Below are 115343 nucleotides of genomic sequence, written 5' to 3' on the forward strand. Positions count from 1 at the left end.
GGGTCAGTTTTCGGTCAGCGGCAACAAATTAGCCATTTTCCCGCCCGATGTTCATGGAATATATCGGTATCTGCCTAAAGCGCCCATGGATGATAGGCGAATAGCGCCGGGGCACCACCCGTATGCAGGAACAGCAGCGGCCCCCGGCCGGGGAAGGCGCCGCGGGTGATGCCATCGAGTAGGCCGGCGAACGCCTTGCCGGTGTACACCGGGTCGAGCAGCAGACCTTCCTGTTCGGCAAGCAAACGAATGGCGGCCAGGGTGTCAGCATTCGGCTCACCATAGCGTGGGGCGAAATACTGATCCCACAACTCGATCTTGAGTCCCGCCGGCGCCTCGACGCCGAGCCGCTCGGCGGTGCGTTGCAGCAGGCCTTCGACCTTGGGGCGCTGCGTCGCCTCCGGGCGCGATACGGTAATCCCCACCACACGGCTCCCCGGCCGGGCATATTCCAGCGCCAGGGCTAGACCGCTGTGGGTTCCTGCGCTTCCGGAGGCGAGCAACACGGCGGCGAAGTCCTCTCCGCAGCTGTGCATCTGCTCAGCCAGCTCCAGACCGGCACGCACATAGCCCAGGGCACCGAGCGCATTGGAGCCGCCGACGGGCACCACATAAGGATTACGTCCCGTGCTGCGCAGGCGCTCAGCGGCGGCCAGTAGCAACTCGTCGGCATCATCCAGGCTGGCGACCGCTTCGATCTCGCAGCCGAACAGGTCGAGCAGTAGGCGGTTGCCATTACCCAGGTAGTTGTCCTCGGCGGTACCCAACGGATTTTCCAGCAACGCCAGGCAGCCAAGGCCGAGCCTGGCCGCCAGCGCCGCCGTCTGGCGTACATGATTGGACTGAATGGCGCCGGCAGTGACCAGCACCTCGGCGCCTTCGGCCAGGGCAGCGGCACCGAGGTATTCGAGCTTGCGCGCCTTGTTGCCGCCGAGGGCCAGCGGAGTAAGGTCGTCGCGCTTGATCCAGATATCCCGACCCAGGTGACGTGACAGACGTGGCAAATGTTCCAGCGGCGTGGCGTCGGCGATCAGCTCAAGGCGAGGAAAGCGGGCGAGGGCGTCGGCGAGCATCGGGCAGGCTTCTGAACAGAGATGAGTCATCACTGTAGAAGGCCATCCCGTACTGCGGCAAGCATGATCAATAATCCAGCCTTCGGCAGCGTGCTGTTTGGCCAGCCTGGCCGCCGTGCAGCCTAGGCTATGCGCCTCCTCCTCAATGGACCGGGGATGAAGTGGAAGCTGCGGAGCCGAGAGCCTCGCATAGCGCGTCGGCCAGGGCCTGGCTGGTAAAGGGTTTCGGAAGCACGCGGAACCCATGATCAGCCGCGATGCGCTCGGTGTAACCGGTGGCCAGTATGATGCGCAACGCGGGGTACAGGCGTCGCGCTTCTTCGGCAAGAGCGACGCCATCCATTTGCCCCGGCATCACGATATCCGAAAGGAGCAGGTGGATCGGTGGCTGATTCGCATCGCTCAGCCTCGCCAGGGCAGTTTCCGAGCCTATCGCCTCCTCGACTTGATAGCCCAGTTCCGTCAGCATCGACATCATCATCTCGCGCACCTCGGCATCGTCGTCGACCAACAGCACACGCGCCGCGCGTACAGCCTGTGCCGGTGGCAACTGAACGCTGGGAGGAGCATCTGAGCGATGCTCAAGGCGCGGCAGCACCAGAATGACGCGGGTGCCCTTGCCGACCTCGCTTTCGATCGAAACCGCGCCACCGGCCTGTCTGGCGAAACCATAGACCTGGGCGAGCCCGAGACCTGTTCCTTCGCCCACCGCCTTGGTGGTGAAGAACGGCTCGAACGCTTGGGCCATTACCTCTGTGTTCATGCCGCAACCGCCGTCGGCGACCTGTATGCATAAATAGGCGCCAGCGTGCAGCCCAAGGTGGTTGCCTTCCACCAATACCTGGTTGTGAAGGCTGATGGTTAGGCCGCCGCCGCCGGGCATCGCATCGCGGGCATTGATTGCGAGGTTGAGAATAGCCAGTTCGCATTGAACAGGGTCGAGTACGGTAGGCCAGGCACCTTCAGGTAGTTCGAGCTTCAGTTCGATGTGATTGGGAAGTGTCCCGGTCAACAGCTCGTTCATACCGATGATCAACGTTCGGAGGTCCACCTGTTCCGCATCGGCAGTGCGACTGCGGCTGAACGTCATCAGATGGCGCGTCAGGCGGGTCGCCCGTTGGGCTGAACGCTGACACGCTTCGATGGCGCGCTTGGCCCTTGGGTGCGGGCTCAGCATATCGGCCAGCTGCAAGCCCATGGTCATGCTTTGCAGGATGTTGTTGAATTCGTGCGATATGCCGGCGGTCAAGTTGCCCAGCGCTTCAAGCTTCTGCCCCTGCAGCAATGCACGGTGGGATCGCTCAGCCTGGGCGAGTGCGTCTTGCACCCGCTCGGCCATTTCGTGGCTGGCACGATGAATGGTGACGCTGGCTTGAGCCAGCGCTTGCGCGGTCCGGTCGGTTTCGTCCATGCCGGTGTGAAACGCCTGGATGACCTCGCCGCGGCCGAGCGCCCCGGCGGCAAGATCGAGTTGCGCCAAGGGGCGGGTGATTGTCCGGCCAACGGCGATGGCAAGCGCGATCGCCAAGGCCAGCACCACGAGAATCCCAACCGCCATGGTTCCGATGGGTGCCAGCACGCTGAACAGCAGATCGTGTCGTGGAATTGCGATCAGGATGGTCCAGCCTGACGCTTCGGCGCGGCTGAAAAAGGTGACGACCTCGACGCCGTCGCGGGTTACGGACATCACCTTGCCGTCGCGAGCGGGCGAGGCGCGTAGCTTTTGTATGAAGTCGGGGCTGGCACGTTCGCCGATGTGTCCGGCTGGATCGCGGGTGCGTGCCACGATGGTGTGTCGCTGGTCCAGGATCACGCCGAGCCATCGCTTCGGTAAATCCTGCGCCTCGAGCATCACGCCAAGTGCCGTCACCGGAAATTTCATGGTGACGAAGTACTGGACGCGGCCGTTGCGAAGCACTGGACGGTGGATGGCAATGCTTTCGAGTTGGGTGACCGGATCGCGAAACAGCGAGCTGATCTGAAGTTGGGTCTCGGTTCCCAGTGCCGGATGAACCGGCAGGCGTGGGGGCATCGGCAAGGGTTCGCCGAAAGGGTAGTCCGAATCGGCGAGGGGAACCCCGTCAGCATCGAAGATCGTCACCCCCGAGCCCACCGGATGCTCGGTCTGTTGCAGTCGCTCATGGAAGGCGCGCAGATCGCCATTTCTGATCGTTGGCGAGGCTGCCAGAGTAGTGACGATTGCCCCGTACCGAGCCAGTTCGCGGTCGACACCCAAGGCTACAGCGCGGGTGGTCTCCTGCATGCCCTGGTCGACATGAGAGGACTGGGCTCGGTAGACCGAATAGGTTGCATAGAGCGCAAAGGCCAGTGCTGGTGCGATAACGGCTATGACAAGCCAGACCAGACGAGCGCGGATAGACACGTCAGCGGAGTTCCTGGCTCAGCGTGGGGCGAGGTATATGGGGCACGTATTGCGTAAGACTGCTGTAAGCGCGTGAATGCATTCGACTACCTGTTGTGCCAACCAGATTCGCAGCAAGGGCTGCAGTTTATGAGTAGTGGGGTGGGCAAGGCCAGCATAGTCCAAAGTCGAGCGGGCGCGGCGCCCTTTGGGCTGGTAGATGCAGTTGAGGAGCCGAGCGATGAACGGATCGCGCGGTTACCTCCGGCTGGGGTCAGGCGAGCGCTCGATCACTGAAAATCGCGGCTGCGCACATCAAGCCCGGTGAGCAAGGTCGTGAGGTCGCTCAGGCGGCCGGCGATGACATGTCGCACGCCGCTGGCCGACTCCAGATGGCCATCCACACGCAGCAGTTGCGACTGGATCAAGGGGCGCCTCTGGCGCTCGGCCAGGTCGCGCCAGACCACCACATTGACCATGCCGAACTCGTCTTCCAGGGTGACGAAGATGACACCGCTGGCGGTCTGTGGGCGTTGTCGGCCGATCACCAGGCCGGCAACGCTGACCGGGCGGCCATGCTCGATCATGGCCAGTTCCTGTGAACTGCGGCAGCGCCTGGCCCTGAGCTCATCTCGTAGCAAGACCAGGGGGTGTGGCCCCAACGTCGTGCCAAGGGTCGCGTAGTCATTGAGCAGATCCTCACCCGCCGAGGGGAGTGGCAGGTTGATGGGCGCTTCCTCAGCAGCGGGCAGGTGGGCGAACAGAGGCAGTTGTGGCTCGATTCCGGCCACGGCCCAGCGCGCTCGATGTCGATGGCCTGCCAGGCCGCGCAGGGCGCCGGCATCGGCGAGCTGCTCGCGCGCACGCGGTTCGAGCTCGGCTCGAAGGCACAGGTCATGGATGTCCGTGAATGGCTGGCGTTGGCGTGCGGCTTCGATGCGCTGGGCATCGGCTTCCCGAAAGCCGCGCACCATCCGTAGCCCCAGGCGGATGGCCGGTTGCTCCTGGCGACTCGGCTCGAGGCTGCAATCCCAGCCGCTGTGGCGAGCGTCCACCGGGCGTATTTCCAGCCCGTGGCGGCGGGCGTCCTGGAGAATCTGGTCAGGGTTGTAGAAGCCCATCGGCCAGCTGTTGATCAGGGCGCAGGCAAATGCAGCCGGCTCGTGGCGTTTCAGCCAGCAGCTGGCATAGGTGAGCAGGGCAAAACTCGCCGCGTGCGATTCTGGGAAACCGTAGCTGCCGAAGCCTTTGATCTGCTCGAAGATCCTCGCGATGAAGTCGGGCTGGTAGCCTTTGGCGAGCATGCGCTCGGTCAGCCGCACGCGGTGGGGCTCCAGACTGCCGTGGCGCTTCCAGGCGGCCATGGCACGGCGCAGCTTGTCGGCCTCGTCTGGGGTGTATTCGGCCGCCACGATCGCCAGTTCCATCACCTGTTCCTGAAAAAGGGGCACGCCAAGGGTGCGTTCGAATACCGGTTTCAGTTCTTCGGACGGGTAATCCACCTTTTCTTCATTGTTACGTCGACGCAGGTAAGGATGCACCATGTCGCCCTGGATCGGCCCGGGGCGGACGATGGCAACCTGGATGACCAGGTCGTAGAAGGTTTTCGGGCGCAGGCGTGGCAGCATGGCCATTTGTGCACGTGATTCGATCTGGAACACGCCGATGGTGTCGGCCCGGCTGATCATGTCGTAGGTGGGCTTGTCCTCCGCGGGCAGCGTGGCGAGGGTCCAACGCGTGCCGCGATAATGTTCGATCAGGTCGAAACAGCGACGTATCGCGCTGAGCATGCCCAGTGCCAGCACGTCGACCTTGAGCAGACCGACCGCATCGAGATCGTCCTTGTCCCACTGAATCACCGTGCGGTCGGCCATGCTGGCATTCTCTATCGGCACCAGGGTGTCGAGCGGCTGCTCGGAGATCACGAAACCGCCAGGGTGCTGGGAAAGGTGGCGAGGAAAACCGATGAGCGCCTTGGTCAGCACCAGGACCCGGCGCAGCACCGGGCTGTTCGGGTCGAAACCGGCCTCGCTCAGCCGCGAGTCGTCGGGTATGTCCTCACTCCAGCGGCCACAGCACTCGGCGAGGGCATTGATTTGATCCGGCGGCAGCCCCAGCGCCTTGGCGACATCCCGCAAGGCACCGGTGGCGCGGTAGCTGCTGGCGACGGCGGTGAGGGCGGCGCGATTACGCCCGTAGCGCTGAAAGACGTACTGGATGACCTCCTCGCGCCGGTCGTGCTCGAAATCCACGTCGATATCGGGTGGCTCGTTGCGCTCGCGGGAGAGGAAACGCTCAAACAACAGTTTGCTGCGTACCGGGTCGAGTTCGGTGATGCCCAGCACGAAGCAGACGCTCGAATTGGCCGCCGAGCCCCGACCCTGGCAGAGAATGCTCCGCTCGCGGGCGAAGCGAACGATGTCATGCACGGTCAGGAAATAGCTTTCGTAATGCAGGTCGGCGATCAGCTCCAGTTCATGTTCGAGCTGCGCGCGGGCCTTTTCCGGGATGCCGTCCGGCCAGCGCCAGCGTGCGCCATCCTCGACCAGCTTGCGCAACCATGAGGTAATGTCATGTCCGGGCGGGACCAACTCGTGGGGGTAGCGATACTTCAGCTGGTCGAGCTGGAAATGGCAGCGCTGACTGATGCGAAGGGTTTCGGCGAGCAGCGCGGCTGGATAGAGCTGGGCCAGCTCCTCGCGCGACCGCAGGTGGCGTTCGCCATTGGGGAAGAGGTGGCATCCGGCCTCGGCGACCGGCAGATGGTGGCGGATGGCGGTCATGCAGTCCTGCAATGCCCGACGACCGCGGGCATGCATGTGCACGTCGCCACAGGCCACGGCGGGTATGCCCAGGCGTGAAGCCTGGGCCAGGGATTCTCGCAGCTGCAGCGCGTCGTCCGGTCCCCGATGCAGTTCGATGCCGAGCCACAGCCGCTCGCGAAAACGTTCGAGCAGCCAACGACCTTCGGTATCAGCCCTGTCGTCGGGCAGCCAGATCGCCAGCAGCCCCTCTAGCGGCCACTCGCTCAGGTCTTCGCGCAGCGCCTGGTAGCGACCTTTTTCGGCCCGCCGGCGGGCACGGGTAATCAACTGGCAGAGGGCCTGGTAGCCGGTCAGGTTTTCCACCAGCAAGACCAGTTTGGGCCCATCTTCGATCTGCACCTCGCTGCCGATGATCAGCGGCAGGCCGGTATCCTTCGAGGCCTGCCAGGCGCGCACGATACCGGCCAGGGTGCATTCATCGGTGATCGCCAGGGCGCCATAGCCCTGGCGCTTGGCGCGTTCGAAGAGCTCTTGGGCACTGGATGCACCCCGTTGGAAGCTGAAGTTGGACAGGCAGTGCAGCTCGGCGTATTCGATGCTCATGCGAACCAGCCGTGCAGCAGCAGCGGCCCTCCAGGGAGGGCGCGAAATGCCCAACCCTGCTGGCCGGTAGCGGTCTGTACCCGGTAGTAGTCGCGTCGTGCGTCGGCACCATCCCACCAGCCGGACTCGATGCGCTCGGGGCCGGCCAGGATGAGTAGGCCCTCTTCGCGCAAGGGCTGCGGAGCACTCAGCAGCCAGCCGGGGCGCAACCCGGCGTGGGGCCATGGTTCGGTGCGGGCGAGGCTGCTTTCCTGCCAGGCGCATTCGGGGCGGTGATCCGCGCGTGCGCTCAGCGAGACCACGGCTTCGTCGCCCAGTCGGGCGCGGAGGCGTTCGCGCAGTTGCTCCCAGGGCACATTCTGCTGCGGGCGCTCGTCGAACAGGGGTTGATGGACCGGCGTGAAGGCTGGCAGATCACGAGCGACCAGACGCACCGCAAGGACGGGGGCTGGCAGCTGCAGGTGCTCGAGGCGGCCACGGGTCAGTTCGAACAGCATGGCGGACTCGCGCTCGGCACTGAGCAGGCCGACCGGCACCTCGCTGTCGGGCAGGGTGCGATGCTCCAGATACAGCCTGAAACGCTGGACGCCACTGTCCCGTCCGGCGAGAAAGGCGGCCAGGTCGGCGGTCAGCCTGCGCAATGGAAACAGCAGGGCCTGGTGAGACTCGACCTCGAAATTCAATTCGATGCGGGTGTCGAAGACATCCGGTGGGCGGTAGAACTCCAGAGGCAGCGGCCGATGACCCTGCAGGGTATCGAGCTGGATCAGCACATCACTCGCAAAGCGCCGTGCCAGGCTGGCACGTGGCAGGCTCAGGGCTTGTTTCAGGGTCCGTATTCCCATACGTGCAAACGCAGTGGCGGCCTCGCGTGGCAGGCCGATCCGCTCGATCGGTAACTGGCCAAGTACCTGGTGCAGGCGAGGGGTGTCGGTAACGGCAAGACCATCGTGGACATTGACCAGAACTCGAGCGGCAGCCGGATAGGGGGCCAGGCAGAGGCGGTGTCGAAAGCCCAGCTCATCCAGTTCGGCTCGCAGGCGTGCCTCGAAACGCGGCCAGGGGCCAAACAGGCTGAAACTGGAATGAACCTCCAACAGCAGACAGCGCGGATAATGCAGGCTGACCTGGGAGCTGTAGCCATAAGCCCAGGCGGCCAGCAGTTGCTGCCAGTGCTCGATGGCCGCCACGTCATATTCGGCTGTGGAGAATGCCCGAGTCAGGGCCAGCGCCGCCGCCAATGGCTGGCCAGGTTTTAGCCCGAGTGCTCGAGCGGCGGGGTTGACGGCCTGGAGCATACGGCGCTGAGCGGTACCGCTCAGCAAGACCAGCGGTGACGCTCGATCGGCGCGTGTACGCAATACACCATCCATGGCCAGCTGTGGCAGCAAAATGCAGGCCCACATGTCAATGCCAGCCCATGGCTGATATCGGCCGGGCCGGTGCCAGCCCACCGCGGCATTTGAGAATTCGCACCTGGGCCGGGTGACTTTCGATCGCCAGGCGCAGCGCTGCCGGCGACGGGTTGACGGATTCGCGCAACGGGCGATAGGCAAAGGCCAGTGTTTGCCCGGTTTCAGCGGCCACCTGCAGGCGTCGCAACGAGCGATCATCGGCCTGCTGTGGCCAGCACAGCACCGCCCCACAACTGCCCGAACGCAAGCATTGTTCGGCTGCCCACAAGGCCTCCTGGCCCATGGCGCGCACGAGGCTGAGCTGGCGGAGGTCGACGCCTGCGGAGAGCCAGGCGGGAGGGAAAGGCAAATAGGGTGGCGCGATCAGCACGACGCGCTCGCCACGGGTGGTCAGGCGTGCCAGGGTGGGCCATAGCAGGCGTAGTTCGCCGATACCTGTCGTGGCGATGAGCAATTCGCTCAATGCCGCTATCGGCCAGCCGCCACCCGGTAGCGCCGCATCCAGGGCTGCATGGCCTGTCGGTTGGGTGCTTAGGGCTGCCGTGCTGCGCTGGCCGCGCCATAGTCGGCGCGCATCGAGCAGGTGATCAAGGGATACAACGGAGGACATGGCGAACAGCAAATCCACGAATACTGTATGTGTGTACAGTATTCTGCCTTGTCCGAGCCGTGGTCAAGCCGAGGTGATGAAGCGCCACTGCAAAGCGGCGCTGCCGATCAGATGAAGGCCGTCACCACACCAACCAGGCTGAGCGTAGCGCCGATCGGGAGCAGGAGGCGCTCACGCCAGGCCAACATCAGCCCAACCAGCAGACCGGCACACATCAGCTGCGCCAGGGAAACCACCAGCCCTATCGCCCAACCTGAAAAAGCCACGTTCAGCGCCGCGGCCGTCATCAGCAACACGAGCGCCAACAGACGAAGGGCGCGTTGCCGGGCAGGGGGCGGAGCCAGCTCGAACAGCTGGCGGTGATGACGGGGTATGGCCAGACAGAGTGCAATCATGGCGGCGTAAGCCAGTGCGAAGCTAAGCAGATTCATGGCGCGACCTCCTGCGCATGGCGAGTAGGGCGCAGGTGCTGCTGCGTTGCAGGGCGGGTGCAAGCCCGCCAGGCGCAGAGCGCCCCTGCGACGAGTACTACCAGGTCTATACCGGCAAGCGTCAGATCACCCCGGCCGAGGCTGGCAAACAAATGTCCTTGTGGTGCGGTCAGGCCATTGAGTATCGGCAGGCCCAGCGCCAGCACGGCCAGCAGGGCGAACAGGTGGCGTTGCAGCTGCGTCGAGCGCTGGTAGCCGAGCACGGCCAGCGCGGCGACCACCAGCCAACTCAGAGCGAAGCACCAGGCCTCGGTCGCTGCTCGTGCGGGTAGATCATCCGGCAACAGGCGATTGGCCCAGAGCAGCGTCAGTGAAGCGATGGGGAGCCCGAAAAATACAGCGCTATTTAGCGCACGCACGACCTGCAGACCACTCGACTGGCGTGCTTCACGCTTGCGCAGCCAGACGGCTGACCCGGCAACCAGCATGGCGCAACCGGCCAGCCCGAGCAGGCCGTAGAGGACTCGGACGATCTGTCCACCGAACTGCGCCATGTGCAGGCCGACCAGCCAGGTGTAGGCCTCGTAGGCGGCGGGCGCCTGCTGTTGGTGAAGCAGTTCGCCAGTGAAGGCGTCGTAGTGGAGCGCATCTTGTGGCGAGCCGATTCGGGAGGGGTCCAGCTGCCGAATACTGACCACCGCCGAGGCGTCAAAAGGGTGCTCGACGATGATCCAGCCCGGTTCGCCACCTTCCCAGCGTTGGCGTGCATCGCGGATCATTCCGTCGATGGAGCCCATTGTGCCGGCGGGCTGGTCCAGCTCGTTGCGGTGGTAGCCACCCTGGACTTCCTCGTAGAACGCGAGCGGGTTGCCATCGTAGGCCACGAGCGCGCCGGCAGGCATATAGGACGCCACGAACACGGCGACCCCGGTGTAGGCCAGGATCAGGTGAAAGGGCAGGCCGATGACACCGAAGAGGTTGTGCGCATCAAGCCAGGCGCGTTGGCCGTTGGCCTGGGGTCGTAGCGTGAAGAAATCCTTGAATATCCGCCGGTGCACGATGATTCCCGACACCAGCGCCACCAGCATGAACATCCCGGCCAGGCCGACGATATACATGCCGACCTGACCGGCGTGCAGGTTGTAGTGCAGGGTGAAGAAGAACTCGCCGCCCAGCGTTTCCGGCATCGGCTCGCCGCTGGCCGGGTCGAAGACGACTCGACCGCGCTCACCGCTGCCGTCCTTCTCCCAGCCCAGCCGCCAGTAGGGCTCGCGTTCGGTCGGGCCGTGCAGCCAATAGGCATGCAGTGGTTCCTTGACGTTAGCCTCGAGCCACTGCTTCACATGGTCGGCGTCGAGACTGCTGCTTGTGGCGGTGGTCGCGTGCAGCGCCGGACGCATCCAGCGCTCCAGCTCCTTGTCGAAACAGGCCAGGGTGCCAGCGAAGAGGATCACGAAGAGTAACCAGCTGGGCAGCAAGCCACCCCAGGTATGCAGGCCAGCCATCGATTGACGCAGGCTCATGGGCGGGTTCTCCACTCGGTGGGCAGGTAGGCGAACAGGCCGAGCAGCAACGCGAGCACAGCCAGCCATAGCCAGGCACGCCACGCGCTGCGGGCCGCGAAGGCATAGAGGACAGCAGCGACCCAGACGGCGAAACACAGGAGGCTAGCGGTTACCACCCGATCGGGCCGCGATAAGGGCAGGTAGACGGTCAGGAAGGCTGTGAAGCCAAAAGCCAGCGCATAGCCGCCGAACAGGGCAGCCGTGATGCGTCCGGCCAGGTCGAGCCCTCTTTGTGACAGGGTCAAGCTCATCGAATGGTCCTCTGGCTCGCTCATCGGAAGCGGTCATGCGGCCGGTACGCGATAGCCGTTGCGGTACAAGGTGGTTGCGAACGGAAGAACCCCGTCGATCCAGGCAACCCCATAGTTCTGGGTGCGTATGTTAATGCGAATTTTTATTATTTGTAATCATCTGTTCGTGTGTCTTTGTGAGGCGCTGCCCCGGCCTGCTATCGGGCCGGTCGGGCCGCATCCGCCTTGGCTTGTACTGAAAAATTCAGTCGATTAGGATTCGCGACCCGGGTAACGGTGCAAGGGCGAGTACTCACTGCCGTCCCGATCTCACGAAGCGAAGAAGCCCGGCTCGGAAGCGACCGGGCTTCTTTGTCTTTCGGCCTTCGCAATGCCAGGGCCACCGCCGAATCAAGAGAGGAATGCCATGCGTGAGCGCTTGCTTGCCGCGGAAAAGGTAAAGGCCATCGAATGGCAGGAAGGGCAACTGCGTTTGCTCGACCAGCGTAGGCTGCCACTGGAGGAAGTCTGGAGTGCCTACGACTCGGCTGCCGCCGTTGCGACGGCCATTGCCGAAATGGTGGTGCGCGGCGCACCTGCGATCGGCATCAGCGCGGCCTACGGCCTGACGCTGGCGCTGCGCGATCGCCTGGCTGAAGGCGGCGACTGGCGAGCGGCGCTGGAGGCTGATTACAAACGGCTGGCCGATTCGCGCCCCACGGCGGTCAATCTGTTCTGGGCGTTGAACCAGATGCGCGAGCGCCTGGATCGGCTAAAGCCGGGAGAGGACCCCTATGCGGCCGCCGAGGCTCAAGCCGTCTCGATCCACGCCAGCGATCGCGAGGCCAACCTGACCATGGCGCAATACGGCGTGGATGTCATCCGTAAGCACCAGGGCAGCCCGCAGAACCTGCTTACTCACTGCAACACCGGGGCCCTGGCGACTGGTGGTTTCGGTACTGCTCTCGGTGTGATTCGTGCGGCGCATCTGGAAGGGCTGGTCGAGCGCGTATACGCCGATGAAACCCGCCCCTGGCTGCAGGGCTCGCGCCTGACCGCCTGGGAACTGGCGGGCGAGGGAGTTCCGGTGACATTGAACGCGGATTCTTCTGCGGCGCACCTGATGAAAAGCCGCGGCATCACCTGGGTCATCGTCGGGGCGGATCGCATCACGGCCAATGGCGATGTGGCCAACAAGATCGGCACCTATCAACTGGCCGTGCTGGCCATGCACCATGGCGTTCGCTTCATGGTCGTGGCGCCCAGCTCGACGATCGACATGGCGCTGGAAAGCGGCGAGGAGATTCCGATCGAAGAGCGGGCCGGCAGTGAGCTGCTCGAAGTCAACGGCCAGCGCTTCGCCGCCGAGGTCGACGCCTTCAATCCAGTGTTTGACGTGACGCCAGCTGATCTTATCGATGTGATCGTGACCGAGAAAGGCGTGGTGGAACGGCCCAGCAAGGCCAAGCTGACGGCGCTCATGAGTCGCAAATGGTTGCATTGAGCTTTCCTGGCGTTTGACGGCTTCATGCCTCTGCTGTGCACGCTGGAGCCTTCCGGCTCACCAGCTGTGATACCATTCCGCGCTTCATCGCAGGACCCTGCTGACTAAAGGAACCAGGCTTCCATGGGCGAACTGGCCAAAGAAATCCTCCCGGTCAATATCGAAGACGAACTCAAGCAGTCCTATCTCGACTACGCCATGAGCGTGATCGTTGGTCGTGCGCTGCCGGATGCTCGTGACGGATTGAAGCCTGTGCATCGTCGTGTGCTGTATGCCATGAGCGAGCTGGGTAACGACTGGAACAAGCCATACAAGAAATCCGCCCGTGTCGTCGGTGACGTGATCGGTAAATACCACCCTCACGGCGATTCGGCGGTTTACGACACCATCGTCCGAATGGCGCAGCCGTTCTCGCTGCGCTATATGCTGGTCGATGGCCAGGGCAACTTCGGGTCGGTCGACGGCGACAACGCCGCGGCCATGCGATACACCGAAGTGCGGATGGCCAAACTGGCGCATGAGTTGCTCGCCGACCTGGACAAGGAAACCGTCGACTGGGTGCCCAACTACGACGGCACCGAGCAGATTCCGGCGGTCATGCCGACCAAAATCCCCAATCTGCTGGTCAACGGCTCCAGCGGTATTGCCGTGGGCATGGCGACCAACATCCCGCCGCACAACCTCGGCGAGGTTATCGATGGCTGCCTGGCGTTGATCGACAACGCCGATATCACCATCGATGAGCTGATGCAGTTCATTCCCGGCCCCGACTTTCCCACCGCGGGCATCATCAATGGTCGCGCCGGCATCATCGAGGCCTACCGCACGGGCCGCGGGCGCATCTACATGCGGGCGCGCTCGACCATCGAGGATATCGACAAGGTCGGTGGCCGCCAGCAGATCGTCATCACCGAACTGCCGTACCAGCTGAACAAGGCGCGGTTGATCGAAAAGATTGCCGAGCTGGTCAAGGAAAAGAAGATCGAGGGTATCACCGAGCTGCGCGACGAGTCCGACAAGGACGGTATGCGCGTGGTTATCGAACTGCGCCGCGGTGAAGTGCCGGAGGTCATTCTCAATAACCTCTACGCGCAGACCCAGCTGCAAAGCGTCTTTGGTATCAATGTCGTGGCGCTGGTCGATGGGCAGCCGCGTACGCTGAACCTGAAGGAACTGCTCGAGGCTTTCGTTCGCCATCGCCGCGAAGTGGTCACCCGCCGTACCGTCTATGAGTTGCGCAAGGCACGTGAGCGAGGTCATATCCTCGAAGGCCAGGCCGTTGCGCTGTCGAACATCGATCCGGTCATCGCGCTGATCAAAGCCTCGCCGACCCCGGCCGAGGCCAAGGAGGCGCTGATCGCACAAGCCTGGGAGTCAAGCGCCGTCGAATCGATGGTCGAGCGGGCTGGTGCCGATTCCTGCCGTCCTGAAGGGCTCGATCCGCAGTACGGTCTGCGCGATGGCAAGTATTACCTGTCACCGGAACAGGCCCAGGCGATCCTGGACCTGCGTCTGCATCGTCTGACTGGGCTCGAGCATGAAAAACTGCTCAGCGAGTATCAGGAAATCCTGACCCAGATCGGCGAGCTGATCCGCATCCTGACCAACCCGGCGCGCCTGATGGAGGTGATCCGCGAGGAGCTTGAAGGCGTCAAGCGCGACTTCGGCGATGCGCGTCGTACCGAGATCATGGAATCGCGCCATGACCTGACGCTGGCCGACCTGATCACCGAGGAAGAGCGCGTCGTCACCATTTCCCATGGCGGCTACGCCAAGTCCCAGCCACTCGCGGCCTATCAGGCACAGCGTCGCGGCGGTCGCGGCAAGGCGGCTACCGGGGTCAAGGAAGAGGACTACGTCGAGCACTTGCTGGTCGCCAACAGTCACACCACGCTGTTGCTGTTCTCCAGCAAGGGCAAGGTCTACTGGCTCAAGACCTACGAGATTCCCGAAGCGTCGCGCACCTCCCGCGGTCGTCCGCTAATCAACTTGCTGCCGCTGTCCGAAGGCGAGCGCATCACGGCGATGCTGCAGGTCGATATCGAAGCGGCGCGCCAGCAGCAAAGCAGTGAAGACGACGTCGAAGATGCAGAGATCATCGCCGACGTCGAAGAGGCGGAAGAGTCGGTTGAAGGCGAGGAGGCTGACGAGTCGGTCGACGAGCCGACCGGTACCTACATCTTCATGGCGACCGCCAAGGGAACCGTCAAGAAGACGCCTCTTTCCCAGTTCAGCCGTCCCCGCAGCGTTGGTCTGATCGCGCTCAGTCTGGAAGAGGGTGACACGCTGATCGCCGCTGCGGTCACCGATGGTGCGCGTGAGGTCATGCTGTTCTCCGACGGTGGCAAGGTCATCCGCTTCAAGGAAAAGCACGTGCGAACCATGGGCCGTACCGCCCGGGGCGTGCGCGGCATGCGTCTGCCAGAAGGCCAGCGGCTGATCTCCATGCTGATCCCCGAGCCCGAGGCGCAGATCCTCACCGCCAGCCTCAACGGCTACGGCAAGCGCACCGTCATCGACGAGTTCCCGCGGCGCGGGCGTGGTGGTCAGGGCGTGATCGCGATGGTGACCAACGAGCGCAACGGCCCGCTGGTCGGCGCCATCCAGGTGCAACAGGGTGAGGAGATCATGATGATCTCCGATCAGGGCACGCTGGTGCGCACGCGTGTCGACGAGGTGTCGTCGCTCGGTCGCAACACCCAGGGTGTCACCCTGATCAAGCTGGGCAAGAACGAACACCTGGTTGGTCTGGAACGGGTCCAGGAACCTTCTGCCGAGGATGTGCTGGAAGAGGTCGAGGCCGTTCTTGAAGGCGACGCGCTGGCCAAGGAGATGCCGGTCATCAGCACCGAGCCGAGCGAAGACGAGTTGCTGGGTGGCGGTGGCGATGTTCCGCCGGATGTAGTGCCGACCGACGACGACTGATTCGACTGGCGACGGGGCCGTTCTGGCCCCGTCCTGTCGTAATCGACTGTCGCCGGACAGGGGAAATGCGAGCGCGGCGCTGAACGCCACGGCGGCGGACGACGCGAGCATGGTATCGACCGTTTTGAGAGAACGAAGATGAGCAAACGCGCCTATAACTTCTGCGCAGGTCCCGCCGCGCTTCCCGAAGCCGTGTTGCAGCGTGCCCAGGCCGAACTTCTCGATTGGCAAGGCAAGGGCCTGTCGGTCATGGAAATGAGCCATCGCAGTGACGAGTACACCGCGATCGCCGAGAAGGCCGAGCAAGACCTGCGTGATTTGCTGGGCATCCCCTCGAATTACAAGGTCCTGTTCCTTCAGGGTGGGGCCAGCCAGCAGTTCGCCGAAATTCCGCTGAACCTGCTGCCGGAAGAAGGCGTGGCCGACTATGTCGATACGGGAATCTGGTCGCGCAAGAGCATCGAGGAGGCCCGGCGTTTCGGTCGTATCAATCTCGCCGCCAGCGCCAAGGCCTACGATTACTTTGCCATTCCCGGGCAAAACGAGTGGTCATTGAGCGACAACGCCGCCTACCTGCATTACGCCAGTAACGAAACCATCGGTGGCCTGCAGTTCGACTGGATACCTGAGCTGGGCGATACCCCTCTGGTCGTTGACATGTCATCGGACATTCTGTCCCGGCCGATCGATGTCTCTCGCTTCGGTCTGATCTATGCGGGTGCTCAGAAGAACATCGGTCCGTCCGGCCTCGTCGTGGTGATCGTGCGAGAAGATCTGCTCGGTCACGCGCGGTCCAGCTGTCCGACGATGCTCAACTACAAGATCGCCGCCGATAACGGCTCGATGTACAACACGCCAGCGACCTTTTCCTGGTACCTCTCCGGCCTGGTCTTCGAGTGGCTGAAAGAGCAGGGTGGTGTCGAGGCGATGGCGCAGCGCAACCGCGCCAAGAAGGACCTGCTCTACGGCCTGATCGACAGCAGCGATTTCTACTCCAACCCGATCGCCAGAAATGCCCGGTCCTGGATGAATGTTCCTTTCAGACTCGCGGACGAGCAGTTGGACAAGGTGTTCCTGTCCGGTGCCGAAGCGCGTGGCTTGCTCAATCTCAAGGGGCATCGTTCCGTCGGCGGCATGCGCGCCTCCATATACAACGCCGTGGGCCTGGATGCGGTGGAGGCGTTGGTCGCCTACATGCGCGAGTTCGAGAAGGAGCACGGCTGATGAGCGATACTGATCGGCTGAAGGCGCTACGGCTGCGTATCGACAGTCTCGACGAGAAGATTCTCGAGCTGATCAGCGAGCGTGCACGCTGCGCGCAGGATGTGGCCAGGGTGAAGATGGCTTCGCTGGCCGAGGGTGAGGAGGCCGTCTTCTACCGCCCCGAGCGCGAAGCTTGGGTCCTCAAGCACATCATGGAACTGAACAAGGGGCCGCTGGACAACGAGGAAATCGCCCGCCTGTTCCGCGAGATCATGTCGTCCTGCCTGGCGCTCGAGCAGCCCTTGCGGGTCGCCTACCTGGGGCCGGAGGGCACGTTCTCACAAGCGGCGGCGCTGAAACACTTCGGCCAGGCCGTGATCAGCAAGCCCATGGCGGCGATAGACGAAGTATTCCGCGAGGTGGTCGCCGGTGCGGTCAACTTCGGTGTGGTACCGGTGGAAAACTCCACCGAAGGTGCGGTCAACCACACCCTCGATAGCTTCCTCGAACATGACATCGTCATCTGCGGCGAGGTCGAGTTGCGTATCCACCATCACCTGCTCGTGGGGGAGACGACCAAGACCGATCGCATCACCCGCATCTATTCGCATGCCCAGTCGCTGGCGCAGTGCCGCAAGTGGCTCGATGCCCACTACCCGAACGTAGAGCGGGTGGCTGTCTCCAGCAACGCCGACGCCGCCAAGCGAGTGAAGAGCGAGTGGAACTCGGCGGCGATTGCCGGTGATATGGCTGCCCAGCTGTACGGCCTGACCAAACTTGCCGAGAAGATCGAGGATCGCCCGGACAACTCCACGCGGTTTCTCATCATTGGCAATCAGGAAGTGCCGCCCACCGGTGATGACAAGACCTCGATCATCGTCTCGATGCGCAACAAGCCCGGAGCCCTGCACGAGCTGCTGATGCCGTTCCACTCCAACGGCATCGACCTGACGCGCATCGAAACCCGTCCGTCGCGCAGCGGCAAATGGACGTACGTGTTTTTCATCGACTGCATCGGACATCACCAGGACCCACTGATCCGGGATGTCCTCGAGAAGATTGGTTCCGAGGCCGTGGCGCTGAAAGTGCTGGGCTCCTATCCGAAAGCGGTACTTTAAGAAGCCGCTGGAAGCTGGAGCTGAAAGCTGGAGCCGTAAGCAGCGCCGATTGCTTCAGTCTTCAGACTTTCAGCCTTCAGGCTTTCAGCTTGCGGAGCTGAATATGTCTTGTGATTTTCTCTCCCTGGCGCAGCCAGGCGTGCAGCAGCTGTCCCCCTATATACCGGGCAAGCCCGTCGATGAATTGGCCCGCGAGCTCGGTCTCGATCCGCTCGCGATCGTCAAGTTGGCCAGCAACGAGAATCCGCTTGGTCCCAGCCCGCGCGTCATCGAAGCGATAAGAAACGAGCTCGACGAGCTGACCCGCTATCCCGATGGCAATGGCTTCGTGCTCAAGCAGCGGCTGGCCGAGCGCTATGGTGTCGAGATCAGCCAGGTCACGCTCGGCAACGGCTCGAACGATATCCTCGAACTGGTCGCCAGGGCGTATCTGGCGCCGGGTCTCAATGCGGTGTTCAGCGAGCACGCCTTTGCGGTGTATCCCATCGCCACTCAGGCAGTCGGCGCCCAGGCCAAGGCCGTTCCTGCCAAACAGTGGGGGCATGATCTGGATGCCATGCTGGCGGCGATCGACGACAATACCCGCGTGGTGTTCATCGCCAATCCAAACAACCCGACCGGTACCTGGTTCGGCGACGATGCCTTGGCTGCCTTCCTCGCCGCGGTGCCCGAGCGTGTCCTGGTCGTGCTGGACGAGGCCTATATCGAATATGCCGAAGGTGGCGCGTTGCCAGATGGTTTGACGTTCCTGGCGCGGCACCCGAACCTGCTGGTATCGCGCACCTTTTCCAAGGCCTACGGGCTGGCCGCCCTGCGAGTGGGCTACGCCATTTGCGCGCCGGTGATCGCCGACGTCCTCAATCGTGTTCGCCAGCCCTTTAACGTCAACAGCTTGGCATTGGCCGCCGCCTGCGCTGCGCTGGACGACGCTGAATACCTTGCCCTGTCCCGAGCTTGCAACAGCGCGGGCATGCAACAGCTGGAGGTCGGATTCCGCAGGCTGGGGCTGCAATGGATTCCCTCGCGGGCCAATTTCATCGCCGTGGACCTGGGTTTCGATGCCGCACCCGTCAACCAGGCGCTGCTGCGTGAAGGTGTGATCGTACGCCCGGTCGCGGGGTACGGCATGCCGACCTTTCTGCGCGTTTCCATCGGCACCGAGTCCGAGAACGCTCGCTTCCTGGCCGTGCTCGAGCAGGTACTGGCCCGGTGAGTCGCACGAGCGATCAGGTGCAAGCTCCGTTGATTGGCCGCTTGACGGTCATCGGCCTGGGCCTCATTGGTGGTTCTTTCGCCAAGGGCCTGCGCGAGCGGGGCCTATGTCGTGAAGTGGTCGGCTTCGACCTGGATGCCGGGTCACGGATTAAGGCTGTCGAGCTCGGCGTGGTGGACCGGTGCGTCGATAATCTGGCTGAAGCTTGCCGCGGTGCCGAGGTCATTCAGCTGGCCGTGCCCATCCTGGCGATGGAGCATTTGCTTGAGCAGTTGGCGTCGCTGGACCTGGGCGATGCAGTGCTGACGGACGTCGGCAGTGCGAAAGGCAACGTGGTTCGGCGTGCCCGGGAATGTTTCGGACGGATGCCGACGCGCTTCGTGCCGGGGCATCCGATTGCCGGTTCGGAACGCAGCGGCGTGTCGGCTGCCGAAAGCTCGCTGTTCAGCCGCCACAAGGTCATTCTGACGCCGTTGGACGATACCGACCCAGCCGCGTTGGCCTTGGTCGACAAGCTCTGGCGCGAACTGGGCGCGGACGTCGAGCACATGGACGTCTCGCATCACGATGAGGTGCTTGCCGCGACCAGCCACCTACCGCACCTATTGGCGTTCGGGCTGGTCGATTCGCTGGCCAAACGTAACGAGAACCTGGAAATCTTTCGCTACGCTGCTGGTGGTTTTCGCGACTTTACCCGTATCGCGGGCAGTGATCCGGTGATGTGGCATGACATCTTCCTCGCCAACCGCGAGGCGGTGCTGCACACGCTGGACGATTTTCGTGCCGACCTCGAGGCATTACGTACGGCGGTTGATGAAGGAGACGGGCACACCTTGCTCGGCGTGTTCACGCGCGCCAGGGCTGCCCGGGAACATTTCAGCAAAATTCTGGCTCGCAGAGCCTATGTGGACGTTATGCATTCCAAAGACCTGATTTTTCTTGCCAATCCGGGTGGCTGCCTGAGCGGCCAGCTGCGCGTACCCGGTGACAAATCCATTTCCCATCGTTCGATCATGCTCGGCTCTCTGGCTGAAGGTGTGACGGAGGTGGACGGCTTCCTCGAAGGCGAAGACGCACTAGCCACCATCCAGGCGTTCCGTGACATGGGCGTGGTGATCGAAGGGCCGAGCCAGGGACGCGTGACGGTGCACGGTGTCGGTCTGCATGGCCTGAAAGCCGCACCTGGTCCGATCTACCTCGGTAACTCGGGTACCTCGATGCGCTTGTTGTCCGGCCTGCTGGCGGCACAATCGTTCGATAGCACGCTGACCGGTGATGCCTCGTTGAGCAAGCGCCCCATGAACCGCGTGGCCAAGCCGCTGCGTGAGATGGGTGCGGTGATCGAAACCGGCCCCGAGGGGCGTCCGCCGCTGACGATTCGTGGCGGGCAGCGCCTGTCCGGCATGCATTACGACATGCCGATGGCCAGCGCGCAGGTCAAATCCTGTTTGTTGCTTGCCGGGCTGTATGCGGCCGAGAAGGTGTCCGTCACCGAGCCGGCGCCGACCCGTGATCACACCGAACGCATGCTTCAGGGCTTCGGGTATCCGGTTCAGGTGGACGGCAGCACCGTGACGGTCGAATCGGGCCACACGCTGCGCTCGGCGCGCATCGAGGTCCCGGCGGACATTTCATCCGCCGCGTTCTTCATGGTCGCTGCCAGCATCGCGCCGGGTTCGGATATCACCCTCGAGCACGTCGGGGTCAACCCGACGCGTACCGGTGTCATTTCCATCCTCAAGCTGATGGGAGCGGACATCGAGCTCAGCAACCCCCGCGAAGTTGGCGGTGAGCCTGTGGCCGATATCCGCGTGCGTGCCGCCCAGTTGAAGGGCATCGATATTCCTGAAGACCTGGTGCCCCTGGCGATCGATGAGTTTCCGGTTCTGTTCGTCGCGGCAGCCTGCGCCGAGGGGCGGACCACCTTGCGCGGTGCCGAGGAATTGCGAGTCAAGGAATCCGACCGTATCCAGGTGATGGCCGATGGTCTGCAAACCCTTGGCGTGAATGCCGTACCGACACCCGATGGGATTATCATCGAAGGGAGTGGCACGATCGGGGGAGGCGAGGTCTGGGCCCACGGCGACCATCGTATCGCCATGTCGTTCAGCGTTGCCTCGCTGCGTGCGAGTGCGGCCATCCGTATCCACGACTGTGCGAACGTGGCCACCTCGTTCCCAAATTTCCTTGCGCTGGCCGAGCGGGCCGGTATGCGAGTGGCTGTGGAGGGTAACTCATGATCAGGCCAGTCCCGGTGATTACCATCGACGGCCCGAGCGGTTCCGGGAAGGGGACCGTAGCGGCGCTGCTGGCGGCCAAACTGGGATGGAATTTTCTCGATTCCGGCGCGCTGTATCGTCTATTGGCCTTCGCGGCACGCAACCACGGTGTCGATCTAACCAACGAAGAGGCGCTCAAGGTGCTGGCCGCTCACCTCGACGTGCAGTTCGGCGCCGCCAAAGATGGTAGCGGCATGGAAATCGTGCTCGAGGGCGAGGAAGTGACCACCGCGATCCGCAATGAGCAGGTCGGCGCGGGTGCCTCACAGGTGGCGGCCTTGCCGGTGGTCCGCGAAGCGCTGCTGCAGCGGCAGAAAGCGTTTCGTGAGCCGCCCGGGCTGGTTGCGGATGGACGCGACATGGGTACCGTGGTGTTCCCTGATGCACCGCTGAAGATCTTCCTGACCGCCAGCGCCGAGGAAAGAGCGCGCCGTCGTTACCTGCAGTTGAAGGGCAAGGGTGATGATGTTAATCTCGCGAGTCTTCTCGATGAGATCCGGGTGCGCGACGAGCGCGATACCCAGCGTGAAGTGGCACCACTGAAGCCGGCCGACGATGCCATTCAGTTGGACTCCACGGACCTGTCCATCGAGCAGGTGTTAGAGCGAATTCTGAGCGAGGTCGCTAGAAAAGACCTAGCTTGAGGAATGCCGCCGAGAGGCGGTCTGATGGCATTGCGAGACAGTGCCGTTGACAAGGAGGCATGTGGGAGACCAGATCCAGTCCCACACGCCTTTTTTTATATGAATGAACCCACGTCTATCTGGGATGTGGAGATTGGGCGGCTCCTCGCCCGAAAACAGCAGGAATAAACATGAGCGAAAGCTTTGCAGAACTTTTTGAAGAAAGCCTGAAATCCCTCGACATGCAGCCGGGTGCCATCATCACCGGCATCGTGGTCGACATCGACGGTGACTGGGTCACTGTTCATGCCGGCCTGAAGTCCGAGGGCGTCATCCCGGTCGAGCAGTTCTACAACGAGCAGGGCGAGCTGACCATCAGCGTGGGTGACGAAGTTCACGTTGCGCTGGACGCGGTTGAAGATGGCTTCGGTGAAACCAAGCTGTCCCGCGAAAAAGCCAAGCGTGCAGAGTGCTGGATTGTTCTGGAAGCGGCTTTCGCAGCTGAGGAAGTGGTCAAGGGCGTTATCAACGGTAAGGTTAAGGGCGGCTTCACTGTCGACGTTAACGGCATCCGTGCGTTCCTGCCAGGTTCCCTGGTTGATGTCCGTCCGGTGCGTGATACCACTCACCTGGAAGGCAAGGAACTCGAATTCAAGGTCATCAAGCTGGACCAGAAGCGCAACAACGTTGTCGTTTCCCGTCGCAGCGTCCTGGAAGCCGAGAACAGCGCCGAGCGCGAAGCGCTGCTGGAATCGCTGCAGGAAGGCCAGCAAGTCAAGGGTATCGTCAAGAACCTCACCGACTACGGCGCCTTCGTGGACCTGGGTGGCGTCGATGGCCTGCTGCACATCACCGACATGGCCTGGAAGCGCATCAAGCATCCGTCGGAAATTGTCAATGTTGGCGACGAGATCGACGTCAAGGTGCTGAAGTTCGACCGCGAGCGTAACCGCGTATCGCTGGGTCTGAAGCAGCTGGGCGAAGACCCATGGGTTGCCATCAAGGCGCGTTACCCGGAAAACACCCGCGTCATGGCCCGTGTCACCAACCTCACCGACTACGGCTGCTTTGCCGAGCTGGAAGAGGGCGTCGAGGGTCTGGTGCACGTTTCCGAAATGGACTGGACCAACAAGAACATTCACCCGTCGAAGGTCGTACAGGTCGGCGACGAAGTGGAAGTCATGGTTCTGGACATCGACGAAGAGCGTCGTCGTATTTCCTTGGGCATCAAGCAGTGCAAGTCCAACCCATGGGAAGACTTCTCTGGCCAGTTCAACAAGGGCGACCGCATCTCCGGCACCATCAAGTCGATCACCGATTTCGGTATCTTCATTGGTCTGGACGGTGGCATCGACGGTCTGGTTCACCTGTCCGACATTTCCTGGAACGAGCCGGGCGAAGAAGCCGTTCGCCGCTTCAAGAAGGGCGACGAGCTGGATACCGTCATCCTGTCGGTCGATCCGGAGCGTGAGCGTATCTCCCTGGGCATCAAGCAGCTGGAAGACGATCCGTTCTCCAACTACGCCGCCGTCAATGACAAGGGCAGTATCGTTCGTGGCACTGTGAAGGAAGTGGATGCCAAGGGCGCTATCATCGACCTGGGTAACGATATCGAAGCGACGCTGAAAGCCTCCGAAATCAGCCGTGACCGCGTTGAAGATGCGCGTAACGTCCTGAAGGAAGGCGAGGAAATCGAAGCCAAGATCATCAGCATCGACCGTAAGAGCCGCGTCATCAATCTCTCCATCAAGTCCAAGGACGTCGAGGAAGAGAAAGATGCAATGAAGGAACTGCGCACCAAGCAGGACGTAGAGCCTTCCGCTGGTCCGACCACCATCGGTGATCTGATCCGCGCGCAGATGGAAAACCAGAACTAAGTTCTGCGTTCCGTTGAAAAAGGGCGACTTCGGTCGCCCTTTTTTGTGTCTGTATTCCGGCTGGGACAGGGGTGTCGATTTGTTTATCTAAGACGTCGCTAGGTATGCGCCCCGTCGCCACTGGCTCACTACTTGCGCGTCGTACTGACGGCCAGCGCCTGGTTCACCGCCAACCAGCCGGCCACTGCATCTTCACCGGTTTGCTCGAAGGCACGTTCAAGTAGCCGAACCTGTTCCCGGCGCAGTGCCTGCTCGAGCCTGGCGCCTTCGGTGGTGAAGCGCAGCATGCGCTTACGCTTGTCGTCTGCCGCCGTCCGGCTCTCAACCAGATGCATCTCGATCAGTTGCCTCAACGGGGTGTTCAAGGCCTGCTTGGTGACGCCCAGATGACCCAGCAACTCCGTCACGCTCAGGTCGGGATAGGCAGCGATGAAAAACAGGATGCGGTGATGTACACGTGACAAGCCGCGGCGGGCCAGCATTTCGTCTGGCTTTACCGTGAACGCCTGGTAGGCATGAAAAAAGGTTTCCATGATCTGGCGTTGTGCGGTGCTTTTTTTTAGGTCAGCCATGTTGACGTATCCATCAGGCGCGGCGTAATTTTGGTCAAGAAGTTTGACTCATTTTACCCGTCTCTGCATCTGGTGCCCCATGGCCTTCTCCGAACGCGTCGACCGCCTCAAAAGCTCGCTGATCCGTGAAATCCTCGCTGCCGCGCAGCGTCCGGATGTCATGTCCTTTGCCGGTGGTTTACCAGCCGAGTCGATGCTACCCAAGGTGGACTGGGCGCCGATGCCGACAGGCCTCGGCCAGTACGGCATGAGCGAAGGTGAGCCGGCCTTGCGCGAGGCGATTGCAGTTCAGGCGCGGGCGCTTGGCATCGATTGTTCGGCCAGCCAAGTGCTCATCGTCAGTGGGTCGCAACAAACGCTGGATCTGGCTTCCAAGCTGTTCATTGACCGCGGGACTGAAGTGCTGCTCGAGGCTCCGACATACCTGGCGGCGTTGCAAGCGTTCCAGTTATTCGGCGCGGAGTGTCTAGCCGTTGCGCAGGAAGATGATGGTCCCTCGCTGGCTGCGTTGCGCGAACGGCTAGAGCGACACAGACCTGCTTTCGCCTATCTGATCCCGACATTTCAGAACCCCTCCGCGGTGCGCTACAGCGAATACAAGCGCGATGCCGTGGCAGCGTTGCTCGATGAGTTCGGCGTGACGCTGATCGAGGATGAGCCCTATCGCGAGCTGGTGTTCGACGAGGGTTCTGCCCGGCCAATCGTGAGTCGGTTGCAGAAGGCCAGCTGGATCTATACAGGGACGGTGTCGAAGACGCTGCTGCCCGGGTTGCGTGTCGGCTATCTGATCGCGACGCCGGATCTGTTTCCCTACCTGCTGCGACTGAAGCAGTCGGCCGACCTCCACACCAATCGCATCGGCCAGTGGCAGGCGCTTCAGTGGTTGGGGAGCGAGCAATACAGCACCCATCTGGACGCGCTTCGGTGCTTTTACCGTCAGGGACGGGACGCCATGCAGTCTGCGCTTCAGCTGCATTTTTCCGATCTCGCTGACTGGCAATCGCCGCAGGGCGGTCTGTTCTTCTGGTTGCGCCTGAAAAAACCGGTGGATACGCGCGCGTTGCTGGATCAGGCGTTGGCGCAGAACGTCGTGTTCATGCCGGGCGAGCCGTTTTTCGTCGATCCTGATCAAAATCTTGGCTACTTGCGATTGAACTTCAGTCACGTGGCGCCAGACCGGCTGGCTGAGGGGGTGCGCCGCTTGGCGGGCGTCATCAGGAATGCAAGCATGGTCGAGGCGGCCTGAATGGCCGTCGGGAGGGAAATGATGAGCTACAAGGTGTACGGGGACCATCGATCCGGCAACTGTTACAAGGTGAAGCTGATGCTTCACCTGCTGGAACGGCCTTACGAGTGGGTGTCGATAGACATCCTTCGAGGGGAGAGCCGCGATGAGGCCTTCTTGAAAAAGAACCCGAACGGCAAGATTCCCGTGCTGGAGCTGGAGGATGGCACCTGCCTGTGGGAGTCGAACGCGATCCTGCATTTTCTTGCCGAAGGGACCGAGTTCATCCCGAACGACGCAAGATTACGAACGCAAGTGCTGCAATGGCAGTTTTTCGAGCAGTACAGTCATGAGCCTTATATCGCCGTGGCGCGTTTCATCAAGCTCTACCTTGGGATGCCCGACGACCGTCTCGATGAATATGCCGCACGCCAGCTGGACGGTTACCACGCCCTCGACGTGATGGAGCAACAACTCACCAGAACGCCTTATCTGGTGGGCGATCGCTATTCGATCGCCGACGTGGCTCTGTACGCTTACACGCACGTGGCCGAGGAGGGCGGGTTCAATCTGGCCGGCTATCCGGCGATTCTCGGATGGCTGCAGCGGGTAGCCAGCCATCCACGGCATGTCGGAATGTACGATGTCTAGCGCATTGGCCTGAGCCGGCCTTGCAGGGCGATATGTGACGGCCCTGCGGCGGCTTACTTCACGAGGCCGAGAAATTCGCTGCGGGTAGCGGCGTTTTCCCGGAACTGGCCGAGCATGACGGAGGTGACCATCGAGGAGTTCTGCTTCTCGACACCTCGCATCATCATGCACATGTGTTGTGCCTCGATCACAACGGCCACACCCCAGGCACCGGTAACCTGCTGGATGGCTTCGGCGATCTGGCGTGTCAGGTTCTCCTGGATCTGCAGCCGGCGGGCATACATGTCGACGATGCGGGCGACCTTGGAGAGCCCCAGCACCTTACCGTTGGGCAGGTAGGCAACATGTGCCTTGCCGATGAAGGGCAGCATGTGGTGCTCGCATAGCGAGTACAGCTCGATGTTCTTGACCAGCACCATCTCGCTGTTATCCGAGCTGAACAGGGCGCCGTTGGTCACTTCCTCGAGCGTCTGCTGATAGCCCTTACACAGGTACTGCATGGCTTTGGCGGCGCGTTTCGGCGTGTCGAGCAGGCCCTCGCGGGTGACGTCCTCGCCGAGCTGGCCAAGGATCGCGGTGTAGTGTGTTTCCAGGGACATTGAACTACCTGTAGGGAATAGCGCGAGTGCGAAGGTTAGGGGCTCGGCGTGCGGGCCGCAAGCGGCATTGGCCTGAATCACGCAGGGGCGCGCCGATCACTCGTCGCGCCCTTCGAGCATGGTTCGCTTGAGCAGAATGTAAACGGAGCCCGTACCCCCATGCCTGGGCAGGCACGACGTGAAACCAAGCACCTGAGGATGCTGGCGGAGCCAGGTGTTGACATGGCTTTTGATCATCGGCCGCCTGCCATCCGTGCGCGCTGCCTTGCCATGGGTCACGCGTACGCAACGAATCTCGAATTTCGTGGCCTCGGCCAGAAAGTCCCACAAGAGTTGACGGGCCTTTTCGACATTCAGGCCGTGCAGGTCCAGGCTGCCTTCGAATGGGACCTGGCCGGCCTTGAGTTTGCGAAGCTGGCTATCCTGAACGCCATCACGGGACCAGTAGAGTTCGTCTTCGGCCCCCACGTCGATCACAAACTGATCGGACAGTCCGTCGACCCGCGGCTCGCCGTCACCGACCACGGCATTGGCGCGCCGGGTGGCGACTTGCGCCTTGTTGCTTCGGGGCTTTCCGGTGTCGGCGCGGTCGTGCTGCATTGGTTTGACGCCACGTACCGCTGAACGGAAGAGGGAAAAATCATCGTCTTGCATGAGGCCTCCGCGTAGGCGGGCGATTCTAGCGCAAGGCGTCGGTGCGCGCATGGCTGCCCCAGGCGGACGGCTGAGGCTGCGAGTCAGTTGCGCTTGCGCAGCAGGCGCGGGGAGAGATTGAGGTCGTTGGGTTTGAGTGCCCTGCGGCGAATCCTTCGACGCAGCGCCCAGCCTACCCAGAGCAGCACCAGGCCGGTAACGATGAAGGTGATGGCGGTGTTGCGCTCCGGAGCCAGCTTCGTCAGGGATTCATGCACATTGAAGAAGGACGTGCCGCCGGCAATCAGCAGGAAGATGCCGAGCAGGATCAGCATCATTCCGAAAAAGGCGCCTACGCGTGACGCCCAGCTGCGCTGCGGTCGGGGACGAAGGCGGCGAGCATCGAAACCGTCGGTTCGTTTCATTCCGGTTACCTCGTCGGGATGGGGCTGTGACCGAGGGGTCCCCGGTCGGGTTCCATTGCCTTTCAGGTAACGCCTTGCAGCGATCGGGGTTATGCCAGGGCTGCTGCATCCGCCACGCAAACGGCAAAATTGTCGGCCAGTATGGTCATCTCCATTCGGTGCACTTGGTCGGCATCGATGGCGCCGTCGCCCATCGGCAGATCCCGGGTGGCGCAAGCCTTGTCGACCAGGGTGCAACGATAGCCGTAATCCTTGGCCGCCCGAACCGTCGTGCTCACGCTCGAATGGGTCATGAATCCGCAGACGATCAGGTCCAGTCGACCGTGCTGCTGGAGCAGTTCGTGCAGGCGGGTGCCGGCAAAGGCGTTGGGCAACGTCTTGCCGACCACCTGTTCGCCAGGCAGCGGAGCGGCCTCCGGCATGATTTGCCCACGCAAGCCTTGAGGATCGAACAGGCCTCCCGGAATGCCAAGGTGATGAACATGAACAACGGGGGTGCCGGCCTCTCGAGCAACAGCCAGCAGGCGGGTGATTTCATCCAGCGCGGGCTGCAGCTTTGGCAGCGCCATCGCACCCGAGCGGTATTCTTCCTGAACGTCGATGACCAGAAGGGTCGCGTTAGCCAGAGTCGCCGGTGCATAACTGCGGCCACTGAGCTGAAGCAGGGTCTGTGGCTTCGACATGACTGACTCCTTGTTGTGAGAGGGGGGTGATTGTGGCGCCAGATGACCGAGATGTGAACTGCCCAAACCGACGATTCGCGCTTCGATAAGCTGTAAATTGGCCAAATGTCGGAGGTCCATGCGCCCTCGCCGCAGAACTGTGCATCGCCTTGGGCTAAACTTTCGCGCTTTTGACAGGAGACCTGCCAGTGACCGCTTCGCCTTCCCGACTGCGTACGTTGCGTGACCATATCCGCTGGGCCGTCAGCCGGTTCCAGGCCGAGCAACTCTTCTTCGGTCATGGCACGGACAACGCCTGGGACGAGGCCCGTCAACTGGTGTTGGGTGCGTTGCATCTGCCATGGGAGATGGCCGATGCCTACCTCGACTGCCGGCTGGAAGACGATGAGCGCGAACGTCTGCAGGGGCTGCTCCGTAGACGGATCGAGGAGCGCGTGCCGACCGCTTACCTGCTCGGGCAGGCGTGGTTCTGTGGGCTGCCCTTCATTGTCGATGAGCGGGTACTGGTACCGCGTTCGCCGATCGCCGAGTTGATCGATAGGCGCTTCGAGCCCTGGCTGGCGAAGACTCCGGCGCGCATTCTCGACCTATGCACCGGCTCCGGTTGCATCGGAATCGCCTGCGCTTACGAATTTCTCGAAGCCGAGGTGGTGTTGGCTGACTTATCGTTCGATGCGCTCGAAGTCGCCAACCGGAACATCGAATTCCATGGGTTGGAAGACCGTATCTACACGGTGCAGGGTGATGGCTTCGAGGGGTTGCCGAAGCAACGTTTCGATCTCATCGTCTCAAACCCGCCCTATGTCGACGCCGAGGATTTTGCCGACATGCCCAGCGAATACCATCATGAGCCCGCCTTGGGATTGGCGTGCGGTGACGACGGGCTGGACCTGGTACGGCGCATGCTCGCTGAGGCGGCCGACCACCTGACCGAGGAGGGCACCTTGATCGTCGAGGTTGGCAATAGTCAGGTTCACGTCGAGGCCTTGTACCCGGAGGTCGATTTCACTTGGCTGGAGTTCGCCAAGGGCGGGCATGGCGTGTTCCTCCTGGCGGCCAGCCAGTGCCGCGAATACCAGGCGCTGTTTCGCGAACGCGCTGCTGGCTGAGGAAATCTGAAGTCAGGCTGCCAGTCAGCGTGTCGCTATCCAGATCAGCAGGCCAGCTTGGAAGAGGGCGAACACCACCAGACAGGCGATGGTGAAGCGCAGCGTGCCGTCTTCCCGCCGCAGCCTGTTCATGCGGGCCTGCATTTCCCCTAGGAGATGTTCCTGTTCGAGCAGGTTTCGATCGGCCTGCTCGAGCATGGCGGCTGCCTCGGTCAGTTCGATCACCTGGACCTTTTCCGTATTCCAGTCGGGACGAAGGGTGCTGACCCGCGGCGCGCTGTAGCTGGCCTTGAGCTGCTCGGGGCCGGCATAGAGGATCTCGAAGCCCTGAGTCTGTAGACAATGGTCGCGGCGTAGACGCAGGTCCTCGCGGGGTACGTCCTTGGCCGGTAATGCACCGCCTTCGACCAGATAATGTGCCCAGCGACGCTGCGCCCAGCGTGCACCCTGCGCCAGAAGAAAGCGCCCGAGGCCGCGATTGACGGGCTCGATATGCAACCCCGCATCAGGGCCGAAGCGCACCTCCTTGGCACCATGGTCGGCCCAGACCTCCAGCACGTTGTGCTTTTTGGAGAGCATCTGCCCGGGTAACCGGATGAACAGCTTGAGCACGCTCTGCCGGGGCGTATGGCGTTCGACCTGGCCGAGTTCGACGAATCGCAGCGGGCGTGCGCCGGTATCGCGGTCGGTCGGCTGGGGTGCGAGGCGCAGCAGGCGGAAGCGGTCGGGCCCGAGGTCGGACCACGGGTGCGGCGGTGTTTCGGTTGCAGTTTCAGCGGTCTCGGCCGGCGTTTGGTTGTCTGTCATGAGCGCGTCCATGAGTCCCGCGAAGGTGGCGGGGCGGGCATCGAGGCTATCGGCGGGGCGCTGCCGAACTGGAGGGTGGCATGATGCCTTCATCTACCAAAAAGCTAACGATGCGTTCTGCCAGGGCGCGGGCCAGCGGGCGCTCCGGTTCGTTGTAGGAGGCTGTTTGCTCGTTGCGGCCGGGCGGCACGATGCGCAGCACATGGTTCATGCCGTCGATCAGCGCCAGTGTCGCATCCGGTTTCGCGCGCTTCAGGGCTTCGGCGTCAGCGGTTTCGACCTGGATGTCATGGGTTCCCTGGATGATCAGGACCGGAGCCTGTACCGCGGCGAGCGCCTGCGCCGGGTCCTGGCGGAACAGCGAAATGAGATAAGGCTGCACGCTGGGGCGGAACAGTACCTGCAAGGCTTGGGGGACTTCCGGCTGCTCGCGACCGGCTTCCAGTTCCCCAATGAGGTATTGCGCGTTGGCCAACAGCGGCGGTGGCAGACGTCCCTGCAATTGTTGGCGCAGAAGACTTCCGATCGGGCGGCCGGCACCGGCCACGCTGATTACCGCGGCGGGCTCGATGAAGGGTGCCGCCAGGCTGGCGACGAGCGCCCCTTCGCTGTGCCCCATGAGTATCAGTGCCGAAAATCGCGGGTCATCCTGTAACCGTCGACTCCAGCCTTGCGCATCGGCGACGTAGTTGTCGAGGGTCAGGTTCTGTTCGTCCGGCGCCGCTGCCTGGCTTTGTCCAACGCCTCGCTTGTCGTAGCGCAGGCTGGCGATCCCGCGAGAGGCCAATGCCTGTGCCAGGCGTTTGAGCGCGTCGTTATGCATCATGGGCTGGTTGCCGTTGCGATCCGTCGGCCCTGAACCAGCAATCAGCAGGGCCACGGGAACAGGCCGCTCGTGGCGGGGCAAGAGCAGGGTGCCTTGCAGTACGCCGTCGGGGAGTTCCAGCGTCATGGGTTCGTTGAGCAACGTCAGCGGCTCCGAGCGGGCAAGCATCGGTGCGACGGCCAACAGGGCAAGGATCAAAAAGCGCATGGGTTTGCTTCGATGTCCGGGGAGCGGTTGGACGCCATTCTATTCACCGGGTTCATCCCCCGCGCGCCACCCGCTGAGCCAGACGGTAAAACGACCCACAGCTCGGGTATACTTCGTCCCCCTGTTTTGGTCGATCGCGGAGCGCCCTGCATGTCCGGCAACACATTCGGCAAGCTGTTCACCGTCACCACCGCTGGTGAAAGCCATGGCCCGGCCCTGGTCGCCATCGTCGATGGCTGCCCGCCCGGCCTCGAACTGTCCGTCGCAGACCTGCAGCGTGACCTGGATCGGCGCAAGCCCGGCACCAGTCGCCACACCACCCAGCGCCAGGAGCCAGACGAGGTCGAAATCCTCTCCGGTGTCTTCGAGGGGCGCACGACCGGCTGCCCGATCGGCCTGCTGATTCGCAACACCGACCAGAAGTCGAAGGATTATTCCGCGATCAAGGACCTGTTTCGCCCGGCGCATGCGGACTACACCTACCATCACAAATACGGCGTGCGGGATTACCGTGGCGGTGGCCGCAGCTCGGCGCGGGAAACCGCCATGCGCGTCGCAGCGGGCGCCATTGCAAAGAAATACCTGGCTACTCTGGGCGTTCGGGTGCGCGGCTACATGAGCCAGTTGGGTCCGATCGAGATCGGCTTTCAGAGCTGGGATGGCGTCGAGCAGAATGCCTTCTTCTGTCCAGACCCGGCCAAGGTGCCGGAGCTTGAGGCCTACATGGATCAACTGCGCCGCGACCAGGATTCGGTCGGCGCCAAGATCACCGTGATCGCCGAAGGCGTTCCGCCCGGACTTGGCGAGCCGATCTTCGATCGGCTTGACGCCGACCTTGCGCATGCGCTGATGAGCATCAACGCGGTCAAGGGCGTGGAGATCGGCGCCGGGTTCGCCAGCGTTGCCCAGCGTGGCACCGAGCATCGCGACGAACTCACGTCTGAAGGCTTTCTTTCGAATAACGCCGGCGGTGTGCTCGGTGGTATCTCGTCCGGCCAGCCGATCGTGGCGCATCTGGCACTCAAGCCGACCTCGAGCATCACCACGCCAGGCCGCTCGATCGATGTCGAGGGCAGGGAGGTCGAGGTCGTCACCAAGGGCCGGCATGATCCGTGTGTCGGCATTCGCGCCACGCCGATCGCGGAAGCCATGATGGCAATCGTGCTGCTGGATCACCTGCTTCGTCACCGTGGGCAAAACGCCGACGTGCTAGTCGGCACCCCCGTGCTGGGCCAACTCTGAGCCCGGGCCGAGGCTGGGGCTTGACGCGGCAACCCGGATCACCGCGGCTTCGCTCGACTACCAGGCCCTCCGTATCGTCCACCGCAATGGCAAGCATCCCGTATTGGCGCCTGTCCGGCTTTTACCTGTTCTACTTCGCCGTGTTGGGCGCGGTCGCTCCGTTCCTGGGCCTCTATTTCGATCACCTGGGCTTTTCCGCCGAGCGCATCGGTGAACTGGTAGCGATCCCGATGCTGATGCGTTGCCTGGCCCCCAATCTCTGGGGCTGGCTCGGCGATGTGACCGGTCGGCGTCTGGCGATCGTACGCATTGGAGCGCTCTGTACGCTGTTGTCGTTCAGCCTGATTCTGTTCGACAAGCGCTACGCCTGGCTTGCGCTGGTGATGGCACTGCACGCCTTCTTCTGGCATGCCGTGCTGCCGCAATTCGAGGTAATCACGCTGGCCCACCTGCGGCACCAGGCCGCTCGCTACAGCCAGGTACGTTTGTGGGGCAGCATCGGTTTCATCCTTGCGGTCGTTGGCCTGGGTGGCCTGTTCGAGCGCTTCGGCCTGGATCTCTATCCGGCAGCGCTGATGGCGATCATGGCCGGGATACTGGTCGCCAGCGCCTGGGTACCGGATGCGGTGCCGGAACAACGCCCGGAGCCGATCGGGCAAGGCGGTTTCATTCGCCAACTGTGTCGCCCAGGTGTGCTGGCATTCTTCGCCTGCGTCGGACTGATGCAGGTCAGCCACAGCCCTTACTACACCTTCCTCAGCCTGCATCTGGAGGCCCTTGGTTATGGGCGAGGGCTCATCGGGCTGCTCTGGGCCCTTGGTGTGGTGGCTGAAATCCTGTTGTTCCTGGTAATGGCACCGTTGCTTGCGCGTTTCTCGCTGCGCCAGGTCCTGCTGGCCAGCTTCATCATCGCGGCGGTTCGATGGCTGATGCTTGGCACACTGGCTGACCATCTGTCGGTCCTGTTGGTCGCGCAGCTGATGCATGCCGCGACCTTCGGCAGCTTTCATGCGGCGGCGATCCACTTCGTGCAACGCAGCTTCGGCCATCGCCAACAGGGCCAGGGGCAGGCGCTCTATGCAACCGTTGCCGGCATCGGCGGCGCTCTGGGCGCGCTTTACTCGGGCTACAGCTGGGCCAGCCTGGGCCCGCTCTGGACCTTTGCGATCGCCAGTCTGGCAGCCACGGCAGCAGCCGTTATCATTGCCATCCCAACGCAGGAGAATCGGGTATGACAGCCACTCGCGAACGCCTCTCTCAGGCCATCATCGAGGCGGGGCGCTTTCTGTATGGTCGCGGCTGGTCGCCGGCGACGAGCAGCAACTATTCGGCGCGCCTGACCAGCGCCGAGGTGCTGTTGACCGTTTCGGGCAAGCACAAGGGGCAGTTGGGGAGCGACGACCTGCTCGCCGTGGATATGGACGGTGCGAGCCTGGAACCGGGCAAAAAACCATCGGCCGAGACGTTGCTGCACACCCAGCTTTACCGTTGGAAGCCGGACATCGGTGCGGTGCTGCACACGCATTCGGTCAATGCCACCGTGCTGTCACGGCTCAGCCCCGGCGATTCGCTGGTGTTTGCCGATTACGAGTTGCAAAAGGCCTTCCAGGGCGTGTCGACCCATGAATCCCAGGTTCTGGTGCCCGTGTTCGATAATGATCAGGACATCGAACGGCTGGCCAGTCGGGTGCAGCCCTGGCTGGACGCGCATCCGGACTGCGTCGGCTACCTGATTCGCGGGCACGGCCTCTACACCTGGGGCACCGAGATGACCGATGCGCTTCGGCAGGTCGAGGCGTTCGAGTTTCTCTTCGAGTGCGAACTCAAGATGCGCGAGCTGCAGCGCAGCTGAGTCTAACCACGCGCGGCCGCCGCGCGTTTCGATGAATCATGAGCAAGCCCGGGCGAGACCGGGCCGGAGACCAACCGGATGAGCGTACTCAGCGTCTATCAGGACACCATGCCCGAGCAGCCCCTCAAGGTGCTCACCCATGTGGAGGACATTGCCGCCACGCTGGCCGAGGTCGGTGTGCGGCTCGAACGCTGGGAGGCCAGTCAGCCCATTGGCGCAGGGGCGAGCCCCGACGAGGTGATCGCGGCCTACCGTCCGCAGATCGACCGGCTGATGGCCGAGCGCGGGTATGTCACGGTCGACGTCATCAGCCTCGACAGCAGCCACCCGCAGAAGGCCGAGCTGCGCGCCAAGTTTCTCGAGGAGCATCGCCATGCCGAAGATGAGGTGCGCTTCTTCGTCGCCGGGCGTGGGCTCTTCACGTTGCATATCGAGGACAAGGTCTACGCCGTGTTGTGCGAGAAGAATGATCTGATCTCGGTCCCAGCCGGTACCCGTCACTGGTTTGACATGGGCGAAAACCCACATTTCGTCGCCATCCGCCTGTTCAATAATCCCGAGGGCTGGGTGGCACAGTTCACGGGCGAAGACATCGCGGGTCGCTTCCCGCGCCTGGAGGATTGACGGTGCCGATCAAAGCCATCCTCACCGATATCGAGGGGACGACGAGCGCAGTCAGTTTCGTCTTCGACGTGCTGTTCCCCTACGCGCGGGAACATCTGCCCGCGTTCATTCGCGCGCAGGCTGATAAGCCGGCCGTGGCGGCCCAGCTGGAAGCCGTGCGCCAGGAAAGCGGCGAAACGGATGCGGATGTCGACCGCGTCGTGCAGATCCTGCTTGACTGGATCGCCATCGATCGCAAGGCAACCTCGCTCAAGGCGTTGCAAGGCATGGTCTGGGCCGAGGGATACCGGGCGGGCGAACTGAAGGGCCACGTCTATCCCGACGCCGTCCAGGCGTTGCGTCAATGGCATGCCGAGGGCTATCGGCTTTACGTGTATTCCTCCGGCTCGGTCCAGGCGCAGAAGCTGATTTTTGGCTGCGCCGAGGTCGGTGACCTCACGCCGCTGTTCTCCGGCTATTTCGATACCGGTTCCGGGCATAAGCGCGAGACGGCGTCTTACGCGCGGATTGCCGAGTCGATCGGCCTACCGGCGGCGCAGGTTCTTTTCCTGTCTGATGTAGTCGAGGAGCTGGATGCCGCTCGTGCGGCCGGGATGCAGACCTGCGGCCTGGCGCGCAATGGCGGTGAGTTACCGGGCCATAAGACGGTGGCCAGTTTTAGCGCCATCGATCCGAGCGCTGACTGAGCCGTCGGCAAACTGAACCCTCAAACCGCGCTGGCATCCTAATGATGAACCCTTTCCTATTTGGAGCTTCATCATGACCGATGCCTTCGGCGGTATTTTTGGCCTGCTGATCCTGGCCTTGGACATCTGGGCCATCGTCAGCATCCTGCGCAGCGACAGCACGACGGGCAAGAAAGCGCTTTGGGTCCTGTTGATCGTGATCCTTCCGGTTCTTGGCCTGATCATCTGGGGCATCATGGGCCCGCGCGGCAATCGGCCCGATGCACGTAGCGAAATTCGACGTTGAACCATGGAGGCTGCGAGCGGCGTGCTCGCCGTTTTGGTCGCTGTGCTCGACGTGATCGCTATCGCGCAGGTCTGGCGTAGTGGCATCGAGCGGGGACGCAAGCTGATCTGGAGCCTGGTGATCGGCCTGTTGCCGGTGGTGGGCTTGATCATGTGGTTCGTCGCAGCCAGAACGCGGGGTAGGGCGCAGCTGTGATCAGAAGGTGGCTGGTCGGTTGCTTGTCGGTCTGCGCGCTGTGCATGTCCATGGGGGCCGCGCAGGCTGAGCAGGCAGACGCCTGGGAGGCATTGCGCACGGGCCGCGCGGTACTGTTGTTGCGCCATGCCACCGCTCCGGGACTGGGCGACCCGCCAGGCTTCGTCCTGGAAGATTGCGCTACCCAGCGCAATCTTAACGAGGCTGGTCGGGCGGAGGCGCGGCGCTGGGGCGAGTTGTTGCGTGATCAGGGCATCGATTCGCCGCGTCTGTTAAGCAGCCGATGGTGCCGCGCGCTTGAAACGGCTCGCGAGATGGGCATCGGGGATGTCGAACCATTACCCCTGCTGGATTCCTTTTTCGCCCGCTCCGGCCAGGCGGACGAACAGACCCGCGGCCTTAAGGCCTTTCTCAACGACCTGCCGGGTGGTCGGCCGGTGATCATGGTGAGCCACCAGGTGAACATTACCGCGTTGACCGATGTGTTTCCCCGCTCCGGTGAAGGGGTCGTCCTGGCACTGCCGGTCAGCGAGCCGGTGCGCCTGTTGGGACGAATCCTTCCTCCTTGATCCGGGCACGGCGCGGCTCCGCACTTGCGTAAGCGTGCCACAGGTGCATCGCCGCATAGGCACGCCAGGGGCGCCAGGCCTCGGCCCGTGCAGTGAGCGCCTTGGCGCTGATACCCGCATCGCCCCAGACCGGTGCTCTTAACAGCCCAAGGTCGCCGGCGGGAAAGGCGTCGGGCGCGGCGAATCCGCGAAGCGCGATGTATTCGGCGGTCCACGGCCCGACACCGGGCAACTGGCACAGCCGCTCGACCAGCTCTTCCACGCTCTGGTTAAGCGTGAGTACCAATGACCCATCGGACACGGCGCCTGCCAGGTGTTGCAGCGCCGCAACGCGCTTGCCTGGCATGTCGATAGCCTCGAGGCTGGCGTTTGCGATCGCTTGTGCGGTGGGGAACAGCCAGCGCAGCTCAGGCGCCTCGGGTGGCGGTGTGATGGGTTGCCCGAGCCGCTCGATCAGGCGTCGGGTGATGGTCACGGCGGCTTTCACCGATACCTGCTGGCCGACAATGGCACGTACCGCCACTTCGAAGGGATCGAAGGCACTGGGCAGGCGTAGCCCAGGCGTCGCGACGACCAGTGGTCCAAGCTGCGGATCGTTCGCGAAATGTCGGGCAAGCGTTGCCGGGTCGGTGTCCAGATCGAAAACCCGGCGTACCAGCGCCGTCAGAGTGGTCATCTGATCACACAAGCTTTCGCTGACGCTCAGCTCGAGGTACGTGCGCGCCGGTCGCACGCTCAGCCAGCCGGAGCGGCCATGGACGGAAAGGGTGCGCGCATAGCGCTCCTCCGTCAGCGTCTCGACCCCGGGCATCAGGCGAAGGCTGAAGTACTGGTGGAACTGCGCCCAGCGCCAGGGGGGTGTGAAGGGTAGCTGTCTGACCGTGTGCATGAACGGACCATAACTCCGATCAATGGGCCTGTCTTCACCGAGTAAGCTTTCAAAAGCTCGATGGTTTCACCTGTCATATGACCAAAGTAGAATGCGCGTCTTTGCCAAAGGGTGATCGGCGCGGGCGCGTCGTGCCCTCGTGCGCCATCCATCAGGGAGACACCCATGAGCGATTACCAGGAAACTCTCTACGAGGGATACGGACAGCGCTTCACCATCGACAGGATGCTCCATGAGGTGCGCACCGAGCACCAGCATCTGGTTATCTTCGAAAATGCCCGAATGGGCCGCGTGATGGCGCTTGATGGCGTGATCCAGACCACCGAGGCGGATGAGTTCATTTATCACGAGATGCTGACGCACGTGCCGATCCTGGCGCATGGTCTGGCCCGGCGGGTCCTTATCATTGGTGGCGGCGACGGCGGCATGCTGCGCGAAGTGGCCAAGCATCGGGACGTCGAGAGCATCACCATGGTGGAAATCGACGGCACTGTCGTCGATATGTGCAAGGAGTTCCTGCCCGAGCACTCGAAGGGCGCGTTCGAAGACCCACGGCTGAACCTGGTCATCGACGACGGCATGCGTTTCGTGGCGACTACGGACGAGAAGTTCGACGTCATCATTTCCGATTCGACCGACCCGATCGGCCCCGGCGAAGTCCTGTTTTCCGAGAATTTCTATCAGGCTTGCCGCCGCTGCCTGAACGAGGGTGGAATCCTGGTGACACAGAACGGTACGCCATTCATGCAGCTGTCCGAAGTGCAGACCACGGCGCGGCGCATGAATGGCCTGTTCCCCGATTGGCATTTCTACCAAGCTGCCGTCCCCACCTATATCGGTGGGGCGATGACCTTCGCTTGGGGCGCCTGCGATGGCGCCAGCCGCAAACTGTCGCTCGAAACCTTGAGCCAGCGCTTCGCAGGCGCGGGAATCGTTACCCGCTATTACAACCCTTCGATTCATCAGGGCGCCTTTGCGCTGCCGCAGTATGTGCTGCAGGCGATCGGCAAACCCGCCAACGACTGACTCATAAGCCGATCGCGGCGACGCGGCTTGGACGGCCCACCCGGCAACGGTGCGGGCCGTCTTGCTTTGTGGGCTGCGCGCCGCGTAGTCACGCCGCCGGCCGTGCCGGTGGAACTGCCATAGGCGAGCGGGCTCTATCTTGAGTGAGGCACTCGGATTCCCCAGGTTCGACTTCGTCATTCAAGACGGGCTGGTATAGCGGCCTCGCATGCTGCTAGCTTTAGTTCAGCGCGCAACAATGCCGCGTCGCTCAGAGAGGTCGTCACTTCCCGTAGAGTCTGCCCGCCTACCCTCGGGTTTTTTCCAGGGTCGATACCATCCAGGCTGAGAGGAGGTTGTTTTATGAGTACCACCTTCCATGAGGATGTCAGCAGCAACGTTCTGATGCGTATGAAGGAGGGCGGATTCGATTTCGCCCGTGTCCATCCCATCGAGTTCTATGCCGTCTTTCCTGACAAGGAGCAGGCCCTGTCGGCGGCCAGCAATTTTCGCGGTGAAAGCGTCAATACTCAGGTTTCGCCGCGCGACGATGGAGCCTGGGATCTGCAGGTCAGCAAGGTCATGTACGCCACCTTCGATGGTATCGGGGCGTTCGAGCAGGATCTTGAAGACCTCGTCGAACCCCTCGGGGGCGTCGTCGATGGCTGGGGCGTGACGCAAGAGCTCAGCGGCTGTCACGCCTGATATCCGTTCCTCAGCCCATTGCCAAACCGTTCTGCAGCGCCTGGTCCCAAGGAGGGACCGGGCCGAAGCGGTTTTTCAGAAATTCGAGCAGCAGCCGTCGCCGCGAATCCGCTTCCCGAGTCAGGCGCAGGGCATAGATGCCACTCGCCTCGGGCGCGGGGAGACCCTCCTCACAGAACAGCGGTAGCAGGTCGCCACGCAGCAGATGATCGCTGATCAGCCAGGTCGGCAGATGCGCGACACCCAGCCCGGCCAGTGCACCGCTGAGCAGCGCTTCGGCATTGTTGGCGATCATGCGCAACCGTCGCGGGCGCAGATGCTGGCGCTTGCCGTTATGTTCGAAGCGCCAGGCGTGCGGCGGGGCGAGCCCGTCCCAATCGAGCCCTTCATGGTCCGGTAATTCTGCGACTGAACGCGGCACGCCGCGGCGCTCCAGATAGGCTGGGCTGGCGCAGACGACCCGTACCATCGGCGCGAGTGGCGTCGCAACCAGTCGGGTGTCGGCCAACGGTCCGATGCGCAGGATGAGGTCGACCTCGCCGAGATGCTCACCTTGCAGATCGACGAAGCTGTCGATCAGGCGAAGCTGGATATCGACGCCAGGGTAGGCCTGGAGAAATTCGGCCAGCGCCGGCGCCAGATGCCGGCGTCCGAACGGCGCAGGCGCGTCGATACGAATACGGCCTTGCGGAGCGGTCTGCAATGACGTCATCTCGGCGCGTGCCAACTGCATTTCCTGGACGATTCGACGCGCCCGCTCGGCAAAGGCCTGACCGGCGCTGGTCGGCTTGACCGAATGAGTGCTGCGGCTGACCAGCTGGCAATGCAGCGAGGCTTCCAGTGCATCGATACGGCGAGCCACGGCGGAAGGCGTGAGCCCATATAGGCGGGCTGCCGCCGAAAAACTGCCGGTTTCGAGGACGTCCAGATACAGTCGAAACTGCTGGGTCAGGCTGTCCGCTTGCATGCTATCGCTCCGCTTTGCTGATAACGCAAAGCCATTGTGCGTGGCTGTGCGTTTCGCCGCTAGCGCTGCGTCGGTAGCATCGCGTTTTTGCCTGGAAGTGTAACGATGGATTTCGCCTCGATCCTGTTGAACGTCATGCTCGGTCTCGCACTCGGGACATTGGGGGGGCTGTTCGGCATCGGCGGCGGGCTGATCGCGATTCCGGTCGTAGGGGTCTTGTTCGGGCTGGATCAGCAGGTGGCTCAGGGCACCGCCCTGGTCATGGTGGTGCCGAATGTGCTGCTGGCGATCTGGCGGTATCACCAGCGCAACCGGATCAACCTGCATCACGCGCTTGCCTTGGGCGTTACCAGTTTTTGCTTTGCCATTGGCGGCGCGGCGGTGGCCGTCTCGCTGGATGCCGGGCGGATGCGCATTGCCTTTGTGGGGTTTCTTCTGGCATTGGCCGCTTACACCCTGCTGCGCGCGTTTCTACAGCCTCAGCCGGGGGGAACAGAACTGCGCTATCCCTGGCCCTGGTTGAGTGCGCTCGGAGCGGGCGCCGGGGCGCTGGGTGGTCTGTTCGGTGTGGGCGGTGCCGTGCTCGCGACGCCTGTACTGACCACCATTTTCGGTACCTCGCAAGTGGTGGCGCAGGGCTTGTCCTTGTCGCTCGCGGCACCCAGCACGGCGGTGACGTTGGCGACCTATGCCAGCCATGGACAGGTGAATTGGGGATTGGGACTGCCGCTTGCGGTCGGCGGACTCCTCAGCATCAGCCTTGGGGTGAAACTGGCCCATTCGCTGCCGGAGCGATTGTTGCGCATGCTGTTCAGTGGCTTCCTCGTGCTCAGCGCGATTCTGCTCGCGTTGGAAGTCTAGCCAATTCGTCGTTCCTGTTCGCGAATGGCACGTCGCGCGCTGCGGACGAGACGGACGGTCAGAAGCAGCGCAGCGCAGCTAAGCCCGGCGATCAGACCCTGCCAGAGCCCGGCCGGTCCGCTCGCCTCACCGATCCGGTCGGTCAGGCCAAGCAGATAGCCCACCGGCAAGCCGATGCCCCAATAGGCGAAAAGCGTGAAAACCATGGTCATTCGCGTGTCCTGATAGCCACGTAACGCGCCTGCGGCCGTTACTTGGACGACATCCGAGAACTGGAACAGCGCGGCATAGAGGAACAGGCTCGCGGCCACCGCGATCACTGCGGGATCGGTCGTGTAGATGCGAGCGATCTGTTCGCTGAACAGCAGCATGCTCCCCGCCGAGAAGCAGGCGTAAACCAGGCTGGACGCAATCCCTACGCCCGCCACGAAGCGCGCATCGCGCGGCTTGTCACGGCCGAGTGCCTGCCCGATACGCACGGTGATCGCCATGCCCAGCGACAGCGGAATCATGAAGATCAGCGAGGTGAAGTTGAGTGCGATCTGGTGCCCTGCGACGACGGTGGCACCCAGGGCGCCGATCAGAAGCGCGATCACCGAGAAGATGCTGGCCTCGGCGAACACCGCGACGCCGATCGGCACGCCCACCGACAGAAGGTGCTGGAGCATCGGCCAGTGCGGCGCGTCGAATCGGGCGAAGAGCTCGCTCGGTCGGTAGTAGGGCGCGCGGCGGACCCAGAAAAGCATGGCGAACAGCATGAACGCCATGACCACGGCGGTCGCCCAGCCGCAGCCGACACCTCCCATGGCCGGCAGGCCGAGTTTCCCGTAGATGAAGATGTAGTTGAGCGGCACATTGAGCATGAGGGCGAGAAGGCCGATGACCATGCTGGGACGGGTGTGGCCCAAACCATCGCTGTAGCAGCGCAGCACCTGGTACAGCGCAACGGCGGGAAAGCCGCAGGCCACGGCACGCAGATACGCCATGGTCGGCTCGATCAGCGCCGGTTCGACTTTCATCAGGTGGAGCACTGGCTCGGCGTTCCACATCAACGCGGCGAACAGCACGCCGATACCGAACCCCATCCACAGCGCCTGGCGAACCAAAAGGCCGATTTCCGGCTGTTCGCCCTTGCCGAAGCGCTGCGCGACGTTGGGGGTTGTCACCAGGATGACACCTGTGACCAGCAGGAAGACCGGTACCCAGATGGAGTTGCCGAGTGCGACTGCCGCCAGGTCATGCGGGCTGACACGCCCGGCCATCAGCGTATCGACGAAGCCCATGGCGGTATTGGCCAGTTGCGCGATCATCATGGGCAGGGCGAGGGCGAACAGGGTGCGCAGTTCTAGGCGAACCCGTCTGAGTCTTGACTCAGTTGGCATGCAGGACGATCCGATTGTATACAGGAGGCGCGCTAGTCTACGCCGCCACTCCGAGCTTCGGAAGGCAGCGCCAAGCGCTGCACCGGTCTAGAATGGCGCGATTACCGATGGAGCCGATCGATGCGAATCCTTGCTGACGAAAATATCCCTCTGGTCGACGCCTTCTTCGGCGAGCTCGGTGAGATCCGGCGCATGGCGGGCCGCAGCATCAACCGAGCTGCGGTGGCACAGGCCGACATCCTTCTGGTTCGCTCTGTGACCCGCGTCGATCGCGAGCTGCTGGAGGGCAGTCCGGTGCATTTCGTTGGCACCTGTACCATCGGGACCGATCATCTGGATCTGGACTACCTCGACCAGGCGGGAATTGCCTGGTCGAGCGCACCGGGCTGCAATGCGCGAGGGGTCGTCGATTACGTGCTGGGTAGCCTGCTTGCGCTGGCCGAAGGTGAGGGCGTCTCGCTTGCCGATAGGCGTTATGGCGTGGTCGGGGCAGGTGAGGTCGGTGGTCGGCTGGTGGAGGTGCTGAGAGGCTTGGGCTGGGACGTGCGGGTCTGCGACCCGCCCCGGCAAGCTCGCGAAGTGGGTGAGTTCGTCGAGTTGCAGGACATCATCGCCGAATGCGACGTGATCAGCCTGCACACCCCCCTGACGCTGCACGGTGAACACTCGACCTTCCACCTGTTCGACGAGGCGCGCTTGCAACGGTTGCGCCCGGGAGCCTGGCTGATCAATGCCAGCCGTGGCGCCGTGGTGGACAACGCGGCACTGCGTCGAGAGCTGGCGAGCCGCGCGGACATCCAGGCTGTGCTCGATGTCTGGGAGGGCGAGCCGCAGGTCGATGTCGCCTTGGCTGAGCTGTGCTGGATCGCGACGCCGCATGTCGCCGGCTACAGCCTGGACGGCAAGCTCCGGGGCACGGCGCAGGTCTACCAGGCGTTTTGTGCCGCCCAGGGCAGTAAGCCAACGGTCGAGCTGGCCTCGCTCATGCCGGATGCCCCCCTGCAGGGGCTGTGGTTCGACAAGAGCGCCGGCACCGAACAGCTGCTGGCAACATTATGTCGCGCGGTATATGACCCGCGCAGCGACGATGCCGCCTTTCGACGCAGTCTGGCGGGCGATGAAGCCGAAAGACGGGCCGGTTTCGATTATCTGCGCAAGCAATACCCGCCGCGTCGGGAGATCGATGGGCTGCAGGTCGCACTCAATGGTGACAACCCGGCACTCGAGCGCGTGATCGGCGCGCTCGGCGCCACCTTGCTCAAGCGATGAACGGGGCGCCGGACTGACAGGCCGGATGCATTTTCCGGGCTGCTCCGCTAGCATTACCCGTCCTCTGCTTTAGCCGCGATGGTGTTATGAGTTATCAGGTCCTCGCCCGAAAATGGCGTCCACGCTCGTTCCGCGAAATGGTCGGCCAGACGCATGTGCTCAAGGCCCTGATCAACGCCTTGGACAGCCAGCGCCTGCACCATGCCTACCTGTTCACCGGTACGCGCGGCGTGGGCAAGACCACCATCGCACGCATCATCGCCAAGTGCCTGAACTGCGAGACCGGAGTCAGCTCGACGCCCTGCGGGCAATGCTCGGTGTGCCGCGAAATCGACGAGGGCCGCTTCGTCGACCTGATCGAGGTCGATGCCGCGAGTCGCACCAAGGTTGAAGATACCCGCGAGCTGCTGGACAACGTCCAGTACTCGCCCACGCGTGGCCGCTTCAAGGTCTATCTGATCGACGAAGTGCACATGCTTTCGTCTCACTCGTTCAACGCACTGCTGAAGACGCTGGAGGAGCCGCCACCGCACGTCAAATTCCTCCTGGCGACAACCGACCCGCAGAAACTGCCTGTGACGATCCTGTCGCGCTGCCTGCAGTTCTCACTGAAGAACATGCCCCCCGAACGAGTGGTCGAGCATCTGCAACATGTGCTGGGTGCTGAACAGGTACCCTTCGAAGAGGATGCGCTCTGGTTGCTCGGGCGTGCCGCTGACGGCTCGATGCGCGATGCGATGAGCCTGACCGACCAGGCGATCGCCTTCGGCGAGGGAAAGGTATTGGCTGCGGATGTACGCAGCATGCTGGGCACGCTCGATCACGGCCAGGTATACGGGGTTCTGCAGGCCTTGCTGGAAGGTGACGCACGGGAGTTGCTCGAGGCAGTCCGGCACCTGGCCGAGCAAGGGCCCGACTGGGGCGGTGTGCTGGCCGAGATGCTCAACGTGCTACACCGCGTGGCGGTTGCCCAGGCGCTGCCCGAAGCCGTCGATAACGGGCAGGGCGATCGCGAGCGGGTACTGGCACTTGCTCAGGCGCTACCCGCCGAAGACGTGCAGTTCTATTACCAGATGGGGCTCATCGGGCGGCGCGACCTGCCCCTGGCGCCCGACCCTCGCAGTGGCTTCGAGATGGTGCTGCTGCGCATGCTTGCTTTCCGGCCCGCCGATGCCGAGGGTGCGCCTCGAACATCGCTAAAGAACCTGGGGGTCAGCCCGGCCACGGCTGATCCCGGCCCAGCACCGGTGGCCGTCAAGCCGATACCAGCACCCAAGCCCGCCGCCGAACCTGTCGCAGCCGCGCAGCCCACGCCTGCCGGGCCAGCAAGCGCGCCACCGGCTGCTGCGCCTGCCGCCGAATCAAACCCGCTCAGCGAGGCCGTGCCCGAGCAATCAGACGTTCAGATAACGGCGCCGGCCGAGTCGTCGCCGCCAAAGGTTGACGTGCCCTGGGACGAGCCTCCGCCCACGCCGCCTGTCGCCGTCGAGCATGATGCCGTCATCGCGACCATTTCGCAGCCTGCCGAGCACCACGCCACGGTGATCGAGGTCAGCGAGCCGGATGACGACGAGCCGCCCCTCACCGACGAGGACTACTTCGAAGTCGAGACCCAGGCCGAAGCGTTCCTGGAGAGTCTCGACGACCTGCCGGAGGAACGGCCCGTCGCCGAACCCGCGCCGGCGGTGCAGCCCGCGACGGGGCTGGCGGCACAGTGGTTGGATCTGTATCTGAAGCTCGGTCTGACCGGCCTCACCGGCAGTATCGCGGCGAACTGCACGTTGATATTGGTCGAAGGCGACCGCTGGCTGATGCACCTCGATCCGGCCCAGAGTGCACTGTTCAACGCGACGCAACATCGACGCCTCAACGAGGCGCTTAACGAATTCCATGGCCGCAAGCTGCACCTGGATATCGAACTGCAGACGCCGGAACAGGAAACCCCCGCACAAGCCGCGGCGCGACGCCGTAATGAGCGACAGCGGGAGGCCGAGCGGTCCATTCAGAGCGACCCGCTGGTCCAACAGTTGATGCAGCAGTTCGCGGCGGTCATTCGTGACGGCACCATTGAGCCCATAGAGCAACCCGTACCCTGACAAGAGGTAGAACCCATGATCAAAGGTGGCATGGCTGGCCTGATGAAGCAGGCGCAGCAAATGCAAGAAAAGATGCAGAAGATGCAGGAAGAGCTGGCGAATGCCGAGGTTACCGGGCAATCCGGTGCAGGGCTGGTCAGCGTGGTCATGAACGGGCGCCATGATGTCAAGCGCGTCAGTCTCGATGACAGTCTGATGCAGGAGGACAAGGAGATTCTCGAAGATCTGGTCGCGGCTGCGGTGAACGATGCGGTACGCAAGATCGAGCAGAACAGCAAAGAGAAGATGGCCGGGATGACCGAAGGCATGCAGCTGCCGCCGGGCTTCAAGATGCCGTTCTAAAACAGCCCCAAGGGGGGAGCGGGAAGCCGGAACGGAGATGTGCCGAGTGTTCGCACATGGCCGGTATGCTGACCAGCTTCCAGCTTCCAGCTTCCAGCTTCCAGCTTCCAGCGTTGAGACCTACATGAGCTTCAGCCCCCTGATTCGTCAACTCATCGATGCCTTGCGCATTCTTCCCGGGGTTGGCCAGAAGACTGCCCAGCGCATGGCCCTGCAGATGCTCGAGCGAGATCGCAGCGGCGGGCTGCGCCTGGCCCAGGCGCTGACCCAGGCAATGGAACGTGTTGGCTATTGTCGTCAGTGCCGCACGCTGAGCGAAGATGACATTTGCTCGCAGTGTGCCGACCCGCGGCGGGACGACTCGTTGCTGTGCATCGTACAGAGCCCTGTCGACGTATTTGCCGTCGAGCAAACCGGTTTTCGTGGGCGCTATTTCGTGCTCAAAGGTCATCTGTCGCCGCTCGATGGCCTCGGGCCTGAGGCCATCGGCATTCCTGAACTGCTGGTCCGTGTCAGCGACGGTAATTTCAGCGAGGCAATCCTGGCGACGAACCCTACCGTAGAGGGCGAGGCGACGGCCCATTACATCGCTCAGTTGCTGATTCCCAAAGGGCTCAGGCTCACTCGCATTGCGCATGGCGTGCCGCTTGGCGGCGAGCTGGACCTCGTGGACGGCGGCACGCTGGCTCACGCCTTCGCAGGCCGAAAGACCATCACCCTGTGACGCGACTCGGTTCTTGATCGTGCTTATCTCATAACCAAGAGTTAGCGGCATATGGCTATCTGATAGTGCCGCTCGACCTCGGCTTGATGTAAAGTTCTAAGCCATTAACAGCTAATAACTAAATCGAACATATGGCTTCGTTTTGGTTATAAGGCTTCCCGTCGCTGCGTGTCGTGAGGTTGAGATGAAAGCAAGGCATTGGCTGGTTCCCGCTCTGTTGTTGGTCAGCGCATTCGCGCAGGCCGAAGAAAAGTTCAAGGTTGGCTACATCCGCGTGATGGACGACGCTCAAGCCATGGTCGCTCACGAGGCGGAGCTGTATAAAAAGCATGGGCTGGATGTCGAGCTGGTGGAATTCAGCTCCGGCACCGACTTGATCAAGGCGATCGTGGGCGGGCAGCTGGACACGGGCGTGCTGGGCTTCACCAACGCGGTCGCCTGGGCCTCGAAGGGGGCGGACCTCAAGGTGGTGGGTGGCGCGCAGCAGGGCTATCACTCCATCGTGGCACGCGAAGGCACCGGGATCGAGGACGTGGCTGACCTCAAGGGCCATATCCTTGCGTCACAGAAGGAAGGCAGCACTGCCGACGCTGTCTTGCGCGGCGTGACCTTCAAGTCGGCCGGTCTGAAGCCGAGCGACGTCAACATCATGGGTACCAGCCCGGCGGTAGCGGTTCAGTCGCTGGTGTCCGGCCGAGCCGATGCAGCCTTCCTGTTCGAGCCCTATGACCGCATTGCTCAACTGGTCGCGCCCGTCAAGCAGGTCTACGAGATTGGTGAAGTCTGGCCGTTCCCCTGCATGGTCGTGATCACCTCTGGCGAGACGCTGGAGAAGCGCAAGGAGGCCGTGTGGAAGTCGCTCGACGCCCAGCGCGAAGCGATCGCCATGCTGGAAAACCAGCCGGCCGAAGCGGCCAAGCTGATCGCCGATTACTTCATTGCCGAGCCGACGCTCAAGACGCTCAATCGTGGTGACCTGCCACGCGAGACCGTTATCGAAGAGGCAATTGCCACCCAGACTTTCAGCGCCAAGCTCGGCGAGGAGGATCTGGCGCGGATTCAGGAACTTGCCGACATCCTGCAGGAGCTGGGCTCGCTGAAAACGCGTGATGGCAAGCCTTTCGACACCAGCGCCATTCTCGACCTGTCCTGGCAGCAGGCTCGCGAACTCTGACAGCGACATTTCAGCGCTATCACATTGCCCGGCCTCGTGCCGGGCATTGTCATTGAGCCCCACGAGAGGGGCAGTCATCGAGGTGGCAGTAAAGGCATGCAGCTCAGGTTCGAGAACGTAGACAAGCAATTCGGGCAATTGGAAGTCATCAAGGGTTTCAGTGGCGAGTTTGCCCAGGGTGAGTTGGTCGCCTTGGTGGGGCCCTCCGGCTGTGGCAAGTCCACCTTGCTGCATCTGGTTGCCGGCCTGGAGAACCCGACCGCTGGGCAGGTGCTGGCCGACGGCAAGCGGGTTCCGGGCCCGAACCCCAGTCGTACCCTGGTGTTCCAGGAGCACGCGCTGTACCCCTGGCTCAGCCTGGAGGCCAACGTGGCCATGGCACTGGAGCTCCAAGGGGTGTCCAAGGCAAGCGCATTCGAACAGGCCCGGGCCTGGCTGGCACGGGTAAGCCTCGAAGGCTTCGAACACTACTATCCGCACCAGGTCTCGGGTGGCATGCGCCAGCGTACCGCGCTGGCCCGTGCCTTCATCGCCAAGCCGGAAGTGCTACTGCTGGATGAGCCTTTCGGCGCGCTCGACGCACTGACGCGCATGGCGCTTCAGGATGTGTTGCGCGAACTGATCGACGAACACCAGCCGACCGTCCTGCTGGTTACCCACGACGTGGACGAGGCGCTTTACCTGGCCGACCACATCCTGGTGTTCAGCGCACGTCCGGCACGGGTGCTGAAAACCTTCAATTTCACGCACTGCGAAAAAAGCCACGATCTGTCCGAGTTTGCAGCAGAGCGACGCGAGATCCTCAGCCTGCTGGGCATCAAGACCGAGGTGGGGCACTGATGAGCCAGGGACGTCGTTTAACCGGTCCGAAAAAGTACCTTGCAGTCGTTCTGGCCGTAGCCTTCATTCTGCTTATCTGGCAGGCCGCTGCGTGGAGCCTGCCTGCCTTCCTCATGCCGGGCATTCCCACTGTGTTCGAGCGCCTGCTTGCGACGGTTCAGGAACCGGAGTTTCGTGACGGGCTGTATGGCAGCATGAGCCGCCTGGGCAGCGGCTACAGCTTTGCCTTGCTGTTCGGCATCGGCTTCGGTCTGGTCGGTGGGGTGCTGTTTTTCTTCCGCGAAATCCTTCGCTCGGCAATTGTCATCCTCCAGTCGATTCCGTCGATCGCCTGGGTTCCGTTGTTTCTGATCGTGATGGGCTTCGGCAATCTGCCGATCATCGTTGTGGTCGCACTGGCGGCCTTCTTCCCGATGGCCCTGTCAGTGATGAACGCAACCGAGAGCGTTCAGCCCGTTCATGTTTCGGCGGCTCGCGTCATGGGCGCGTCGCGTTGGCAGTTGCTCAAGCGTGTCTATCTGCCCGCCGTGATGCCGGAACTGATCACCGGCGCGCAACTGGCCTTTGGCAATGCCTGGCGCGCGCTGATCTCCGCCGAGATGCTCATAGGCTTCGGTCAGGGATTGGGTCGCTCGCTGGCTTATTCGGGTGAGATTGCCGACATGACCGGGGTGATGATGAACATCCTGGTCATCGCGATTCTGGCCACGATCATCGATCAGGTCGTGCTGGAAAAATTCAAGCAACGGATGCTCCGCTACCAGTACGTGTGAGGAGGATGCCGCGTGTTCAAGCATGCTGCTTGGCTGACGTTGACCTTGGCACTGGTGCCTTGCGCCGCAATGGCGGAGCCGGTCCGCGTAGCGCTCACAGGCGACTATCGGCCACTCACGGCCCGCGAAGGCGAGGCGCCCGAAGAGAGCTTCGAGGCGGGCCTGGTCGCCATGCTGACGGAGGGTGGCTCGTTTCACTTGGGGGACGGGGCCAGCGCCGACTGGCGCCTCGGCGTCGGGGAGACAGGCGCGACCTATTATGCCAGCGAGGCGGCGGCCTTGACCGCCACGGAAAACGGCACCAAGGATTGGTCAGCGCTGGCAGGACAGACGTTCTGCATCCGTGCGGGTAGCCCATATGAAGCGGCCGTAGAGGCGCGCTTCGGCGCCGCGGCGCGCCGTTATCCCAGCACCGCGCAGGCGCTGATCGGACTCAAACTGGGCGAGTGCAGCGCCGTCGTCGATGATCGTGTGTTGCTTGAAAACATCGCTGGGCTGCCGGAATGGCGGCGCTACAACCGCCTGTTGCCGCCTCTGGACGACGTGCGGGTGAGATTGCAGGTGGCCGCTAGGGAGCCGAGTCAGCAGCAAGCTGTGGATGAGGCGATTCGCGCCTGGCAAATGGACGGAAGGCTGGCAGAGTTGACGCAGCATTGGATCGACGAAGTGGCGTTCCAGGCCTATGTGCTGGCCGACACGCTGGATTGCCATTGACGCGGGTGGCAGTCACTCGGCCGCGATGACGTCGGGCAATGCCTCGCGAAGCCCGTCGAGATTCAAGGGCGCCCGGATATGTCCGCGCAAGGTCCCGTCAGGGCCGATGATCGCGATGTTGCCGCTGTGGCTGACGTTGTAGTTGCCTTCGCTGCGGCCGGCCGGGACGAAGGGCAAGCCAAGTGATCTGGACAGCTGCTGCAAGGTATCCATGGTTCCGGTGAGCCCCTTGAAGCCCGCACGGTAGTAGCTCAAGTAACTTTTCAGCTTGTCGGGCGTGTCGCGTGCCGGATCGGCGGTGACCATTACCAACTGCAGCTGGTCTCGCGTATCGGCAGGCAGTGACCTGAGCAACCGGCGCATATCGCTGAGTGTTGTGGGGCAGACGTCCGGGCAGAAGGTGAATCCGAAGAAGATCAGATGCCAGCGGCCAAGGAGCTGTTCGGTCGTGAAGCGCTGTCCCTCTTCGTCTGTCAGCTCAAGCGCGGGAAGGCTGCGCTCCCGGGGTAACAATAAAAGATTCGCCTGGTCGAGTAGCCTGTTGCGGTCGAGGGCCAACGCCGGGGTTGAGAGGACCAGCAAGCCGGCCAGCACGATGCCCAATACGGGCGCAACTCGTGCGCTCTGCTTTCGCTCGGTGCCGCCTCGCATCGCTTTCGTCAACGCTCGTTGAGCGTGAAAGCGGTGAGCGTAAAGGTGGGAATGCCCATATCCTGCAGCTTGCGCGTACCCCCGAGTTCAGGCAGGTCGATGATCGCGGCCGCCTCGTGGATTCGTGCGCCCATGCGTCTGACCAGTTGTGCCGCGGCAACCAGCGTGCCGCCGGTCGCGATGAGGTCGTCGAGCAGCAGGACGGAATCGCCCTCGCAGAGGCTGTCCGCGTGGACCTCGAGAAAGGCTTCGCCGTACTCGGTGCGATAGGACTCTTCCAGCACGTCCGCCGGCAGTTTGCCTTTCTTGCGGAACAGAATGAGCGGGCGGTTGAGCTCATAGGCGATGATCGAGCCGATGATGAAGCCGCGGGCATCGAGCGCACCCACGTGCGTGAAGTCCGTTTCCACGTAGCGCTGGATCAGGCTATCGGCGACCATCCGCAGTGCCTTGGGCGACTGCAGCAGCGGTGTGATGTCCCTGAAGATCACGCCCTTGCTGGGAAAGTCCGGCACAGGGCGAATCAGCGTCTTGATCGAAAATTCATCGAAAATCATGGGTGCTCCAGAGCGTCAGGCATCCATGTTGCCGCCGGCGAGGGCGCACAGGCGAATGGAATCCAGGATGCGGACCTCCTTGCCTTCGGCCTCGATAAGGCCGTTCGCCTGGAAGCGTGTGAACACGCGTGACACGGTTTCGACCGCGAGCCCAAGGTAGCTGCCGATCTCGTTGCGCGACATGGGCAGACGGAACTGATTCGCGGAAAAACCACGCGCGCTGAAGCGGGCCGAAAGGTTGATCAGAAATGTGGCGATGCGCTCGTCGGCAGTTTTCTTCGACAGCAGCATCATCATTTGCTGATCGTCACGTATTTCGCGGCTCATGATGCGCATCAGTTGGCGGCGCAACTGGGGCAACATGACACTCAGCTCATCCAGACGCTCGAACGGAATCTCGCAGACCGATGTGGTTTCCAGCGCCTGGGCGGAGACCGGGTAGGTCTCGGTATCCATGCCGGACAACCCTACCATCTCGCTGGGCAGGTGAAATCCGGTGATCTGTTCCTCGCCGGCGTCAGTGACACTGAAGGTGCGCAAGGCACCGGAGCGGATGGCGAATACGGAGCTGAAGCCGTCGCCCTGGCGGAACAGCATTTCCCCCTTCTTCAACGGACGACCCCGCTTGACGATCTCGTCCAGCGCATCCATGTCCTGCATGTTCAGCGAGAGTGGTAGGCACAGACCGGACAGGCTGCAATCCTTGCAGTGGGCTTGCCGCTGCGTGCGGACCTTGATCGACTCGGGCATCGGGGGATTCCTGGAAAGCCTTACGTGGCAAGCAAGATTAACTCAGGAGCCGGGCAAGTCCAATTGGCAGCGGGGTCGCAGGGCGCGCGATCCGCTGACCGACCGTTCCCTAGATGACCCGCGAGAACCGGCTCTGCGCATGCTCCGGCAGGTAATGGTCGAACTGCATGCAGATTGCGCGGACCAGCAAACGTCCGGCAGGCAGTACTACGAGGGTATTGCCGCCGAGCAGGATGAGGCCGTCGGCGGCCATTTGCTCCAGGCCCGGCCAGGCGTCCTGGAAGTAGTCGCGGAAGCGGATCCTGAAGCGGGCTTCGATCTGGTCGAAATGGACCTCGAAGTCGCAGACCAGGCGCTGGATCACCTCGCGTCGAATGCGATCGTCTTCGTTGCAGCGCAGGCCTCGGGACGTGGCGAGCTGATCCTGGTCCAGCGACTGCTGGTAGAGCGTGATGTCGCTGTGGTTCTGGCAGAACAGGTCGCCGATCTGGCTGATGGCGGATACGCCAAGGCCGATCAGGTCGCAATGGCCGTGCGTGGTGTAGCCCTGGAAGTTGCGCTGCAGCGTACCGTCTTCCTGGGCCATGGCCAGTTCGTCATCAGGCAAGGCGAAGTGGTCCATGCCGATGTAGCGGTAGCCGGCGTCGGCCAAGCGTTCGACGCTTGCCTGCAACATGCGCAGCTTGTCGCCGGGCGCGGGCAGGTCTAGCGGATCGATGCGCCGTTGTGCCATGAAGCGCTCGGGAAGATGTGCGTAGTTGAACACCGATATGCGGTCGGGCTGCAGGTCGATCACCGCATCGAGGGTCTGTGCGAAGCGCGCCGGGGTCTGGCGCGGCAAGCCGTAGATCAGATCCACGTTGATGGAGCGATATTGGAGCGTGCGGGACGCCTCGACGATGGTCTGAGTCTGTTCGAACGTTTGCATGCGGTTAACGGCACGCTGGACGTCTGGGTCCAGGTCCTGGACACCGATGCTGACGCGGTTGAAGCCCAGTTCGCGAAGGAGGCCCATGGTCGGCCAGTCGGCTTCGCGCGGGTCGATTTCGATGCTGAAATCGCCGTGATCGTCATCCTGCAGATTGAAGTGGCGCCGCAGGTGGGCCATCAGCTTGCGCAATTCGTCATGGCTCAGGAAGGTCGGCGTCCCGCCACCAAAATGCAGTTGCTCGACGCGTTGTTCCGGCGCCAGGTGGCAGGCGATCAGCTCGATTTCCCGCTCGAGGCGTTCGAGGTAGGGCAAGGCGCGCCCGCGGTCCTTCGTGATGACCTTGTTGCAACCGCAGTAAAAACAGATGTTCGCGCAGAACGGTACGTGCACGTAGAGCGACAGCGGGCGGTGAGCCTGACGGCTGCTGCGCAGGGCGGCCAGCAGGTCGAACGAACCCACGGTGCCGTTGAACTGGAGCGCAGTCGGATAGGATGTGTAGCGCGGCCCGGCCTGATCGTAGCGACGTATCAGGTCGGTGTTCCAGCGGACGGCGTCGAGCATCTTGGATTCTCGGTGTTGACTGCAGTGGTCCGGATTCTAGGGGGCGTGCCATTGCACGGACTTGACCTGTATCAAGCCGGCCCGGAGGCAGCGGAGGGGTGCAAGACGAGCGGCAGATCGGAGAAGATTTATTCCGGCAAATGTGGTCGGATTGCCAGAGCAGGTTTTCTACGCATCGACCCAACAGGAGAACAGTTCATGCATAGCCGCCAGCAAGAGATCGCTGCCGCACTTGGCGTCCGCCCGCCGTTCGACGGCGCTCAATCCATCCAGGCCGAAATCGACCGCCGTGTTTCCTTCATCCAGGACTGCCTGCGTGACTCCGGAATGAAAACGCTGGTGCTCGGCATCAGCGGTGGTGTCGATTCGACGACGGCCGGCATGCTCGCGCAGCGGGCGGTCGAAGGCATGCGCGCCGCGGGGGAGGGCGACGATTACCGGTTCATCGCTGTTCGTCTGCCGTATCAGGTCCAGCATGACGAGGACGAAGCACAGCTGGCGGTCGATACGATCAAGCCGGACGAGTGCCATACCGTGAACATCGGCGCTGCGGTCCAGGGCTTGTCACGCGCGACCGAAGCGCTCGACGCGCTCGATCCCAGCGCCCGGGACTTCGTGCTGGGCAACACCAAGGCGCGGATGCGCATGGTGGCGCAGTACACCATCGCCAACGCCCGTCAGGGCCTGGTCATCGGCACCGACCATGCGGCGGAAGCGGTGATGGGGTTTTTCACCAAGTTCGGTGACGGTGCCTGTGACCTGACGCCCCTGGCTGGGCTGGTCAAGCGGCAGGTGCGTGCCATCGCTGCGGCGCTCGGCGCGCCGGAGCGGCTGGTCAAGAAGGTGCCGACCGCCGATCTGGAAGAGCTCTCGCCCGGCAAGCCCGACGAAGACGCACATGGGGTGAGCTATCAGCAGATCGATGATTTTCTGCAGGGTCAGGACATCGACGAGGAAGCGGCTCGCATCATTGTCGACGCCTACGACAAGACCGCCCACAAGCGCCAGTTGCCCAAGGAGCCCTGAGGCGATCGGCCCGGTCAGTGGTGATGCAGTTGAGTCGGCGTGCCCTGCGCCTGACTTCCTGCACCACCGCCGTGCCCCATCAGCCAATGCTGATGCGGGCCGGGAAGTGTCCAGAGGCCGAACAGGATGACCATGACGCCACCCAGCATCCGCACGTTGCGCTTTCGCAGCAGAGCGGTAATCCGCTCGGCGGCGAGCCCGGTCGCGAGCAGCACGGGCCAGGTGCCGACACCAAAGGCCAACATCAGCAGCGCGCTCTCGAGGGCATCGCCTTGACTGGCTGACCACAGCAATGTGCTGTAGACCAGTCCGCAGGGTAGCCACCCCCAGAGAGTGCCCAGCAAGAGCGCCTGAGGCAGATTGCGAACCGGCATCAGGCGGCTCGCGACGGGCTGGATGCGCTTCCATAGACCGCGACCCAACGCTTCCACCCGGGTCAAGCCATTCCACCAGCCGGCCAGATACAGCCCCATGCTGATCAAAAGCAGAGCGGCGACGACACGCAGGGCCATGGCGGCCGGACTGCTCGCGACAGCCCAGCCTGCCAGACCGATGAGCAAGCCGGCCGTGGCGTAGCTCAGCACGCGCCCCAGGTTGTAGGCGACCAGCAGGCGCAACCGCCGTGTACGCTGCTCGGGCGGGATTGCCATTGTCAGTGCACCCATCAACCCGCCGCACATACCCAGACAATGCCCGCCGCCAAGCAGGCCGAGCACGAACGCCGATAACAGCAAGGGCAGCAGATCAATCACGCGAGGACCGCTCGCTGTCGGTGGGGTTGTCGGCCTGCTCGAGGCCGGCCTTGTGTTTTGGGTCTTCGTCGTCGAACAGAATGCTGTGCGCCGGGCTGTCGAGGTCGTCGTATTGTCCGCTGTCGACCGCCCAGAAAAAGACCCAGATGGCCAGGGCGACCAGGACAACCGCGACGGGAATCAAAATATAGAGTGCGGCCATTGGGGCTCCGTGCTGCGTACAGGTCAGTGGGGCGTTGCCGACCATCCTACGCCAGGCGTGTCCGGCTGTCCGTTGCCAGCAGTGGCGGGGGTGCGGGTCAGGCGCAGCGCGTTCAGGACGACGAGCAGCGAGCTGGCAGACATGCCCAGCGCAGCCCACATCGGCGTGACCCAGCCGATCGCGGCGAATGGGAGAATAAGTCCGTTGTAGAGGCTGGCCCAGGCCAGGTTCTCGATGATGATCCGCCTGCTGCGGTGCGCTACGTCGAACGCCTGGACCAGGCCGTCCAGCCGGTTGGACAGCAGAACGGCATCCGCGCTGGTCTTGGCCAGATCGGTTGCCGAGCCCATCGCAACGCTGATGTCGGCGGCAGCCATGACCGGCACGTCATTGACGCCGTCGCCGATCATCAGCACCCGCCGTCCCTCTGCTTGCAGCGCCTGCAGCTGCGTCAGCTTGTCTGCCGGCGTCAGGCCGCCCTGGGCTGTATCGAAGTGCAACTGGCGAGCAATGTCGCCAACCATCGGCGAGCTGTCGCCGGAGAGCAGCACCGTCTGCCAGCCGCGCTTGCGACAGGCCTCCAGAAGTCCTGGCGCATCGTGGCGCAGGCGATCATCGAGCACCAGCCAGGCGAGAGGTCCGAATGCATCGCCAAGCAAGAGCCACTGGCCGTGATCGGCGGGAATGTTCGGTGCCTGGCCGCCATAACCCGCCGCAACGAAGGCGGGCTGGCCGATGCGCAGGACACGTCCGCCCACCGAGCCCTGCAGGCCGAGGCCGGGTACGCTTTCCACCGAATCGGCTGCTTGCGGGGCGCGCCCGAAGGCCTTGGCGATGGGGTGTTCAGAGCGATTTTCCAGAGCGGCCGCGAGTTCCAGGCAGGCGCTGGCATCCAGTGAGCCCAGCGGTTGCACGTCGATCAGCGTCAGGCGACCTTCGGTGAGTGTGCCGGTCTTGTCGAAAATCACGGTGTCGATGTGGTTGAGCCCCTCCAGCACATGGCCGCGTGTAAGCAACAGGCCGAGTTTGTGCAGGGTCCCGGTCGCCGTGGTCAAGGCAGTCGGGGTGGCGAGCGACAATGCGCAGGGGCAGGTGGCGACCAGCAGTGCGAGGACGATCCAGAAGGCGCGTGCCGGGTCGATCTGCCACCAGATCACGCCGACAACCACCGCCGTGGCCAGCACGATGAGCAGGAACCATTGCGCCACCCGGTCGGCCAGTTCCGCGAGGCGGGGCTTGTCCGACTGCGCGCGCTCCAGCAGCCGTACGATCGCGGACAGGCGGGTGTCGTCCCCCAACGCCTCTACCTGGACAACGAGTGCGCCTTCGACATTGAGCGTGCCGGCCGTGACCGGGTCACCGATGCGGCGTGCCTGGGGCAGGTATTCGCCGGTCAGCACGGATTCGTCGATGCTCGATTGCCCACTGACAATGAGCCCATCTGCTGGAATCAATGCTCCGGGTTGGACCAGCACCCGGTCGCCAACCCGCAGGTCGCTGAGCAGGATTCGGTCGGCCTGGTCATCGCTCGTCAGGCGCAGACAGGACGCCGGCAGCAGGTTCACGAGCTGGGCTGTCGCTGCGGCCGTACGTTCCCGGGCACGGCGCTCGAGGAAACGTCCGGCCAGGAGGAACAGGGCAAACATGCCCACCGCGTCGAAGTACAGCTCACCGGTTCCCGTGATGGTCGACCAGATGCCGGCGAGGTAGGCGCCGCCAATTGCCAGTGACACGGACACGTCCATGGTCAGGTGTCGGGTGCGCAGGTCGCGTAGGGCGCCCTTGAAGAAGTCGGTGCAGCAATAAAAGACGATCGGGGTGGTCAGGAGCAGGGCCGTCCAGCGCAGGATGGTCGCCATGCCGGGCGAGAGATCGATGTTGAATTCAGGCCAGGTCGCCATCGTCGCCATCATGACCTGCATCCACAGCAGTCCGGTGACCCCGAGCTGGCGCATGCTGCGGCGGTTCTCCCGGGCCAGCCGCTCGGCTGCCTGGTCGGCCTGGTAGGGATGAGCGGCATAGCCGATACGTCTGAGCTCGGCGAGCAGTTCGCTCAAGGGCAGCTGGGCATCGCTCCAGCGCACTCGCAGCCGGTGATTGGAGAGGTTGAGGCTGGCTTCGGCGACACCGTCGAGGCCGCGCAGGTGACGTTCGATGAGCCAGCCACAGGCTGCGCAGCTGATCCCCTCGATCATCAGCGCCGTGCTGGCGTATTCGCCTTCGTGCTCGACGAAAGGCTCCTGTACGTCCTTGCGGTCATACAGCGACAGTTCCTCGCCAAGCGCCTGCGGTAGAGCGCCAGGATTGGTTGAGGCATCGCTGCGGTGCAGGTAATAGCTTTGCAGACCGCCCTGAACGATCGCCTCGGCGACAGCCTGGCAACCCGGGCAGCAGAACACTCGCGTCTGGTCGAGAACGACCGCGCGATGGCTGCTGCCGGCGGGGACCGGCAGGCTGCAGTGATAGCAGGGGGTCGGGGTCGCCATCTAGGTCAGTACGTCAGTTCCATGGAACGACCTGCGACGACCTCCTTTTCCTCGAACAGGCGCCAGTCCTGGTCGCCTTCGCGACCGAGCAACTCGACGAAGCGCCGGCCGGTTACCGCTTCCTGCATCTGGCCCTGGTAGAAGCCGTCGCCCTGCGGCTGCAGCACCACCCGGCGGTCGCGCTCGGGTTGGGTCGGAGAGAGCAGGTTGAGCACAAGCTGCTGTGGGCGGCTGTTGCCGGTGAGCTGGATCTCCGCCAGGCCACGCTCATCGTTAAGCGTCACGCGCGCCTGGACCTGAAGGCGCTCGGCGAGCTTCTCCCGTTCCAACGACTGGTTGATGCCCTTGCCGGCGTCGTAGTAGTTGTCCGACACCAGGCTGTCAGCGTTGCGGATCGCGATCGTGAGCATCGAGGTGCCGAGGATCACCGAGGTCAGCAGGATGCCGATCACGAACCAGGCCCAGAATTGCGTGTACCAGCGTGTCTGTTTTTCGTTGTCAGATGCGTTCATGTACTACCTGTCAGCGGATGCTCGGGCCGATGAAGCGGCTCTCGGCATCGTCTTCGATTGAGGGATCGTCGGCGGAGCGAATGTGAAAGACGACGTCGTTGGTACTGGATGGAAGCTTCTCCGGGGCGATCGACAATTCCACCGGAATGGTCATCAGCTCGCCGGCTGCCGCCCGAACTTCGTTGCGACCACTGTATTGCAGGCCGTCGAGGCCGGTGGCTTCGATCACGAAGGTTTGCTCGTTTTGCGCCTTGTTCATCACCTTGAGGGTATAGACGTTCTCGATCATGCCTTGCTCGTTCTCGCGGAAAAGGACGCGATCCTTGAGGACGTCGAGTTTCACCAGCGAACGGTCGGTGACCGCGTAGGTGAACACACCCATCATCGCCACGAGCGCCACGGCATAACCGATCAGGCGCGGACGCAGCAGGTGGGTCTTTTGGCCGGACAGGTTGTGCTCGGTTGTGTAACTGATGAGCCCACGCGGGTAGTTCATCTTGTCCATGATGGCGTCGCAGGCGTCGATGCAGGCTGCACAGCCGATACATTCGATCTGCAGGCCGTCACGGATGTCGATCCCGGTGGGGCAGACCTGGACGCACATGGTGCAGTCGATGCAGTCGCCCAACCCCATGGCCTTGTAGTCTGCATCCTTCTTGCGAGGCCCGCGACGCTCACCGCGGCGAGGGTCGTAGGACACGATCAGGGTGTCCTTGTCGAACATCACGCTCTGGAAGCGCGCATAGGGGCACATGTAAATGCACACCTGTTCACGCAGATAGCCAGCGTTGCCGTAGGTCGCCAAGGTGAAGAAGCCCACCCAGAACAGCGCCCAACCACCGACCTGGAAGGTCAGCAGATCCGGAACCAGATCGCGAATCGGCGTGAAGTAGCCGACGAAGGTGATGCCGGTCGCCAGGGAGACCGCGAGCCAGATGCCGTGCTTGGCGAACTTGCGCATGAACTTGTTGGCGCTCATGGGCGCCTTGTCGAGCTTCATGCGCTGGTTACGGTCGCCTTCGGTGATCTTTTCAGCCCACATGAACACCCAGGTGAAGACACTCTGCGGGCAGGTATAGCCACACCAGACCCGCCCGGCGAACACCGTGATGAAGAACAGGCCAAAGGCGCAGATGATCAGCAGCGCCGACAGGAGGATGAAGTCCTGCGGCCAGAAGGTCGCCCCGAAAATGTAGAACTTGCGTTCGGGCAGATCCCACCAGACGGCCTGTCGTCCGTTCCAGTTGAGCCAGACGGTACCGAAGTAGAGGACGAACAGCAGAGCTCCACCGCCGAGACGCAGGTTGCGGAAAAGACCCTTGAAGGAGCGCGTGTAGATTTTTTCGCGTGCGGCGTAGAGGTCGGCTGACGCATCGACCTTGGCAGGGGGGGTTACATCACGAACAGGGATTTGCTCAGTCATCGATTGCGTACCACGGCATTGGGTGAGTGTCCCGATCGATACATGCCAACCGGGATCATTATCTGACCTGCTGCGAATGGTACGCCCCGATGTCTGGAGTCAGGTGCGACCGGGGGTCGCGCCTGGGAGGCTCCTATCAGTTCTCCGCTTTCTGCGAAAGGCTGTACACATAGGCAGCCAGCAGATGAACCTTGTCGTTACCCAGGGTGTTTTCCTGGGCCGGCATACGACCATTTCGGCCGTAACGCAGGGTCTGCTGAATCTGTCCGAAGCTCGATCCGTAGAGCCAGACGTTGTCGGTAAGATTCGGGGCGCCCATGGCCTGGGTCCCTTTGCCTTCCGCACCATGGCAAGCTACACAGTTGGCGGCGAAAATCTTTTGACCCTGCTCAACGTCGCTCTCGATGCCTTCCGGAACTTCACGCCCCGACAGGCTCATGACGTAGCCGGCCACATTACGGATACCGTCTTCGCCGATCACGTCGCGCCATGCCGGCATGGCTGCCTGGCGACCGCCGAGGATGGTGGTCTTGATGGTCTCGGGCTCGCCGCCCCAGAGCCAGTCGTGGTCGGTCAGGTTGGGGAAACCGTAGGCACCCTTGGCATCGGAGCCGTGGCAGACCGAGCAGTTGGAAGCGAACAGGCGTCCACCCATCTTCAGGGCTTGCGGGTCCTTGGCCACTTCCTCTACCGGCATGGAAGCGAACTTGGCGTACAACGGGCCGTACTGCTCGTTGGCACGATCCACTTCACGCTGCCACTCTTTCACCTGGGTCCAGCCATCTTCATAGCCAGGCAGCATGCCTTTCCAGTTGCCCAGGCCGGGATACAGGGCCAGGTAGCCCAGCGCGAACACCACCGTGGCGATGAACAGCATGAACCACCAACGCGGAAGAGGGTTGTCGTATTCCTCGATACCGTCGTAGGAATGGCCGACGGTTTCTTCCGTGGTGTCGTGGCGTTGTCCCTTGCGAGTCGCGAGCAGCAACCAGACCAGTGCGGCAATGGTCCCCAGGCTCAGCAGGGTGATGTACCAACTCCAAAACGAGGTCATTTATTTTTTACTCCTGGAAGCTTCTTCATCACGCTTCTTGGAATCGGGCTCGTCCGCGAACGGCAAGTTTGCCGCCTCGTCGAAGCTTTTCTTGCGCTTGCTGCTATAGGCCCAGAGCACAACGCCAATGAAGGCGACGAAGACCAGAATGGTGCCTAGACCGCGGAGAGTCCCGATATCCATGGTGCGTTACCGTTTGTTGGTGAGTGCAGTGCCAAGTACTTGCAGGTAGGCGACAAGGGCGTCCATTTCGGTCTTGCCCCTGACCNATGGTTGGCGAACAGGCGGCCACCGATCTTCAGTGCGCGCTCGTCGTCGGCGACCTGGACGACACTCATCGCCGAATACTTGGCGAAGATCGGACCGAACTTCGCGTCGGCATGCTCCACCTCGCGCTGCCATTCCTTCTCCTGGGTCCAGCCGCCTTCGTAGCCCGGCAGCACGCCTTTCCAGTTACCCAGGCCTGGATAGAGGATCAGGTAGCCCACGCCGAACAGCAGGGTCGCGATGAAGAGCACGAACCACCACTTGGGCAGCGGGTTGTCGTATTCCTCGATGCCATCGAATGAATGGCCCATGGTCTTGTCGGTCGTGCCGGCGGATTCGCCCTTGCGCGTGGCGAAGATCAGCCAGAACAGAGCGACGATGGTACCCAGCGTCAGCAGGGCGATGTACCCACTCCAGAAAGCGTTCATCTGTTACTCCTGAACAGCCCGTAACCGGGCTGCCCGCGATATGGTTCCTGGCGGCATTAGCCGCGTGTTCAATAGCGTCGCTTCAGCTCAGCGCTTGTTCTGCAGCGCGGTGCCAAGGACCTGCAGGTAGGCCACCATGGCGTCCATTTCGGTCTTGCCCCTGACCGCATCCTTCGCACCGGCGATGTCTTCCTCGGTGTAAGGCACGCCGACGCTGCGCAAGGCTTCCATCTTCTTGGCGGTGTCCCTGCCGTCGAGCTTGTGCTCGACCAGCCAGGGGTAGGACGGCATCTTGGATTCCGGCACCACGTTGCGCGGGTTGTACAGGTGTGCACGGTGCCAGTCATCGGAGTAACGACCGCCGACACGGGCCAGGTCCGGGCCGGTGCGCTTGGATCCCCACAGGAAGGGGTGGTCATAGACGCTTTCACCGGCGACCGAGTAGTGCCCGTAGCGCTCGGTCTCGGCGCGGAACGGACGGACCATCTGCGAGTGGCAGCCAACGCAGCCTTCGCGGATATAGAGGTCACGACCTTCCAGCTGCAGCGCGGTGTAGGGCTTCATGCCTTCGACCGGCTCGTTGACCACGTCCTGGAAGAACAGCGGGACGATCTGCGTCAGGCCACCGATGCTCACCGCCAGGATCATGAACAGGGACAGCAGACCGACGTTCTTTTCGAGTATTTCGTGCTTCTTCATCTCTCGGCTCCTCAGGCGATCTGCGCAGCGGCGTCATATTCGGCCGGCTTGGAGGCCTGCACGGTGCGCCAGGTGTTGTAGGCCATCAGCAACATGCCGGTGAAAAAGATCGCACCACCGATCATGCGCACCACGAACCCGGGGTGGCTGGCTTCCAGTGCCTCGACGAAGGAGTAGGTCAAGGTGCCGTCCTCGTTGATCGCACGCCACNTCAGCAGACCGATGTTCTTTTCGAGTATTTCGTGATTCTTCATCTATCCCTTTCCTCAGGCGATCTGTGCAGCAGCGTCGATCTCGGACGCTTTGGATACGCGAACGGTACGCCAGGTGTTGTAAGCCATCAGCAGCATGCCGCTGAGGAAGAACGCGCCGCCGAGGGCCCGCACGATGAAGCCGGGGTGGCTGGCTTCCAATGCCTCGACGAAGGAGTAGGTCAGGGTGCCGTCCTCGTTGATCGCACGCCACATCAGACCCTGGGTGATGCCGTTGACCCACATCGAGGCGATGTAGAGCACGGTGCCGATGGTCGCCAGCCAGAAGTGCGCGTTGATCAGGCCGATGCTGTGCATCTGCTCGCGGCCGAAGACCTTCGGGATCAGGTGGTACAGAGCGCCAATCGACACCATGGCGACCCAGCCGAGGGCGCCGGCGTGAACGTNACCCTGGGTGATGCCGTTGACCCACATCGAGGCGATGTAGAGCACGGTGCCGATGGTGGCCAGCCAGAAGTGCGCATTGATCAGGCCGATGCTGTGCATCTGCTCGCGGCCGAAGACCTTCGGAATCAGGTGGTACAGCGAGCCGATGGAGATCATGGCAACCCAGCCGAGGGCGCCGGCGTGAACGTGGCCGATAGTCCAGTCGGTGTAGTGGGACAGGGCGTTGACGGTCTTGATGGCCATCATCGGGCCTTCGAAGGTCGACATGCCGTAGAACGCCAGGGAGACGACCAGGAAGCGCAGGATCGGGTCGGTGCGCAGCTTATGCCAGGCACCCGACAGGGTCATCATGCCGTTGATCATCCCGCCCCAGCTCGGTGCCAGCAGGATCACCGACATCACCATGCCCAGGCTCTGTGCCCAGTCCGGCAGTGCGGTGTAGTGCAGGTGGTGCGNGCCGCCCCAGCTCGGTGCCAGGAGAATCAGCGACATCACCATGCCCAGGCTTTGCGCCCAGTCCGGCAGCGCGGTGTAGTGCAGGTGGTGCGGGCCAGCCCAGATGTACACGGTGATCAGCGCCCAGAAGTGCACGATCGAAAGGCGATAGGAGTAGACCGGACGCTCGGCCTGCTTCGGCACGAAGTAATACATGATTCCGAGGAAGCCGGCCGTCAGGAAGAAGCCCACCGCGTTGTGGCCATACCACCACTGGACCATCGCGTCGGTCGCACCGGCATACAGCGAGTAGGACTTCATCGCGGTGACCGGCACTTCCAGGTTGTTGACGATATGCAGGATCGCGACGGTGAGGATGAAACCACCGAAGAACCAGTTGCCCACATAGATGTGCTTGACCTTGNCCCGCCCCAGCTCGGTGCCAGCAGGATCACCGACATCACCATGCCCAGGCTCTGTGCCCAGTCCGGCAGTGCGGTGTAGTGCAGGTGGTGCGGGCCAGCCCAGATGTACAGGGTGATCAGCGCCCAGAAGTGCACGATCGACAGGCGATAGGAGTAGACGGGACGCTCGGCCTGCTTCGGTACGAAGTAGTACATCATGCCCAGGAAGCCGGTGGTCAGGAAGAAGCCCACCGCGTTGTGGCCATACCACCACTGGACCATCGCGTCGGTCGCACCGGCATACAGCGAGTAGGACTTCATCGCGGTGACCGGCACTTCCAGGTTGTTGACGATATGCAGGATCGCGACGGTGAGGATGAAACCACCGAAGAACCAGTTGCCCACATAGATGTGCTTGACCTTGCGCGTGGCCAGGGTGCCGAAGAACACCACCGCGTAAGCGACCCACACGATGGTGATCAGGATGTCGATCGGCCATTCCAGTNGTACCACCACTGCACCATCGCGTCGGTCGCACCCGAATAGATCGAGTAGGACTTGAACCAGCTGACCGGCACTTCCAGGTTGTTGACGATGTGCAGCATCGCCGTCACCAGGATGAAGCCGCCGTAGAACCAGTTGCCCACGTAGATGTGCTTCGACTTGCGCTTCATGATGGTGCCGAAGAACACGATCGCGTAGCTGATCCAGACGATCGCGATCAGGATGTCGATCGGCCATTCCAGTTCGGCGTATTCCTTGGAACTGGTGAATCCCAGCGGCAGGCTGATCGCCGCCAGCAGGATCACCAGCTGCCAGCCCCAGAACGTGAAAGTCGCCAGCCTGGGCGCGAACAGGGTGGTCTGGCAGGTGCGCTGGACCGAATAGTAGGAAGTCGCGAACAATGCACAGCCGCCAAAGGCGAAGATCACCGCATTGGTGTGCAAGGGCCGCAAACGACCGAAACTGGTCCACGGCAAGTCGAAGTTGAGGCCGGGCCAGGCGAGCTGTGCTGCGATGAAAACGCCGAGCCCCATCCCGACGATTCCCCACACCACCGTCATGATGGCGAATTGGCGAACCACCTTGTAGTCATAGGCGGCACTGGTTGCTGTGTTCATGTATGGGCTTCCATCCACGGGTTAAGTGCAGTTTTTTGTAGCCTTGAAGCAGTCGGATCTTTCACTTGAAAGCGGGGGCAAGCATGGGCAAAGGGCAAATGGCCGGTATTGACGCTGATCAATGCGCGCAATCCGGTGAAAATCCGTTCGTCCGGGTCGATCGACCGGAGGGAGAGGCACTCGCGACGCTGATCCTCGCGCACGGTGCCGGCGCGCCGATGGACAGTCCGTTCATGCAGGACATGGCAGCACGTCTTGTGGCTCGGGGCATCGCGGTGGTGCGGTTCGAGTTCGCCTACATGGCCGAACGCCGGGCGACTGGGCGCAAGCGGCCGCCGAATCCGCAGGCGCAACTGCTCGAGCGGTGGCGCGAGGTGTATACCAACGTGCGACAGCAGACCGCAGGGCGGTTGGCCATCGGCGGCAAGTCGATGGGCGGGCGGATGGCGAGCCTACTGGCCGATGAGCTCGCTGCCGATGCGCTGATCTGCCTGGGCTACCCGTTTTACGCAGCAGGCAAGCCGGAAAAGCCGAGGGTCGCGCACCTGGCCGCCATTCAGACGCCGACCTTGATCATCCAGGGCGAGCGCGACGCTCTGGGTGATCGCGACAGCGTCGCCGCCTACGACCTCGCACCGGCGATCAGGCTCGAATGGCTGGCCGCTGCGGACCACGACCTCAAGCCGCTGAAACGCTCAGGACTGACGCACCAGCAGCATCTGGACGCTGCGGCCGATGCGATTGCGGCGTTCCTTGCTGAGGTCAACGGTTGAAGCGTTCCACCAACGCGTATTGGGTGTGCGCCGTGGCCGTCAGTTCCTCGGACAACAGCGCCGAGCTCTCGGCATCGCCTGCGGTCTGGTCGGCGAGCCGGGCGATGTTGCCCACGTTCTGGCTGATTTCCTCGGCGACGGCGCTTTGCTGCTCGGTTGCCGAGGCGATCTGCGTGCTCATGTCGATGATGCGCGCGACCGCTTCGCCAATACCGCAGAGTGCCCGGTCCGCATCAACGACCCGCTCGACGCCGGCACTGGCATGCCTGCGGCCCGCTTCGGTGGTTTCGACCGCTTGCCGCGCCTGCTGCTGCAACGTCTCGATGAGCTGGTGGATCTGCCCGGTGGCGTCGGCGGTCCGCTGCGCCAACTGACGCACCTCGTCAGCGACGACCGCGAAACCACGGCCGCTCTCACCGGCGCGTGCGGCTTCGATCGCGGCGTTCAGCGCCAGCAGGTTGGTCTGGTCGGCGATGCTCTTGATCACGTCCACGACGGTGCCGATCGCGTTGCTGTTCTGCGCCAGCGCGGACACGGCGTTGCCGGTTTCGGTCACGGCCTCGGCCAGCTGTTCGATCGCCTTGCGCGTGTCCGAACTGATCTGCCGCCCTTGGGTGGCAAGCTGGTTGGCCTGCTCGGTGGCGTCGGCCGCAAGCGCGACGTTGCCGGCGACTTCCTGGGTGGTGGCCGCCATCTGGGTGATGGCCGCGGCAACCTGCTCGGTCTCGTGATGTTGACGTGACAGGCCGTCCGAGCAGCTATGCGCCAGCGAGTCTGCGCGCTTGGCCTGTTGCTGCAGCTGGACGGCGCTGTCCTGCAGGCGCGTCAGGCACGTTTTCAACCGGGCGTGTTCGCTGAGCATGGCCATTTCCAGGCGAGCCTCGACCCCTTGGCTGTCGGTGTACATCTGGGCGATCAACGGATCGCTCGTCGATTGCTCGGCCAGCTTCAGCAGGCGGTTCATGCCGCGCATCTGCCAGTGCCGGCCGGCCAGGCCGAGCGGCACCGAGAGCAGAGCCGCCAGCGCGAACCCCCAGGCGTGATCGAACCAGGCGCCGATCATGAAGCCAATCTGGCTGATGACAATGAACGGCAGCCAGTTCACCGCCACCGGCAACCACTTGTCACGCTGGGGTACGCCGCTCTTGCCGGCATTGAGGCGCGCGTAGAGCGCTTCGGCACGCTGAACCTGCTCACGGGTCGGTTTGGTACGAACCGACTCGTAGCCCACCACGTTCCGCTGGCTATCCAGCACGGGCGTGACGTACGCATTGACCCAGTAGTGATCGCCGTCGATGCGGCGGTTCTTGACGATGCCCATCCAGGGCCTGCCGCTCTTGAGCGTGGCCCACATGTGGCCGAACACGGCGGGTGGCACGTCCGGGTGACGGATCAGGTTGTGTGGCGCGCCGATCAGATCGTTGCGGTCGTAACCGCTGACCTCGACGAAGCTGTCGTTGCAGTAGGTGATCTTGCCGGTCAGGTCGGTGGTGGAGATCAATCGCTGTTGGTCGGGAAACGCGTATTCGCGCTGGGTGACGGGCTGGTTGTTTCGCATAAGGACGCCTGGCAGTCGAAGTGGCAACGCCACCGGTAGGGTCGATCAGCCGTCTGGGCGGCTGTATCGAGGGATGATGTCTATTTGACGTCATTCCTCTGACCGTTCTGATACGCACCGTAACGGCTGGGTCAGGCGAGACTTAAGGCTTTTGTTGTGACAGCTGGTCGTAAAAAGGCCGTGGCAGACGGGCTGCCACGGGCCAAACACTCGCTAACGGCGGTGGGATGCTCAGCTCGCGATGAGTTGCCGCAGCACGAAGTGGAGAATCCCGCCCGCCTTGAAGTACTCGACCTCGTTCAGCGTGTCGATGCGGCACAGCACCTGGAAGCTGTCCTGCGAGCCGTCGGAGCGCTCCACGTCGACCGTCAGCAACTGGCGCGGCTTGATGTCGGCGCTCATACCGCGGATCGACAGCCGCTCCGTTCCAGTCAGGCCGAGCGACTGGCGTGTCTGGTCGCCCACGAACTGCAGCGCCAGTACGCCCATGCCGATCAGGTTGGAGCGGTGGATGCGTTCGAAGCTTTCGGCGATGACCGCTTTGACGCCCAGCAGATTGGTGCCCTTGGCTGCCCAGTCGCGGCTCGAGCCGGTGCCGTATTCCTTGCCGGCGATCACCACCAGCGGCACACCTTCGCTCTGGTAGCGCATCGCTGCGTCGTAGATGGGCATACGCTCACCGCTGGGCTGGTGAAGCGTGTCGCCGCCTTCTTCGCCGCCGAGCATCTCGTTCTTGATGCGGATGTTGGCAAAGGTGCCGCGCATCATGACTTCATGGTTGCCACGGCGGGACCCATAGGAATTGAAATCCTCGGGTTGGACGCCCAGCTGCTGCAGGTAGACACCCGCCGGCGAACTCGCCTTGATGTTGCCGGCCGGGGAGATGTGGTCGGTGGTGATGGAGTCGCCGAACAGAGCCAGGATGCGGGCATTCTCCACGTCCCTTGGCGCCTGCAGCGGCTGCCCGATGTCCTTGAAGTAGGGCGGATTCTGCACGTAACTGGAGTTGCCGTCCCATTTGTAGGTGTCGCCCGGCGTCACGTTGATCGCCTGCCATTTTTCCTCGCCGGTGAACACATCGGCATAGCGCTTGCGGAACATCTCGCCGTCGACCAGCGAGACGGCCTGGTCCACTTCCTGGCTGCTGGGCCAGATGTCGCGAAGGTAGACGGGCTTGCCATCGTTGTCGGTGCCCAGTGGCTCGGTGGAAAGGTCGATACGCGTGGTTCCGGCCAGCGCAAAGGCGACGACCAGCGGTGGCGATGCCAGCCAGTTGGCCTTGACCAGCGGATGCACCCGACCTTCGAAGTTGCGATTGCCTGACAGCACGGACGACACGATCAGGTCGTTGTCGGTGATCGCCTGGCCCACCGGGTCCGGTAGCGGGCCGGAGTTGCCGATGCAGGTCGAGCAGCCATAGCCGGTCAGGTAGAAGCCCAACTCATTCAGGTAATCGGTTAGCCCGGCCTTTTTCAGGTAGTCGGTGACCACTTTCGAGCCGGGCGAGAGGGAAGTCTTGACCCACGGCTTGCGGGCGAGCCCACGCTCCACGGCCTTTTTCGCCACCAGGCCAGCAGCCATGAGCACGTTCGGGTTCGAGGTGTTGGTGCAGGAGGTGATTGCAGCGATGACGACTGAGCCATGCTTGAGTTCGAACGGCTCGCCGGCGACGGGGAAACCTTTTTCCGCTTCGTTCTTCCGGCCACTGGTTTCCAGAAGCAGATCGAAGTTGCGGCCGATGTCGGTCAGCGCGACGCGGTCCTGTGGGCGCTTGGGGCCGGCGAGCGAGGGCACGACATCGCCGAGGTCCAGCTCCAGCGTGTCGGTGAAGATCGGCTCGGGCGAGTTGCTGTCGCGCCACAGACCCTGCGCCTTGTAGTAGGCCTCGACCAGGGCGATCCGATCCGGGTCGCGTCCGGACAGACGCAGGTAGTCCAGGGTGACCTCGTCGACCGGGAAGAAGCCGCAGGTCGCTCCGTATTCCGGCGCCATGTTGCCGATGGTGGCGCGATCGGCGAGCGGCAGGCTGTCCAGGCCGGGACCGAAGAATTCGACGAACTTGCCGACCACACCATGCTTGCGCAGCATCTGTGTGACGGTCAGCACCAGGTCGGTCGCCGTGACGCCTTCGTTGAGCTTGCCTTTGAGGCGGAAACCGACGACTTCCGGAATCAGCATGGACACCGGTTGCCCGAGCATCGCGGCTTCCGCCTCGATGCCGCCCACGCCCCAGCCGAGCACACCCAGGCCATTGATCATGGTGGTGTGCGAGTCAGTGCCGACCAGGGTGTCGGGGTAGACGAAGGTCTCGCCGTTTTCCTCGCGGGTCCACGCGACCTGGGCGAGGTATTCCAGGTTCACCTGGTGGCAGATGCCGGTGCCCGGCGGCACGACCTGAAAGTTGTCGAACGCCTGCTGGCCCCAGCGCAGGAACTCGTAGCGTTCGCCATTGCGCTGAAACTCGATGTCGACGTTCTGCTCATAGGCGTGCTCGTTGCCGAAGCGGTCAACCATGACCGAGTGATCGATCACTAGATCGACGGGCGACAGCGGGTTGATTCGCTGCGGATCACCGCCGGCGCGCGAGACGGCGTCGCGCATGGCCGCCAGGTCGACGACCGCCGGCACGCCGGTGAAGTCCTGCATCAACACGCGTGCCGGGCGGTACTGGATTTCCTGCTCGGAGGTGCGCGTCTTGAGCCAGACCGCGAGCGAGGTGAAGTCATCGGCTCGCACCGTGACGTCGTCCTCCCAGCGCAGGAGGTTTTCCAGCAGGACCTTGAGCGACGCTGGCAGACGGCTGATATCGCCGAGCTGCTTGGCCGCTTCCGGCAGGCTGAAGTAGTGATAGGTCTTGCCGTTCACATCGAGGCTGCGACGGCATTTCAGGCTATCCAGGGATGGCATTCGTCTCTCCTTGTGCCCGCACGGCCGGGCTGAATGAGTCGGGAGCGTATTGTTGAACCTAGCCCCTGGGGATCGAGTCCGCCAGGTGCCGGCCGCCAATCGGATGGCGAGATGTCGAGGTCGCGATGCGTCTGGGCCGGCGATGCGAGGGCTGACCGGCGAGGCGCAGCGGATTCCAGCAACTGTTTAACTGGACCGGAGCAGTAAGCCTGGGGTTCCCCGCTCGGCTATCATGTGCGGCTTTTGTCGCATGCGCCCTGAGCCGCCCACCGCAGGAACCCCTGATGAATACACTCTTGCTGCACTGCCGCCCGGGATTCGAGAACGAGGTGTGCGCCGAAATCAGCGACCAGGCTTCGCGCCTCGGCGTGGCGGGCTACGCCAAGGCCAGGCCGGACAGCGCCTACGCCGAATTCGTCTGCCAGGAGGCGGAAGACGCCGAACGCCTGATGCACGGCACGCGTTTCGCCCGGCTGATCTTTCCGCGGCAATGGGCGCGTGGCGAATGGCTCGTGCTACCGGAGCGTGATCGTATCGGCGTGCTGATCGAGCATCTCGGCTCGCGCATGACCTTCGGCAGCCTGTGGCTGGAAGTTTTCGACACCAACGAGGGCAAGGAGCTGTCGACCTTCTGCCGCAAGTTCGAAGCACCGCTGCGCAAGGCATTGGGGCAGGAGGGCCGGCTTGTTGCGCCGGAAACCGGGCGGCGATTGCTGCTGACCTTCAAGAGCAGTCGCGAGGTGTTCGTCGGAGTTGCCGAAGCGGACAACAGTGCCATGTGGCCGATGGGCATTCCTCGGTTGAAGTTTCCGCGCCAGGCACCCAGTCGTTCCACCCTGAAACTGGAGGAGGCCTGGCACCACTTCATCCCGCGAGACCAATGGGACCAACGCCTCGCTGCCGGCATGACTGCGGTGGATCTGGGCGCCTCGCCGGGTGGGTGGACGTGGCAGCTGGTCAATCGTGACATCGAGGTCATGGCCGTCGACAACGGGCCCATGAATGCCGATCTGCTCGATTCCGGGCTGGTGGGGCATTACCGTGCGGACGGCTTCAGCTTCCGTCCCAAACGTCCGGTGGACTGGATGGTCTGCGACATCGTGGAGAAACCGGCAAAAAACGCCGCCTTGCTCGAAACCTGGATCGGCGAAGGGCTGTGCCGCGAGGCGGTGGTCAATCTCAAACTGCCGATGAAGCAGCGCTATGCCGAAGTCAAGCGCCTGCTGGAACGCATCGCCGACGGGCTTGCCGAACGTGGAGTCAAGGCGAGCATCGGCTGCAAGCAGCTCTACCACGACCGCGAGGAAGTGACCTGCCACCTGCGTCGCCTTTGAACATGCAAGATGACCCGGACGCGCGTCTGCGCGACAATCCCGCTCTCGAATTCTGGAGCCTGCAATGCCTGAAACAGCCGAAATGCCCGCCGACGCGGTGCTCGATGCCACCGGTCTGAACTGCCCGGAGCCAGTCATGATGCTGCACAACAAGGTGCGCGCTTTGGCGGGCGGCGAGTTGCTCAAGGTGATCGCCACGGACCCCTCGACCCAGCGCGACATCCCCAAATTCTGCGTTTTCCTTGGCCACGAACTGGTCGATCAGCAGGCTGACGAAGGCACTTACCTGTACTGGATCCGCAAGAAGGTCGAGTGACCCGCCGCGTCAGACGCAGGGCGGCAGGAATGCCAGCTGCAGTCCCACGAACACCGTCGCCAGTGCCGCGATGAAGTGAATGCCCGACGCAACCTTGGTGACGAAGACCTGTCGCTCGTTCAGGTCATGCGGCGGGCGCGACAGTTTCCACGAACGGCGGCCGAGAAACAGCAACAGGGCCACCACGATCAGGGTGAACAACCCGAAGCTGGCGTTCAGCCAGTTGAAGATGCCTTGCTCGGGCGGCGGCGGGGCGAACTCGCATACCACTGCATGCGAGCCGTACATGGCCGCGAACCAGAGACTCCAGATCGTCAGCCCGAACGGAATCTGGACCGGATGAAAGACCGAGGTGCGGTTGTACTTCATCAGGCGCCTCCCCAGGCCGACGGGAACAGGACGATGGCGGCATAGGCGGCCCAGACCACACCCAGGTTGTAGTACCAGAGTTGCTCCACCACCACGACTTCATAGGGTGCCTTGTCGCCAACGTAGCCATACATCACGCGCAGCGCCTGGAGCACCGTCAAAATGGTGGCCAGCCCGCAATGAATCAGGCTGTAGGCGAGGATCACGAAGATCACGGCGTCGTGTGCCGTTTCGGTAATCTGCAAGCCGGCTGACAGCAGTACCCAGAGCAGCATGCCCCACTGCAGCAGGCCGATCGCCGCGATCGCGCCCAGGTTCAGCATCAGGCGCCCGGCGTTGCCTCGCCGCAATCGCCCGGGCACCAGGCGCATCCAAAGCGTGCCGCCGGTCAGTACGACCGCACTTGCCAGCATCAGCCAGCCGTTCAGGTTCGAATGCTCCGGGACTTGCCATTCCGGCGAGACGGTCCACAGATAGAACCAGCCGAAGAGCAGCGACAGATACATGGTGCCGTTTGCCAGCAGCGTCACGCCCATGCCCCAGAGGCCCGGACCATCGAAGGTGCGCGAATGCAGCGGTGGCTCGTCCGGCTGCGTACGCGCGTCCGGGGCGGCGGCGGGGTGCGCGCCGTTTTCCCAGGACCAGCGGAACAGCACGACCAGCGTCGCTACGGTCGCCAGCAACGCGAGCCAGTAGAACTTGGTGAGCAGGCTCAGGCAGAGCACGGCGAGAAACACCGAGGCGATGAAGGGCAGCCAGCTATTGCCAGGCAGGTGAATCACCTCGCGCACCTCGCCGGACAGTGGGTCCGAGCCCCAGGTTTCGCGGCGCCCATGGTCGATGGTCTTCAGCGCATGCTCGGCTCGGGCGATGCTGTGCGGCAGGTCCGGATCCTTCCAGAGCGGGTGCCGGTCGGTGACGTCCGGCAGGCTGACGAAGTTGTACGGGCTCGGCGGTAGGCTGGTCGCCCATTCCAGCGTATCGGCATTCCATGGGTTGGTCTTGGCCGGCTGACCGAAGCGGAAATGCAGGATGATATCGAGCAGGATGGTGCCGATCCCGATGGCCATGATGAAGCTGCCGATCGACGAGATCAGGTTGGGGATGTCCCATCCGAGCCCCGTGTCGTACGTATAGACGCGCCGCGGCATGCCGATCAGGCCGGTCCAGTGCATGATCAGAAAGGTCGTGTTGAACCCGATGAACACCAGCCAGAAGCCCCAGCGGCCGAGGCGCACCGAGGGCATCCGCCCGGAGAAGTGCGGCAGCCAGTAGTACAGGCCGGCCATCAGCGGGAAGAACATCCCCCCGACCAGCACGTAGTGCATGTGCGCGACCACGAAGTGGGTGTCGTGCACCTGCCAGTCGAAGGGCACCAGCGCCACCATCACGCCGGTGAGCCCGCCGCAGACGAAGACGATCAGGAAGCCCACCAGCCACAACATAGGCACGTGGTAGACCGGTTTGCCTAACCAGAGCGTGGCGATCCAGGCGAATATCTGTACCCCCGTCGGGATGGCCACCAGCATGCTTGCCGCCGAGAAGAAGCCCAGCGCGAGCGCCGGAATGCCGACGGTGAACATGTGGTGCACCCAGAGCCCGAAGCTGAGGAAACCCGTGGTCAGCACGCCGAGCACCACCCAGCGGTAGCCCACCAGGGGCCGCTGGCAGAACACCGGTAGCAGCGTCGAGACGATGCCGGCGCCAGGCAGGAAGATGATGTACACCTCCGGGTGGCCGAACAGCCAGAACAGGTGCTGCCAGAGCACCGGGTCGCCACCACGGGCGGTATCGAAGAAGGGCAAGCCGCCGGCGCGTTCCAGTTCCAGCAGGATGCTGCCGAGGATCAGCGGCGGGAAACCGAACACGATCATCAACGCCATCACCAGGATGTACCAGGCGTACAAAGGCATCTTGTGCAGCGCCATGCCGTTGGTGCGGGTGCGCAGGATCGAGACGACCAATTCGACGCCGGCGCTGACGGCGGAAATTTCGACGAAGGTGATGCCCAGCAACCAGAAGTCCGAGTTCACGCCCGGCATGTGCGACGAGCTGGACAGTGGCGTGTACATGAACCAGCCAGCCTTCGGCGCAACACCCAAAAACACGCTGGACAGCAGGATGATGCCGCCGAACAGGTAGCAGAAGTAACCGAGGGACGAGAGCCGCGGGAAGATCAGGTCGCGCGCGCCGATCATCTTGGGGATGAGGTAAACCGCCAGGCCCTCCATCATGGGCACGGCGAACAGGAACATCATCACCGAGCCGTGCATCGTGAAGACCTGGTTGTAGACCTCGGGCTCCATCAGCACATAGCCGGGCAGGGCGAGCTGGGTGCGGATCAGCATGGCCATCAGGCCGCCGATGAGAAAGAACACCCCGCCGGTGATTAGAAAACGCAGGCCGATGCTGGTGTGATTGACGATGGTCAGGGCGCGCCAGCCGCGCGGGTTGCCCCAGACGTCATTGAATTGGTCGTGCAGCTGATCGGGATCGGTGCAGGGGGCGTTGTCCCTGGTGGAAGGATTCATGGAGCGAGCGTCTCCAGCCAGTCGGCCATCTGGTCGAGTGTTTGCGGGGGGATGTCGTCATGCGAGGGCATGGCGTTGCCGAACTTGAGGTCCTTGTGTTCCCTCAGCCAGCGGCGCAGGCCCTCGCTGTCGTTGTCGATCACCCCAGCGCCCAGGCTGGGGCGGGTCGCCAGGTCGGTCAGGTCCGGTGCCCGGCCGCCTTCGCTGAGCCCGGCGACGCGATGGCATTGGCCGCAGCGGTCATCGAATACCTGTCCGGCTTCACCCGGTGCGCCCGCGGTGAAACGCAGGTTCTCGCGTGCGGCGATCCAGCCGTCGAAGTCAGCCTGTTCCATGGCCTCGACATGAAGCTTCATGTGGGTGTGCTGCAGGCCGCAGAACTCCGAGCACTGCCCATGGAAAACCCCGGTATGCCCGGCCTGGATGCGGATCACGTTGGTACGCCCCGGCAGCATGTCCATCTTGCCGCCGAGCCGGGGTATCCAGAACGAATGAATGACATCGGCGCTGGACACCTGCACGTCCACCAGGCGGCCAGCGGGGATGATCAACTGGTTGGCGGTGGTCACGCCGCTGTCGGGGTAATGCACCTCCCACCACCATTGGTGACCGGTCACTTCGACCTTGAGCGGCTGCTCGCCTTCGACAGGCAGAGGCATCATGCTGCGCCCGGTCGGGATGCCGAAGATGAGGAGGACGATGATGCTCAGGCTTGGCAGGACGATACCGCCGCCGATCACCCAGCGACGGTTGATCCGTATCGCGTCCTCGTCGCTGGTCTTGCGTGGCTTGCGAGCGAGCGCGTAGATCCAGATCGCGCTGACCGCGACCAGCACCAGCGTGGCAAACGCGAACATGCCCCACCAGACGTTGGCGACCTGCTGTGCCATCGGGCTGGCCGGGTTCAGCGCAGACAACGGGCCGCCACAACCGGCGAGAAAAGGAACTGCCAGCGCCAGTGTGGTCCATTTCTGAAGGCCGCCGGCTCGTTTGGCGCGGTGGCGTACCTTCCCTGTCCACTGCAGGAGAGCCGAATGGCCCGTTACCGAGACTCCATCCACAGCCGTGCCGCCATCGCCGGACACCCGCTCCACCCGATGCTGATTCACTTCCCCGTCGCCGCACTGACCGGCCTGTTGCCTGTGGACATCGCGCATATCTGGACGCTGGATGAGTTCTGGTGGCGAGCCGGCCTCTGGTTGGCGGGCGTCGGTGCGTTGGGCGGCTGGATTGCCAGCATTTTCGGGCTTATCGATCTGGTAACCGTCCGCGAGATCCGCCAGAAGATCACGGCCTGGTGCCACGCCATTCTGGCCGTGATGATGCTGTCCCTGGCCTCGCTCAACTGGTTGCTGCGGTTCCAGAACGACCCGCAGAGCATGCAGTTCTGGGGGCTCTACCTTTCGGCGATCACAGCTGCGCTGATTTCCCTGGCGGCGTATTTGGGCGGCCGGCTGGTCTACGAGCACGCCGTGGGGGTCGATCTGGACAAGGTCTGACCGGCACGGGGCGAGGGGCGGCTGTCGTTCTTTCATGGGCGGCATCGCGTCCTTGGTCTCGGTCTACTAGAAGGGTTTGGCCAGTACCAGCCAGAGCGTCGCGGTGATGAACGTGGCGGCCACCACGCCAAGGAGGCGGCAACGAATGCTCACGCTCTGCTCGGGCGCACGCTCGACATGGAGCACCAGGACCCCGCACAGCGCATGACACAGCACCATGCCGGCCACGGTGCTGAGCTTGACGATCAGCCATCCCGCGACGATGCCGTCCTTCAGAAACAGCGCCGTACCCGAGCCGATTGCAATAAGTGCGGCGGGCGTTCCGACGAGGTTGAACACCATGCGCGTCAGGTGGGCATGGTCTCGGTAGAAGAGGGGGTCACTGCGCCGGGTGCCGGCAGCGATCAGCGCCGGCAGGTACAGCAATGTGCCGCACCAGCACAGCAGCGCCGCGAAGTGCAGCAGTTTGAGCAAGGGCATTCATGTCTCCATCCCGCCCGTGGCAAGTCAGAGGTTGTGACACCCCGCTATCGGCGCGGTTCGGAGCAAATGGCGTAGCGCTGGCCTGGCGGCGCAGCGCCACGCGACAGGGGCGTCAGGCCTGGGGGTCGCGGTCGGCTTGCCTGAACAGCTGGCTGCCGCAGCGGCTGCAGAACGCAGCGTTCGGCTCGTGAGTGAGCTTTTCACAGGTCGGGCAGCGATGCTGCAGGCTGTCGGCGCGCATCGCCGTGGCGAGCTCGGCCGTGAAAATGCCGGTGGGGACCGCGATGATCGAATAGCCGGTGATCATCACGAGCGTCGCCACGGCCTTGCCGAGCGGCGTGACCGGGACGATATCCCCGAAGCCCACGGTGGTGATCGTCACCACCGCCCAGTAGATGCTCATCGGGATGCTGGTAAAGCCGTTCGCCGGCCCTTCGATCACGTACATCAGCGTCCCGTACACCAGCACCATGGTGGTAACGCTGAGCAGGAACACGATGATTTTCTGCTTGCTGCCGCGCAGCGCGACGAGCAGAAAGTTGGCCTGGCTGAGGTACTGGGTCAGCTTGAGCACCCGGAAGACCCGTAGCATGCGGATGGCTCGCACCACGAGCAGGTACTCCGCATCCGGCAGCAGCAGCGCAATGAAGGCGGGTACCACCGACAGCAGATCGATCGCCCCGTAGAAACTGAACACGTATTTGCGCGGCTCCGGGTGGCAATAGATGCGCACCAGGTATTCGACGAGAAAGATGCCTGTGAACAGCCATTCCAGGCCGTCGAGCAACAGACCGTAGCGCTCGCTGTAATGGGCGATGCTGTCGAACATCACCACCACCAGGCTGGCGAAGATGACGACGAGCAGCCAGGTGTCGAAGCGTCGGCCGGCCGGGGTGTTGGTGAAGAAGATGATGACGTAGAGGCGCTCTCGCCAATTCATGGATTGGAGGGCGTCGTTGTCCATGTGCAGCTCCCGGTCAAATGTGCGCAGTATCCCCGAGATCGCCGGGTGCGCAAATGGATGGTGTGCCATTGGCGCCGCGAGGTTGTCGAATCTATCGGATGCAGGGCAGGCGTCGATGCGCTTGCCTTCGATCAACCCTCCAGTCCGCAAGTTTTGCCACCCTGCGCTTTCAGGAATAGTCTTAGCCATGCGCATCAAGCCGTTGGAGAGCGACATGCCAGATTCGAAGTTGGTCGACCCGTTCGGCCGACGCATCACTTACTTGCGACTGTCGGTGACCGATCGCTGCGACTTCCGTTGCACCTATTGCATGAGCGAGGACATGGTCTTCGCCCCGCGTGCGCAGATCCTGACATTGGAAGAACTCTATGCTGTCGCCGACGCCTTTATCAGCCTGGGCGTCAAGCGAATCCGGGTGACGGGGGGCGAACCATTGGTGCGCAAGGGCCTGACCGGTTTGCTGGCTCAGCTGGGCGCGCGCGCGGAGCTCGAGGATCTGTCGATCACTACCAACGGATCGCAGCTGTCCATCCTCGCGGCCGATCTGAAGGCGGCGGGTGTCACCCGGTTGAACGTCAGCCTGGATTCGCTGCGGGCGGAACGGTTCGCCGAACTGACCCGCCGCGACAAGCTCGCGCAAGTGCTCGAGGGTATCGAGACGGCGCGGCGTGCCGGCTTCCGGCGCATCAAGCTCAACAGCGTGATCCAGAAGGGGCGCAACGATGACGAGGTGCTGGACCTGGTCCGCTTCGCCGTCGAGCACGGCCTGGACATCAGCTTTATCGAGGAAATGCCGCTAGGGCAGGTCTCGAGCCATGAGCGCGAAATCACCTTCTGCTCGAGCGACGAGGTGCGCGAGCGCATCGAGGCCGGCTACACGCTGGTGCGCAGCAGTCACACCACAGGCGGGCCGTCGCGTTACTGGCAGGTCGCGGGCAGCGAGACCCAGGTCGGCTTCATTTCTCCACACAGCAATAACTTCTGCGGCAGTTGCAACCGGGTGCGGGTCACCGCTGAAGGCAAGCTGGTGCTGTGCCTGGGGCATGACGGCGCGCTGGACCTCAAGAGCCTGATGCGCCGCTACCCGGGGGACAGCGACCGCCTTCGTCAGGCACTGGTCGACGCCTTGCAGCTCAAGCCTGAAAAACACGAGTTCCGCACCGACGAGCAGGTGCAGGTCGTCCGCTTCATGAGCGTCACTGGCGGCTGAGGGAGCGCTACCGCGGGGGCGATCCGCTCGCTGACCGGTGCTGCTCGCTGCAATCCGTCTTTCGGTCCTTGACAACCTGTGCGCCAGCGCTGCTGGCGATACACAGGCACATGCTAGACTTCGCGGCTTTCGCTCAATTGCCACGACGCGCTCCGATTCCATGCAGCCACAGGCGTCCATCCGATTCCAGCCCGCGAGCCGATAGCCAGGAAGGCCCCCATGCGTCTGAAAAGCATCAAACTCGCCGGTTTCAAATCCTTCGTCGATCCGACCACGGTCAGCTTTCCGAGCAACATGGCGGCGGTCGTCGGTCCCAACGGCTGTGGGAAGTCCAACATCATCGACGCCGTGCGTTGGGTCATGGGCGAGAGCTCCGCAAAGAACCTGCGTGGCGAGTCGATGACCGACGTCATCTTCAACGGCTCGAATACGCGCAAGCCGGTCACTCAGGCGAGCATCGAACTCATCTTCGATAATTCCGACGGCACCTTAACCGGGGAATATGCGGCCTTTGCCGAGATTTCGATCAGGCGCCGCGTGACCCGTGATGCGCAGAACACCTATTTCCTCAATGGCGTGAAATGCCGCCGGCGCGACATCACGGACATTTTCCTCGGCACCGGGCTGGGCCCGCGCAGCTACTCGATCATCGAACAGGGCATGATCTCCCGGCTCATCGAGGCGCGCCCGGAGGATCTGCGCAATTTCATCGAAGAGGCGGCCGGGATATCCAAGTACAAGGAACGTCGCCGCGAAACCGAGAACCGCATCCGCCGCACCCACGAGAACCTCGAGCGCCTGACCGACCTGCGCGAAGAGCTCGAGCGCCAGTTGGAGCGCTTGCATCGACAGGCGCAGTCCGCCGAAAAATATCAGGAGTACAAGTCCGAAGAGCGACAACTCAAGGCACAGCTATCTGCGTTGCGCTGGCAGGCATTGAACGCTCAGGTCGGCCAGCGCGAGCAGGTGATCGGTGATCAGGAGGTGGGCTTCGAGGCCCTGGTCGCCGAGCAACGGAACGCCGACGCCAGCATCGAACGGCTGCGCGACGGACATCATGAGTTGTCCGAGCGTTTCAACCTCGTGCAGGGGCGCTTCTACTCCGTAGGCGGCGACGTCGCGAGGATCGAGCAAAGCATCCAGCACGGTCAGCAGCGCCTTCGCCAACTGCAGGACGACCTGCGCGAAGCGGAGCAGGCGCGCCTGGAAACCGAATCCCATCTCGGCCATGACCGCACCTTGCTCGCAACGCTCGCCGAAGAGCTGGCGATGCTGGAGCCCGAACAGGAACTGGCCAGCGCCGCTGCGGAAGAGACCGCCATTCAGCTGGAAGATGCCGAGACGGGCATGCAGCGCTGGCAGGAACAATGGGAACGGTTCAACCAGCAGAGCGCGGAGCCGCGGCAGGCAGCGGAAATCCAGCAGGCCCGAATCCAGCAGCTCGAGCAAAGCCTCGAACGGTTGGCGGAGCGACAGCGCCGGCTTGACGACGAACGCGCCGCACTGGGTTCGGACCCGGAGGACGCTGCGATCGCCGAGCTGGGTGAGCAGTTGGCCACCGGCGAGTTGAGACTCGAAACCCTGAGCGAGGCTCAGCAGCAAACCGAAGACAAGCTCGACGAAATACGTGAGCACTTGCAACTGGCCGGCCAATCCCAGCAGCAGGCTCAGGGCGAACTGCAGCGCCTCAATGGTCGTATCGCCTCGCTGGAAGCCTTGCAGCAGGCGGCGATGGACCCTGGCAAAGGCGTATCCGACTGGTTGCGAGAGTGCGCGCTGGACACGCATCCGCGCCTGGCCGACAGCCTGCGTGTCGAGCCGGGCTGGGAGCTGGCCGTTGAAACGGTTCTGGGCGCGGATCTGCAGGCGGTTCAGCTCGAGGCCTTCGATGATCTCGATTTGGCGGGTTTCGACCAAGGCGAACTACGCCTGGTCAGCCCTGCAAGCGGTGGACGCCGCATGGCTGGCAGTCTGCTGGACAAGGTCGAGTCGGCGGTCGATCTGTCGCCGTGGCTCGGTCTCGTTCGGCCGGTGGAGGATCTGACCCAGGCGCTGGCCGCGCGCCCGGCACTGGCAGAAGGCGAGAGCCTGATCAGCCGCGACGGCTACTGGGTCGGCCGGCATTTTCTCCGCGTGCGTCGTGCCCGAGAGGCGGAGTCCGGATTGCTCGCACGCGGCCAGGAACTCGAGCGGCTATTGGCGGAGCGTGAGGAACGCGAGCAAGACCTTGATCTGGCGGAGGCGGAGCTCGATCGCTTACGTCAGGCGCAACGTGAGCACGAGGAAGTCCGCGAACGGCAGCGTCGCGAGCATCAGGATGAGTCGCGGCAGTTGGGGGAGATAAAGGCGCAGCTGTCGGCAAGCACGGTGCGTCTCGAGCAGCTCAGCCTCCGGCGGCAGCGGTTGGAAGCCGAGCTTGGTGAACTGGCTGAGCAGCGTGAGGTGGAAACCGAGCAGTTGGGCGAGTCACGCCTGCGTTTGCAGGATGCGCTCGACGCGATGGCGCAGGACACCGAGCAGCGTGAGCGGCTATTGGCCAACCGCGACGAAATCCGTGAATCACTCGATCGCGTCCGCCAGGAAGCTCGGCAGCAGAAGGATCGCGCCCATCAGTTGGCCGTCAGGGTGGGCTCTATCAAGGCCCAGCACGACTCCACGCGGCAGGCGCTCGAGCGCCTGCAGCAGCAATTCGAGCGTGCCGTCGAGCGCCGGGAACAGCTGAGCCTCAACCTGGAGGAGGGCGACGCCCCCCTCGAGGAGCTGCGCATGAAGCTTGAGGAGCTTCTGGACCGACGATTAGCGGTGGAGGAAGAGCTCAAACAGGCGAGGCTGGCCCTGGAAGACGCGGACCGGGACTTGCGCGACGCCGAGCGGCGCCGCAGCCAGGCTGAGCAACAGGCACAACTGCTTCGCGGTCAGCTCGAGCAGCAACGCATGGAGTGGCAGGCGCTGACGGTGCGGCGCAAGGCGCTTCAGGAACAGTTGCAGCAGGACGGCTTCGACCTGCATGGTGTGCTGGCAACCCTGCCGGAACACGCGAGCGAGACGGAGTGGGAAGCCGAACTGGAGCGACTCGCTGCACGCATCCAGCGCCTCGGGCCGATCAACCTGGCCGCCATTGACGAATATCAGCAGCAGTCGGAGCGCAAACGCTACCTCGATGCCCAGAACGAGGATCTGGTCGAAGCGCTCGACACGCTCGAGAACGTGATCCGCAAGATCGACAAGGAAACCCGCAATCGTTTCAAGGAAACCTTCGACCAGATCAATGCTGGCCTACAGGCTTTGTTTCCAAAGGTTTTCGGCGGCGGCAACGCTTATCTGGAACTTACCGGGGAAGATTTACTCGATACCGGGGTGGCGATCATGGCTCGGCCGCCCGGTAAGAAGAACAGCACCATTCATCTTCTTTCCGGTGGCGAGAAGGCCCTGACTGCCCTGGCGCTGGTGTTTGCGATCTTCCAGCTCAACCCGGCGCCGTTCTGCATGCTCGACGAGGTGGATGCTCCTTTGGACGACGCCAACGTTGGGCGTTACGCGCGGCTGGTCAAGGAAATGTCGGAAAAGGTGCAGTTCATCTATATCACGCATAACAAAATCGCGATGGAAATGGCGGACCAGCTCATGGGGGTCACCATGCATGAGCCGGGATGCTCGCGCCTCGTCGCGGTAGACGTGGAGGAGGCCGTCGCCCTCGCAGAGGCGTGAACAGGTCGTTATCGCGGCGCCACGCGGGCGCCGGTTGCCCCATAAAAGAGCGGGGGCGGGCGGTGCACATCGACCGTTCGTCGTGCTAGCTTAGGGCACAATTTTTTACGATGCGCAGTAGAGCCTTTTCAGCGGTTCGAAAACTGCGTCTTTATCATCGATTTCAGGGGTTTGAGCATTAATGGATATCGGTCTGCGCGAGTGGCTGATCCTCATCGGCATCATCGTTATCGCCGGCATTCTGTTCGACGGTTGGCGGCGGATGCGCGGCAGCAAGGGCAAGTTGAAATTCAAACTGGATCGCAACATCGCCAGCAGCTTTCCGGACGATGACACCAGTAACGAGCTGCTCGGTCCGCCTCGGGTCGTCAGTCGCAATAACGAGCCTTCTCTCGACGAGACCGACCTGCCATCGATGACCGCGCGGGAACCCGCACCCGGGCGAGAGTCTTCCAAGCGTCGTGCTGCCGAGCCTCGGCAAGGCGATCTGCATTTTTCCGACGAGCCTGTGCCGACGCTGCTGGATCCGGTAATGGACGAACAGGATGAATCGGAACCACAAGCGCCTGCCGACCAATCGCCGGTCGAAGAAGTTCTGGTGATCAACGTGATCTCACGCGATCCAGCTGGCTTCCGCGGGCCGGCATTGCTGCAGAACATCCTGGAGAGCGGGCTACGATTCGGCGAAATGGATATCTTCCACCGCCACGAAAGCATGGCCGGGAATGGCGAGGTGCTGTTCTCCATGGCCAACGCGGTCAAGCCCGGGACCTTCGACCTGGACGACATCGACCACTTCACGACGCCTGCGGTCAGTTTTTTCCTTGGCTTGCCGGGCCCGCGCCATCCGAAGCAGGCATTCGACGTCATGGTCGCGGCGGCGCGCAAGCTTTCTTCCGAGCTCAACGGCGAATTGAAGGACGATCAGCGCAGTGTTCTGACGGCCCAGACCATCGAGCACTACCGCCAGCGTATCGTCGAGTACGAACGCCGGCAGATGACGCTCAAGCGTTGAGGAGCACTCCGCACCGGGCCATCGCGCCCGGTGTCTTTTTTCGGCGGCATGTTGCGGCCACTGTGTTGGTAGGCGGTCCGCTCAGGCTTCGCAAGGCTGTCGTCACCTGCTCATTCGGCTAGAATCCGACGCCTTCTTATCAACCAAGGCGCGCTGATGCGGTCGAGATCAGCACAGCCCCAGCTACGGCTCCGACATATGGTTTCCGCCCAAACTGCCGCTGAGCGCATCGCCGAATTGCGCAGCGAAATCGACGCCCACAACTATCGCTACTACGTACTCGACGAACCCAGCGTTCCGGATGCCGAGTACGACCGCTTGTTCAACGAACTCAAGGCTCTCGAAGCCGAACACCCGGAATTGGTAACGCCCGAGTCGCCGACCCAGCGTGTCGGCGGTGAAGCCCTGGCCGCCTTCGGTCAGGTCCGCCACGAGATTCCGATGTTGAGCCTGGGCAACGCGTTCGAAGAACAGGATCTGCTGGATTTCGACCGTCGGGTCCGCGAAGGCCTGGACCTGCCGGCTGGCGATCTCTTCGGCGATGGTGCGCTGGTGGAGTACAGCTGCGAGCCCAAGCTCGACGGGCTGGCGGTCAGCCTTCTGTACGAGAACGGCCACCTCGTGCGTGGTGCCACGCGAGGAGATGGCACCACGGGCGAGGACATCAGCGCGAATGTGCGCACTGTGCGCAACATTCCATTGAAGCTGCACGGCAGCGGCTGGCCTCGGGTCCTCGAGGTGCGCGGCGAGATCTACATGCCCAAGGCGGGTTTCGAGGCGCTCAATGCCCGCCAGCTCGAAAGCGGCGGGAAGACCTTCGCCAACCCGCGCAACGCGGCCGCCGGCAGTCTGCGCCAGTTGGATTCGAAGATCACGGCGAGTCGCCCGCTCGAGCTTTGCGCCTACGGCGTAGGGCGCAGCGACGGCGACCTGCCGGGGACGCATATCGGCATCCTCGAGGCGCTCAAGGGCTGGGGGCTGCCCATCAGTCGTGAACTGAAACTGGCCAGGGGCGTGGCGGAATGCCGTGCCTATTACCAGGCCATCGGCGAGAAGCGCGACGCTTTGCCGTATGAAATCGACGGCGTGGTGTTCAAGGTCAACTCGACTACCCAGCAGCGCGAGCTCGGCTTCCGTGCCCGTGAGCCGCGCTGGGCCATCGCACACAAGTTCCCGGCGCGCGAGGAGGTGACTGAACTGCTGGATGTGGAGTTCCAGGTTGGGCGCACTGGAGCGATCACCCCGGTGGCGAGGCTCAAGCCGGTCCAGGTTGCCGGCGTCACCGTGTCCAACGCCACACTGCACAACATGGACGAGGTGGCCCGCCTGGGCGTGATGATAGGCGACAGCGTGATCGTGCGACGCGCAGGCGACGTGATTCCGCAGATTCTCGGGGTCATTACCGATCGCCGTCCCGCGAATGCACGCGCCGTCTCGGTGCCCACCGAATGTCCGGTCTGTGGCTCAGCGGTCGAACGTACCCAGTTGATCAAACGCAGCAAGGGACGGGAGTCGGTCAGCGAGGGCTCGATCTATCGCTGCGTTGGGCGTCTGGCCTGTCAGGCACAACTGAAGCAGGCCATTATCCATTTCGTGTCGCGCCGGGCGATGGACATTGACGGGCTGGGCGACAAGATCGTCGAACAGCTGGTCGATACCGGCCTGGTGTCCTCACCCGCCGATCTCTATTCGCTCACCTATGAGCAGGTGCTCGGGCTCGAGGGGTTCGCCGAGGTGTCCAGCCGTAACCTGATCAAGTCCATCGATGCCAGCCGCACGCCAAGTCTTGCCCGATTCGTTTTCGCCCTCGGCATTCCCGACGTTGGCGAGGGGACGGCCAAGCTTCTGGCGCGCTCACTTGGATCGCTTGACCGAATCAGCCGGGCGCTGCCGGACGTGTTGATCTACCTGCCGGACATCGGCCTGGAAGTCGCGCACGAAATTCACAGCTTCTTTGAAGACGAGCACAACCAGCAGGTCATCCGCCAATTGCGCGAGCGCGGCGTTGAGCTGCAGGAGGAGGGCGAGGTGCACGCCGAGTTTGCCGCCTGTGCGACGCTGGCCGGCCTGCTCGATAACCTGAATATTCCTTTTATCGCCACGACCGGGGCCAAGCGTCTGGCCGAACGGTTCGGCACGCTCGATGGCGTGATCGAGGCCGACTGGCTCGACCTGCGCCAGGTCGAACGCCTGAATGAAAAGGCCGCTCGCGCGCTACGCGACTATTTTGATGACCCAGCCAACGCCGACCGAGCGCGCGCCATAGAAGCGCAGCTTCGTGAATTCGGTATGCACTGGCAAAGCGAAAGGAAGTCGGCGCAGGGTTTGCCTTTGGCTGGCCAGACCTGGGTGCTCACCGGCACCCTGGAAAGCATGAGCCGCGACGAGGCCAAGGCAAAGCTGGAGGCGCTCGGCGCGAAAGTGTCCGGCTCGGTATCGGCCAAGACCACCGTCGTCGTCGCCGGCCCGGGCGCGGGCTCAAAGCTGGCGAAAGCCAACGAGCTGGGGCTCGCCGTGGCGGACGAGGATGACTTCCTCAAGCGTCTATCAAGCCTGGGTGCTTGAAGCGCCGAACGGCCGGGCGTCCACGACCCCGGCCCCATTGGCATACACACCGAACCCACCCATATGAGCCAGCTTGCTGGCGCTCGCTCCAATGCTGCTGGCGGCCAGCCACGCTCGCTGCTCATCCTCGCGAACCCCAATCCAGCCACCCGAGGCCCTGCGTATGGCTCCAACGGGTCTGCGCGGCGCCCCTTACACCATTTCCGGCTAAAGTTTTCCACCACCCGTCCGAAACCCTGTGCAGGCGGGCTCGCTTGGTTGCGAATCCGCCGGTGTCGTACAGGTTGTTCCAGGGGCTTGCAAAAAAATTCAAATGCCTCCTAAAGCTCACCGAAACGACGCCGATAAGCTAATCGAATGCGAACTCAATGGGTGCCTGGGCAAACAGCCGGCCCGGAGTCGCAAGCTCAGGCAACCAAAGTAACTAGCGCCCTTGGAGGCACATCATGGCTCTTACAGTCAACACCAACGTCGCTTCGCTGAACACGCAGCGCAACCTGAATTCCTCGTCCAATTCGCTGGCCACTTCCATGCAGCGTCTTTCGACCGGCAGCCGTATCAACAGCGCCAAGGATGACGCCGCAGGTCTGCAGATCTCCAACCGTCTGACCAGCCAGGTCAACGGCCTGAACGTAGCGGTCCGTAACGCCAATGACGGTATCTCCTTGGCGCAGACCGCAGAAGGCGCGCTGCAACAGTCCACCAATATCCTGCAGCGTATGCGCGATCTTGCCCTGCAAGCAGCTAACGGCAGCAACGATTCCAATGATCGGTCTGCGCTGCAGAAAGAAGTGGGCGCTCTCCAGAACGAATTAACTCGAATCTCCGAAACTACGACATTCGGTGGTCGTAAGCTGCTGGACGGCTCGTTCGGTTCAACCTCCTTCCAGGTTGGCGCAAACTCGAACGAAACCATCGACGTTTCGATAGGCAATGCAAGCGCAGCCAAGATCGGTGCTTACACTTCGGATAAGGCCGGCTCGGCTCTTGGTGTGGCTACTGCTGCAGCAGGTGATGCATCCGGTACGTTGACCATCTCCGCCAACGGTAAGGAGTATGACGTTCAAGCGTTCACTGCAACCGATACGGCTGGTGAGATTGCCAAAAAAATCAACCAGGTCGGTTCGCCGGTAAAAGCCTCTGCGCGTACTGATGCGGTCCTGACTAAAGCTGCCAGCGTAGCAACGTTCGATCTGAAAATTGAAGTATCCAAGACCAATACTGGAACCGCAGACTCCACTATTGATCTGAAGGGCCTCACCACTTTTGATCAGGTTGTAAGCGCTGTTAACTCTAGCGGTGCCGGTATCTCTGCCAAAGTAAACGGTGACGGCACTCTCGAAATCAGTTCGGCAGATGGTGCTGCAATCAAGTTTACCGCCTCTGGTTTGCAGGCTGACGGGACAACCGCCATTGCTGGTGCCGACCTTACGGTGCAAGCGCGTTCCGCAGAGGATAGCGACAGCGATAATGCTGGGGATCTTTCCACTGCAGCGAACATCGGTGCTGGTACTGCTGTAGCGAACGGCGCGTTGAAACTTAGCTCCTCGGCTGCATACTCGCTCTCGACTGCCACCGCGGCCGATGTTGCAAAAATCACCGGTGAACCCGCAGGGAAGTTGGCCAAGATCAGCGATGTCGACGTAAGCACTGCCTACGGCGCTCAGAACGCAGTTGATGTAATCGACGCAGCCATCGCGTTCATCGACTCGCAACGTTCCGATCTGGGTGCTGTACAGAATCGCTTCGACAACACCATCGCAAACTTGCAAAGCATCTCTGAAAACGTGTCCGCCGCTCGCGGCCGTATCCAGGACACCGACTTCGCGGCCGAAACTGCGAATCTGAGCAAGAACCAGATCCTCCAGCAGGCTGGTACTGCGATCCTGGCTCAGGCCAAGCAGCTGCCGCAGGCTGTTCTCAGTCTGCTGCAGTAAGCGCGGCATAACGGATGGGGCGGTTTTCCCGCCCCATCGATTCATTGAGAGGTGAATCATGGACGTCGCAAGATCAGTGGGTGTCCCGCTTGCGTCATCCTCGCCTAGCAACGCGATGCCCAGCTTCCGAATGGAGGCTGGGCTTTCGTCGTTGGGGGGCGAAGATGAATCAGGCAAGCCTGGGCAGCGAATAGACGTAAATGAGGCGGTTGAACGAATCCGCACGCAAGTGCAGGGACTTCAACGCGATTTGAACTTCAGCGTGGATGACTCAACCGGTCAGGTAGTCGTTCAGGTTTTGGATGGCGACTCAGGTAAGGTGGTTCGGCAGATTCCATCGGAAGACCTTCTTCGCTTGGCCGAGCGGCTGGATGAAATGCGCAGCTTGCTGTTTGAAGCGAAGGCATAGCGGCACGCTTTTTGATTGTTCGACTTGATACGGTAGAAGCTGCGGTTTTTTTGACGAGGTGCAGGCTATGGCAGGCGTAACGGGTATTGGATCCGGAATTGATATTGACAGTATCGTCGCTGGAATGGTCGCCGCCGAGCGTGCCCCTAAGGAATCCCAGCTCGCTACACTCGAAAAGAAAACCACGACGCAGATTACGGCTGTTGGCGCGCTGAAATCAGCTATCAGCGAATTTCAGGCGGCACTCACGTCGTTGAACAAGCCGGACCTGTTCCAGGCGCGCTCGGCGAGCTCCAGCAAATCTGATTTGGTCGGTGTAACAGCGAGCACGACGGCCGGAGCTGGTAGTTACCAGGTCGAAGTCAAGGCGCTGGCTGCAAGCAGTAAGGTTGCGCTGGCCGCGGTTAGCAATACGGCCGAAGCGCCTGCTCGTTTTGCAACCGGCTCTCTGGCAATTTCGCTGGGCGTTCCGGGTGATCCGCCGTCCAAGGAAACGTTCTCCGTTAACATAGACGACAGTAATAACACCCTGGCCGGGGTGCGTGACGCCATCAATACGGCCGGAAAGGACATGGGTGTGAGCGCAACCATTGTCACCGATGAGCACGGTTCCCGGCTCGTTCTGAGTAGCAGCAAGACTGGAGCGGGGAGGGATATCAGCGTAGCGGCGACAGATACGGGTACGCCACAAGACGGTCAGCTGAGTTTGTCGTCTCTCGCCTTTGACGGTTCTGCGTCTGCTACTGCTGCTGGCCCTCGGGTGATCTCTCCGGCTCAAAGCGCGGAACTCTATGTTGACGGGCTAAAGATTGTCAGTGAAAGCAACGCGGTCGCGGGCGCAATAGAAGGGGTCACGCTCGATGTTAAAGCCAAGACTGCGACAGGCGAGCCCCTGACGATCACGGTGGCTGAAGACAAAGCTGGGGTTAAGAAGCAGACCCAGTCATTCGTTGATGGCTACAACAAGCTGATCGGCGTGGTCAACGCTCAAACCAGAGTTACTTCGGTAGGGGAGGGCAAGGCGCCGGTGGCCGGTGCGTTGGTAGGTGATGCTACGGCACGCGCGCTGCTTAATACGATCCGCAATGAACTGGTCAATGTGCAGGGCGATGGTGCGCTGCGTGCGCTGACCGACCTGGGCATTACGACGCAGAAGGACGGAACCCTCGCAATTGACAGCACGAAGCTGGACAAGGCGATGGCGAGTAATTTTGCCGAGCTGCCCGCACTGTTCACTGGCGAGCAGGGGCTTGCCGCGCGTTTGGACAATAAGCTCAAGCCCTACACCGAAACGGGTGGCATTCTAGAACAGCGCAACAAGGCGATGACCGAAACGATCTCTAAGATCGATGATCAGAAAGAGGCGCTCGCGCGCCGTATTACATCGCTGCAGGAACGGTTATACAAGCAGTTCAACGCAATGGATACGCTTGTAGGGCAGCTCACTAATACGTCTTCGAGTCTGCTTGCTTCCTTGGAAAACCTGCCTTGGGCGGCGAATAACTCCAAGCGCTAGTCAACATAAGCAAGGCCTGCTTCGGTTGTGCTGCGGCTTAGTTCGGCTCTAGTCTGTGCCGTCGCAGGTGGGCAGGCGACGGTCGTTGTTGCTCTATGCGGGTATCCGCTGGCCATCATCTGAACTGCGCTTTGATGCTGCCATCCTCGAATTTTTCAGTGTTTGGCTATCAAGCTTGAGCCACCCCGACCGATAAGCTGTACATGCAATTGATGTGGCGAGGGGCTCATCCAAAATGAACGCAATGGCAGCAATGAGGCAGTACCAGCAGGTCGGTGTAAAGGCGCAGGTCACCGAGGCTGATCCGCATCGCTTGATCCAGATGCTGATGCAAGGCGGGCTGGATCGTATCGCTCAGGCCAAAGGGGCGATGGAGCGTGACGAACTAGCCGAGAAGGGCGTGTTGATCGGCAAGGCCCTGAACATCATCGGTGGCCTTCGCGGTGTACTGGATAAAGAGGCGGGTGGCGAGCTGGCCGATAACCTCGATCGCTTGTACGAGTACATGAGCACCCGACTGTTCGAGGCGAGCCGTCACAATGATGTCAGCAGGCTGGACGAAGTAGCCGGTCTGCTGGCTGAGATCAAATCGGGCTGGGATGGCATTGCAAGCCAGGCAGGGTAACCCGCTTCGTCCTGGTGGACCTGAGGGAGTATGGGCACCGGTCGATTATTCGACGGTGCCCTTTTCATTAGCGGTATTCGCAGAGGTAGGCGGTATCGCTAGCGACTTTCAGCTGGAACTTGCTATTGGCCGGTACGGTGAACTTGGAACCTGCGCCGAAGGTTTCAAATGTTTCACGGCCGGGTAGTTTTACGTCAAGACTGCCGGCTACGACATGCATGATTTCGAGCTGGCTGGTACCGAACTCATAGTCACCAGGTGCCATCACACCAATGGTTGCGGAGCCGGCTGCCATCTCGAATGCGATCGATTTGACAGTACCGTCGAAATACTCGTTTACCTTGAACATTCCAATTGCCTTCAAGCGCGGAAAAAGGGGCGCTCAGTATGCCCAAGCGCTTAGCGCTCGTCATCAGTCGCTACTTATCGATATCTGCGTGCTGGACGCTGCGCGCCTCGCTATTATTGGCGCGTCTTGGCTTGGAGGTGCTTGATTGGATTGTCGTCCTGGTTGTGGAGCCTGTTGCGTCGCGCCTTCGATCAGCTCTTCGATTCCAGGCATGCCTCATGGCAAGCCGGCAGGCGAGCGTTGCGTGCATCTGACTGAGTCGAATCTATGTGCGATATTCGAAAGCCCGCTGCGCCCTCAGGTCTGTGGCGCGTTTAGAGCCGACATTGATCTATGCGGGGGCAGCCGAGAGGATGCCATTCGTATGCTTGGTTGGCTGGAGCGTGAAACGGCCTGAATTCAAAAAAACAGCGCAAGGCGGAGAAATCCAAAACGAAAAAGGCTGCCCTTGGGCAGCCTTTTTTCATTTCCAGCCGACTTGATCAGCGAGGCATGTCGCGCTTCGGATGACCGGTATACAGCTGACGCGGACGTCCGATCTTCTGACCGTTGGCGATCATTTCCTTCCAGTGAGAGATCCAGCCCACGGTACGTGCCAGGGCAAAGATCACGGTGAACATGCTGGTCGGAATGCCGATGGCCTTGAGGATGATGCCCGAGTAGAAGTCGACGTTCGGGTAGAGGTTACGTTCGGCGAAGTAGGGGTCGTTCAGTGCAATCTCTTCCAGCTTCATTGCCAGCTCGAGTTGCGGATCGTCGATACCCAGCTCGCCCAAGACTTCGTCGCAGGTCTGCTTCATGACCTTGGCGCGCGGGTCGAAGTTCTTGTACACCCGGTGACCGAAGCCCATGAGCTTGAACGGGTCGTTCTTGTCCTTGGCCTTTGCCAGGAACTTCTCGATGTTCGACACATCACCGATCTCGTCCAGCATGGTGAGTACGGCTTCGTTCGCGCCACCATGTGCCGGGCCCCAGAGCGCTGCGATGCCGGCGGCGATACAGGCGAATGGATTGGCGCCAGTGGAGCCAGCAAGGCGAACGGTAGAAGTGGAGGCGTTCTGCTCGTGGTCAGCATGCAGGATGAAGATGCGGTCCATGGCCTTTGCCAGCACTGGGCTGATCGGCTTCACTTCACATGGCGTGTTGAACATCATGTGCAGGAAGTTCTCCGCGTAGTTCAGGTCATTACGCGGATACATCATCGGCTGGCCCATGGAGTACTTGTAGACCATGGCCGCGAGGGTCGGCATCTTGGCAACCAGGCGCACCGCCGAAATTTCACGGTGATGCGGGTCGTTGATGTCCAGAGAGTCGTGATAGAAGGCGGAGAGCGCGCCGACGACGCCGCACATGATAGCCATTGGGTGCGCATCGCGCCGGAAGCCGTTGAGGAACGACTTGAGTTGCTCATGCACCATCGTGTGGTTCTTGACGGTGCTGACGAACTTGGCCTTTTCCTCTGCGGTCGGCAGCTCGCCGTTGAGCAGGAGGTAACAGGTTTCCAGGTAATCGGCTTTCTCGGCCAGCTGCTCGATTGGGTAGCCGCGATGCAGCAGCACGCCTTTGTCACCATCGATGTAGGTGATCTTGGATTCGCAAGAGGCGGTCGACATGAAGCCGGGATCAAAGGTAAAGCGACCCGTGGAGGTCAAGCCTCGTACGTCGATTACGTCGGGGCCTACGGTACCGGTTAGAACGGGCAGTTCGATGGCGTCTGCGCCTTCGATGACCAACTGCGCTTTTTTGTCAGCCATGTATGGCCTCCTGTTTTATGCTTGGAATCATCATGGCCCCCCACGCAGGGCCCGCATCACTATAGTGAGATAAGCCACAAAGTCAATTTGCGCGGACCCTCGTCGCAGAGGGGGTTTGAGGGTGAATTCGCAACACAGATTGACTGTTTACGGCATTTATATTGGGGTCGCCATCCGCCTTTAGTGGCACTTCACCACATTGTCATTAGCCACCTAACTGTTTATACTCGGAAACCGACCGGCAGGGGGCTCACAGGCAGTTTTCCTGTAGGTTGTCACTCGTGGGTGGCGGGTACCGCCTGGTGCTCTTCCCAACAACTTTGCCCTGTGTCTCGGGGCTCTCAAGTGTGAAAAAAGCCGTGAAAAGCCAACGACCTGTAAACCTAGATATTAGGACAATAAAACTACCTATCACTGCCTATACCTCGATCCTGCATCGTGTGTCCGGCGTGGTTCTGTTCGTCGGTGTCGCCATTATGCTACTCGCGCTGGATACCTCGCTTTCTTCTGCCGAAGGCTTCGAAGAGGTGAAGGCGGTTCTGGGTAGTCCGCTGGCCAAGTTGGTGGTCTGGGCGCTGCTGTCGGCGCTTCTCTATCACCTGGTAGCTGGGGTGCGTCACCTGATCATGGATGCCGGGCATGGCGAGACGCTGGAAGGCGGCAAGCTGGGCTCGAAAATCGTCCTGGCCGTTTCGGCTGTGCTGATCGTTCTGGCGGGAGTATGGATATGGTAACCAACGTCACGAACTTTTCGCGCTCGGGCCTTTATGACTGGATGGCCCAACGTGTTTCGGCAGTTGTCCTCGCGGCTTATTTTCTCTTCCTGATCGGATACCTGATCGCCAATCCAGGGCTTGAATTCGCGCAATGGCGCGAGCTTTTCTCGTCGAACTGGATGCGCATTTTCAGTCTTCTCGCGCTGGTTGCTCTGAGCGTTCATGCATGGGTTGGTATGTGGACCATTTCCACCGACTACCTGACCAACATGGCAATCGGTAAATGGGCTACCGGTGTGCGTTTCCTGTTCCAGGCAGTGTGTGGCATCGCCATGTTCACTTTCTTCGTCTGGGGCGTGCAGATTCTTTGGGGTATCTGATTCATGGCTAGCATTCGTACTCTTTCCTATGACGCCATCATTATCGGTGGCGGCGGCGCCGGGATGCGCGCTGCGCTGCAGTTAGCCCAGGGCGGCCACAAGACTGCTGTGGTGACCAAGGTATTTCCGACCCGCTCCCATACGGTTTCCGCTCAGGGTGGTATCACCTGTGCCATCGCTTCTGCCGATCCGAACGACGATTGGCGCTGGCACATGTATGACACCGTCAAAGGTTCCGACTACATCGGTGACCAGGACGCGATCGAGTACATGTGTTCGGTAGGCCCCGAGGCCGTGTTCGAACTCGAGCACATGGGGCTCCCCTTCTCCCGTACTGAACAGGGCCGCATCTATCAGCGTCCATTCGGTGGCCAGTCGAAGGACTACGGCAAGGGCGGTCAGGCTGCTCGTACCTGTGCAGCAGCGGACCGTACCGGCCATGCGCTTCTGCATACGCTCTATCAAGCCAACCTGAAGGCGGGCACTTCGTTCCTCAACGAGTGGTACGCCGTGGACCTGGTCAAGAACCAGGATGGTGCCATCGTCGGTGTGATCGCGATCTGCATCGAGAATGGCGAGACCGTCTATATCCGCTCCAAGGCCGTCGTTCTGGCGACCGGGGGCGCGGGACGCATCTATGCCTCGACTACCAACGCACTGATCAATACCGGCGACGGTATCGGTATGGCGCTGCGTGCTGGCGTGCCGGTTCAAGACATCGAGATGTGGCAGTTCCACCCGACCGGCATCGCTGGTGCGGGCGTTCTCGTGACCGAGGGCTGCCGTGGTGAGGGTGGCTACCTGATCAACAAGCACGGCGAACGTTTCATGGAGCGTTACGCGCCGAACGCGAAGGACCTTGCTGGTCGTGACGTGGTCGCTCGCTCTATGGTCAAGGAAATCCTTGCCGGCAATGGCTGTGGTCCGGATGGTGATCACGTCATGCTGAAACTGGACCACCTGGGTGAGGAAGTGCTGCACAGCCGCCTGCCTGGTATTTGTGAGCTGTCCAAGACCTTTGCTCACGTCGACCCGGTCACTGCCCCTGTCCCTGTCGTCCCGACCTGCCATTACATGATGGGTGGCATCGCGACCAATATTCATGGTCAGGCCATGACCCAGGACGCCAGCGGTAATGACAAGGTTATTGAAGGCCTGTTCGCGGTCGGGGAGGTGGCTTGCGTGTCGGTCCACGGCGCCAACCGTCTGGGTGGCAATTCGCTGCTTGACCTGGTGGTATTCGGCCGTGCGGCTGGTCTGCACCTGGAGAAAGCGCTGAAGGACGGTATCGAGCATCGCGGTGCTACGGAAACCGATCTGGATGTTGCCCTGAACCGTCTGTCCAGCCTCAACGAGCGCACTGCCGGTGAAGATGTCGCACCGTTGCGTAAGGAGCTGCAGAGCTGCATGCAGAACTACTTCGGCGTGTTCCGTACGGGTGAATACATGCAGAAGGGTATTGCTCAGCTCTCCGAGCTGCGTCAGCGCATCGCTACCGTCAAGATTGCCGACAAGAGCCAGGCTTTCAACACGGCCCGCATCGAGGCGCTCGAACTGCAGAACCTGCTGGAAGTGGCCGAAGCAACCGCCATTGCCGCTGAGGCCCGTAAGGAGTCTCGTGGCGCGCATGCTCGCGAAGATTTCGAAGAGCGCGATGACGAAAACTGGTTGTGCCATACCCTGTACTATCCGGGCGAGAAGCGCGTAGCCAAGCGTGCCGTCAACTTCTCTCCAAAGACTGTTCCGACTTTCGAGCCTAAGGTTCGGACTTACTGAGGTCGCCGATATGTTGCAAGTGAGTGTTTATCGCTACAACCCGGAGAAGGACGAAAAGCCGTACATGCAGGACTTCCAGGTCAATACCGACGGTAAAGACCTGATGGTTCTCGACGTGCTGGCACTCATCAAGGAACAGGATGAAGGGTTTTCCTACCGTCGTTCCTGCCGCGAAGGGGTCTGTGGTTCCGACGGCATGAATCTGAACGGCAAGAACGGGCTGGCATGCATCACCCCGCTGTCTTCGGTGGTCAAGAACAACAAGCTGGTGGTTCGTCCGCTGCCTGGTTTGCCGGTGATTCGTGACCTGGCCGTCGATATGGGCATCTTCTACAAGCAGTACGAGAAGGTTCGCCCGTATCTGATGAACGATACGCCTGCTCCGGCTATCGAACGTCTGCAGAGCCCGGAAGATCGCGAGAAGCTGGATGGTCTGTACGAGTGCATCCTGTGTGCGTGCTGCTCGACCAGCTGCCCGTCGTTCTGGTGGAACCCCGACAAGTTCCTGGGTCCGGCCGCGTTGCTTCAGGCCTATCGCTTCCTGGCCGATAGCCGCGACACCGAGACCGAGAACCGTCTGGCTGCGCTGGATGATCCGTTCAGCGTGTTCCGCTGCCGCGGCATCATGAATTGCGTCAGCGTTTGCCCCAAGGGTTTGAACCCTACGAAGGCAATCGGTCATGTGCGCAACATGCTGCTGCAAAGCGCGACCTGATGGGTCATGGAGGTCGCCGTTACCCTGGTAACGACGAGCTCATGGTTTTACCGTGACACCTACGGCGCCGGAGTCAAACTCGGCGCCGTAGTTTTAGTAGGAAGTCTGCTCACAAAGCCGATTTCCGCTCTGAAAAATAAACGACCAGCAGGAGCATCCGAGGTGGTTCTCGGAAACTATCTGCGCGGTCCGTAGTGGCTTTACCTGAGTCGCTGCTTCAGAACTTGGGAAGTCATGCTGCGGTCTCCACGCTGGTGGTGTCTCCTTATCGAAGGTGACCAGACATGCAAGAAAGCGTAATGCAGCGCATGTGGGACAGTGCCCACCTATCCGGTGGTAACGCTGCCTATGTGGAAGAGCTTTATGAGCTCTACCTGCACGATCCCAACGCTGTGCCAGAAGAGTGGCGCACCTACTTCCAGAAGCTGCCCGCTAACGGTGGCGCTGCGTCCGATGTATCGCATTCGACAATTCGTGATCATTTTGTGCTGCTGGCTAAAAATCAGCGCCGTGCACAGCCCGTTTCCGCGGGCAGCGTAAGCAGCGAGCACGAGAAGAAGCAGGTGGAAGTCCTGCGGCTGATCCAGGCCTACAGGATGCGCGGTCATCAAGCGGCACAGCTCGATCCGCTTGGTTTGCAACAGCGCGCAGTTCCGGCTGACCTCTCGATCAATCACTATGCGCTGACCGATGCCGATCTGGATACGGTCTTCCGTACCGGTGACCTGGCCATGGGCAAGGATCAGGCGACTCTGCGTGAGATCCATCAAGCCCTGCAAGATACCTACTGCCGCACGATCGGTGCCGAGTTCACCCATATCGTCGATTCCGAGCAGCGCAACTGGTTCATCCAGCGCCTGGAAAGCGTCCGCGGTCGTCCGGCGTTTTCCAACGAGATCAAGGGACACCTGCTTGAGCGTCTAACCGCTGCCGAAGGCTTGGAAAAGTACCTGGGCACCAAATATCCCGGTACCAAGCGTTTCGGTCTGGAGGGCGGCGAGAGTCTGATTCCGTTGCTCGACGAGATCATCCAGCGCTCCGGTTCCTATGGCACCAAAGAAATCGTCATCGGCATGGCCCACCGCGGTCGTCTCAATGTGCTGGTCAACACCTTCGGCAAGAACCCTCGCGACCTTTTCGACGAATTTGAAGGCAAGAAGGTCGAGGGGCTGAGCTCCGGTGACGTGAAATACCATCAGGGCTTTTCTTCGAACGTCATGACGCCGGGTGGTGAGATTCACTTGGCGATGGCGTTCAACCCGTCGCACCTAGAGATCGTTTCCCCGGTCGTTGAGGGTTCGGTGCGCGCGCGCCAGGATCGTCGCTGCGATGCGGTAGGCGACAAAGTGCTGCCAGTCACCATCCATGGTGATGCCGCTGTCGCGGGGCAGGGCGTCGTGATGGAAACCTTCCAGATGTCCCAGACCCGAGCCTATCGGACTGGCGGCACCATTCGTATCGTCATCAACAACCAGGTCGGCTTCACCACCAACAAGCAGGAAGATGCGCGTTCGACCGAATACGCAACCGACGTCGCCAAGATGATCCAGGCGCCCATCTTCCACGTGAACGCCGACGACCCTGAGGCGGTACTGTTCGTCACTCAGCTGGCCGTCGACTATCGCATGCAGTTCAAGCGTGACATCGTCATCGACCTGATCTGCTATCGCCGTCGCGGCCACAACGAAGCAGATGAGCCCAGCGGTACTCAGCCGTTGATGTACCAGAAGATTGCCAAGCAGCGGACCACCCGTGAGCTGTATGCCGATTCGTTGACCCAATCCAACGTTCTCGACAGCGACAGCGTCCAGGCGAAGGTCGATGAGTATCGCGCCGCGCTGGACAATGGTCTGCACGTGGTCAAGAGCCTGGTCAAGGAGCCTAACAAGGAGCTCTTCGTCGACTGGCGTCCTTACCTGGGGCATGCCTGGACTGCACGTCATGACACGCGGTTCGATCTGAAGACCTTGCAAGAATTGTCCAACAAGCTGCTGGCCATTCCGGAAGGCTTCGTCGTTCAGCGCCAGGTATCCAAGATCCTCGAAGACCGCCAGAAAATGGGTGCGGGCGCACTTGCGATCAACTGGGGTTATGCCGAGACCCTGGCCTACGCCACGCTGCTGTTCGAAGGTCATCCGGTCCGCATCAGCGGCCAGGACGTCGGTCGCGGCACCTTCTCGCACCGCCATGCGGCGCTGCACAACCAGAAGGACGGCAATACCTACATTCCGCTGCAGCACCTGTATGACGGCCAGCCTCGCTTCGACCTTTACGACTCCTTCCTCTCGGAAGAGGCCGTGCTGGCCTTCGAATACGGTTACGCCACAACCATGCCGAACGCACTGGTGATCTGGGAAGCGCAGTTCGGTGACTTCGCCAACGGCGCCCAGGTGGTGATCGACCAGTTCATCACCAGCGGTGAGCATAAGTGGGGTCGTCTTTGCGGTCTGACCATGCTGCTGCCGCACGGCTACGAGGGGCAGGGGCCCGAGCACTCGTCCGCGCGCCTGGAGCGTTACCTGCAGCTGTGCGCCGAGCACAATATCCAGGTTTGCGTGCCGACTACACCGGCGCAGGTCTACCACATGCTGCGCCGCCAGGCCATTCGCCCGCTGCGCAAGCCGCTGGTTGCCCTTACGCCGAAGTCGCTGTTGCGTCACAAGCTTGCCACTTCGACGCTGGAAGATCTCACCCAGGGCTCGTTCCTGACCGTGATTCCAGAGATCGATCCGGTTGAACCAAACAAGGTCGAACGGCTGATCATGTGCAGCGGCAAGGTGTATTACGACCTGCTCGAGAAGCGTCGCAACGAAGGGCGCGAGGACATCGCAATTGTCCGTCTGGAACAGCTGTACCCGTTCCCGGAAGACGACCTGGCCGAGGTGCTTGCGCCCTACCAGAACCTCAAGAGCATCGTCTGGTGTCAGGAAGAGCCGATGAACCAGGGCGCCTGGTACTGCAGTCAGCACCATATGCGTCGGGTTGCTGTCGCGCACAAGAAGGAACTCTTCCTGCAGTACGCAGGTCGTGAAGCTTCCGCCGCGCCTGCCGTGGGGTATGCGTCGATGCATGCCGAACAGCAGGAAAAACTGCTTCAGGACGCGTTCACCGTTTAATCCATATTTGCAAGAGGCCGCGGATTACGCGGCCTCGATGTAAAACCCGAATCAATAGGACCCCAGCTAATGGCTATCGAGATCAAAGCCCCCCAATTTCCGGAATCGGTTGCTGACGGCACCGTCGCGACCTGGCACAAGCAGCCGGGCGATGCGGTCAAGCGCGACGAGCTGATCGTTGACATCGAGACCGACAAGGTCGTCATGGAAGTATTGGCCGAGGCCGACGGCGTTCTGACCGAGATCGTCAAGAATGAAGGTGATACCGTGCTCAGCGGCGAGCTGCTAGGCAAGCTGGAGGCCGGCGCCGCCGCTTCCTCTTCCGCCGCTCCGGCAGCTGCGCCGGCTGAATCCTCGGCACCGGCCGCCGCCCCGGCTTCCACCCCAGCGCCCGCAGCTGGCGAAGACGCCATTCTGGCGCCCGCCGCGCGTAAGCTGGCCGAAGAAAACGGCATCGACCCGAACAGCGTCAAGGGGACCGGCAAGGATGGCCGCGTGACCAAGGAAGACGTGGTTGCGGCCATCGAAGCGAAGAAATCCGCTCCCGCCGCGGCCAAGCCTGCCGCGAGTGCTGCCACGGCACCGGTCGTTGCCGCGGGTGACCGTGTCGAGAAGCGCGTCCCGATGACCCGCCTGCGCGCGAAGGTAGCCGAGCGTCTGGTTGAAGCCCAGTCCTCGATGGCCATGTTGACCACGTTCAACGAAGTCAACATGAAGCCGATCATGGACCTGCGTGCCAAGTACAAGGACATGTTCGAGAAGAAGCACAACGGCGTGCGTCTGGGCTTCATGTCCTTCTTCGTCAAGGCTGCCACCGAAGCGCTCAAGCGCCAGCCTGGCGTGAACGCGTCGATCGACGGTAACGACATCGTCTATCACGGGTACCAGGACGTCGGCGTCGCGGTTTCCAGCGACCGTGGCCTGGTGGTTCCGGTGCTGCGTAACGCCGAGCACATGAGCCTTGCCGAGATCGAAAGTGGTATCAATGAGTTCGGCAAGAAGGCCAAGGCCGGCAAGCTGACCATCGAGGAGATGACCGGCGGCACCTTCACCATTTCCAATGGTGGCGTGTTCGGCTCGCTGCTCTCTACTCCGATCGTCAACCCGCCGCAAACCGCTATCCTGGGCATGCACAAGATCCAGGAGCGCCCTATGGCCGTTAATGGTCAGGTCGTGATCCTGCCGATGATGTACCTCGCGCTGTCCTACGATCATCGTCTGATCGACGGCAAGGAAGCGGTAACCTTCCTCGTCACCATGAAGGACCTGCTGGAAGATCCGGCCCGTCTGCTGCTGGATATCTGACAAGCGACACGGGCTGCATTCGACGGACCAGGCGAAAGCTTGGCTTGCCGCTTGCGGCCCTTTGACATTCGCTGCACGCACATTCAAGAGGATTCGCAATGAGCCAGAAATTCGACGTCGTCGTCATTGGTGCCGGCCCCGGCGGCTATGTAGCAGCCATTCGGGCGGCGCAACTAGGCCTGAAGACTGCCTGTATCGAGAAATATCAGGGCAAGGAAGGCAAGACTGCGCTGGGCGGTACCTGTCTGAACGTTGGCTGCATTCCTTCCAAAGCGCTGCTTGACAGCTCCTACAAGTTCCATGAGGCGCACGAGAGCTTCAAAGTCCACGGTATCAGCACCGGTGAGGTGGCGATGGACGTCTCGACGATGGTGGCCCGCAAGGACCAGATCGTTAAGAACCTGACCGGCGGTGTCGCAGCGCTGATGAAGGCCAATGGTGTAACCGTGTTCGAAGGCCATGGCAAGCTGCTCAGTGGCAAGCAGGTCGAAGTGACCGGCCTCGACGGTAACGCGCAGGTGCTGGGTGCCGAGAACGTTATCCTCGCGTCCGGTTCCAAGCCAGTTGACATCCCGCCGGCCCCGGTTGATCAGAAGATCATCGTCGACTCTACCGGCGCCCTGGATTTCCAGAGCGTGCCGAAGAAGCTCGGTGTGATCGGCGCAGGCGTCATCGGTCTGGAACTGGGTTCGGTGTGGGCGCGTCTGGGCGCTGAAGTCACCGTTCTGGAGGCGATGGACAAGTTCCTGCCTGCGGCTGACGAGCAGATTTCCAAGGAAGCGTTCAAGGTCCTGAGCAAGCAGGGGCTCAAGATCCTGCTGGGTGCTCGCGTCACCGGATCCGAAGTCAAGGGTGACCAGGTCACTGTCAACTTCACCAATGCCGAAGGCGAGCAACAGGAAATTTTCGACAAGCTGATCGTCGCGGTTGGACGCCGTCCGGTCACCACCGACCTGCTGGCTGCCGACGCCGGTGTTGACATGGATGAGCGTGGCTTCATCTTCGTCGATGACTATTGCGCTACCAGCGTGCCGGGCGTTTACGCCATCGGCGACGTGGTGCGTGGCGCGATGCTGGCGCACAAGGCTTCCGAAGAGGGTGTGATGGTCGCCGAGCGCATCGCTGGCCACAAGTCGCAAATGAACTACGACCTGATTCCGTCGGTCATCTATACCCACCCGGAAATCGCATGGGTTGGCAAGACCGAGCAGGCACTGAAGGCAGAGGGCGTGGAAGTCAACGTCGGCACCTTCCCCTTCGCGGCGAGCGGTCGCGCCATGGCTGCTAACGACACCGCCGGTCTGGTCAAGGTCATCGCCGATGCCAAAACCGACCGTGTACTGGGTGTGCATGTGATGGGGCCGTCCGCAGCTGAACTGGTTCAGCAGGGGGCCATCGGCATGGAATTCGGGACGAGCGCCGAGGACCTCGGCATGATGGTGTTCTCGCACCCGACCATGTCTGAAGCGCTGCATGAAGCAGCGCTGGCGGTGAATGGTCACGCCATTCACATCGCCAATCGCAAGAAGCGCTAAACGCGCCAGCGAAACGCGGCGGCCCGCGCCTGGCTTGAAGCGAGCCAGGTGCGGGCCGCCGTATACCTTCCAGTAAGGTATGACAGGTCCTTGAAAGGTATCTTCGATAGTTTTCAGCGACTTGAGGTGGGTGTCGCGGTGCGCGACGCCTGATGCAGATCTAAACCGAACGGTAGCTAAGATGAATCTTCACGAATATCAGGGTAAGCAACTGTTTGCCGAATACGGATTGCCGGTATCCAAGGGCTACGCAGTCGACAGCCCAAAGGAAGCGGCCGAGGCGTGCGATCTGATTGGCGGTACCGAGTGGGTGGTAAAGGCTCAGGTCCACGCTGGTGGTCGCGGCAAGGCCGGTGGTGTCAAGTTGGTGCGCAGCAAAGACGAAGCTCGTGCGTTTGCCGAGCAGTGGCTGGACAAGCGCCTGGTGACTTACCAGACCGACGCGAACGGCCAGCCGGTCAGCCGTATCCTCGTCGAAGCCTGCACTGATATCGACAAAGAGTTGTACCTCGGAGCGGTGGTCGACCGAGCCACGCGTCGCGTGGTCTTCATGGCCTCCACCGAAGGTGGCGTGGATATCGAGAAAGTCGCACACGAAACCCCCGAGAAGATCCTCAAGGCCACTATCGACCCGCTGGTCGGCGCGCAGCCGTTCCAGGGCCGCGAGCTGGCATTCAAGCTGGGTCTGAAGGGTGACCAGGTCAAGCAGTTCGTCCACATCTTCGTGGGTCTGGGCAAGCTCTTCGTCGACTACGACCTGGCCCTGCTGGAAGTCAACCCTCTGGTCATCAAGAAAGACGGCAACCTGCATTGCCTGGACGCCAAGCTGAACATCGACAGCAACGCCATCTATCGCCAGCCCAAGCTGCGCGGCATGCAGGATCCGTCGCAAGACGACCCGCGCGAGGCGCATGCTGCTAAGTGGGAGCTCAACTATGTCGCCCTCGACGGCAACATCGGTTGCATGGTCAACGGCGCAGGCCTGGCGATGGGCACCATGGACATCGTCAACCTTCATGGCGGTAAGCCTGCCAACTTCCTCGACGTCGGCGGTGGCGCGACCGAAGAGCGTGTAACCGAGGCCTTCAAGATCATCCTGTCCGATGACAACGTCGCGGCAGTGCTCGTCAACATCTTCGGCGGTATTGTGCGCTGCGACATGATTGCCGAAGGCATCATCGGTGCCGTGAAGGAAGTGGGTGTCAAGGTTCCGGTTGTCGTACGCCTTGAAGGCAACAATGCAGAGCTCGGCGCCAAGATGCTGGGAGAAAGTGGTCTGAACATCATCGGCGCGACCAGCTTGACCGATGCGGCCATTCAAGTCGTCAAAGCCGCGGAGGGCAAGTAATGAGCGTCCTGATCAATAAAGACACCAAGGTCATCTGCCAGGGCTTCACCGGCTCGCAGGGCACCTTCCACTCCGAGCAGGCGATCGAATACGGTACCAAGATGGTCGGTGGCGTCACCCCCGGCAAGGGCGGTACGACGCACCTGGGCCTGCCGGTGTTCAACACCGTGAAGGAAGCGGTCGAGGCCACCGGCGCCGATGCATCGGTTATCTACGTCCCCGCACCGTTCTGTAAGGACTCCATCCTCGAGGCCGTATTCGGCGGCATCAAGCTGATCGTCTGCATCACCGAAGGTATCCCCACCCTCGACATGCTTGAAGTGAAGATCAAGTGCGACGAGATGGGCGTTCGCCTGATCGGGCCGAACTGCCCAGGCGTTATCACGCCCGGTGAGTGCAAGATCGGCATCCAGCCTGGTCATATTCACATGCCGGGCAAGGTCGGAATCGTCTCCCGTTCGGGTACCTTGACCTACGAAGCGGTCAAGCAGACCACTGACGCCGGCTTTGGTCAGTCGACCTGCGTGGGTATCGGTGGCGACCCGATTCCGGGTTCGACCTTCATCGACATCCTCAAGATGTTCCAAGAAGACCCGCAGACCGAAGCGATCGTGATGATCGGCGAAATCGGCGGTTCTGCTGAGGAAGAGGCAGCGGCCTACATCAAGGCGAACGTCACCAAGCCGGTGGTTTCCTACATTGCAGGTGTGACCGCTCCGGCGGGCAAGCGCATGGGCCATGCGGGTGCGATCATCTCCGGTGGCAAGGGCACGGCGGACGAGAAGTTCGCCGCGCTGCAGGACGCAGGCGTCAAGACCGTCCGCTCTCTGGCTGACATCGGCAAGGCACTGGCTGAAGTGACCGGCTGGGAAGTCAAGCAGGCCTGATTCCGGCGTGTTCATAGAATGCCAGTCAGGCTTGCCTGACTGGCATTTTTCATTTCTGCATGCACAGCTTTCTGCCGGTCCCGCGCTCGCATGCGCCACGCGTTTCCTTTATGGTGCGTCCTTTTTTTCGATTGCGGTCGCCGCCTCGCGTCCCGTCGAACTGTCTGGCGTCCGTTCACGCCGAAACTCACGCATCTGGTACTGAGACAATGACTCGATTGAAAGGCCTGGACTTGTTGGCCCTGGGGTTCATGACGTTCGCGCTGTTTCTTGGCGCTGGCAATATCATCTTTCCGCCGAGCGCGGGCTTGGCGGCTGGCCAGCATATCTGGGCCGCAGCGATCGGCTTTCTTCTGACGGGGGTGGGCTTGCCGTTGCTCACGGTCGTCGCTCTGGCTCGCGTCGGTGGTGGCATGGATCGTCTGACCGCGCCGCTGGGACGAGGCGCCGGTATCCTGCTCGCCGTCGCGGTTTATCTCGCCATCGGGCCGCTTTTTGCCACGCCAAGGACCGCCGTCGTCTCGTTCGAAATGGGTGTGGCGCCCTTCACCGGCGATGCTGCCGGTCCGTTGTTCGGTTATACGCTGGCGTTTTTCGCCGCCACGTTGTTTCTCGTGCTCAATCCCGGCAAGTTGGTCAGTCGGGTCGGCAAGTTCATCACGCCGGTGCTGCTTGCAGCATTGCTCGTGCTAGGTGGCGCGGCGCTCTTCGCTCCGGCGGGCGAGATTGGCGTAACTGCCGAGAGCTATCGTGCGAGCCCTCTGCTGAAGGGCTTCCTCGAAGGCTACCTGACCATGGATACCCTGGGTGCCTTGGTGTTCGGTATCGTGATCGCTACCGCCATCCGTGATCGTGGTGTGTCTGATGCTGGGCTGATCACGCGGTATTCGATGATCGCCGGGGCGATCGCCGCGCTCGGATTGTCATTGGTCTACCTGGCCTTGTTCTACTTGGGTGCAACCAGCCAAGGCATCGCAGGCGAGGCGCAGAATGGGGTGCAGATCCTTACGACGTACGTTCAGCACACGTTCGGTACCACTGGCAGCCTGCTGCTGGCGGTCGTCATCACATTGGCCTGTCTGACCACAGCTGTGGGCCTGACCACCGCCTGTGGTGAATTCTTCAGCCAGTTGTTGCCAGTCAGCTACCGCGTGGTGGTGGTCGTGTTCACGGCGTTCAGCCTGTTGGTCGCCAATCAGGGCCTGACACAACTGATCAGCGTGTCCGTACCTGTGCTGGTGGGGCTGTATCCGCTGGCGATCATGTTGGTAGCGCTGAGCTTGCTGGATCGCTTCTGGCTGTCTTCAAGCCGCGTGTTCATGCCGGTGATGCTGGTCACGTTGGTGTTCGGCGTTGTGGACGGCTTGTCAGCGGCCGGTTTCACGGCTTGGGTGCCGGGCCTGTTCACCGAACTCCCGCTCGCGGCACAGAGCATGGGCTGGCTGGTTCCGGTGCTCGTTACGCTGCTGCTGGCCGTAGTCGGGGATCGGCTGGCCGGCACGCCCCGGACCGCTGCCTAGCAAGGTCGAGCAGGTCGGGGCAGGGGTTTACGCGTTCCGCTCGCTATAATCAGGCTCACGCGTCCAGGGGGTTGCCATGTCCATTCCGAGTTATCTGCTGCCGCATATCGGCGCGGTCGTCTGGTTCATCCTGTGCTGGGTCGGCTACACCCGCTATGCGTCCTGGCGGGCTAGGGATACGGCCTGCCTGGCCAGTGTGATGCATCTGTATCGAGAGGACTGGATGCGGCGCATGTTGCTGCGTGATAACCGCATTGCCGATGCGAATGTCATCGGTAACCTCGAGCGCAATGCTGCGTTTTTCGCCTCCAGCACGCTGATCATCCTGGCGGGGGTTCTGACCGCATTGGGCGCGTCCGACCGAGCGGTATCGCTTCTGGCCGATCTGCCGTTCGCCCAGCCGGTCAGCCGGGGGCTTTCCGAGATCAAGCTGCTGGCGCTGGCCATGGTCTTCGTCTATGCCTTCTTCACCTTCAGCTGGTGCATGCGCCAATACAATTTCGCCGCGGTCCTCGTTGCGTCGGCGCCGATGGCGGGCGAGCGCAACGTGAACGATCAGGAGCGAAAATCCTTTGCCGACCGCGCGGCACGAGTCATTTCCATGGCTGCCAATCAGTTCAACTTCGGGTTGCGTGCGTACTACTTCGGCATGGCGACCCTTGCCTGGTTCGTCAATCCCTGGTTTTTCATGTTGGTCACGGCGGGTGTGGTAGTGGTGCTTTATCGTCGCGAGTTCCATTCCGACGTGCTCGAGGTGATGGTATTCACGCCAACTCTGCCCAGCGATGCGGTCAAGGAATAGGTCCGGGCCCTCGGTGGCGTTAAGCTAGCCGCCTTTAGGATATCGGGACCCCTCATGAGCGATAGCTTGATACTGGAGCGCACACAGCGCTTTCTGTCGTTGTTGCGCCATTGCCAGGTGCTGGGCATGCGCGTCCAGCACGCCGATGCCAAGGGGTTGACGCTTTGCCTGCCCTACAGCGAAAAGATCATCAGCGATCCGGAGAGCGGCTTCGTTCACGGCGGTGCAATCACCACGTTGATGGACACGACTTGTGGCATCTCCACTGTCTGCGCCTTGGCGGACCTGGAAATCTGCCCGACGCTGGATCTACGCATCGACTATATGCATCCGGCCGAACCCGGCCATGACCTCTTCGGTTTCGCAGAGTGCTACCGCGTTACACCGACGGTGATCTTCACCCGAGGTGTTGCGTACCAGCGCGACATCGAACAACCCATCGCGCATGTCGTGGGCACCTTCATGCGAATGGGCAGAGGGGTTATCGATCCCAACGCGGCCGCGAAAGGTCCATCGCCATGAGTTCGGTTAGCCTGGAAACATTGGTGCGAGAAGCCCATGCGAGCAACGATTATGACGCGCTGTTGCGGGTCGTCCCCTATGCACGGCTGATCGGCATCGAGTGTCTCCGCCTGGGAGACGAGATGGTTTTTCGCCTGCCGAGCAACCCGGCCAACATCGGCAACCCGACGCTGCCTGCCATTCATGGTGGGGTGATCGCAGGCTTCATGGAACATGCCGCCATGCTCCACCTACTGATGTTCATGGGGGCTCCACATTTGCCCAAAATCATCGACTTCTCGATAGATTATCTCCGGGCCGGTCACTATCGTGACACCTTTGCCGCCTGCCAGGTCTGGCGCCAAGGCAGACGTGTCGCCAACGTCGCCGTCACCGCCTGGCAAACGAATCAGGCCGAGCCCATCGCGACCGCCCGTTGCCACTTCAAGGTGGACGAGCCCTGATACGTCTGGCGACCGCATTCAGATGTCTCAAGGAAATTGAATGGACGCGTTGTTGATTCTCGGCGGGTTGCTGCTCATCTTCGCAGGCGCCGTCTGGCTCGTTGTGCTGGCGTTTGGAACCAGTTTGCTGTGGGGCGTTGGCGTCATGCTACCGCCGATCACCCTGGCATATGTCGTGCGGCATTGGCATACGGCACGCAAGGCCGCCGGTCTGTCCGCCCTGGGGTTCATTCCGCTCGTGGTCGGTCTTTCCCTGCTCGCCAACCATGACCCCGACCGCGTGGCGGCAATCTTCAGCCTGGAATGGTTGAACGCCGGCGCTCAGGTCGAGCAGCCACTGCTGGCTGAGTTGAAGGGCGAACTGGACGGTCGCCCGTTCAATCCCCGGGTTGGCAGGCTGATCAATGGGGTGCTCACATTGCGCGAAGGGGACGATCTCTTTGCGCGCCAGGAAGTAAATATCAGCCTGGGCAGCGTTGCGTCTGGTGCCTTGCGTGTGGATGTGCTTCCGCAGGACCCGGCGCCTATACCCGAAGTCGAGATCAGCTGGCTGGGCCTCGATCAGGAGCTGCCCGAGGCGCGGCGGATCCGCAAGGGCTATACGCTGCACCTGGATCTACTACCCGTACCACCGAACAAGCTCGCGGGGGACTTTCACCTCGTGTTGCCCGCGCATTACCAGACTACCCTCAGCGGGCGTGTCGAACTCTATACCGATGAGCTGCGCTACCGGGGCGATCAGCTCGATCTCAGCCATGACTCGGCGGACACGCTGCGCTACGTCATCCGCGACTACCTGCAGCGGCGCTTCAAGACGCGCGCGGTCGAGGTTGAGTCCGTCTCCACGGTAAGCTTCCCGGCTCAGGAGGCTGCCGTGGCGGTCAAGGCGAAGGTCGACGGGGCGCCTGCACAGTTCGACCTGGACCTGCGCAAGCAGGACGCAGGCTGGGCGGTCGAGCTTGATGACTACGCCGCGCTACCACCGCCGGCTCCACCCGTCGCGACAACCGCTCCCGAAAAGACCAAGCCCTCGCAACCCCAGGGGGGCGTCTCTCGAGTGGATCGAAGACAGCGTTTCTCCCTGGCCCGTCTGTTGCGCGAGCCTGAGAAGTACGAACGATTGCTGATGCGTGCCCAGACCAAGCGAGGCAATGTCGCCCAGGGGCGCTTCATCGGCATCGATCGGGAGGGCAACCTGAGCATCGAACACTTCCTCAAGGGCGCTGGCCAAGCGACCTATAACCTCGTGCCCTCGGACATCGTGCGCCTGGAGCTGCTTGAGCCCTGAGCTACAGGCCTTGAAATTTCACGTCTCGTCCCCATCTGCTTGTCATCGCCGCCGCTGCGGCCCGTGCCATTGACGAGGGGAGTTAGCAAGACGATGAGTGTGGAGACTCAAAACAAAGAAACCCTGGGCTTCCAGACTGAGGTGAAGCAGCTGCTTCACCTGATGATCCATTCCCTGTATTCGAACAAGGAAATCTTTCTTCGCGAGCTGATTTCCAACGCGTCGGACGCCGCCGACAAACTGCGCTTCGAGGCGCTGGCCAAGCCCGAATTGCTCGAAGGCGGCGCTGATCTGAAGATCCGCGTCAGTTTCGACAAGGACGCCCGTACCGTGACCATCGAGGACAACGGTATCGGCATGAACCGCGAGGATGTCATCGCTCACCTGGGCACTATTGCCAAGTCGGGCACCGCGGACTTCATGAAGCACCTGACTGGTGACCAGAAGAAGGACTCGCACCTGATCGGTCAGTTCGGTGTGGGCTTCTATTCGGCGTTCATCGTTGCCGAGCAGGTCGAGGTGTTCAGCCGTCGGGCCGGAACGCCAGCCGAGGAGGGCGTCTACTGGTCGTCCAAGGGCGAGGGCGAGTTCGAAGTCGCCAACATCGAGAAGGCCGAGCGGGGCACGCGGATCGTGTTGCACCTGAAGTCTGGCGAAGAAGAATTCGCCGATGGCTGGCGCCTGCGCAACATCATCAAGAAGTACTCCGATCACATCGCGCTGCCGATCGAACTACCCAAGGAGTTTCACGGCGAGGACAAGGACAAGCCGGCCGAGCCCGAGTGGGAGACGGTCAACCGTGCCAGCGCCCTCTGGACGCGTCCGCGTACCGAGATCAAGGACGAGGAATACCAGGAGTTCTACAAACACGTCGGCCACGATTTCGAAAATCCGCTGAGCTGGAGCCACAACAAGGTCGAGGGCAAGCTCGAATACACCTCGTTGCTCTACGTTCCGGGCCGCGCCCCGTTCGACCTGTATCACCGCGAGGCCCCGAAGGGGCTGAAGTTGTACGTGCAGCGCGTCTTCATCATGGATCAGGCCGATGAGTTCCTGCCGCTGTACCTGCGCTTCATCAAGGGTGTCATCGATTCCAATGACCTGTCCTTGAACGTCTCCCGCGAGATCCTGCAAAAGGACCCGGTGATCGATTCGATGAAGTCGGCGCTCACCAAGCGCGTCCTCGACATGCTCGACAAGCTGGCCAAGGACAAGCCGGAAGACTACACGACCTTCTGGAAACAGTTCGGCCAGGTGCTCAAGGAAGGCCCGGCGGAAGACTTCGCCAACAAGGAAAAGATTGCCGGCCTGCTTCGATTCGCCTCGACCCAGGACGCGAGCGGTGAGCAGAGCGTATCGCTGGCGGATTATCTGGGACGGCTCAAGGACGGCCAGGACAAGATTTACTACCTGACTGGCGAATCCTATGCGCAGGTGAAGAACAGCCCGCACCTGGAGGTCTTCCGCAAGAAAGGCATCGAGGTGCTGCTGCTGACCGATCGCATTGACGAATGGTTGATGAGCTACCTGACCGAGTTCGATGGCAAGCAGTTCGTCGATGTCGCACGTGGCGACCTGGACCTGGGCAAGCTGGACTCCGAGGAGGACAAGAAGGCGCAGGAAGAAATCGCCAAGTCGAAAGAGGGCCTGGTCGAGCGGCTGAAGACTGCCCTGGGCGATCAGGTCGCCGAGGTGCGCGTGTCGCACCGCCTGACCGATTCGCCAGCGATCCTGGCTATCGGTGAACAGGACCTGGGCCTGCAGATGCGTCAGATCCTCGAGGCCAGCGGCCAGAAGGTGCCTGAGTCGAAGCCGATCTTCGAGATCAATCCGAGCCATCCGTTGATCGAGAAACTCGATGCCGAGCCGGATGAAGATCGTTTCGGCGATCTGTCGCACATCCTCTTCGACCAGGCCGCTCTCGCAGCGGGTGACAGTCTCAAGGACCCGGCCGCCTACGTGCAGCGCCTGAACAAGCTGCTGGTCGAGCTCTCCGCCTGATCAAAGCGCAGTCCGAGGTGACAGCCCGCTCATAACGGGCTGCATACCGAACCCCACCCTGCAGGCCAGTCCGTACCTGGTCCGCAGGGTGGGGTTTTTTTTCTTGCATCCGGCGCGTCGTTTACGGTCTCAGGGTGGCGGTGAACGGCTGTCGAGCGGAGCGGTCTATCCGCCTGGTTATCAGGAGAACAGGGTTGCTCAAATTCAATCATCTACTGGCTGCGCTGTGCGTCGCGGCTGCGTTCGGTCCGGCCGAAGCGCGTGAGTATCGCTACAGTGACGCGCATCTTCACTTCGTCGATTTCTTTCAGGAAAGCGATGGCATCGACAAGCTGATCGAGGCCATGGACAAGGGTCGGATCGACCACGTCATGATCAGCGGTATACCCGTCGCCAAGAAATGGCACGAAAACGAACCCAAGCGCCCGCGGTATTACGCCGGCGATGATGCTCCGGTCTATTGGTACAGCGCGACCGACGTCGTGATCGCCGCCGCGGTAAAGGAGCTGGACGAAGAGCAGCGCAAACGCTTCCATCCGTTCCTGTCCGGCTTCAACCCGAACGACAAGAACGCCGACGCGCATATCCGGCGAATGCTGGAGCTCGATCCCGGCCTTTGGCAGGGCCTGGGCGAGGTCTTTACGCGTCATGACGACGTCACCGCGCTGACCGAAGGCGACACGCCGCGGGCGAACAACGAAGCACTGGCACGCGTCTACCATCTCGCCGCCGAGTTCGATCTGCCGGTGATGTTGCATTCGAACATCACATCCAAGCGCGAGCGTAACCCGTTGTATCTGGCTGAGCTCGAGGAGCCGCTGCGCAACCATCCGCATACCCGCTTCATCTGGGCGCACGCCGGAACCAGCATGGAGATTCATCGCCATCAGGAACAGCTCGATTTCCTGTTGCCGACCGTGACGCGTCTACTGAATGACTACCCGAACCTGTATATCGACCTGTCCTGGACCATGCTGCGGCCCTACTTGCTGGACAAGGACGGAAAGCCCAACCGTGACTGGGTGGCTCTGGTCGAGAAGTATCCGGAGCGCTTCATGATCGGCACGGACGTCGTCGGACGTTTCGACAACCTGGCCAGTGGCATCCGCGACTTCGTGCCGTTTCTGGACGCGCTCCCTGAAGCGGTGGCACGCAAGGTGGCTCGTGACAACTTCCTGGATGTGCTGCCGCGACATGGGGCGCACCCGCGATAGCCAGGACGTTGCTGACAGCGCGCGCCGTGCGCCGTGACGGCAGCGGGCGGGGGGACGGAAGGCAGCTTTCGCATGCGCCAAGGCTGGGCATAACGGATGGAGATGCGTACCATCCGGCGTTTTTCATCGCGCCAGTCGGGTCCGCCGCATGCGGCGGACCTCGCAGCTGATCCCATCCATACGCCGAGACTCGCCAATGTCCAGTCCTTCCAATCCTCTTGTGCGTGCCTACCTTCGCGTAGGGCTAGTCACACAGATCCTCTTTGGCCTCATCGCCGGTTGCCTGCTCGCATGGTTGCATCCGCAGGCCGCCGTCTCGGCAAGTTTGTTGGGCGACCTGTTTGTTTCGGGCCTGAAGGCTGTCGCCCCCGTGCTGGTCTTCGTGCTTGTCACCGCGTCGCTTGCCAATCACAAGCGCGGGCAGCCTACGCACATACGGCCCATCCTGCTGCTCTATGCGCTGGGTACGCTCGGCGCGGCGTCGGTTGCGGTCATCGCCAGCGTCCTGTTCCCGACGACGCTCACCCTGGTGAGTCAGGCCAGCGACGCCGTACCACCCTCCGGTGTCGGCGCGGTGCTGAAAACCTTGCTGTTCAGCATCGTCGACAATCCTGTCAATGCCATCCTCAGCGGCAACTTCATCGGCATCCTGGCCTGGGCGATCGGGTTGGGCTTCGCGTTCCGCCATGCAAGGCCCAGCACGCGCGATCTGGTCGCCGATGTCGCCGAAGGCGTCACCTTGATCGTCAAGGTGGTCATTCGCTTTGCTCCCTTGGGTATCTTCGGCCTGGTCGCCGGTACGCTCGCCACCTCCGGGTTCAGCGCGCTTGCTGGCTACTTCCAGCTGTTGCTGGTGCTGCTTGGCGCCATGCTGTTCATGGCGTTCGTGATGAATCCGCTCATCGTGTTCTGGCAGATCCGCCGAAACCCCTATCCGCTCGTGTTGACCTGCCTGCGCGAAAGCGGAATAACCGCGTTCTTCACCCGTAGTTCGGCGGCGAACATTCCGGTCAATATGCAGTTGTGCGAGCGCCTCGGATTGCACAAGGACACCTACTCGGTATCGATTCCTCTCGGCGCGACGATCAACATGGGTGGCGCGGCCATCACCATTACCGTGCTGACCTTGGCGGCCGCGAATACCTTGGGGATCGTCGTGGATGTGCCAACCGCCATCCTGCTCAGCCTGCTGGCTGCGGTCTGCGCCTGCGGGGCGTCTGGTGTCGCCGGCGGTTCGCTATTACTGATCCCGCTGGCGTGCAGTCTGTTCGGTATCTCCAACGACCTGGCGATGCAGGTGGTGGCGGTCGGCTTCATCATCGGCGTGGTGCAGGACTCGGCCGAGACTGCGCTGAATTCGTCGACCGACGTGCTCTTCACCGCGGCTTCCTGTATCGCCCACGGCGATATCGACGAGGGCGCCGAGCGGCGCGTCTGAAACAGCTGAGTGGAAACAAGAACGGCGCCCTAGGGCGCCGTCCTCATGTGTCGCTTACTTTGCCTCAGGCCTTGTAGCGGCGCAGTACCAGCGTGGCATTGGTGCCGCCGAAGCCGAAGCTGTTGCTCATGATCGTGTCGATCTGAGCGTTGTCGCGGGTTTCGCGCAGGATCGGCATATCCGCGACTTCCGGGTCCAGCTCGTCGATGTTGGCCGAGCCGGCGATGAAGTTGCCCTCCATCATCAGCATCGAGTAGATCGCCTCGTGAACGCCAGCGGCGCCCAGCGAGTGGCCGGACAGGCTCTTGGTCGAGCTAATGGTCGGGACCTTGTCGCCGAACATGTTGCGCACGGCCTTGATCTCGGCCACGTCGCCCACCGGGGTGGAGGTGCCGTGGGTGTTGAGGTAGTCGATCGAGCCCTCGACGGTCGACATCGCCTGCTGCATGCAGCGCAGGGCGCCTTCACCGCTCGGGGCGACCATGTCATAGCCATCGGACGTGGCGCCGTAGCCGACGATCTCGGCGTAGATCTTGGCGCCGCGCTTGAGGGCGTGCTCCAGCTCTTCGACCACGACCATGCCGCCACCGCCGGCGATGACGAATCCGTCACGCTTGGCATCGTAGGCGCGCGAGGCCTTTTCCGGGGTTTCGTTGTACTGGCTGGACAGGGCACCCATGGCGTCGAAGAGGCAGCTCTGGCTCCAGTGTTCCTCTTCACCGCCACCAGCGAAGACGACGTCCTGCTTGCCCATTTGGATCTGCTCCATGGCATGGCCGATGCAATGCGCGCTGGTGGCGCAGGCCGAGGCGATGGAGTAGTTGATGCCCTTGATGCGGAACGGGGTGGCGAGACAGGCCGAGACGGTG

101 protein-coding genes and 6 pseudogenes (1 of these 107 running past the window's edge) are annotated in these 115343 nt (G+C 62.1%); 61 read left to right on the forward strand and 46 right to left on the reverse strand.

Annotated features, from left to right (window positions below; translation table 11 throughout):
* Positions 1 to 74: 74 nt before the first annotated feature.
* The 8 genes from MST27_RS07750 to MST27_RS07785 all read right to left on the reverse strand — a co-directional run bounded on the left by MST27_RS07750 (position 75) and on the right by MST27_RS07785 (position 11075).
* Positions 75 to 1073, reverse strand: coding sequence for a D-cysteine desulfhydrase (locus tag MST27_RS07750; RefSeq protein WP_243605400.1), 999 nt, complete (start codon positions 1071 to 1073; stop codon positions 75 to 77).
* 142 nt (positions 1074 to 1215) lie between these two features.
* Positions 1216 to 3456: a hybrid sensor histidine kinase/response regulator gene (locus tag MST27_RS07755; protein WP_243605401.1), complete on the reverse strand. Its 2241-nt coding sequence runs from the start codon at positions 3454 to 3456 to the stop codon at positions 1216 to 1218.
* 269 nt (positions 3457 to 3725) lie between these two features.
* Positions 3726 to 6803, reverse strand: a complete 3078-nt coding sequence (locus MST27_RS07760; protein ID WP_243605402.1) for an error-prone DNA polymerase — start codon at positions 6801 to 6803, stop codon at positions 3726 to 3728.
* Positions 6800 to 8209, reverse strand: coding sequence for a Y-family DNA polymerase (locus MST27_RS07765; protein ID WP_243605403.1), 1410 nt, complete (start codon positions 8207 to 8209; stop codon positions 6800 to 6802). The genes MST27_RS07760 and MST27_RS07765 overlap by 4 nt, the downstream gene beginning before the upstream one ends.
* 1 nt (position 8210) lies before the next feature.
* Positions 8211 to 8828: a translesion DNA synthesis-associated protein ImuA gene (gene imuA, locus MST27_RS07770; RefSeq protein WP_243605404.1), complete on the reverse strand. Its 618-nt coding sequence runs from the start codon at positions 8826 to 8828 to the stop codon at positions 8211 to 8213.
* Positions 8829 to 8935: 107 nt separating this feature from the next.
* A complete protein-coding gene (locus tag MST27_RS07775; RefSeq protein WP_243605405.1) occupies positions 8936 to 9259 on the reverse strand; it encodes a DUF3325 domain-containing protein in 324 nt (107 codons plus the stop codon).
* Positions 9256 to 10782: a PepSY-associated TM helix domain-containing protein gene (locus tag MST27_RS07780; protein ID WP_243605406.1), complete on the reverse strand. Its 1527-nt coding sequence runs from the start codon at positions 10780 to 10782 to the stop codon at positions 9256 to 9258. Before MST27_RS07780 ends, MST27_RS07775 begins: the two co-directional genes overlap by 4 nt.
* Positions 10779 to 11075, reverse strand: coding sequence for a DUF3649 domain-containing protein (locus MST27_RS07785; RefSeq protein ID WP_243605407.1), 297 nt, complete (start codon positions 11073 to 11075; stop codon positions 10779 to 10781). Before MST27_RS07785 ends, MST27_RS07780 begins: the two co-directional genes overlap by 4 nt.
* Before the next feature lie 406 nt (positions 11076 to 11481).
* On the opposite strand from MST27_RS07785, the gene mtnA reads away from it, so the two are divergent.
* The 8 genes from mtnA to rpsA all read left to right on the forward strand — a co-directional run bounded on the left by mtnA (position 11482) and on the right by rpsA (position 23796).
* Positions 11482 to 12558, forward strand: a complete 1077-nt coding sequence (mtnA, locus tag MST27_RS07790; RefSeq protein WP_243605408.1) for an S-methyl-5-thioribose-1-phosphate isomerase — start codon at positions 11482 to 11484, stop codon at positions 12556 to 12558.
* Between the two features lie 123 nt (positions 12559 to 12681).
* On the forward strand, positions 12682 to 15483 hold the full coding sequence (gyrA, locus tag MST27_RS07795; protein WP_243605409.1) for a DNA gyrase subunit A: 2802 nt from the start codon (positions 12682 to 12684) through the stop codon (positions 15481 to 15483).
* 138 nt (positions 15484 to 15621) lie between these two features.
* Positions 15622 to 16707: a 3-phosphoserine/phosphohydroxythreonine transaminase gene (serC, locus tag MST27_RS07800; protein WP_243605410.1), complete on the forward strand. Its 1086-nt coding sequence runs from the start codon at positions 15622 to 15624 to the stop codon at positions 16705 to 16707.
* Positions 16707 to 17804: a prephenate dehydratase gene (gene pheA / locus MST27_RS07805; protein WP_243605411.1), complete on the forward strand. Its 1098-nt coding sequence runs from the start codon at positions 16707 to 16709 to the stop codon at positions 17802 to 17804. The genes serC and pheA overlap by 1 nt, the downstream gene beginning before the upstream one ends.
* Before the next feature lie 103 nt (positions 17805 to 17907).
* Positions 17908 to 19017: a histidinol-phosphate transaminase gene (gene hisC, locus MST27_RS07810; protein ID WP_243605412.1), complete on the forward strand. Its 1110-nt coding sequence runs from the start codon at positions 17908 to 17910 to the stop codon at positions 19015 to 19017.
* The gene (locus MST27_RS07815) at positions 19014 to 21257 is read left to right on the forward strand and encodes a bifunctional prephenate dehydrogenase/3-phosphoshikimate 1-carboxyvinyltransferase (protein ID WP_243605413.1); all 2244 of its coding nucleotides are present in this window, start codon (positions 19014 to 19016) and stop codon (positions 21255 to 21257) included. Before hisC ends, MST27_RS07815 begins: the two co-directional genes overlap by 4 nt.
* A complete protein-coding gene (gene cmk, locus MST27_RS07820) occupies positions 21254 to 21940 on the forward strand; it encodes a (d)CMP kinase (RefSeq protein ID WP_243605414.1) in 687 nt (228 codons plus the stop codon). Before MST27_RS07815 ends, cmk begins: the two co-directional genes overlap by 4 nt.
* 170 nt (positions 21941 to 22110) lie before the next feature.
* Positions 22111 to 23796, forward strand: a complete 1686-nt coding sequence (rpsA, locus tag MST27_RS07825) for a 30S ribosomal protein S1 (RefSeq protein WP_243605415.1) — start codon at positions 22111 to 22113, stop codon at positions 23794 to 23796.
* Positions 23797 to 23924: 128 nt separating this feature from the next.
* Here the strand turns inward: rpsA and MST27_RS07830 are convergent, their stop codons facing one another.
* A complete protein-coding gene (locus MST27_RS07830) occupies positions 23925 to 24368 on the reverse strand; it encodes a MarR family winged helix-turn-helix transcriptional regulator (protein WP_243605416.1) in 444 nt (147 codons plus the stop codon).
* A 79-nt stretch (positions 24369 to 24447) separates the two neighbouring features.
* On the opposite strand from MST27_RS07830, the gene MST27_RS07835 reads away from it, so the two are divergent.
* Both MST27_RS07835 and MST27_RS07840 read left to right on the forward strand, forming a co-directional pair.
* The gene (locus tag MST27_RS07835; RefSeq protein WP_243605417.1) at positions 24448 to 25614 is read left to right on the forward strand and encodes an aminotransferase-like domain-containing protein; all 1167 of its coding nucleotides are present in this window, start codon (positions 24448 to 24450) and stop codon (positions 25612 to 25614) included.
* A 21-nt stretch (positions 25615 to 25635) separates the two neighbouring features.
* On the forward strand, positions 25636 to 26244 hold the full coding sequence (locus MST27_RS07840) for a glutathione S-transferase family protein (protein ID WP_243605418.1): 609 nt from the start codon (positions 25636 to 25638) through the stop codon (positions 26242 to 26244).
* A 53-nt stretch (positions 26245 to 26297) separates the two neighbouring features.
* Here the strand turns inward: MST27_RS07840 and folE are convergent, their stop codons facing one another.
* The 4 genes from folE to MST27_RS07860 all read right to left on the reverse strand — a co-directional run bounded on the left by folE (position 26298) and on the right by MST27_RS07860 (position 28584).
* Positions 26298 to 26843: a GTP cyclohydrolase I FolE gene (gene folE / locus MST27_RS07845; RefSeq protein WP_243605419.1), complete on the reverse strand. Its 546-nt coding sequence runs from the start codon at positions 26841 to 26843 to the stop codon at positions 26298 to 26300.
* A gap of 96 nt (positions 26844 to 26939) precedes the next feature.
* Positions 26940 to 27497 (reverse strand): Smr/MutS family protein, encoded by a 558-nt coding sequence (locus tag MST27_RS07850; protein WP_243605420.1) that lies wholly within the window; start codon positions 27495 to 27497, stop codon positions 26940 to 26942.
* Positions 27498 to 27580: 83 nt separating this feature from the next.
* A complete protein-coding gene (locus MST27_RS07855; RefSeq protein WP_243605421.1) occupies positions 27581 to 27901 on the reverse strand; it encodes a hypothetical protein in 321 nt (106 codons plus the stop codon).
* A gap of 89 nt (positions 27902 to 27990) precedes the next feature.
* On the reverse strand, positions 27991 to 28584 hold the full coding sequence (locus MST27_RS07860; protein ID WP_243605422.1) for a cysteine hydrolase family protein: 594 nt from the start codon (positions 28582 to 28584) through the stop codon (positions 27991 to 27993).
* A gap of 188 nt (positions 28585 to 28772) precedes the next feature.
* Between MST27_RS07860 and prmB the strand changes: the two genes are divergently transcribed.
* On the forward strand, positions 28773 to 29693 hold the full coding sequence (prmB, locus tag MST27_RS07865) for a 50S ribosomal protein L3 N(5)-glutamine methyltransferase (protein ID WP_243605423.1): 921 nt from the start codon (positions 28773 to 28775) through the stop codon (positions 29691 to 29693).
* Between the two features lie 24 nt (positions 29694 to 29717).
* On the opposite strand, the gene MST27_RS07870 is transcribed toward prmB, so the two are convergent.
* On the reverse strand, positions 29718 to 30500 hold the full coding sequence (locus MST27_RS07870; protein WP_243605424.1) for a hypothetical protein: 783 nt from the start codon (positions 30498 to 30500) through the stop codon (positions 29718 to 29720).
* 46 nt (positions 30501 to 30546) lie between these two features.
* Entirely contained in the window at positions 30547 to 31533 is a 987-nt protein-coding gene (locus MST27_RS07875; protein WP_243605425.1) for an alpha/beta hydrolase, read from the reverse strand.
* Between the two features lie 150 nt (positions 31534 to 31683).
* Here MST27_RS07875 and aroC point away from each other — a divergent pair, with 150 nt between their 5' ends.
* The 8 genes from aroC (at position 31684) to MST27_RS07915 (ending at position 36987) form a co-directional block, all read left to right on the forward strand.
* The gene (aroC, locus tag MST27_RS07880; RefSeq protein WP_243605426.1) at positions 31684 to 32775 is read left to right on the forward strand and encodes a chorismate synthase; all 1092 of its coding nucleotides are present in this window, start codon (positions 31684 to 31686) and stop codon (positions 32773 to 32775) included.
* A gap of 86 nt (positions 32776 to 32861) precedes the next feature.
* Positions 32862 to 34010, forward strand: a complete 1149-nt coding sequence (locus MST27_RS07885; protein WP_243605427.1) for an MFS transporter — start codon at positions 32862 to 32864, stop codon at positions 34008 to 34010.
* Entirely contained in the window at positions 34007 to 34627 is a 621-nt protein-coding gene (locus MST27_RS07890) for a methylthioribulose 1-phosphate dehydratase (RefSeq protein WP_243605428.1), read from the forward strand. The genes MST27_RS07885 and MST27_RS07890 overlap by 4 nt, the downstream gene beginning before the upstream one ends.
* 78 nt (positions 34628 to 34705) lie before the next feature.
* The gene (locus MST27_RS07895) at positions 34706 to 35251 is read left to right on the forward strand and encodes a 1,2-dihydroxy-3-keto-5-methylthiopentene dioxygenase (protein ID WP_243605429.1); all 546 of its coding nucleotides are present in this window, start codon (positions 34706 to 34708) and stop codon (positions 35249 to 35251) included.
* Between the two features lie 2 nt (positions 35252 to 35253).
* Positions 35254 to 35937, forward strand: a complete 684-nt coding sequence (mtnC, locus tag MST27_RS07900) for an acireductone synthase (RefSeq protein ID WP_243605741.1) — start codon at positions 35254 to 35256, stop codon at positions 35935 to 35937.
* 73 nt (positions 35938 to 36010) lie between these two features.
* Positions 36011 to 36223: a PLD nuclease N-terminal domain-containing protein gene (locus tag MST27_RS07905; protein WP_243605430.1), complete on the forward strand. Its 213-nt coding sequence runs from the start codon at positions 36011 to 36013 to the stop codon at positions 36221 to 36223.
* 3 nt (positions 36224 to 36226) lie between these two features.
* Positions 36227 to 36418, forward strand: a complete 192-nt coding sequence (locus MST27_RS07910) for a PLD nuclease N-terminal domain-containing protein (RefSeq protein ID WP_243605431.1) — start codon at positions 36227 to 36229, stop codon at positions 36416 to 36418.
* A 44-nt stretch (positions 36419 to 36462) separates the two neighbouring features.
* Positions 36463 to 36987, forward strand: coding sequence for a histidine phosphatase family protein (locus MST27_RS07915; RefSeq protein ID WP_243605742.1), 525 nt, complete (start codon positions 36463 to 36465; stop codon positions 36985 to 36987).
* On the opposite strand, the gene MST27_RS07920 is transcribed toward MST27_RS07915, so the two are convergent.
* A complete protein-coding gene (locus MST27_RS07920) occupies positions 36944 to 37876 on the reverse strand; it encodes a DNA-3-methyladenine glycosylase family protein (protein ID WP_243605432.1) in 933 nt (310 codons plus the stop codon). The two genes, MST27_RS07915 and MST27_RS07920, sit on opposite strands and share 44 nt — an antisense overlap.
* 165 nt (positions 37877 to 38041) lie before the next feature.
* Between MST27_RS07920 and speE the strand changes: the two genes are divergently transcribed.
* Together speE and MST27_RS07930 are read left to right on the forward strand one after the other, a co-directional pair.
* Positions 38042 to 38902, forward strand: a complete 861-nt coding sequence (speE, locus tag MST27_RS07925; RefSeq protein ID WP_243605433.1) for a polyamine aminopropyltransferase — start codon at positions 38042 to 38044, stop codon at positions 38900 to 38902.
* A gap of 342 nt (positions 38903 to 39244) precedes the next feature.
* On the forward strand, positions 39245 to 39586 hold the full coding sequence (locus MST27_RS07930) for a ribonuclease E inhibitor RraB (RefSeq protein ID WP_243605434.1): 342 nt from the start codon (positions 39245 to 39247) through the stop codon (positions 39584 to 39586).
* A gap of 10 nt (positions 39587 to 39596) precedes the next feature.
* Here MST27_RS07930 and MST27_RS07935 read toward each other — a convergent pair whose 3' ends face one another.
* Positions 39597 to 40553 carry a LysR family transcriptional regulator gene (locus MST27_RS07935; protein ID WP_243605435.1) on the reverse strand — a complete coding sequence of 319 codons (957 nt, stop codon included), beginning with the start codon at positions 40551 to 40553 and terminating at the stop codon, positions 39597 to 39599.
* 105 nt (positions 40554 to 40658) lie between these two features.
* Here MST27_RS07935 and MST27_RS07940 point away from each other — a divergent pair, with 105 nt between their 5' ends.
* Positions 40659 to 41414 (forward strand): sulfite exporter TauE/SafE family protein, encoded by a 756-nt coding sequence (locus MST27_RS07940; RefSeq protein WP_243605436.1) that lies wholly within the window; start codon positions 40659 to 40661, stop codon positions 41412 to 41414.
* Here MST27_RS07940 and MST27_RS07945 read toward each other — a convergent pair.
* Positions 41411 to 42796 carry an MATE family efflux transporter gene (locus MST27_RS07945; protein WP_275973131.1) on the reverse strand — a complete coding sequence of 462 codons (1386 nt, stop codon included), beginning with the start codon at positions 42794 to 42796 and terminating at the stop codon, positions 41411 to 41413. The genes MST27_RS07940 and MST27_RS07945 overlap by 4 nt on opposite strands.
* Positions 42797 to 42916: 120 nt before the next feature.
* On the opposite strand from MST27_RS07945, the gene pdxB reads away from it, so the two are divergent.
* The 8 genes from pdxB to MST27_RS07985 all read left to right on the forward strand — a co-directional run bounded on the left by pdxB (position 42917) and on the right by MST27_RS07985 (position 50728).
* Entirely contained in the window at positions 42917 to 44065 is a 1149-nt protein-coding gene (gene pdxB, locus MST27_RS07950; RefSeq protein WP_243605437.1) for a 4-phosphoerythronate dehydrogenase PdxB, read from the forward strand.
* Between the two features lie 86 nt (positions 44066 to 44151).
* A complete protein-coding gene (gene dnaX, locus MST27_RS07955) occupies positions 44152 to 46161 on the forward strand; it encodes a DNA polymerase III subunit gamma/tau (RefSeq protein ID WP_243605438.1) in 2010 nt (669 codons plus the stop codon).
* Positions 46162 to 46176: 15 nt separating this feature from the next.
* Entirely contained in the window at positions 46177 to 46503 is a 327-nt protein-coding gene (locus MST27_RS07960; protein WP_243605439.1) for a YbaB/EbfC family nucleoid-associated protein, read from the forward strand.
* A gap of 124 nt (positions 46504 to 46627) precedes the next feature.
* A complete protein-coding gene (recR, locus tag MST27_RS07965; RefSeq protein WP_243605440.1) occupies positions 46628 to 47227 on the forward strand; it encodes a recombination mediator RecR in 600 nt (199 codons plus the stop codon).
* 184 nt (positions 47228 to 47411) lie between these two features.
* Positions 47412 to 48401 carry an ABC transporter substrate-binding protein gene (locus tag MST27_RS07970; RefSeq protein ID WP_243605441.1) on the forward strand — a complete coding sequence of 330 codons (990 nt, stop codon included), beginning with the start codon at positions 47412 to 47414 and terminating at the stop codon, positions 48399 to 48401.
* A gap of 96 nt (positions 48402 to 48497) precedes the next feature.
* Positions 48498 to 49241: an ABC transporter ATP-binding protein gene (locus MST27_RS07975; protein ID WP_243605442.1), complete on the forward strand. Its 744-nt coding sequence runs from the start codon at positions 48498 to 48500 to the stop codon at positions 49239 to 49241.
* Positions 49241 to 50014: an ABC transporter permease gene (locus MST27_RS07980; RefSeq protein ID WP_243605443.1), complete on the forward strand. Its 774-nt coding sequence runs from the start codon at positions 49241 to 49243 to the stop codon at positions 50012 to 50014. The genes MST27_RS07975 and MST27_RS07980 overlap by 1 nt, the downstream gene beginning before the upstream one ends.
* A gap of 12 nt (positions 50015 to 50026) precedes the next feature.
* Positions 50027 to 50728: a type 2 periplasmic-binding domain-containing protein gene (locus tag MST27_RS07985; RefSeq protein WP_338052432.1), complete on the forward strand. Its 702-nt coding sequence runs from the start codon at positions 50027 to 50029 to the stop codon at positions 50726 to 50728.
* Positions 50729 to 50740: 12 nt separating this feature from the next.
* On the opposite strand, the gene MST27_RS07990 is transcribed toward MST27_RS07985, so the two are convergent.
* The 4 genes from MST27_RS07990 to hemN all read right to left on the reverse strand — a co-directional run bounded on the left by MST27_RS07990 (position 50741) and on the right by hemN (position 54178).
* Positions 50741 to 51379 (reverse strand): SCO family protein, encoded by a 639-nt coding sequence (locus tag MST27_RS07990; RefSeq protein WP_243605444.1) that lies wholly within the window; start codon positions 51377 to 51379, stop codon positions 50741 to 50743.
* An 8-nt stretch (positions 51380 to 51387) separates the two neighbouring features.
* Complete coding sequence (locus tag MST27_RS07995) at positions 51388 to 51936, reverse strand: adenine phosphoribosyltransferase (RefSeq protein ID WP_243605445.1); 549 nt, start codon at positions 51934 to 51936, stop codon at positions 51388 to 51390.
* Positions 51937 to 51951: 15 nt separating this feature from the next.
* Positions 51952 to 52686 (reverse strand): fumarate/nitrate reduction transcriptional regulator Fnr, encoded by a 735-nt coding sequence (fnr, locus tag MST27_RS08000; RefSeq protein ID WP_243605446.1) that lies wholly within the window; start codon positions 52684 to 52686, stop codon positions 51952 to 51954.
* A gap of 109 nt (positions 52687 to 52795) precedes the next feature.
* Complete coding sequence (gene hemN, locus MST27_RS08005) at positions 52796 to 54178, reverse strand: oxygen-independent coproporphyrinogen III oxidase (RefSeq protein WP_243605447.1); 1383 nt, start codon at positions 54176 to 54178, stop codon at positions 52796 to 52798.
* A gap of 198 nt (positions 54179 to 54376) precedes the next feature.
* Here hemN and nadE point away from each other — a divergent pair, with 198 nt between their 5' ends.
* Positions 54377 to 55204, forward strand: a complete 828-nt coding sequence (nadE, locus tag MST27_RS08010) for an ammonia-dependent NAD(+) synthetase (RefSeq protein WP_243605448.1) — start codon at positions 54377 to 54379, stop codon at positions 55202 to 55204.
* Positions 55205 to 55218: 14 nt separating this feature from the next.
* Here nadE and MST27_RS08015 read toward each other — a convergent pair whose 3' ends face one another.
* From MST27_RS08015 to MST27_RS08080, 14 genes and pseudogenes are all read right to left on the reverse strand, one after another.
* Positions 55219 to 55956: a sulfite exporter TauE/SafE family protein gene (locus tag MST27_RS08015; protein ID WP_243605449.1), complete on the reverse strand. Its 738-nt coding sequence runs from the start codon at positions 55954 to 55956 to the stop codon at positions 55219 to 55221.
* The gene (gene ccoS, locus MST27_RS08020; RefSeq protein ID WP_243605450.1) at positions 55949 to 56158 is read right to left on the reverse strand and encodes a cbb3-type cytochrome oxidase assembly protein CcoS; all 210 of its coding nucleotides are present in this window, start codon (positions 56156 to 56158) and stop codon (positions 55949 to 55951) included. The genes MST27_RS08015 and ccoS overlap by 8 nt, the downstream gene beginning before the upstream one ends.
* A gap of 23 nt (positions 56159 to 56181) precedes the next feature.
* A complete protein-coding gene (locus tag MST27_RS08025) occupies positions 56182 to 58644 on the reverse strand; it encodes a heavy metal translocating P-type ATPase (RefSeq protein ID WP_243605451.1) in 2463 nt (820 codons plus the stop codon).
* A gap of 5 nt (positions 58645 to 58649) precedes the next feature.
* Positions 58650 to 59156 carry a FixH family protein gene (locus tag MST27_RS08030; RefSeq protein ID WP_243605452.1) on the reverse strand — a complete coding sequence of 169 codons (507 nt, stop codon included), beginning with the start codon at positions 59154 to 59156 and terminating at the stop codon, positions 58650 to 58652.
* Positions 59157 to 59166: 10 nt separating this feature from the next.
* On the reverse strand, positions 59167 to 60579 hold the full coding sequence (gene ccoG / locus MST27_RS08035) for a cytochrome c oxidase accessory protein CcoG (RefSeq protein WP_243605453.1): 1413 nt from the start codon (positions 60577 to 60579) through the stop codon (positions 59167 to 59169).
* A gap of 136 nt (positions 60580 to 60715) precedes the next feature.
* Positions 60716 to 61633 (reverse strand): cytochrome-c oxidase, cbb3-type subunit III, encoded by a 918-nt coding sequence (gene ccoP / locus MST27_RS08040; RefSeq protein ID WP_243605454.1) that lies wholly within the window; start codon positions 61631 to 61633, stop codon positions 60716 to 60718.
* Positions 61634 to 61816 (reverse strand): cbb3-type cytochrome oxidase subunit 3, encoded by a 183-nt coding sequence (locus MST27_RS08045; RefSeq protein ID WP_243605455.1) that lies wholly within the window; start codon positions 61814 to 61816, stop codon positions 61634 to 61636. It lies immediately after the preceding gene.
* Positions 61817 to 61822: 6 nt separating this feature from the next.
* Positions 61823 to 61900 (reverse strand): annotated as a pseudogene (locus MST27_RS08050) (cytochrome-c oxidase, cbb3-type subunit II); the annotation flags it as partial.
* Between the two features lie 2 nt (positions 61901 to 61902).
* Positions 61903 to 62328 (reverse strand): annotated as a pseudogene (locus MST27_RS08055) (cbb3-type cytochrome c oxidase N-terminal domain-containing protein); the annotation flags it as partial.
* Positions 62329 to 62415: 87 nt separating this feature from the next.
* Entirely contained in the window at positions 62416 to 63027 is a 612-nt protein-coding gene (ccoO, locus tag MST27_RS08060) for a cytochrome-c oxidase, cbb3-type subunit II (RefSeq protein ID WP_243605456.1), read from the reverse strand.
* 266 nt (positions 63028 to 63293) lie between these two features.
* Positions 63294 to 63512, reverse strand: a pseudogene (locus MST27_RS22745) (cytochrome C oxidase Cbb3); the annotation flags it as partial.
* 120 nt (positions 63513 to 63632) lie between these two features.
* Positions 63633 to 64556, reverse strand: a pseudogene (locus tag MST27_RS22750) (cbb3-type cytochrome c oxidase subunit I); the annotation flags it as partial.
* A pseudogene (locus tag MST27_RS22755) lies at positions 64547 to 65029 on the reverse strand (cbb3-type cytochrome c oxidase subunit I); the annotation flags it as partial. The pseudogenes MST27_RS22755 and MST27_RS22750, both read right to left, overlap by 10 nt.
* Positions 65023 to 65646, reverse strand: a pseudogene (locus MST27_RS08080) (cbb3-type cytochrome c oxidase subunit I); the annotation flags it as partial. The pseudogenes MST27_RS22755 and MST27_RS08080, both read right to left, overlap by 7 nt.
* An 83-nt stretch (positions 65647 to 65729) precedes the next feature.
* On the opposite strand from MST27_RS08080, the gene MST27_RS08085 reads away from it, so the two are divergent.
* The gene (locus MST27_RS08085; RefSeq protein ID WP_243605458.1) at positions 65730 to 66419 is read left to right on the forward strand and encodes an alpha/beta family hydrolase; all 690 of its coding nucleotides are present in this window, start codon (positions 65730 to 65732) and stop codon (positions 66417 to 66419) included.
* Here MST27_RS08085 and MST27_RS08090 read toward each other — a convergent pair.
* Together MST27_RS08090 and acnA are read right to left on the reverse strand one after the other, a co-directional pair.
* Positions 66409 to 67977 (reverse strand): methyl-accepting chemotaxis protein, encoded by a 1569-nt coding sequence (locus MST27_RS08090; protein WP_243605459.1) that lies wholly within the window; start codon positions 67975 to 67977, stop codon positions 66409 to 66411. The genes MST27_RS08085 and MST27_RS08090 overlap by 11 nt on opposite strands.
* 231 nt (positions 67978 to 68208) lie before the next feature.
* Positions 68209 to 70884 carry an aconitate hydratase AcnA gene (gene acnA / locus MST27_RS08095; RefSeq protein ID WP_243605460.1) on the reverse strand — a complete coding sequence of 892 codons (2676 nt, stop codon included), beginning with the start codon at positions 70882 to 70884 and terminating at the stop codon, positions 68209 to 68211.
* A 284-nt stretch (positions 70885 to 71168) separates the two neighbouring features.
* Between acnA and rlmM the strand changes: the two genes are divergently transcribed.
* Positions 71169 to 72218: a 23S rRNA (cytidine(2498)-2'-O)-methyltransferase RlmM gene (gene rlmM, locus MST27_RS08100; protein WP_243605461.1), complete on the forward strand. Its 1050-nt coding sequence runs from the start codon at positions 71169 to 71171 to the stop codon at positions 72216 to 72218.
* 64 nt (positions 72219 to 72282) lie between these two features.
* The gene (gene tusA / locus MST27_RS08105) at positions 72283 to 72534 is read left to right on the forward strand and encodes a sulfurtransferase TusA (RefSeq protein WP_243605462.1); all 252 of its coding nucleotides are present in this window, start codon (positions 72283 to 72285) and stop codon (positions 72532 to 72534) included.
* Positions 72535 to 72543: 9 nt separating this feature from the next.
* On the opposite strand, the gene MST27_RS08110 is transcribed toward tusA, so the two are convergent.
* Genes MST27_RS08110 through coxB form a run of 3 tightly spaced genes read right to left on the reverse strand, consistent with a single transcriptional unit; the run spans position 72544 to position 76324 of the window.
* Positions 72544 to 72903 carry a hypothetical protein gene (locus MST27_RS08110; RefSeq protein WP_243605463.1) on the reverse strand — a complete coding sequence of 120 codons (360 nt, stop codon included), beginning with the start codon at positions 72901 to 72903 and terminating at the stop codon, positions 72544 to 72546.
* Positions 72903 to 75434, reverse strand: coding sequence for a cytochrome c oxidase subunit I (gene ctaD, locus MST27_RS08115; protein WP_243605464.1), 2532 nt, complete (start codon positions 75432 to 75434; stop codon positions 72903 to 72905). The genes MST27_RS08110 and ctaD overlap by 1 nt, the downstream gene beginning before the upstream one ends.
* Positions 75431 to 76324 carry a cytochrome c oxidase subunit II gene (gene coxB / locus MST27_RS08120; RefSeq protein ID WP_243605745.1) on the reverse strand — a complete coding sequence of 298 codons (894 nt, stop codon included), beginning with the start codon at positions 76322 to 76324 and terminating at the stop codon, positions 75431 to 75433. The genes ctaD and coxB overlap by 4 nt, the downstream gene beginning before the upstream one ends.
* Positions 76325 to 76468: 144 nt before the next feature.
* Here coxB and MST27_RS08125 point away from each other — a divergent pair, with 144 nt between their 5' ends.
* Positions 76469 to 76933, forward strand: coding sequence for a DUF2231 domain-containing protein (locus MST27_RS08125; RefSeq protein WP_243605465.1), 465 nt, complete (start codon positions 76469 to 76471; stop codon positions 76931 to 76933).
* 66 nt (positions 76934 to 76999) lie between these two features.
* Here the strand turns inward: MST27_RS08125 and MST27_RS08130 are convergent, their stop codons facing one another.
* Both MST27_RS08130 and MST27_RS08135 read right to left on the reverse strand, forming a co-directional pair.
* A complete protein-coding gene (locus MST27_RS08130; protein ID WP_243605466.1) occupies positions 77000 to 77413 on the reverse strand; it encodes a CopD family protein in 414 nt (137 codons plus the stop codon).
* Positions 77414 to 77528: 115 nt separating this feature from the next.
* Positions 77529 to 78380: an ion transporter gene (locus tag MST27_RS08135; RefSeq protein ID WP_243605467.1), complete on the reverse strand. Its 852-nt coding sequence runs from the start codon at positions 78378 to 78380 to the stop codon at positions 77529 to 77531.
* A 214-nt stretch (positions 78381 to 78594) separates the two neighbouring features.
* On the opposite strand from MST27_RS08135, the gene moaA reads away from it, so the two are divergent.
* From moaA to fliS, 8 genes are all read left to right on the forward strand, one after another.
* Positions 78595 to 79590 carry a GTP 3',8-cyclase MoaA gene (gene moaA, locus MST27_RS08140; RefSeq protein ID WP_243605468.1) on the forward strand — a complete coding sequence of 332 codons (996 nt, stop codon included), beginning with the start codon at positions 78595 to 78597 and terminating at the stop codon, positions 79588 to 79590.
* Between the two features lie 219 nt (positions 79591 to 79809).
* A complete protein-coding gene (gene smc, locus MST27_RS08145; RefSeq protein WP_243605469.1) occupies positions 79810 to 83298 on the forward strand; it encodes a chromosome segregation protein SMC in 3489 nt (1162 codons plus the stop codon).
* Positions 83299 to 83479: 181 nt separating this feature from the next.
* Complete coding sequence (gene zipA / locus MST27_RS08150; RefSeq protein ID WP_243605470.1) at positions 83480 to 84313, forward strand: cell division protein ZipA; 834 nt, start codon at positions 83480 to 83482, stop codon at positions 84311 to 84313.
* 198 nt (positions 84314 to 84511) lie between these two features.
* Positions 84512 to 86878: an NAD-dependent DNA ligase LigA gene (ligA, locus tag MST27_RS08155; protein WP_243605471.1), complete on the forward strand. Its 2367-nt coding sequence runs from the start codon at positions 84512 to 84514 to the stop codon at positions 86876 to 86878.
* A gap of 446 nt (positions 86879 to 87324) precedes the next feature.
* The gene (locus tag MST27_RS08160) at positions 87325 to 88815 is read left to right on the forward strand and encodes a flagellin (RefSeq protein ID WP_243605472.1); all 1491 of its coding nucleotides are present in this window, start codon (positions 87325 to 87327) and stop codon (positions 88813 to 88815) included.
* A gap of 115 nt (positions 88816 to 88930) precedes the next feature.
* Complete coding sequence (locus tag MST27_RS08165; protein ID WP_243605746.1) at positions 88931 to 89224, forward strand: flagellar protein FlaG; 294 nt, start codon at positions 88931 to 88933, stop codon at positions 89222 to 89224.
* Positions 89225 to 89291: 67 nt separating this feature from the next.
* Positions 89292 to 90740, forward strand: a complete 1449-nt coding sequence (gene fliD / locus MST27_RS08170) for a flagellar filament capping protein FliD (RefSeq protein WP_243605473.1) — start codon at positions 89292 to 89294, stop codon at positions 90738 to 90740.
* A 235-nt stretch (positions 90741 to 90975) separates the two neighbouring features.
* Positions 90976 to 91365, forward strand: coding sequence for a flagellar export chaperone FliS (gene fliS / locus MST27_RS08175; protein WP_243605474.1), 390 nt, complete (start codon positions 90976 to 90978; stop codon positions 91363 to 91365).
* 67 nt (positions 91366 to 91432) lie between these two features.
* On the opposite strand, the gene ppnP is transcribed toward fliS, so the two are convergent.
* The gene (ppnP, locus tag MST27_RS08180) at positions 91433 to 91714 is read right to left on the reverse strand and encodes a pyrimidine/purine nucleoside phosphorylase (protein ID WP_243605475.1); all 282 of its coding nucleotides are present in this window, start codon (positions 91712 to 91714) and stop codon (positions 91433 to 91435) included.
* Positions 91715 to 91859: 145 nt separating this feature from the next.
* Here ppnP and MST27_RS08185 point away from each other — a divergent pair, with 145 nt between their 5' ends.
* Entirely contained in the window at positions 91860 to 92111 is a 252-nt protein-coding gene (locus tag MST27_RS08185; protein ID WP_243605476.1) for a YkgJ family cysteine cluster protein, read from the forward strand.
* Between the two features lie 85 nt (positions 92112 to 92196).
* Here the strand turns inward: MST27_RS08185 and gltA are convergent, their stop codons facing one another.
* Positions 92197 to 93468: a citrate synthase gene (gene gltA, locus MST27_RS08190; RefSeq protein ID WP_243605477.1), complete on the reverse strand. Its 1272-nt coding sequence runs from the start codon at positions 93466 to 93468 to the stop codon at positions 92197 to 92199.
* Positions 93469 to 93815: 347 nt separating this feature from the next.
* On the opposite strand from gltA, the gene sdhC reads away from it, so the two are divergent.
* From sdhC to sstT, 17 genes are all read left to right on the forward strand, one after another.
* On the forward strand, positions 93816 to 94202 hold the full coding sequence (gene sdhC, locus MST27_RS08195) for a succinate dehydrogenase, cytochrome b556 subunit (protein WP_243605478.1): 387 nt from the start codon (positions 93816 to 93818) through the stop codon (positions 94200 to 94202).
* Positions 94196 to 94564, forward strand: a complete 369-nt coding sequence (gene sdhD, locus MST27_RS08200) for a succinate dehydrogenase, hydrophobic membrane anchor protein (protein WP_243605479.1) — start codon at positions 94196 to 94198, stop codon at positions 94562 to 94564. The genes sdhC and sdhD overlap by 7 nt, the downstream gene beginning before the upstream one ends.
* A 3-nt stretch (positions 94565 to 94567) precedes the next feature.
* The gene (sdhA, locus tag MST27_RS08205; protein WP_243605480.1) at positions 94568 to 96340 is read left to right on the forward strand and encodes a succinate dehydrogenase flavoprotein subunit; all 1773 of its coding nucleotides are present in this window, start codon (positions 94568 to 94570) and stop codon (positions 96338 to 96340) included.
* 10 nt (positions 96341 to 96350) lie between these two features.
* Positions 96351 to 97055: a succinate dehydrogenase iron-sulfur subunit gene (locus tag MST27_RS08210; RefSeq protein WP_243605481.1), complete on the forward strand. Its 705-nt coding sequence runs from the start codon at positions 96351 to 96353 to the stop codon at positions 97053 to 97055.
* Between the two features lie 284 nt (positions 97056 to 97339).
* Positions 97340 to 100171 (forward strand): 2-oxoglutarate dehydrogenase E1 component, encoded by a 2832-nt coding sequence (locus MST27_RS08215; RefSeq protein ID WP_243605482.1) that lies wholly within the window; start codon positions 97340 to 97342, stop codon positions 100169 to 100171.
* A gap of 69 nt (positions 100172 to 100240) precedes the next feature.
* Complete coding sequence (gene odhB / locus MST27_RS08220; RefSeq protein WP_243605483.1) at positions 100241 to 101476, forward strand: 2-oxoglutarate dehydrogenase complex dihydrolipoyllysine-residue succinyltransferase; 1236 nt, start codon at positions 100241 to 100243, stop codon at positions 101474 to 101476.
* 98 nt (positions 101477 to 101574) lie between these two features.
* Positions 101575 to 103011, forward strand: coding sequence for a dihydrolipoyl dehydrogenase (gene lpdA, locus MST27_RS08225; RefSeq protein WP_243605484.1), 1437 nt, complete (start codon positions 101575 to 101577; stop codon positions 103009 to 103011).
* Between the two features lie 181 nt (positions 103012 to 103192).
* Positions 103193 to 104359, forward strand: coding sequence for an ADP-forming succinate--CoA ligase subunit beta (gene sucC / locus MST27_RS08230; protein WP_243605485.1), 1167 nt, complete (start codon positions 103193 to 103195; stop codon positions 104357 to 104359).
* Entirely contained in the window at positions 104359 to 105246 is an 888-nt protein-coding gene (gene sucD / locus MST27_RS08235; RefSeq protein WP_243605486.1) for a succinate--CoA ligase subunit alpha, read from the forward strand. Before sucC ends, sucD begins: the two co-directional genes overlap by 1 nt.
* 209 nt (positions 105247 to 105455) lie before the next feature.
* On the forward strand, positions 105456 to 106766 hold the full coding sequence (brnQ, locus tag MST27_RS08240; RefSeq protein ID WP_243605487.1) for a branched-chain amino acid transport system II carrier protein: 1311 nt from the start codon (positions 105456 to 105458) through the stop codon (positions 106764 to 106766).
* 76 nt (positions 106767 to 106842) lie between these two features.
* Positions 106843 to 107568: a DUF599 domain-containing protein gene (locus tag MST27_RS08245; protein WP_243605488.1), complete on the forward strand. Its 726-nt coding sequence runs from the start codon at positions 106843 to 106845 to the stop codon at positions 107566 to 107568.
* 54 nt (positions 107569 to 107622) lie between these two features.
* Positions 107623 to 108090: a PaaI family thioesterase gene (locus MST27_RS08250; RefSeq protein WP_243605489.1), complete on the forward strand. Its 468-nt coding sequence runs from the start codon at positions 107623 to 107625 to the stop codon at positions 108088 to 108090.
* Positions 108087 to 108533: a PaaI family thioesterase gene (locus MST27_RS08255; RefSeq protein ID WP_243605490.1), complete on the forward strand. Its 447-nt coding sequence runs from the start codon at positions 108087 to 108089 to the stop codon at positions 108531 to 108533. Before MST27_RS08250 ends, MST27_RS08255 begins: the two co-directional genes overlap by 4 nt.
* A 40-nt stretch (positions 108534 to 108573) precedes the next feature.
* A complete protein-coding gene (locus MST27_RS08260) occupies positions 108574 to 109821 on the forward strand; it encodes an MFS transporter (RefSeq protein WP_243605491.1) in 1248 nt (415 codons plus the stop codon).
* 93 nt (positions 109822 to 109914) lie between these two features.
* On the forward strand, positions 109915 to 111822 hold the full coding sequence (htpG, locus tag MST27_RS08265; protein WP_243605492.1) for a molecular chaperone HtpG: 1908 nt from the start codon (positions 109915 to 109917) through the stop codon (positions 111820 to 111822).
* A gap of 215 nt (positions 111823 to 112037) precedes the next feature.
* The gene (locus tag MST27_RS08270; RefSeq protein WP_243605747.1) at positions 112038 to 113036 is read left to right on the forward strand and encodes an amidohydrolase family protein; all 999 of its coding nucleotides are present in this window, start codon (positions 112038 to 112040) and stop codon (positions 113034 to 113036) included.
* A 196-nt stretch (positions 113037 to 113232) separates the two neighbouring features.
* Positions 113233 to 114474 carry a serine/threonine transporter SstT gene (sstT, locus tag MST27_RS08275; RefSeq protein ID WP_243605493.1) on the forward strand — a complete coding sequence of 414 codons (1242 nt, stop codon included), beginning with the start codon at positions 113233 to 113235 and terminating at the stop codon, positions 114472 to 114474.
* Between the two features lie 64 nt (positions 114475 to 114538).
* On the opposite strand, the gene fabB is transcribed toward sstT, so the two are convergent.
* On the reverse strand, positions 114539 to 115343 hold the 3' portion of the coding sequence (fabB, locus tag MST27_RS08280) for a beta-ketoacyl-ACP synthase I (protein WP_243605494.1). Its footprint extends 413 nt past the window's final position; 805 of the gene's 1218 nt are visible here — the last part of the coding sequence; its start codon lies beyond the right edge, outside the window — the gene reads right to left on this strand; it ends in the stop codon at positions 114539 to 114541.

Source organism: Stutzerimonas marianensis (assembly GCF_022810315.1).
Lineage (GTDB): Bacteria > Pseudomonadota > Gammaproteobacteria > Pseudomonadales > Pseudomonadaceae > Stutzerimonas > Stutzerimonas marianensis.

Coding starts and splice junctions, on each gene's coding strand:
- MST27_RS07995 (WP_243605445.1), bottom strand. CDS start 51,936: ATGATTTTCGATGAATTTTCGATCAAGACGCTGATTCGCCCTGTGCCG.
- rlmM (WP_243605461.1), top strand. CDS start 71,169: ATGAATACACTCTTGCTGCACTGCCGCCCGGGATTCGAGAACGAGGTG.
- MST27_RS08025 (WP_243605451.1), bottom strand. CDS start 58,644: ATGGCGACCCCGACCCCCTGCTATCACTGCAGCCTGCCGGTCCCCGCC.
- ppnP (WP_243605475.1), bottom strand. CDS start 91,714: ATGTTCAAGGTAAACGAGTATTTCGACGGTACTGTCAAATCGATCGCA.
- sucC (WP_243605485.1), top strand. CDS start 103,193: ATGAATCTTCACGAATATCAGGGTAAGCAACTGTTTGCCGAATACGGA.
- MST27_RS07765 (WP_243605403.1), bottom strand. CDS start 8,209: ATGTGGGCCTGCATTTTGCTGCCACAGCTGGCCATGGATGGTGTATTG.
- MST27_RS07970 (WP_243605441.1), top strand. CDS start 47,412: ATGAAAGCAAGGCATTGGCTGGTTCCCGCTCTGTTGTTGGTCAGCGCA.
- MST27_RS07895 (WP_243605429.1), top strand. CDS start 34,706: ATGAGCGTACTCAGCGTCTATCAGGACACCATGCCCGAGCAGCCCCTC.
- tusA (WP_243605462.1), top strand. CDS start 72,283: ATGCCTGAAACAGCCGAAATGCCCGCCGACGCGGTGCTCGATGCCACC.
- MST27_RS07855 (WP_243605421.1), bottom strand. CDS start 27,901: ATGAAACGAACCGACGGTTTCGATGCTCGCCGCCTTCGTCCCCGACCG.
- MST27_RS07910 (WP_243605431.1), top strand. CDS start 36,227: ATGGAGGCTGCGAGCGGCGTGCTCGCCGTTTTGGTCGCTGTGCTCGAC.
- zipA (WP_243605470.1), top strand. CDS start 83,480: ATGGATATCGGTCTGCGCGAGTGGCTGATCCTCATCGGCATCATCGTT.
- imuA (WP_243605404.1), bottom strand. CDS start 8,828: ATGTCCTCCGTTGTATCCCTTGATCACCTGCTCGATGCGCGCCGACTA.
- fnr (WP_243605446.1), bottom strand. CDS start 52,686: ATGCCCGAGTCGATCAAGGTCCGCACGCAGCGGCAAGCCCACTGCAAG.
- MST27_RS07875 (WP_243605425.1), bottom strand. CDS start 31,533: ATGCGCTTTTTGATCCTTGCCCTGTTGGCCGTCGCACCGATGCTTGCC.
- MST27_RS07860 (WP_243605422.1), bottom strand. CDS start 28,584: ATGTCGAAGCCACAGACCCTGCTTCAGCTCAGTGGCCGCAGTTATGCA.
- brnQ (WP_243605487.1), top strand. CDS start 105,456: ATGACTCGATTGAAAGGCCTGGACTTGTTGGCCCTGGGGTTCATGACG.
- hemN (WP_243605447.1), bottom strand. CDS start 54,178: ATGCTCGACGCCGTCCGCTGGAACACCGACCTGATACGTCGCTACGAT.
- MST27_RS07830 (WP_243605416.1), bottom strand. CDS start 24,368: ATGGCTGACCTAAAAAAAAGCACCGCACAACGCCAGATCATGGAAACC.
- moaA (WP_243605468.1), top strand. CDS start 78,595: ATGCCAGATTCGAAGTTGGTCGACCCGTTCGGCCGACGCATCACTTAC.
- MST27_RS08030 (WP_243605452.1), bottom strand. CDS start 59,156: ATGAACGCATCTGACAACGAAAAACAGACACGCTGGTACACGCAATTC.
- MST27_RS08090 (WP_243605459.1), bottom strand. CDS start 67,977: ATGCGAAACAACCAGCCCGTCACCCAGCGCGAATACGCGTTTCCCGAC.
- aroC (WP_243605426.1), top strand. CDS start 31,684: ATGTCCGGCAACACATTCGGCAAGCTGTTCACCGTCACCACCGCTGGT.
- MST27_RS07785 (WP_243605407.1), bottom strand. CDS start 11,075: ATGAGCTTGACCCTGTCACAAAGAGGGCTCGACCTGGCCGGACGCATC.
- acnA (WP_243605460.1), bottom strand. CDS start 70,884: ATGCCATCCCTGGATAGCCTGAAATGCCGTCGCAGCCTCGATGTGAAC.
- MST27_RS07940 (WP_243605436.1), top strand. CDS start 40,659: ATGGATTTCGCCTCGATCCTGTTGAACGTCATGCTCGGTCTCGCACTC.
- MST27_RS07935 (WP_243605435.1), bottom strand. CDS start 40,553: ATGCAAGCGGACAGCCTGACCCAGCAGTTTCGACTGTATCTGGACGTC.
- sdhD (WP_243605479.1), top strand. CDS start 94,196: ATGGTAACCAACGTCACGAACTTTTCGCGCTCGGGCCTTTATGACTGG.
- cmk (WP_243605414.1), top strand. CDS start 21,254: ATGATCAGGCCAGTCCCGGTGATTACCATCGACGGCCCGAGCGGTTCC.
- MST27_RS07850 (WP_243605420.1), bottom strand. CDS start 27,497: ATGCAAGACGATGATTTTTCCCTCTTCCGTTCAGCGGTACGTGGCGTC.
- ligA (WP_243605471.1), top strand. CDS start 84,512: ATGGTTTCCGCCCAAACTGCCGCTGAGCGCATCGCCGAATTGCGCAGC.
- MST27_RS08260 (WP_243605491.1), top strand. CDS start 108,574: ATGGACGCGTTGTTGATTCTCGGCGGGTTGCTGCTCATCTTCGCAGGC.
- MST27_RS07980 (WP_243605443.1), top strand. CDS start 49,241: ATGAGCCAGGGACGTCGTTTAACCGGTCCGAAAAAGTACCTTGCAGTC.
- MST27_RS07960 (WP_243605439.1), top strand. CDS start 46,177: ATGATCAAAGGTGGCATGGCTGGCCTGATGAAGCAGGCGCAGCAAATG.
- coxB (WP_243605745.1), bottom strand. CDS start 76,324: ATGGCACAGCAGGTCGCCAACGTCTGGTGGGGCATGTTCGCGTTTGCC.
- MST27_RS07780 (WP_243605406.1), bottom strand. CDS start 10,782: ATGAGCCTGCGTCAATCGATGGCTGGCCTGCATACCTGGGGTGGCTTG.
- MST27_RS08215 (WP_243605482.1), top strand. CDS start 97,340: ATGCAAGAAAGCGTAATGCAGCGCATGTGGGACAGTGCCCACCTATCC.
- MST27_RS07915 (WP_243605742.1), top strand. CDS start 36,463: ATGTCCATGGGGGCCGCGCAGGCTGAGCAGGCAGACGCCTGGGAGGCA.
- ctaD (WP_243605464.1), bottom strand. CDS start 75,434: ATGAATCCTTCCACCAGGGACAACGCCCCCTGCACCGATCCCGATCAG.
- MST27_RS08135 (WP_243605467.1), bottom strand. CDS start 78,380: ATGGACAACGACGCCCTCCAATCCATGAATTGGCGAGAGCGCCTCTAC.
- lpdA (WP_243605484.1), top strand. CDS start 101,575: ATGAGCCAGAAATTCGACGTCGTCGTCATTGGTGCCGGCCCCGGCGGC.
- MST27_RS07930 (WP_243605434.1), top strand. CDS start 39,245: ATGAGTACCACCTTCCATGAGGATGTCAGCAGCAACGTTCTGATGCGT.
- MST27_RS07905 (WP_243605430.1), top strand. CDS start 36,011: ATGACCGATGCCTTCGGCGGTATTTTTGGCCTGCTGATCCTGGCCTTG.
- ccoP (WP_243605454.1), bottom strand. CDS start 61,633: ATGACCTCGTTTTGGAGTTGGTACATCACCCTGCTGAGCCTGGGGACC.
- MST27_RS07760 (WP_243605402.1), bottom strand. CDS start 6,803: ATGAGCATCGAATACGCCGAGCTGCACTGCCTGTCCAACTTCAGCTTC.
- MST27_RS08245 (WP_243605488.1), top strand. CDS start 106,843: ATGTCCATTCCGAGTTATCTGCTGCCGCATATCGGCGCGGTCGTCTGG.
- MST27_RS07990 (WP_243605444.1), bottom strand. CDS start 51,379: ATGCGAGGCGGCACCGAGCGAAAGCAGAGCGCACGAGTTGCGCCCGTA.
- MST27_RS07890 (WP_243605428.1), top strand. CDS start 34,007: ATGACAGCCACTCGCGAACGCCTCTCTCAGGCCATCATCGAGGCGGGG.
- mtnA (WP_243605408.1), top strand. CDS start 11,482: ATGCGTGAGCGCTTGCTTGCCGCGGAAAAGGTAAAGGCCATCGAATGG.
- serC (WP_243605410.1), top strand. CDS start 15,622: ATGAGCAAACGCGCCTATAACTTCTGCGCAGGTCCCGCCGCGCTTCCC.
- pheA (WP_243605411.1), top strand. CDS start 16,707: ATGAGCGATACTGATCGGCTGAAGGCGCTACGGCTGCGTATCGACAGT.
- recR (WP_243605440.1), top strand. CDS start 46,628: ATGAGCTTCAGCCCCCTGATTCGTCAACTCATCGATGCCTTGCGCATT.
- MST27_RS07835 (WP_243605417.1), top strand. CDS start 24,448: ATGGCCTTCTCCGAACGCGTCGACCGCCTCAAAAGCTCGCTGATCCGT.
- ccoO (WP_243605456.1), bottom strand. CDS start 63,027: ATGAAGAAGCACGAAATACTCGAAAAGAACGTCGGTCTGCTGTCCCTG.
- MST27_RS08110 (WP_243605463.1), bottom strand. CDS start 72,903: ATGAAGTACAACCGCACCTCGGTCTTTCATCCGGTCCAGATTCCGTTC.
- MST27_RS08165 (WP_243605746.1), top strand. CDS start 88,931: ATGCCCAGCTTCCGAATGGAGGCTGGGCTTTCGTCGTTGGGGGGCGAA.
- MST27_RS07885 (WP_243605427.1), top strand. CDS start 32,862: ATGGCAAGCATCCCGTATTGGCGCCTGTCCGGCTTTTACCTGTTCTAC.
- folE (WP_243605419.1), bottom strand. CDS start 26,843: ATGTCCCTGGAAACACACTACACCGCGATCCTTGGCCAGCTCGGCGAG.
- sstT (WP_243605493.1), top strand. CDS start 113,233: ATGTCCAGTCCTTCCAATCCTCTTGTGCGTGCCTACCTTCGCGTAGGG.
- htpG (WP_243605492.1), top strand. CDS start 109,915: ATGAGTGTGGAGACTCAAAACAAAGAAACCCTGGGCTTCCAGACTGAG.
- MST27_RS07750 (WP_243605400.1), bottom strand. CDS start 1,073: ATGCTCGCCGACGCCCTCGCCCGCTTTCCTCGCCTTGAGCTGATCGCC.
- gltA (WP_243605477.1), bottom strand. CDS start 93,468: ATGGCTGACAAAAAAGCGCAGTTGGTCATCGAAGGCGCAGACGCCATC.
- MST27_RS08130 (WP_243605466.1), bottom strand. CDS start 77,413: ATGCCCTTGCTCAAACTGCTGCACTTCGCGGCGCTGCTGTGCTGGTGC.
- MST27_RS08045 (WP_243605455.1), bottom strand. CDS start 61,816: ATGGATATCGGGACTCTCCGCGGTCTAGGCACCATTCTGGTCTTCGTC.
- ccoS (WP_243605450.1), bottom strand. CDS start 56,158: ATGGCCGCACTCTATATTTTGATTCCCGTCGCGGTTGTCCTGGTCGCC.
- MST27_RS07920 (WP_243605432.1), bottom strand. CDS start 37,876: ATGCACACGGTCAGACAGCTACCCTTCACACCCCCCTGGCGCTGGGCG.
- sucD (WP_243605486.1), top strand. CDS start 104,359: ATGAGCGTCCTGATCAATAAAGACACCAAGGTCATCTGCCAGGGCTTC.
- MST27_RS07775 (WP_243605405.1), bottom strand. CDS start 9,259: ATGAATCTGCTTAGCTTCGCACTGGCTTACGCCGCCATGATTGCACTC.
- odhB (WP_243605483.1), top strand. CDS start 100,241: ATGGCTATCGAGATCAAAGCCCCCCAATTTCCGGAATCGGTTGCTGAC.
- sdhA (WP_243605480.1), top strand. CDS start 94,568: ATGGCTAGCATTCGTACTCTTTCCTATGACGCCATCATTATCGGTGGC.
- dnaX (WP_243605438.1), top strand. CDS start 44,152: ATGAGTTATCAGGTCCTCGCCCGAAAATGGCGTCCACGCTCGTTCCGC.
- nadE (WP_243605448.1), top strand. CDS start 54,377: ATGCATAGCCGCCAGCAAGAGATCGCTGCCGCACTTGGCGTCCGCCCG.
- speE (WP_243605433.1), top strand. CDS start 38,042: ATGAGCGATTACCAGGAAACTCTCTACGAGGGATACGGACAGCGCTTC.
- MST27_RS08250 (WP_243605489.1), top strand. CDS start 107,623: ATGAGCGATAGCTTGATACTGGAGCGCACACAGCGCTTTCTGTCGTTG.
- MST27_RS07870 (WP_243605424.1), bottom strand. CDS start 30,500: ATGACAGACAACCAAACGCCGGCCGAGACCGCTGAAACTGCAACCGAA.
- ccoG (WP_243605453.1), bottom strand. CDS start 60,579: ATGACTGAGCAAATCCCTGTTCGTGATGTAACCCCCCCTGCCAAGGTC.
- MST27_RS08255 (WP_243605490.1), top strand. CDS start 108,087: ATGAGTTCGGTTAGCCTGGAAACATTGGTGCGAGAAGCCCATGCGAGC.
- fliS (WP_243605474.1), top strand. CDS start 90,976: ATGAACGCAATGGCAGCAATGAGGCAGTACCAGCAGGTCGGTGTAAAG.
- smc (WP_243605469.1), top strand. CDS start 79,810: ATGCGTCTGAAAAGCATCAAACTCGCCGGTTTCAAATCCTTCGTCGAT.
- rpsA (WP_243605415.1), top strand. CDS start 22,111: ATGAGCGAAAGCTTTGCAGAACTTTTTGAAGAAAGCCTGAAATCCCTC.
- hisC (WP_243605412.1), top strand. CDS start 17,908: ATGTCTTGTGATTTTCTCTCCCTGGCGCAGCCAGGCGTGCAGCAGCTG.
- MST27_RS07840 (WP_243605418.1), top strand. CDS start 25,636: ATGAGCTACAAGGTGTACGGGGACCATCGATCCGGCAACTGTTACAAG.
- pdxB (WP_243605437.1), top strand. CDS start 42,917: ATGCGAATCCTTGCTGACGAAAATATCCCTCTGGTCGACGCCTTCTTC.
- MST27_RS07975 (WP_243605442.1), top strand. CDS start 48,498: ATGCAGCTCAGGTTCGAGAACGTAGACAAGCAATTCGGGCAATTGGAA.
- gyrA (WP_243605409.1), top strand. CDS start 12,682: ATGGGCGAACTGGCCAAAGAAATCCTCCCGGTCAATATCGAAGACGAA.
- MST27_RS08125 (WP_243605465.1), top strand. CDS start 76,469: ATGGCCCGTTACCGAGACTCCATCCACAGCCGTGCCGCCATCGCCGGA.
- MST27_RS07945 (WP_275973131.1), bottom strand. CDS start 42,796: ATGCCAACTGAGTCAAGACTCAGACGGGTTCGCCTAGAACTGCGCACC.
- MST27_RS08085 (WP_243605458.1), top strand. CDS start 65,730: ATGGGCAAAGGGCAAATGGCCGGTATTGACGCTGATCAATGCGCGCAA.
- MST27_RS08210 (WP_243605481.1), top strand. CDS start 96,351: ATGTTGCAAGTGAGTGTTTATCGCTACAACCCGGAGAAGGACGAAAAG.
- fliD (WP_243605473.1), top strand. CDS start 89,292: ATGGCAGGCGTAACGGGTATTGGATCCGGAATTGATATTGACAGTATC.
- MST27_RS08160 (WP_243605472.1), top strand. CDS start 87,325: ATGGCTCTTACAGTCAACACCAACGTCGCTTCGCTGAACACGCAGCGC.